Genomic DNA, 115,343 nt, shown 5'->3' with positions numbered 1-115,343 from the left:
AACGATCAGTTCTACGGCCTGTTTTATCGTGCCGACCTGAAATCGCTGGTTTGGTATGTGCCTGAGAATTTTGAGGATGCTGGTTACGAAATTCCGCAATCGATGGAAGAGTTGAAAGCGCTTTCCGAACAAATCGTTGCGGATGGCGGCACACCATGGTGTATCGGTTTGGGATCGGGGGCCGCGACCGGCTGGCCTGCAACCGACTGGGTAGAAGATATGCTTTTGCGCACATCGCCACCTTCCGTCTATGACCAATGGGTTGCCAACGAAATCCCGTTCAATGACCCCGCGATTATTGCCGCGATCGAAGAATTCGGCGCATTCGCCCGCAACGACGCCTATGTTGCCGGTGGCGCAGGGACCGTGGCTTCCACGGACTTCCGCGATAGCCCCAAAGGTCTCTTTGAATCCCCCCCGCAATGCTATTTGCACCGTCAAGCCAGCTTCATTCCCGCGTTCTTCCCTGAAGGCACGGTTATGGGTGAAGACGCTGACTTCTTCTACTTCCCAGCCTATGCCAGCAAAGACCTCGGCAAGCCAGTTTTGGGAGCCGGAACCGTTGCGACTATCACGCAGGATTCCAAAGGGGCACGCGCCTTTATGGACTACATCAAATCGCCCCTCGCTCACGAGATTTGGATGGCACAAGGTGGCTTCCTTACTCCGCACAATGGCGTGAATCCCGCTGTATACGAAAGCGATGCACAACGCAAAATGGGGGAAATCCTCTTGGGCGCAGATACCTTCCGCTTTGATGGTTCCGACCTGATGCCCGGTGCGATCGGCGCAGGTGTTTTCTGGACCGGCATGGTGGATTACACGGGTGGGAAATCCGCCGAAGATGTGGCCGCTGACATCCAAAATACTTGGGACGGCATTAAGTAAGCCTAACGCCCTCTTAGAAGGTCCCGCGTGAATGCGGGGCCTTCGCACTCCTGAATTCCCCCACTTTCTTTTATTGGCGAGGTCGCGATGGAACAGCTTTTCTGGGCCCTTTTTACCGTTGTAGCAGGCGTCTTTGGCTGTGTGGCCTATTACTTCTTCTCCAACTATCTACTCGACTGGAAGTACCCCGCACGCGGTGTGAACGCGGGCCGCAATATCAACCGTGCTTCCGCCATTCGCCCTTGGCTCTTCCTGTTTCCGGCCATCGCTTTGTTGGCAACGTATCTGGTCTATCCGGTTGTGATGTCGATCTGGCTTTCGCTGCATGATGCCAACGGCGAGGAATTTACTGGCGCTGATAATTACAAATGGCTACTGGTCGATACAAAATTCGCGGAATCCATGCAAAACAATATGTTATGGCTGGTTGTCGTGCCCGCTGCGGCCACGTTCTTTGGCCTTATTGCCGCCGCCCTCACTGACCGAATTCGTTGGGGGAATTTCGCGAAATCCCTTATTTTTATGCCCATGGCGATCTCTTTTGTCGGGGCCTCGGTGATCTGGAAATTCGTCTATGATTACCGTGGCGAAGGCCAAGAACAAATCGGCCTGCTCAACGCAATCGTAACCTATTTTGGTGGCGCGCCACAGGCTTGGATCACCCTGCCGTTTTGGAACTCTTTCTTCTTGATGGCCATTTTGGTGTGGATCCAAACGGGCTTCGCCATGGTCATCCTTTCGGCCGCCCTGCGCGGGATTTCCGAAGAAACCATCGAGGCAGCAATTCTGGATGGTGCCAGCCCGTTGCAGATATTTTGGAAGATCAAAGTCCCTCAAATCTGGGGCACAATCGCCGTGGTCTGGACCACAATCACCATACTTGTACTCAAGGTTTTCGACATCGTTCTCGCCATGACAAACGGCCAATGGGGCACACAAGTCCTAGCGAATTTGATGTTCGATTGGATGTTTAGGGGCCTCGATAATGGCCGCGCCAGTACGGTGGCACTCGTGATCATGATCTTGGTAACCCCGATTATGATTTGGAATATACGCAATGCACGTCGGGAGATTTCATAGTGGATAATATTGCTGGTGTGAAATCGCGACTGACGTGGGTCGTGAATCTTTCGGTTTTGGTGCTCGTCGTTCTCTGGACAATTCCGACTTTTGGTTTGCTGGTAAGCTCCTTTCGGGACCGTGATCAAATCTCGACATCCGGTTGGTGGACGTCGCTATCGGCGGGAGAGCGCAATCTAACGCTGCGCGGTGCTGACCCAGATACGGCCGTTGAGGACGGCGACGGATGGCTTATCTCGGGCAGTCTTTTTCCAGAACCCGCCGTCGTCACCGCCTTCGGGATCAACGCAAATCGCCCGACTGAATTCGCTCCCGGCGACGTCGCGGAACGGCAAGGGGCCTTCATTCGGGTTGACGCCGGCGGGGCCTATCAAATCACGTCGCTTGAGAAACCAACAGGCTCGCGGGGAACCCGCATTTTTGTAACCTCTCTTGAGCAACCCAAGTTTACTTTAGACAATTATCGTAACGTTTTGTTTTCAGAGGGAATAGGCCGTAGCTTTATCAACACGTTTACCGTGACAATCCCCGCAACGATCATCCCAATCCTCATTGCGGCATTTGCGGCTTATGCCCTTGCATGGATGGAGTTTCCGGGACGATCGCTCTTGATTGCAACGGTCGTTGGACTGCTGGTGGTACCGCTTCAAATGGCTCTGATCCCGCTGCTCAAGCTGCACAATGAGATCGGAATTGGCAAAGATTATCTCGGTATTTGGCTGGCTCATACGGGCTTTGGCCTCCCCATGGCGATCTATCTTTTACGTAATTATATCGCGGGGTTACCGCGAGAAATCATCGAAAGTGCCCGCGTTGATGGCGCCACGGACTTCGATATTTTTCGAAAAATCGTCTTGCCTCTGTCCTTTCCAGCCCTCGCAAGTTTCGCGATTTTCCAATTCCTATGGGTGTGGAACGATTTGCTTGTGGCGACGGTTTTTCTTGGAAACAACGAAGATCAATTGGTGATGACGGGACGTCTGCGCGAACTTTTGGGCAGTCGAGGGGGGGATTGGGAAATCCTTGCCGCCTCGGCCTTTGTCTCCATTGCGGTACCGCTCGGCGTCTTTTTCGGGCTTCAAAAATACCTCGTCCGTGGGTTGCTCTCGGGCTCGGTCAAAGGTGGATAACATGAGCAAAGTTGAGAATATGATTCCGTCAGAAACAAATCCAGACTGGTGGCGCGGAGCCGTCATCTATCAAATATACCCGCGTAGTTTTCAAGATAGTACCGGCGACGGCATCGGAGATTTACCCGGTATTACCAATAGGTTAGACTATATTTCTAACCTCGGGGTCGATGCTATCTGGATTTCGCCGTTTTTCACTTCGCCGATGAAGGATTTCGGATATGATGTGAGCGATTATTGCGATGTTGATGCGATGTTTGGCACGTTGAGCGATTTTGATGCGCTGGTCTCCAAGGCGCATTCTCTTGGTTTGAAAGTCATGATTGACCTTGTCCTTTCGCATACATCAGACCAGCACGATTGGTTCAAGGAAAGTCGGCAATCTACTGATAACCAAAAAGAAAACTGGTACGTTTGGGCCGACCCTAAGCCGGATGGAACACCTCCAAACAACTGGTTGTCAATCTTCGGTGGACCCGCTTGGACGTGGGACGCGAGGCGTTGCCAGTATTATTTGCACAACTTTTTAACCAGCCAGCCTGACCTCAATCTCCATGAACCTGCGGTTCAGGAAGCCTTGTTGGATGTGGCGCGGTTTTGGCTTAAGCGCGGGGTAGACGGGTTTCGCCTTGATACCATCAATTTCTACTTTGCAGACAAAGAGTTACGTGACAATCCTGCGTTGCCAAAGGAAGCGCGGAACGATTCAATTGCGCCTTCGGTGAACCCTTATAATCATCAGGAGCATATCTACTCCAAAAATCAGCCGGAAAACATTGATTTCCTTCGTAAATTTCGCGCAGTGATGGTGCCATACGGGGCCGCCGCAGTTGGCGAAGTGGGCGATGCGCAGCGTGGTCTTGAAATCATGGGGCAATATACGGCTGGCGACGACTTGATGCAGATGTGCTATGCCTTTGAATTCCTTTCACAAACGCCGCTGACTGCGACACGGGTTGCCGAGGTTTTGAATGAGGTCGAACGGGTCGCTTCGGATGGATGGGCATGCTGGGCCTTTTCCAATCATGATGTCGCACGCCATGCCAGTCGCTGGAATTTGTCGGAAGGGGCGAAACGCCTGTTTCCCATCCTTATCAGTAGTTTGCGGGGATCAGTTTGCCTGTATCAAGGCGAAGAACTGGGTTTGGAAGAGGCGGACGTTGCCTTTGAAGACTTGCAAGATCCCTATGGAATCCAATTTTGGCCAGAATTTAAAGGGCGCGATGGATGTCGTACCCCCATGGTTTGGGAGCCATCGAATGCAAATGCGGGATTTAGTACGCATAAGCCGTGGCTACCGGTTCCTGCGGAGCATCTTCATTTGAACGCCTCCGCCCAAGCGCTTGATCCAGCATCACTTTTCCATCACTACAAGTCCGTTTTGGCCTTCCGCTCTAAGCTTTCCGCTTTGAAAGTAGGAACGCTTACCGATCTCGAAGCGAACGGCGACATTTTGACATTCAAAAGGTCCAGCAACGATATGGAACTCTTGTGTTATTTCAATATGGGCCAGGGTGCACACAAGATCGTTGCCCCCTCAACGGGCTGGCAATTTATCGGGCAGGAAATCGGCCTCGCGCAGGATGTAAATCTCGCGCCATGGCAAGGTGCAATCTTGCGCCGCACGCACACATAGGAGGGGATAATGGCAGATCTCAAATTAACGAACATTGTCAAATCCTACGGCAATACGAATGTCCTCAAGGACATCAACCTGACCATTAAAACCGGTGAATTAATTGTGTTTGTTGGCCCGTCGGGATGTGGGAAATCAACGCTTTTACGCATGGTTGCGGGGCTTGAGCGCATCACATCGGGGTCGCTCGAAATCGACGGAACTGTCGTGAATGATGTGCCGCCTGCGGAACGTGGGATTGCCATGGTGTTTCAATCCTATGCGCTTTATCCGCATATGACGGTACGCGATAACATGGCTTTTGCCCTCGGCATTGCCAAGATGCCAAAGGCGGAAATTAACATCGCCGTAAATAGGGCCGCCGAGAAGCTCCAGCTGACCGACTATTTGGATCGGTTGCCAAAAGCACTCTCTGGCGGGCAGCGGCAACGGGTGGCGATTGGACGGGCGATTGTGCGCGATCCAAAGGTATATTTGTTTGACGAGCCGCTCTCAAACCTTGATGCGGCCCTGCGGGTGGCGACACGGATTGAGATTGCCCAACTCAAAGAGGCGATGCCCGATAGCACGATGATTTATGTGACCCATGATCAGGTGGAAGCTATGACATTGGCGACGCGGATTGTGGTTTTGGCCAACAAGGGCATTTCGCAAGTTGGTACGCCACTTGAGTTGTATGAGCGGCCCGAGAACGAATTCGTGGCGCAGTTTATCGGCTCGCCCGCGATGAATTTGATTGCGGGCGAAATCGTCGGGACGGGGGCGCAGACCACGATTGCCTTGAGTGATGACACACGGGCGGTGTCCAATGTGCCAACACGCCCTGAAGATATGGGCAAGAAGGTTAATGTCGGGGTGCGTCCGGAGGACCTTGTGCCGGCCGAGGACATTCCAGTTTATAAGGGGTCGGTTGCCATCACTGAAGCGCTTGGCGAGGTCACATTGCTGTATTTCCATAAGGATGGCCGTGACGAGACCTTCGTCGCGAAATTGCCCGGAATTCAGCAGGTTTCAAAAGGGGCAGTCGTCGCATTAACCGCACCGCCCGAGAAAATTCATGTCTTCCACGAGGGGCGTTCGTTGCTTTATCGGGACTAGGGCATCTTGTGTTACCGTAGTCGCTGTGGAAACCTCGGTTTTTTTCCCGTGGAGATTCCCAATGACCACCCCCAAAAACGAATTGATTGCCGCTCTGCGCCGTGACGAAACTTGCCTTGGATTGTGGGTCGGTTCCGCGAGTGCAACCGTGGCCGAAATCGCGGCGCAGGCTGGGTATGATTGGGTGGTTCTAGACGGGGAACACGGCCCAAATGACATAACATCCTTGCGAGACCAATTGCGGGTTCTTCAGGGGCATGTTCCCGTCGCCGTGCGAGTTGTCACTGGCGCGGATTGGATGATCAAACAGGTTCTTGATCTGGGGTTTCAGACGGTTTTGGTGCCAATGGTGGAAACCGGCGCCCAAGCGCAGGAGTTGGCGCAAGCTATGCGCTATGCGCCGCAGGGGCGTAGGGGCGTTGGCGCCATGGTGGCCCGTGTGAGTGGCTATGGCGCGGATACGACCTATATGGCGAATGCGAACCAGGAGGTTGCGTTGATGGTGCAGGTTGAATCCGCCCGTGCGATTGAGAATATCGATGCGATTGCGAATACAGAAGGCGTTGATGCCGTATTTATTGGCCCCGCTGATTTGGCGACGGATATGGGACATGTCGGGGGATATGGCCCTGAGGCGATGCACCCAGACGTTATGGCGGCAATGACCCACGCCGCCGCGCGCATTCGGGCCGCGGGCAAGCCCGTTGGGATTTTCGCAGGGAACACGGACCAAATTGCCCCTTTCGCCGCTCTTGGTGCGCGCTTTATCGCGGTCGGAAGCGACGTGATTTTGATGCGGGAAGCCTTTGCAAGTCGGGCGGCGTTGGCCCGCGCGTCCCTTGGGAAATAGACCATCGACACGAAACCGCGCTTTAGGGGTTTCTAAATGTCCGGTTCCATGCGATATGGCCTCGTCAAACGAAGCATCCAAGGAGAATCCCCATGGAAATTCGCGAGGCTCTTACCTTCGACGATGTCCTACTTGTTCCGGCCGCCTCATCGGTGTTGCCGTCTACCGCTGATACCTCAACGTTTGTGACGAAATCTATTCGTCTTAACATCCCGTTGCTGAGCTCTGCGATGGATACGGTCACCGAGGATCGCATGGCGATTGCGATGGCCCAGGCCGGCGGGATGGGTGTTATCCACCGCAATCTTGATGTTGAGGAGCAAGCGCGCCAAGTGCGCCGTGTAAAACGCTTCGAGAGCGGCATTGTTTTCAATCCCATCACCCTGCGCGCCGAGCAAACGCTGGCCGATGCCAAGGCGCTCATGGAACGCTACAGGATTTCTGGATTTCCGGTTGTGGACGGTTCCGGACGGGTTGTTGGCATTGTGACCAATCGCGATATGCGGTTTGCAACTGACGATAAAACGCCTGTTTCGGCAATGATGACGGGTACGGATCTAGCCATCTTGCGTGAACCTGCTGACCTCGCAGAGGCGCGTTCCTTGATGCAGGCCCGCCGGATCGAAAAACTCCTTGTGACGGATAGCGACGGTAAATTGACCGGTTTGCTGACCCTCAAAGACTCCGAGCAAGCCGTTTTGAACCCAGACGCCACCAAAGACGATCTTGGACGGCTGCGGGTTGCTGCGGCGACAACAACGGGCGACGCAGGATTTGAACGCACGATGGCGCTGATTGATGCTGGAGTGGATATTGTGGTGATCGACACGGCCCACGGCCACTCTGAGGGTGTTGCGCGCGCTGTTGAGCGTGCGCGGGCCGTTTCAAACGACATTCAGATCATTGCGGGCAACGTGGCCACAGCCGAGGCAACGAGGGCCTTGATCGGAGCAGGGGCGAATGCCGTCAAGGTTGGGATTGGACCCGGTTCGATTTGCACAACGCGCATGGTTGCCGGTGTGGGCGTTCCACAACTTACTGCCGTGATGGATTGTGCGCGCGGGGCGGCCGAAAGTGGTGTGCCTGTGATTGCAGATGGTGGCATCAAATTTTCGGGCGATTTCGCCAAAGCGATCGCCGCAGGCGCAAGCTGTGCCATGGTCGGCAGCATGATCGCAGGAACCGATGAAAGCCCCGGCGAAGTCATTCTCTACCAAGGCCGTAGCTTTAAGTCTTACCGTGGCATGGGCAGCCTAGGCGCTATGGCACGTGGTTCTGCGGATCGGTACTTCCAGAAAGACGCCGCCAGCGACAAACTCGTGCCCGAAGGCATTGAGGGGCAGGTGCCTTACAAAGGAACGGCCAGCAACGTCATCCACCAGTTGGTGGGCGGGCTTCGCGCGGCAATGGGCTACACGGGCAATGCGACAGTGGAAGAAATGCGCCGCAATTGTTCCTTCGTAAAAATCACGGGGGCAGGCCTCAAAGAGAGCCATGTGCATGATGTACAAATCACCCGCGAAAGCCCGAATTACCGCATCGGATAAAGAGAAGGGCGTTTATGCGCCCTTCAAAATACGCGCCCATAGGGCCGCCTGAAAGGATACCAAAATGACACCTGGTGCACGCGTCGCTTCTGCGATTGAGATTTTGGATGCCGTTTTGGCGGGGGACCCTGCGGAAAAACAACTGACGACTTGGGCGCGCTCAAATCGCTATGCGGGGTCCAAGGATCGCGTGGCGGTGCGCGACCTTGTGTTTGAAGCCTTGCGTTGCAAACAGTCGTTTTCCGTCTGGGGCGGGGAGCAAACGGGCCGCGCAATTCTAACGGGGCTATTTCGTGCGCAAGGCCTTGATCCGCAGGATGTATTTACTGGCGAAGGTTACGCGCCCAAACCCCTCTCCGAGGAGGAATTGGCCGAAGGTCACGCGCCACAGGATCACGATGCACTCGACGTTCCCGAATGGCTCGCGCCTCAATTGCAAGCGGATTTAGGCGAAGACTTCGCACCTGTCCTGACGCTGCTTCAATCCCGCGCCCCTGTGTTTTTGCGGGTGAATTTGCAAGCGACCACACGCGACGCAGCGATTGCGGCTTTGGCCGCTGAAGAGATCGTGGCAAAGGCGCACGACTTGTCCCCCTCTGCCTTGCTGGTGACGAAAAATCCACGTCGTGTACAGAATTCCAAGGTTTTCGCAGAGGGCTATGTTGAACTTCAAGACGCGGCTTCGCAATTCGTCACAGACCAAATTCCCCTCAAAAACGGCGCACGTATATTGGACTATTGTGCTGGGGGCGGTGGAAAATCCCTCGCCCTTGCGGCGCGGATGCCCAAGGGCGCGGTCTCCCTCTTTGCCCATGATATCTCCCATCTTCGTATGCGCGATGTCCCCGTTCGGGCTGAGCGCGCAGGGGTTGAGGTCACGGTTCTGGAAACTGTCGAGGTTGCGCAAAACGCCCCCTACGACGTTGTCGTGTGCGACGTGCCCTGCTCGGGGTCTGGCGCGTGGCGGCGTGCGCCAGACGGCAAATGGGCACTCACGCAGGAACGCCTTGATGAATTGACGAGTATTCAAGCGGAAATCCTTGCTAAAACAAAAGAGTACGTTGCTAAAAGCGGTGTCCTCGCGTTTTTGACATGCTCTCTGTTACGCGCCGAGAATGAGGCCCAGGTCGAGGCGTTTTTGGTGGCGAATTCCGATTGGAGATGTATGTCCCAAGAGCGGTTGACCCCCTTGGCTGGCGGAGATGGGTTCTTTGTTGCTATCTTGAAAAGGGCCTGAACGGGGCGCAATTTCGCAATAACGCAATTTTTTTGTGGTGATTGTTCACAAATTTGTATGGGGCAGCCATTTATTAATGCAAGCTTAACCAATCGTGCTTGATGCTGCATCAAGTCGAATCGAATTTGGGAGTTCCTTGTGTCAGAGAATGCGCTGTCGCCCGCCACAGCACAAAAATCGGCGTCCCTTCTGTCGATGCGAATGGTTCCGATTCTTATTGGATCTGGTGTGCTCGTAGTGTTGGGGTTTGTTGTTCCTGCACCTAAACTCGGGATCGCCTTTCTTGCTGCGGGTTTGACACTGGCATTTATGGCGTTGCTGCTGCATGCGAATACAATGCGCTCCGCACGCCGGCGCGCCAGAAGCGTAAAAGCCGTGGCGAAAGTTGTCCGCAACGAACCCTCGCCAAGCTTTCTTACTAGCCCAGACGGGGAGATTGAGTATCAAAATATAGCGGCGAATGAACGGTTTAGCTTCTGTACAGGCAGATCCCTCGCAAGCTGTTTTGGCGATCTGTTTGCAAACCCATCGTCGGTCGTCTTTCGCCTGCAAAATAAAGCGCTCGCCCTTGGCTCAGCGCGCGATGATATCGTGACGCGACGCGGGCATGTCCGTATTTCCGTACATCTATCTGGGTCGGATTTCTATGTGTGGCGCTTGGACGAACTCGCTGACCAATCTGGCTCGAGAGGCGGCGCCGAAGGTATGAGTTTACCCATGCTAACGGCGAGCAGGTCAGGAACCGTATTATTTATGAACGAATCCTTTCGCCGACTGGTGGGGGAGCGTGTGAAAACTCTGGATCGAATTTTCAATTCTTTGCCAGTTCGAAGCGGTATGGAAAACGAAATTACCACCCGAGAGGGCCCAATGCGGGCTGTTGTTGCGGAGCTTGAAAGCACCGGAGGTCGTAGAGAGATTTATATCTTGCCGCGTAACCAATCGAATGACCTCGTGACAGGAGATTGGCCGTTTTTCGACGATATCCCTGTTCCCTTGATGAAAATTACGTCCGATGGCTTGGTTGTGGCGGCGAATAAAAAGTCGCGAGACTTATTGGCAAGTGACATTCCTGAGCGCACCCCTCTTTCTGATCTTATGGAAGGTTTGGGGCGTTCAATCGTCGATTGGTTGTCGGAAGCCGCACAGGGGCGGGGAATGAACAATACGGAGTTTCTAAAAGCCAGAAATCCCGACAAAGAGGTTTTCCTTCAAGTGACATTAAGTCGTGTGATTCAAGACGGTGTTCCCCTTCTTGTGGCAGTTCTCAATGATGCGACGGAACTCAAAACACTTGAGGCACAGTTTGTGCAAAGTCAAAAGATGCAGGCGATTGGACAGCTCGCAGGCGGAGTAGCACATGATTTCAACAATCTCCTCACCGCGATTTCAGGGCACTGCGACCTGTTGCTACTGCGACATGACCAAGGAGATTCCGATTTCGCTGATCTGGTTCAAATCAACCAGAATGCCAATCGAGCAGCATCGTTGGTTGGGCAGCTTTTGGCATTTTCGCGCAAACAAAATCTAAGTCCAGAGACGATCGATCTGAGTGACACGCTTTCTGACCTTGCGCATCTTTTAAACCGCCTTGTAGGAGAGAAGGTCGTTTTATCTGTAACACATGATCCAGATCTTCAAACAATTCGTGCGGACAAAAGACAGCTTGAGCAGGTGCTTATGAACCTTGTTGTAAACGCGCGAGACGCGATGCCTGATGGTGGTGAAATTCGTGTTGAGACGCAAAGTCGCACGCTACGCGTCCCCCTTGAGAGAGATCGGGCCGTTGTTCCACCAGGAGATTATGTCATCGTTCGTGTTAGCGATGAAGGGGTCGGAATACCCGCCGATAGGTTGCCTAAAATTTTTGAACCCTTCTTCACAACGAAACGAACTGGAGAAGGGACGGGGCTTGGGCTTTCCACAGCCTACGGGATTGTGAAACAGTCGGGTGGGTTTATTTTTGTAGATAGCGTGGTTGGAAGCGGAACCTCGTTCACACTCTACTTCCCAGCATTTGACGGTCCCGTCGAGCAGCCAGTTGCCCCAATAATAAGGGATCAAAGCTATGTATCCAAAACGGGTGAAGGCGTTGTGCTCCTTGTTGAGGACGAAGCCCCCGTTCGAGCGTTTGCCTCAAGGGCGTTGCGTCTTCGAGGCTACACTGTGCTCGAAGCTGAAGATGCGGAATCGGCTCTGAAAACCTTGGAGGACAAAGAATTAACTGTTGATATCTTTGTGACCGATGTGATTATGCCTGGTATGGACGGTCCGAGTTGGGTGAAAATTGCGCTAAAAGACCGCCCAGGTGTTAAAGTCGTTTTTGTTTCAGGGTATGCTGAGGAGGATTTTTCCGACAATCAACGGCAAATACCCAATTCAGTGTTCCTTCCCAAACCTTTTTCGCTAAACGATTTGACGTCGACGGTTCAAAATCAACTCATTTAACGCCTTGCAACCTCCCAAACAGCAAACTCTTCTGCTCGCTTTCTTCGTAGCCTCTCCTCCATTTCGGAGGAGAGTACCGCACTGCCTTCTGGAGATTGATTCGTACGCGCGAGCGAGATACTGATGTTTAGACGGGCTTCAAGGAATTCAATTAGTTTGTCCAATTGCTCATATTGGAATAGATGCGTCACACCAATCGGCCCGTTATGGCGGGAAACAAAAATGGCCTGCGATCCAACGTTCGAATGGGCTGGTTTTCTATTTTTCAAGTAGCCTTCGACAAAGGTGTCAAAACTAATTCCGGCGGAACTATTGGGGCTACCGGCTAAATCTGGGCGGCTACGGTACCGATACCAACTCCCAAGCCAGTCAATCGGATTGCGAACAACCGCGACGGTTTCAATCTCTACATCAAAATTTTCAAGTATAAACGGCTTGATATAGGTATTAAATCGGACGAGTGGCATGTGTTTGAACATCGGCGGGTTGGTGATTCTCATATCCGCAATTGGCCCTAACGCCACTTCTATCGCAGAAGTTCCCGTCTTGGGGACTGCCAAGAAAACAAGTTTTTGTTTCCAGAAAACAAGCATTTAGACCCATCCTTTTCTCTCATTCTTTCTCGTAAACTACTCCTTAAGAAATTAAATAAATAGTGGTTTCAGTAAATTTGTATTGAAATGTTCTCACTTTGATCTCATAAGAGAACAAGAGGCGAACATTGTTGATGATTGCTGCCCGTGACGGGGTGTGAAATAAGGGACTGGAAAACATGGCAACGGCAGAGCTTTCAAAAATGAGCGATAAAAAATCTCAAGACAAGCAAAAGGCGCTGGATGCAGCGCTCGCGCAAATCGAGCGTCAATTTGGCAAGGGCGCAATTATGAAATTAGGCGCTGGGGCAATTGCAGAAATCGAGGCGTCTTCTACAGGATCCCTTGGTCTGGATATTGCCCTTGGCATTGGCGGTTTGCCAATGGGGCGGATCATTGAAATTTACGGTCCAGAGAGTTCCGGGAAGACGACACTGACGTTGCATTGCGTGGCGGAACGGCAAAAAACCGGAGGGGTCTGTGCTTTTGTCGATGCAGAGCATGCACTTGATCCAGTCTATGCAAAGCGTTTGGGGGTCGATATTGATGAGTTGCTGATATCTCAACCTGATACCGGTGAACAAGCCCTTGAAATTGTTGACACTCTGGTGCGTTCTGGCGCGGTTAGTATGGTCGTAGTAGATTCCGTTGCCGCGTTAACACCAAAATCCGAGCTTGAAGGCGACATGGGGGATAGTTCGGTTGGTGTTCAAGCCCGCCTCATGAGTCAAGCGATGCGAAAATTAACGGGATCGATTTCGCGCAGCAATTGCATGGTCATTTTCATTAATCAGATCCGTATGAAAATCGGCGTTATGTTTGGCAGCCCTGAGACGACTTCAGGCGGTAACGCGCTTAAATTCTATAGCTCAGTGCGTTTGGATATTCGCCGGACTGGGTCCGTGAAAGACCGCGATGAAATTGTTGGCAATTCGACCCGCGTGAAAGTCGTGAAGAACAAGGTGGCACCGCCCTTTAAGCAAGTTGAGTTTGATATCATGTTTGGTGAGGGGATTTCCAAGACAGGTGAGTTGCTAGATCTTGGTGTCGCAGCGGGTGTCGTCGACAAGTCTGGCTCATGGTTTAGCTACGGCGACGAGCGTGTCGGTCAAGGCCGCGAAAACGCCAAGGCATTCCTTGCCGATAATCCTGTGATTGCCCTTGAAATCGAAGATAAAATTCGAGCGGCTCACGGTTTGGATTTCGGTGAAAAGAAGACCAATGACAGTGATGATATTCTCGAAGCCTAAATCGTCTCAAAATTGAAGTAAAAGGCCCGCTGAACGTTCAGTGGGCCTTTCTTCGTATGGACAGGGCGCGGGTGCACAGCTAAACCAAGGAAACCATGAAAATTCTATCTGAAAGAGCGTGCCATGCCGAGCTTAAATGATATTCGATCCACTTACCTTGATTATTTCAAGGGCAACGGTCACGCGGTTGTTGACAGCTCGTCCTTGGTTCCGCGCAATGATCCCACGCTTATGTTTACAAATGCGGGTATGGTTCAATTTAAGAATGTGTTCACAGGTGTTGAAAAGCGCGACTACTCCCGCGCCACCTCGAGCCAAAAATGTGTGCGCGCTGGAGGCAAACATAATGACCTCGACAATGTTGGTTATACTGCGCGCCATCACACGTTTTTTGAAATGCTCGGGAATTTTAGTTTCGGCGATTATTTCAAGGAAGAAGCCATTCCCTTCGCGTGGGATTTACTGACCAAAGAGTTCGGGATCGACAAGGATAAACTCCTCGTTACGGTTTATCACACCGATGATGAGGCCGCGAATATTTGGAAGAAATATGCGGGCCTGTCGGATGATCGCATTATCCGCATCCCGACGGACGATAACTTTTGGTCGATGGGCGCCACAGGCCCTTGTGGACCGTGTACGGAAATTTTCTACGATCACGGCGATCACATTTGGGGTGGCCCTCCCGGTTCACCAGAAGAAGACGGCGATCGTTTTATTGAAATTTGGAACATCGTTTTCATGCAGTTCGAGCAGCAAGAAAACGGCGACCGTTTGAACTTGCCCAAGCCGTCTATTGATACGGGCATGGGGCTTGAACGAATTGCGGCCTTGCTACAGGGCAGCCATGATAATTACGACACCGACTTGTTCAAAACGCTTATCGAAGCGTCGGCAAGTGTAACGGGGCAGGCGCCTTATGGTGACAAAAACGTGCACCACCGCGTCATTGCTGACCACCTTCGCTCGACGTCATTTTTGATTGCAGAGGGTGTTATGCCAAGCAACGAAGGGCGCGGGTATGTGTTACGTCGCATCATGCGTCGCGCCATGCGGCATGCGCATCTTCTGGGGGCTAAAGATCCAGTTATGCACCAGCTCGTTCCCGCTTTGGTGAGCCAAATGGGCGGTGCGTATCCTGAGTTGTCGCAAGGCCAAGCGATGATCCAAGAGACCTTGAAGCTTGAGGAACAACGGTTCCGGCAAACGCTTGATCGGGGCCTGAAGCTCTTGGACAATGAGATTTCAGGGCTTGCAGAAGGGGAAGACCTTTCCGGTGAATCCGCCTTTAAATTGTATGATACCTATGGATTTCCGCTCGATCTGACGCAGGATGCTTTGCGGGAAAAAGGCCGCTCGGTTGCCATCGAGGGCTTTGAAAAAGCCATGGAGAACCAGAAAACAATGGCCCGCGCCGCTTGGTCGGGGTCGGGCGAAACCGCAGACGCTGCGATTTGGTTCGAACTTGCGGACGCCCATGGCAGCACCGAGTTCTTGGGCTATGAAACTGAGGTCGCTGAGGGGCAAATACTCGCGATCGTTTCTGAAGGAGCCGCACAAAATGCGGCATCCAAAGGGTCCAAAGTTCAGGTTGTCGTGAACCAAACACCGTTTTACGCGGAAAGTGGTGGCCAAATTGGCGATACGGGGCTTTTGAAAACGGGCACTGGCGCGGCCAAGATCACCGACACACGTAAAATTGGCAGCTTGTTTGTTCATTCCGCAACCGTTTCTGAGGGCGAGATTTCCACAGGGCAGGGCGCGGAACTTCAGGTTGACCACGCGCGCCGTGCGTCTATTCGGGCCAATCACTCCGCGACACACCTGCTGCACGAAGCCCTTCGCGCTCGTCTTGGTGACCATGTGGCGCAGCGTGGATCGTTGAATGCAGATGATCGTTTGCGGTTTGATTTCAGCCACGGCAAAGCGCTTGAGGCCGAAGATCTTGAACAGGTGAGTGCCGAGGTAAATGCCTTTATCCGTCAAAACACGCCTGTGGACACACGGATTATGACGCCAGATGATGCGCGCGCCCTTGGCGCCCAGGCGCTGTTTGGCGAGAAATATGGCGATGAGGTCCGCGTTGTTTCGATGGGCGTTGCCGCAGGGTCCAAAAAGGGACTGTCGGGAAATACCTATTCTCTGGAGCTTTGTGGCGGGACACATGTGAAGCGTACGGGCGATATCGGTGCGTTTATCTTGCTGTCTGACGGGGCGTCTTCGTCGGGTGTGCGTCGGATTGAAGCTCTTACGGGCGAGGGTGCGTTGGCCCATATTCGCGAGCAAACTCAGCATCTTGGTGCTCTGACGGGGATGCTCAAGGCGCAACCAGCACAGGTCCCTGACCGTGTGAAAGCTTTGATGGATGAGCGCAAATCCTTGCAAAACGAAGTGGCACAATTGCGTCGTGAGTTGGCGATGGCAGGTGCGGGCGAGGCCGCAGAAGCGCGGGACGTTAACGGCGTTGCTTTTCTTGCGCAGGTTCTGTCGGGCGTCAGCGGCAAAGACCTGCCCGATTTGGTTGCGCAGTACAAAGTGCAGATTGGATCGGGTGTGGTTTTGTTGATCGCGGATGTGGATGGCAAAGCGGCGGTCGCCGCGGGCGTTACCGATGATTTGACAGACAAGATTTCCGCCGTGAATTTGGTACAGGCTGCCGTGGCGCATCTCGGCGGTAAGGGGGGCGGTGGTCGCCCCGCGATGGCACAGGGCGGCGGCAGCGATGTTTCGCAGTCGGACGCAGCAATTAAAGCGGCAGAAGCCGTAATTGGAGGATAATATGGGTGCTCTTTGGATCGCACATGTGAAGGTAACGGATGACGTTGCTTACGGGAAATATGCGGCTCTTGCAGGACCTGCGATTGCGGACCACGGCGGGCATTTTATTGCGCGCGGCGGCGCTTATGAGCAGCTTGAGGGCAATGATCGCTCGCGCAATGTAGTGGCGAAATTTCCAAGTCTGCAGGCCGCGCATGATTGCTATCATTCCGCAGCTTATCAAGAAGCGCTGAGCCATGCACGCAATGCAAGCGAGCGCGATTTGGTGATCGTAGAAACCACCGAGTAACCTAAAAACGCAAAAGCCGCGCATTAAGCGCGGCTCATGTGAAATTATTACGCGCGCAAACAGATGTTTGCGCGCGTTTTTGTTTGGCTTAATTCGTGCGCGCGTGACGCTTGCGCTCGTGGGGGTCAAGGTGGCGTTTGCGCATACGGACGGAGCTAGGTGTAACTTCAACCAGTTCGTCGTTGTCGATATAGGCAATCGCTTCTTCCAAAGACATGCGCACAGGCGTGGTCAAACGCACCGCTTCGTCGGTTCCGCTGGCACGAACGTTTGAAAGTTTTTTCCCTTTGAGCGGGTTCACTTCCAGATCGTTTTCACGGGTGTGCTCGCCGATAATCATACCGACATAGACTTCTTCCTGAGAGCCGATGAAGAATTTTCCGCGATCTTCGAGGTTGTAAAGCGCGTAGGGAACAGACGATCCGTTTTCCATCGAAATCAACACACCAGCACGACGACCTGGGATGGCGCCTTTGTGCGGTGCCCAGCTGTGGAACACGCGGTTCATAACGCCAGTACCACGAGTATCCGTGAGGAATTCGCCGTGGTAACCGATCAGGCCACGCGCAGGAACAAGCGCAATAATGCGTGTTTTCCCGTTTGTTTGGCGCATGTCGGTCATTTCACCCTTACGCACGCCCGTGATTTTTTCAATCACAGCACCGGAGTATTCGTCGTCCACGTCGATTGTGACTTCTTCGATGGGCTCATTACGAACGCCGTCGATGTCATTGAACAAAACCTGTGGGCGCGAGATTGAAAGCTCAAAGCCTTCGCGACGCATGTTCTCGATGAGGACACCCATTTGCAATTCGCCACGACCGGCGACTTCGAAAGCGTCGCCGCCCGGAGTGTCGGTTACTTTAATCGCAACATTGCTTTCGGCTTCTTTCATCAGACGGTCGCGAATGACGCGGGACTGAACTTTTTTACCATCGCGACCAGCAAGCGGGCTGTCGTTGATGCCAAAGGTTACAGTGATCGTTGGGGGATCAATCGGCTGGGCAGGGATCGCAACCGTAACGGACGCATCACACAATGTATCGGCCACGGTGGCTTTGCTCATGCCTGCGATGGAAACGATGTCGCCTGCGACAGCTTCGTCGATGGGCTGTTGGCCAAGGCCACGGAACGCAAGGATCTTGGTTGCGCGGAATTGTTCGATTTTTGTGCCATCGCCGGAAAGCGCAACAATTGCGTCGCCGGTTTTAAGCGTACCTGTTTCCACGCGGCCCGTAAGAATACGGCCAAGGAAAGGGTCGGCACCCAAGGTTGTTGCCAGCATCGAGAAGGCGAGGCCTGCATTGGCTTGTTGTGCGGGAGCTTCGACATGCTCAACGATTTTGTCGAACAGAGCGGAAAGGTCTTTGCGCGGACCGTCGAGGGATTTGTCACACCAGCCGGCACGGCCAGAGGCATACAAATGCGGGAAATCGAGTTGCGCGTCGGTCGCATCAAGCGAGCCAAACAGGTCGAAAACTTCGTCAAGGGCGCGGTCAGGTTCGCCATCGGGTTTGTCGACTTTGTTGACAACAACAATTGGCTTAAGGCCCAGAGCGAGCGCTTTGGAGAGGACGAATTTCGTTTGTGGCATAGGGCCTTCAGCCGCATCCACAAGCAAAACAACGCCGTCAACCATCGACAGAATGCGCTCAACTTCGCCGCCGAAATCGGCGTGGCCGGGGGTGTCAACGATGTTGATCCGTGTGCCGCGCCATTCAACAGAGGTTGCTTTGGCAAGGATGGTGATCCCGCGTTCGCGCTCAAGGTCGTTGGAATCCATCGCGCGTTCAGACGTCGCTTGGTTTTCGCGGTAAGTACCGGATTGTTTTAGAAGCTCGTCCACCAAAGTGGTCTTGCCGTGGTCAACGTGTGCGATAATCGCGATATTGCGAAGTTCCATTGGAGCCTGCCTTTAAAGATGAGTTGCGCGCGACGTAACCCGCCTTGCGTCAAAAGGCCACCCCTAAAGCGAAAGGTGGCAAAATACGCGGCGGATTATTGCGAAATAATGATGTGGAACGAGTACCCCCGCCGAAGCGGGGGCGCAAGTGCAATAAAGCTGGAAGCCTAAAGGGCGGCTTGCAGGTTCGCGTCAACTTTCTCAAGGAAGCCCATTGTTGTGAGCCAGCTTTGGTTTGGTCCGACAAGCAGGGCGAGATCTTTGGTCATGTGGCCGCTTTCAACGGTGTCTATGACCACTTTCTCAAGCGTTTCCGCGAAGGCCACCAGCTGTGCATTGTCATCGAGCTTGGCGCGGTGTTTCAAACCACCCGTCCATGCGTAAATCGACGCGATGGAATTGGTCGAGGTTGCTTCGCCCTTTTCGTGCTGACGGAAGTGACGCGTCACTGTGCCGTGGGCCGCTTCTGCTTCGACGATTTTGCCATCAGGCGTCATTAACTTGCTAGCCATTAGGCCGAGCGAGCCAAAGCCTTGCGCCACGGTGTCGGACTGCACGTCGCCGTCATAATTCTTACAAGCCCAAACAAAACCGCCGTTCCATTTCATCGCACAGGCGACCATGTCGTCGATCAAACGGTGCTCGTAGTAAATGCCTGCTTTTTTGAAATCCGCTTCGAATTCTTCCTCATAGACCTGTTGGAATAGGTCGAGGAAGCGCCCGTCATAGGCCTTGAGGATGGTGTTTTTCGTCGAGAGATACACGGGCCAACCCAGTTGCAGACCATAGTTGAGCGATGCGCGGGCGAAATCTATGATTGAGGAGTCAAGATTGTACATGCCCATGGCCACACCCGCGGCAGGCGCGTCATAAACGTCGCGTTCAATAACAGTGCCGTCGTCGCCGACGAATTTCATCGTCAGTTTACCTTTGCCCGGAAAGCGGAAATCGGTGGCTTTGTACTGATCGCCAAATGCGTGACGGCCAATGACGATGGGCTTTGTCCAGCCGGGAACAAGGCGCGGCACGTTTTTGCAAATGATCGGTTGGCGAAACACAACGCCACCCAGAATGTTGCGGATCGTGCCGTTGGGGGAGCGCCACATTTCCTTCAGGCCAAATTCCTCAACCCGCGCTTCGTCGGGGGTGATGGTCGCGCATTTGACGCCAACGCCATATTTCTTGATCGCTTCGGCAGAGTCGATCGTGATTTGGTCATTGGTGTCGTCCCGCGACATGATGCCCAAATCATAATATTTGAGATCAATATCGAGGTAGGGCAGGATCAACTTGTCTTTGATGAATTGCCAAATTATGCGGGTCATTTCGTCGCCGTCGAGTTCGACAACGGGATTTTCCACCTTGATTTTGGTCATGGGAGGCCTCTTGGTTAGGTGAGTCGGATTTGTGCCGCTTGTAGCTCAAATTTGGGGAAAGTCAAAGTGTGTATACTATTGTATACATATTTCAAAAACAAACGGCGACCCTAGCTTTGAAAACCATTAAGTCGCTATACTAGTCTTGAGTGACGAAGAAGTGTTCAACGCGGGCGCGGATATAAGTCCAAACCGTCGGCGCGCCGCGCGCGACTTTTGTGCCAACGCGTGCGTCGATTTGATCCAAAGTGACGTTATATTCGCGCCATGAACCGCCACCGGATGCCATATTCAGCGCCAGCGGCTGCACACGGTCGATGGATTTCCCAAAGATTGCGTCGGGTGTTTCGGCGGCTTCAAATTCATCCCACAACGCACGGAATTCAAGCGCCTGAGCGACGGGTAAAAGGGCAAAAATTCGATCTGCGGCCAACTTCTCCTTGGCCTCTTGCTCGGCGGCATCAAAATCACCGTGAATGGGGGTATCGCCCGCATCAATCTCGACCAGATCATGCAGAAGTAGCATTTTGACGACACGATTAATGTTCACGTCAGGGGCCGCATGCTCTGCAAGGACCATAGCATAAAGGGCGACGTGCCAACTGTGTTCACCAGAATTCTCAGGTCGGGAATCGTCGTGGATCGGTGTCGCACGCAGGATATTTTTCAGGCGATCGGCTTCTTCGAGAAAAGCGAACTGTTGGGCGAGAGACGAGGTATGCTTCATCAGGAACTAGGCCTTTTTGCCTCTTTGGCAAAATTCGAAAGGGTTTCAGTCAAAAACGCACGCCCACGCCGTTCCGCAAGGCGGATGCGGATCGACGTTAGGAAGGTTTCTTCAAGCGTCGCTGAGCTTTCACTCAGAACTTTCGCCACTTCCCTATAGTATTCGTTTTGACCCATCCTGTCGCCCGCATCAAGTGCGTCACGGGCGAGTTCGTCTGCGAGATCATCAAGAACACCCATGATTAACGGGTGTTCTCAGTTAAACGACGGCGTACATATGTGTCCACATGGCCGATCATCGTGTCCATATGTGGCTCTTCAAAGAAGTGGCCGGACCCTTCAAGTTCGGTATGGGTAATTGTGATGCCTTTTTGCTCGTGTAATTTGTCCACAAGCGCGCGTGTATCCGCAGGCGGTGCGACGCGGTCGGCGGTGCCGTTGATAATCAGGCCAGACGCGGGGCAGGGTGCAAGAAAGCTGAAGTCATACATATTCGCGGGGGGCGACGCGGAAATGAATCCGGTGATCTCAGGGCGACGCATCAAAAGCTGCATGCCAATCCACGCACCAAAGCTAAAGCCAGCAACCCAGCAATGTTTGGCGTTCGGGTTCATTGATTGTAAATAATCCAACGCACTCGCGGCATCCGACAACTCGCCGATCCCTTGATCATACTCGCCTTGGCTGCGGCCCACGCCGCGAAAATTGAACCGCAACACGGTAAAGCCCATTTTATAAAAGGCGTAGTGCATGTTGTAGACAACTTTGTTGTTCATCGTGCCGCCAAACTGCGGATGCGGATGCAAAATGATTGCAATCGGCGCGTCCTTTGGTCTTTGCGGGTGGTAACGGCCTTCGAGGCGGCCTTCGGGGCCGGGAAAAATTACTTCGGGCATGAGGGGTCCCTGTCTCTTTCTATTGCGTTTGATCTAAATTGCTCTGGCAATCTTGACGGAAAGCCTCAGGTAATTTAGAACAATTCTAACTATGGGGTCGATAGCGACCAAACGATCTTGTCTGACCTAAGGTGCGTACTGCCTTTCGTCAATGAAATACCGATTTTTGAGGCCAATCCGAGGTGAAGATATCGGAAACTGTTTGAAAAAGGGCGCTGTAACCCGAATTGCGGCTAGGAGAGACCAATGAAATTGAGCACAAAAGGGCGTTACGCCATGGTTGCCCTCACGGACTTGGCGTTGCAACCTGAAGGGAAGCCGACGTCACTGGGCGAGATTTCGCGTCGCCAAGACATTTCCCTCCCTTATTTGGAGCAGCTTTTCGTGCGTTTGCGCCGCGCGGAGCTTGTGGTTTCGGTGCGCGGTCCTGGGGGCGGGTATCGCTTGGCGCGCAGTGCTGACGCCATTCGCGTGTCCGAGATTTTTGGTGCGGTGGATGAAACGGTATCTGCGATGCATAAAGGGGCGGGAGCCAGTGGTGGCGCGTCTGGTAGTCGTGCGCAGAGTTTGACCAACCGGCTGTGGGAAGGTCTGAGCGCCAACGTCTATGTGTTTTTACACCAAACACGTCTTTCTGATGTGATTGAGAATGGGGTGATCCCCTGTCCGGCGGTTCCGAACCTTCTTGAAGTCGTTGACGACGAGTAGGCGAGAAAATGCGGCACCTCAGAGTATATTTGGATTGGAATGCAACCGCGCCCCTCAGGCAGGAGGCGCGTGACTCGATGATTGCGGCGATGGATGTGGTCGGAAATCCGTCGAGCGTGCACTCAGAAGGGCGCGTGGCCAAGGCATTGGTCGAGCGCGCCCGCGCACAGGTGGCGGACCTCGCAGGCTGTGATCCGCAGGATATTGCCTTCACAAGTTCGGCGACCGAAGCCGCTCAAATGTGGTTTGCGGGAAAATCAGACCTAACGGGCGCTGAAATTGAACACGATGCGGTGATTGCACAAATTGAAGCGTGCGCGGGTTCTGAAATTATTCCTGTGGACCCCGATGGTCAGATTATTTGGGACAAAAACGCGCCGCTGAGTACCTTGCAAGTCGCCAATTCCGAGACAGGTGTTTTGCAATCTGCGGTCAAGCGACGCCCCATCGGGATGGTTGATGCAACACAGGTGATCGGCAAGGTTCCGTTCAACTTTTCAGAGGCTTATGCGCAGGCGGCTATTTGTTCTGGGCATAAGTTCGGAGGGCCGAAGGGGGCCGCGGCTTTGATTCTGGGTAAGGGTGTCGAGATCGAAAACGCGCTTGGGGGTGGCCAAGAAATGGGCCGCCGTTCGGGCACCGAGAATGTGATCGGACTCGCCGGATTTGGGGCGGCTGCACAGGCCGCAAAACGGGATTTGGACGCTGGAATTTGGGCGGAAATTGACAAACTTAGAAACATTCTAGAAAAAGCACTGGCAGAATCTGTGAAAGAGACTATTTTTGTCGGGAATAGGAGCGCGCGGCTTCCGAATACAAGTTGTTTCCTCACACCCGGTTGGAAGGGGGAAACGCAAGTGATGCAGATGGATCTTGCAGGGTTTGCCGTTTCGGCTGGCTCGGCGTGTTCGTCGGGAAAAGTCCGTGCGAGCCGAGTTCTTCGGGCGATGGGATTTAGCGATCAAGAGGCCTCGTGTGCTTTACGCGTTTCCATCGGGCCGAACACAACCGAGGATCAAGTGCTGCGTTTTGCGGAAGCTTGGACCGCAGCATACAAGCGCCACGCGGCGCGCAGATAAGGCCCTTTTGGGTGGAAATTCGCCCTCGGGCATAGGAAGTTAGGAGGTCCATTTTGGATCAGGTTAAAGTCAAAGACGGTGTAGAAGTTGAGACCGTTGACGCGGTAAATTCGCTAGCGGGCACATATAAACACGGCTGGAACACTGAAATTGAGATGGAATACGCTCCTAAAGGCGTGAACCCTGATATTGTGAAGTTGATTTCCAGCAAGAACGATGAGCCGGAATGGATGACCGAATGGCGCCTTAACGCGTTTGCGCGTTGGGAAAACCTGACAGAGCCGAAATGGGCGATGGTAAACTATCACGACATCGACTTCCAAGATATCTACTATTACGCGCGTCCAAAAAGCATGGAAGAAAAGCCAAAGTCCTTGGATGATGTCGATCCTAAGCTTCTGGAAACATACAAGAAGCTTGGTATTCCCTTGAAAGAGCAAGCGCTTCTTGCCGGTGTTGAAGCGCCAGAAGGCGAGCGCAAAGTTGCCGTTGATGCGGTGTTTGACTCGGTGTCCTTGGGCACAACTTTTCAGAAAGACCTTGAAAAAGTCGGTGTAATTTTCTGCTCGATTTCCGAAGCGATCAAAAAATACCCTGATTTGGTAAAGAAGTATTTGGGATCGGTTGTGCCGGTTTCGGACAACTTCTATGCGACGCTTAATAGCGCCGTTTTCTCGGACGGTTCGTTCGTTTACGTGCCTCCCGGCGTGCGCTGCCCGATGGAATTGTCCACATATTTCCGGATTAATGCCGAGAATACCGGCCAGTTTGAGCGCACATTGATTATTGCCGACAAAGGCAGCTATGTGAGCTATTTGGAAGGTTGCACCGCCCCCAAACGCGATGTCGCACAGCTTCACGCGGCCGTCGTTGAAATCATCATCGAAGAAGACGCCGAAGTTAAGTATTCCACGGTCCAAAACTGGTATCCAGGCGATGAAAACGGCGTTGGCGGTATTTACAACTTCGTAACGAAACGTGCGGATTGCCGCGGCGATCGTGCGAAAATTATGTGGACACAGGTTGAAACCGGTTCTGCGGTAACCTGGAAATACCCATCCTGCATTCTGCGCGGCAACGAGAGCCAAGGCGAGTTTTACTCCATCGCGATTGCCAACAACTATCAGCAAGCTGATACGGGCACGAAAATGGTGCACCTCGGGCGCGATACGAAATCACGGATCGTTTCTAAGGGCATTTCTGCAGGTAGGGCACAAAATACTTATCGCGGTCTTGTGTCGATGCACCCCAAGGCGAAAAATAGCCGGAATTTCACCCAATGTGACAGCCTGTTGATTGGCGACAAATGCGGGGCGCACACGGTTCCGTATATTGAAGTCAAAAACAACTCGAGCCGCGTTGAACACGAGGCGACCACCAGCAAAGTTGACGACGATCAACTCTTTTATTGTCGCCAACGGGGCATCGGCGAAGAAGACGCGGTTGCGCTTGTGGTCAATGGCTTCTGTAAAGATGTGCTTCAGGCCCTCCCGATGGAATTTGCGATGGAAGCACAGGCTTTGGTTGCGATCTCGCTTGAAGGCTCGGTTGGATGACCCTCGTATTTCGGCGCCATTCTTTTGGCGCCGTCGCTCCTAATTTAAACACTGCAATTTTGGCAGATTGAAGACTGATCCTTCGGTTTTCCGCCATCTCCTGCAATACTTGAAATGAGAATAAAATGTTAGAAATCAAAAACCTGCACGTCAAGCTTGAAGAAGAAGATAAGCAAATCCTTAAGGGTGTGAATCTCTCGATTGGCAAAGGTGAAGTCCACGCGATTATGGGGCCCAACGGCTCGGGGAAATCGACCACTTCCTATGTTTTGGCGGGTCGCGACGGCTATGTTGTGACTGAAGGCTCGATTGAAGTTGAAGGCAAGGATATGCTCGAACTTGATCCCGAAGAACGCGCCGCAGCGGGTGTTTTCCTTGCGTTTCAATATCCAGTGGAAATTCCGGGCGTAGGGAACATGACCTTCCTGCGCACAGCCGTGAACTCACAACGCAAAGCGCGCGGCGAAGAAGAACTGACCGCTGGGGAGTTCCTAAAAGAAGTTCGCATTCAAGCAAAAGCCCTCAAGATCGACGCAGAGATGCTGAAACGTCCCGTCAACGTTGGCTTCTCTGGTGGCGAGAAAAAGCGCAACGAAATTCTGCAAATGGCGATGCTGGCTCCTAAACTTTGTGTCCTCGACGAGACAGATTCTGGCCTTGATGTTGATGCGATGAAACTTGTGGCCGAGGGTGTAAACGCCCTTCGCGACGGCGAGCGCAGCTTCCTTGTGATCACCCACTATCAACGCCTTCTGGACCACATTGTACCCGACGTTGTTCACATCATGTCCAATGGTCGTATCATCAAATCAGGCGGCCCAGAATTGGCGCTTGAAGTTGAGAATAACGGCTACGCTGATCTTCGAGAGGAGGCCGAATAATGGCATTGGCCGCAAAAGTAGAAAGCGCTTTAGAGACCCGCCTTTCAGGTATCTCGGATGTGCTTCATGGATTTAGCAAAAGCGCGCGTGAAGCGGCTGTGGCGCGGGTGCGTTCCACAGGACTTCCTGTACGGCGGGACGAATATTGGAAATACACACGGCCCGATGCGTTTGTGAGCGTCGACGTTGCGCCCACAGGTCGTTTGAACCGTGATCCAAGCCCGTTTGCTTCGTTAAAACCCCTCACGCTAGTGTTCACGGACGGTATTTTTGATGCTGAGGCTAGCGACGATTTGGCGGGCGAAAACCTGACCATCGACCTTCTCTCCGCAAATACTGATATCCATTGGGCAGACGGGATTTACGGCGCGCTTGAGATTGCGGGCCAAACGCCCGTTGCGCGTCCTTTGGCAGCGCTTAATACGGCGATTGCACCCCAAGGCGCGCTTATTCGTGCCACTGGAATTGTCACGCGCCCCGTACAAATCAGCTATACTGCGAATGACGCAGAGGCCGTTTTGCACCATGTTATCAAGGTCGACGCTGGCGCAAGCCTGACGCTTTTGGAGACAGGAACAGCAGGGACGCGCAGCAATATCGTCACTGAAGTTGAAATTGGCGAAGATGCAGCATTCGATCATATCCGTCTTCAAGGGCGTGACCATGAGCGCACCTTGTTGAGCCATATCTTCGTGCGGATGGCTGCAAAATCCAGCCTCAAAAGCTTCACCCTGTCTGCCAACGGTGCGATGACGCGCAATGAATGCATCATCGAAATCATCGGCGACGAAGCCTCCGCACATGTGGGCGGGGCGGCAATGGGCGACGGCGCTGATTTCCACCAAGATGACACGATTTTCATTACCCATGATGCAGTAAATTGCGAGAGCCGTCAGGTTTTCAAAAAGGTGCTGCGCAACGGTGCGACGGGTGTTTTTCAAGGCAAGATCCTTGTGAAGGCCGGGGCACAGAAAACGGACGGCTATCAGATCAGCAAAGCGCTTTTGTTGGATGATGACGCACAGTTCTATGCCAAGCCAGAGCTTGAAATCTACGCGGATGATGTGGCCTGTTCGCACGGCTCCACAACGGGTGCGATTGACGACGAAGCTCTGTTTTACTTGCGGTCGCGTGGTATTCCATCCCGTCAGGCGCAGGAACTTCTGGTCTTGGCATTCTTGGCCGAAGCCTTGGAAGAAATCGCGCATGTTGGCGCGCGTGAAGTCGTGCAAGAGCAGCTAGAGCTCTGGCTGCGCAATCTGGAAGGCTAGCTGTGTCGCTGACCCGCGATATGATCGGCAGCTATCGTGCGCCGTCGCGCGCCTTTGCGCGGCAGTTGCGCGAAGGCGTCAGTGAATCGCGGGTTTTGGCGTATTTGATGATTGCTGTTGTGGTGATTTTCATTGCGCAACTGCCGCGATTGGCGCGCGAAACCTATCTTGATCCGTCGATTGAATTTGATGCGCGCGTTGGCGCGGCGATCCTTGGCTGGTTGTTTTTCATGCCGCTAGCTCTTTATGCTATCAGTTTTGTCGTCGTAATTTTGCAAAAGCTCATCCGCATGCAGGCCCATGGTTTCACCACCCGCATGGCGCTTTTTTGGGCGTTGCTAGTGTCGACTCCCGTGTGGCTGTTGCAAGGCTTGGTGGCTGGCCTTATTGGTAACGGTCCTGCGTTAACATCGGTTAATATCGTGTTAGCGGTTGTTTTTTTCGGAATGTTTGGTTTTTGTCTGCGGGCTGCAGCAACCTATTTAGGAGCGCTGGAAACGTGACCCGCATAGATATTCAAAACCTGCTCCTCCTGTTAGCGACCAAGCCTCGCGTGGGAATGCGGGTCGTCCTTGATCTCGGAATTCAGGGCAGGGTGCTTGTCCAACTGGCGGCACTCGTGTCTGTTTTGACTGGCATTATGGGCTTTGTTGTCACCCTTATTGCACCCGTTGCAGAAGGCGTGGTCGCGCCCACTCCCACTGGGTATGTCATTGTTGCGGCTTCCAATATCGTGCTGTCCACGATCCTGTTTTATTGGGCGGGACGAACCGTGGAGGGGACAGGCACGTTGCAAGATATAGCAATGGCAATGATCGCCCATCAAGGTTTTATGATGCTGCTGCCGCTCATTATTGCCCTCGCCTCGACCATCAGCCCAACTCTAAGCGGCATGACGCTTCTCATTGGTCTTCCATATCTCCTTTATCTTATGGCGGGCTTCCTCGCAGAAGCCCATAAATTGCGCAGCACTGGTATGGCGTTCCTATTGATTGTCGGTGTCCTTTTTGTTTTGTCGCTTGTTCTCATTTTCTTCGTTTCCCTGTTTGGGATCGTGCCGGCTTAAGGTTTGGACTTCACTATGTATGATATCGAAAAAATTCGTTCCGACTTCCCAATTCTTTCGCGGGAGGTGAATGGTAAACCGTTGGTTTACCTCGACAACGGCGCTTCGGCCCAAAAGCCGCAAGTGGTTATCGACACAATTGCAAACGCCTATTCGCATGAATATTCCAATGTTCACCGTGGTTTACACTATCTTTCTAATCTCGCGACCGACAAATATGAAGCCGTGCGTGGCAAAGTCGCACAGTTTTTGAATGCGCCGTCTGAGGACCACATCGTGTTCACCTCAGGCACGACCGAGGCCATCAATATGGTCTCTTATGCCTGGGCCGCGCCGCGTATGGAGGCGGGTGACGAGATCATTTTGTCGATCATGGAGCACCACGCCAACATCGTCCCGTGGCATTTTCTGCGCGAGCGGTTGGGGGTCAAACTCGTTTGGGTGGAAACCGATGAGACGGGGGACCTAGACCCTCAGGCTGTCCTTGATGCCATTACACCCCGCACAAAACTTATCGCAGTCACGCAGGTTTCCAATGTTTTGGGGACAGTTGTGGACGTCAAAGCGATCACCAAAGGTGCCCATGAAAAAGGCGTTCCTGTGCTCGTCGATGGCTCGCAAGGGGCCGTGCATGCGCCAGTTGATGTCCAAGATATCGGCTGTGATTTCTATGCAATTACTGGCCACAAGCTATATGGCCCGTCGGGTTGTGGAGCGATTTATATTCGCCCCGAACGTATGGCTGAAATGCGCCCCTTCCTTGGCGGCGGCGATATGATCCGCGAGGTTTCGCGCGACTGTGTGAGTTACAACGATCCACCTATGAAGTTCGAGGCTGGGACCCCTGCGATTGTGCCAATCATTGGGTTTGGCGCGGCTCTGGACTATCTCATGGACATTGGCATGGACAATATTGCCGCGCACGAAGCCAAACTTCGCGATTATGCGAATCTAAAGTTTGACGGGCTTAACTGGCTGACAATCCAAGGAAATTCCGCGTCCAAGGCGGCAATTTTCTCGATGACACTCGCGGGCGCGGCACATGCACATGACGTCTCGACGGTTCTTGATAAAAAAGGCGTTGCTGTGCGCGCTGGCCACCATTGTGCCCAACCACTTATGGCCTTTCTCGGCGTGACTGCCACCGCGCGCGCAAGTTTTGGTATGTACAACACCGTCGAAGAAGTTGACGCCCTTATCGATGCGCTCGAACTTTGCCACGACCTTTTGGGCTAAAAGATTGACGGTTCAGAGAGCTGGTTTTCCGAAATTCACTCAATCGAAAAAGCCAGAGATTTTCGATTGCAGGGCGCGCATCAATGGCCTATGTAAACGCAAGGCGCACCCGTAGCTCAGCTGGATAGAGCGCTGCCCTCCGAAGGCAGAGGCCACTGGTTCGAATCCAGTCGGGTGCACCATATAAATAAGGGGTTTATTGCTCTTTTCGCAACCCCAAAAACTGATAGTTACGTTTAAGCTTTAACGTTTCGTTATTTCTTATGCTCCACAGCACCCAATGCAGACACCATAAAATCGCTCGAATGGTGGCCGTAAACCTTCCGTATCGTCTCGGCGCTGGTGGCAAAGTATCCGGCGCAGTCCCAAACGGTCGCGCCATTGTGTAGCGCCTAGGTTATCGACGTATGTTTCAACATGTGAGGCATCACGTGATAGGCCAGCTTAGACGGCTAGGCGAAGTATGGAGCCAGATCGAGGGCGTACAGCATTGAGGGCGGTACAATTAGGCAGATTGTTGGAGTCATGGCCGATGAAAGCTTTGGCGGTGTGGTTTTTTTTGTGGTCCAGACATAAGATCATCGTGCTGTTAACTTGTTCAGCGTCGAATTCCCTACACCAAATCTGATGAAACTTGAGGCGTGGTTGCGATGCACACTGCATCACGCCGAAACGCGTCTGTGTCTCGTCGCCATGCATAGGCAAAGATTGTTCGAACGGGTCCGGAAATAAACTAGGGCAAGTGCAGGTTGTTGGGCGTGGGTTGCCCTTCGGTGGACGTGATCAAAAAAACTACAAAGCTTCCAACGCAAGCAAAGGCTACACCGATTTTATTGCGGATATCGATTTGGAGTTCCGCATTGCTTTCCAGTACGATGGATGGCTTATAGCATCTGTGCTTAGGAATAAAAGCTGTCGCCCGCTAACGCCATGAGGAGAAAGCGGGCGACAATATTGTTTTGGCTAGCCCAAGACTGTTTTCACAGCCCGCGCCGTTGCCGCAACAACGGTGTCGGCTTCTTCGCGGCTAAGGCAGAATGGCGGTGCGAACCCTAGGATATCGCCTTGGGGCATCGCGCGCGCAATCACCTTGTCTTGTTCCAACAAGGTTGCCGATATTTGCGGACCGATTTTATCAGCCGCATCAAAGTACGTGCGGCTGTCCTTGTCTTTCACAAACTCGACCGCACAGAGCATTCCTTCGCCGCGCACGTCGCCAACATTGGCATGCCCAGACAGGGCTTCTTGCATCGACTTTTTCAAGTATGCGCCGATGGTGCCGGCGTTTTCGATCAGGTTCAGGTCATCAATCAGCTTGAGGTTTGCCACACCCGCAGCAGCTCCAATCGGGTGCGCAGAATAGGTCCAACCGTGTCCGATTGCGCCGTTCTCATCCGTGCCTTGCTCCAGAACTTTCCACACTTTGTCAGAGATGATCGAGCCAGAGAGGGGGGCGTAAGCCGAAGTCAGGCCTTTAGCGATGGTGATAATATCGGATTCCATCCCGTAGTGATCCGAGCCAAACATGGTCCCTAAACGGCCAAATCCAGTGACAACTTCATCGGCTACAAGCAGAATGTCATGCTTGCGCAAAACGGCTTGGATCGCAGCCCAATAGCCTTCTGGTGGTGGAACAATGCCACCGGTTCCCAGTATCGGTTCGCCAATGAAGGCTGCAATGGTATCCGCACCTTCACGTTCAATCTGTGCCTCCAATGCGGCCACGCAATGAGCCACAAACTCGGCTTCGCTTTGATCGAGATTGTCGCGGCGGAAGTAATACGGTGCTTCAGTGTGGATGACCTGCGACATGGGCAAATCGAATTTCTTGTGGAACAGGTCCAACCCCGTCAGCGATCCGGTCACAAGGCCCGATCCGTGGTAGCCGCGCCAGCGCGAGATGATTTTTTTCTTCTCGGGACGTCCAAGGATGTTGTTGTAATACCAGATCAATTTGACATTGGTTTCATTCGCGTCCGAGCCGCCCAAGCCGAAATAAACCTTGGACATATTCGAAGGGGCGCGATCAAGGATCATTTTGGAAAGCGTGATCGAAGCTTCGGTGCCATGGCCAACATAAGAGTGGTAATAGGCCAACTCGCGCGCCTGATCCGCAATGGCTTCGGCGATTTCCTGACGGCCATAGCCGACGTTCACACAGTAAAGCCCCGCAAACGCGTCGAGCATTTTGTTGCCGTCACGGTCTTCGATATAGACGCCTGAGGCGGTCTTGATCACGCGTGTTGGTGTTTCGCCGCGCGCGTGTTGTGCAAGATGTGTGGAGGGGTGAAAAAAGTTTTCCCGATCCCATTGCCCGAGTGTATCATTAGTCAGCATTTTAGTTTCTCCTCACGCCCAATTTCGGCATATGTATTTGATTTCGGTGAATTCTTCCATCCCCAATCGGGCGCCTTCGCGGCCCAATCCGGATTGTTTTGTGCCCCCAAACGGGATAGGGGCTCCTGTGACTTGGGTGCGGTTGACCGCCACCATGCCAAATTGTAATGCGCGGCTGACGCGATAAATTCGCCGCGGATCGTCGCTGTGCAGGTACGCAACCAGCCCATATTCGGTATCATTGGCGCGGGCCACCACCTCGTCTTCGGTCTCAAACGGCAATATCGCGGCAACGGGGCCAAAGGTTTCCTCGCGCAGGATCAGCGCATCGGCAGGCACATCCACCAGCACTGTTGGCTCGTAAAACAGCGGCCCTAAGACGTGGCGTTTGCCACCGCAAGCCAGCTTTGCACCTTTGGCGAGCGCATCGGCGACGTGCTCTTCCTGCTTTTGTACGGCCTTTTCGTTCATCAAGGGGCCAATGTCACAGTCATCCATGCCGATGCCAATGGTCATCGCTTTCGTCGCCGCCGTAAATCCCTCGCAAAATTCCGCATAGACGGATCGTTCAACATAGATACGGTTGGCGCCGAGGCAATCCTGTCCCGAGGTTGAGAATTTGGCCTTGATCGTCTCCTCCACAGCCGTTTTCATATCGGCTCCTTTGAACACGATGACGGGCGCGTGGCCGCCCAGTTCCATCACCAGTTTTTTCACCGTGTCGGCGGATTGCCGGTACAGCAATCGTCCAATTTCGGTTGATCCAGTAAAGGACAGCGCGCGCACGCGGGTGTCTTTTGTCCAAGGCTCCACAACCGTGGCCGCTTGGCCCGTTACGACGTTGAAAACGCCCGCCGGTATGCCCGCACGTTCGGCAAGTTCGGCCAAGGCCAGCGCGGAAAATGGCGTCTCACCAGAGGGGTGCGCTACAACGGTACAACCAACGGCCATGGCCGCTGCCGCCTTGCGAGTCAGCATGGCACAGGGGAAATTCCACGGCGTGATCAGGGCTGCGACGCCAACGGGTTCCAGCCAAACTTCGACTTCGGCCCCTTGCAGGTGGCTGGTTACGCCCTCGATATTGGGGCGCTTGGCCTCTTCTGCATAGAACTCGATAAAGGAAGCGCCATAGTTGATTTCGCCACGGGCTTCGGACAAGGGTTTGCCTTGCTCCAGAACGATAATGCGCGCGAGGTCCTCTTTGTGCTCGATCAACAAATCAAACCAACGCCGCAAAATCACCGAACGCTCTTGGGGTAACAGGCCCGACCACTGAGGAAACGCCTGCTGCGCGGCATCCACGGCACGCGCGGAATCATCCCCACTTAGCGAGGCAACGTCCCCTAGAAACGCTCCACTGGAGGGATCGGTTACGCAAAAGGTCTCGCCAGACTCCGCCGCGCACCATTTCCCATTGATATACGAAAAGCTGCGGACAAGCGCTTTGTCCTTAATTTCTGAGCGAGCGGAAAGGGCAGTTTTGGTCACGGGCGTTCCTCCTTCTGTTTCGCCACAAGCATGCAGGTTTGCCACAGAAGAAGTGACCAAAGTTTGAAGGGGCTACAGTTGAATTCTCTGCCAGTCGGACGCTATTCTTGCGAAAATAGCGCGGCCAAGGGGGGGATGCCCGTTCCCTTGACCGGTTTGGTTACAAAATAGGTGAAATACTGTGACAACCCGATGCGCGATTCCAGCATGGCATCAATCAACCGTTGATAGGAGTCGATGTCGCGCGTCACGATCTGAAGCAGGTAATCATGCCCCCCTCCAAGCGCCCAACAGCCGACAACTTCGTCATGGGTCTGGACCGCCGCTTCAAAGGCCTGAAAGCTGGCGGCCGTGTGGTCCGCGATCTGTGCCGCCACAAAAACCGTCACATGCGGCCCGAGTTTTTTAAGATTAATCTGGGCGCGGTAGCCATCAATTAACCCCGCCTTTTCCAGCTTTCTTAGGCGGTCCCAACAGGGAGTCGGTGACAGGCCGATGCGTTCCGCCAGAGCCGCTTTGGTGATCCGCCCCTCTTGCGACAGTATCCGCAAGATTTCCAGATCGCGATGATCAAGCTGCACGAGTATTCTCCGCTTTAGGTACACTGACATCCACGCCAATGACGGCCACGCAGTCGCCAGATTTAACCAATCCGGGAAAGTGCCGGCTGATCAGGATGCCGCCACGGCCCGCGCGATATTGCGTGGGCGCTATCCCCGTGCGATCGACGGGCCAAACTCGGGCCACGACATCGCCCTTGCTAACGATTTCGCCGAGATCGACAACAGGTTCGTGCATTCCGTCGGCCTCGCTAAAGATGAAGCAATCCCCATCCGGCACGTCGAGTTTTATGGTCGGGGCGATCTCCATCTCGCCTTGCAAAATACCATAATAAATCAGGATGTTGCGCAGACCTTTTTTAGCAATTGCATTGGATTTGGCCGAGGAAGACCCACCGCCCCCAAGCTCGGTCGAGACCAAAACTTTGCCCATATCTTCGACTGCAGTGTCATACATTCCCGCGTTGTCGATCTCCAAAAGCTGGACCGAATAGGGCGCGTTAAAGGCGTCCATTGCGGCAAAACAGGCGGCTTCATTTGCCTTGTCGTCCTGAATATGGGCGGCGGCAAAGGGCACAAAATCGAGGGTTCGACCACCGGAATGGAAATCAACCGCGACATCCGCAAGCGGCAGCAATGTGCGCTGAAAGTAATCAGCGATCTTTTCTGTCGGGGTGCCGTTGGGCCGCCCTGGAAAGGAGCGGTTCATGTTGCCCTTATCGATGGGCGAGGTGCGGGTACCCGCGCGAAAGGCAGGAAAATTGAACGCAGGCACAATGATGACACGACCCGAAACTTGCGCGGCGGTAAGCGTGACCGCCAATTCCTGCAAAGCAATCGGTCCCTCGTATTCATCGCCGTGATTTGCCCCCGTCAACAAGGCGGTTGGACCACTGCCATTTTGGATCACCGAAATCGGGATCATGATCGACCCCCACGCGCTGTCATCGCGGCTATAGGGGAGGCGCAGAAAGCCATGGTGGACGCCATCAGCATCCAATGGAATGGTCGCCGTGATTGGGTTTTTGATCATGGCCTAGTCCTTCACCAACATTTTGCGCGGTACATTCGACAGGCATTCAGGGCCATTCGCGCCGATGCGGATACTCTCGGTGATTTCAAAGCCCCAATCGTCCATCCACAAGCCTGTCATGAAGTGAAACGTCATGTTTTCCTCCAGAACCGTCTTGTCTCCGGGGCGCAACGACATGGTACGCTCGCCCCAATCAGGCGGGTAGGAAAGGCCGATGGGATAGCCCGTGCGGTTGTCTTTCACGATCCCGTATTTATTGAGCACAGCGAAAAAGGCCAGCGCAATATCCTCGCAAGTGTTGCCCGCGCGCGCCTTCTCAAGTCCCGCATCCATCCCCTCAAGTACGGCTTTTTCCGCGTCCAAAAACGTCTGGGTCGGCTTTCCTAGAAACACGGTGCGCGACAGCGGGCAGTGATAACGATGCGCAACCCCCGCAATCTCAAAAAACGTGCCTTCGCCGCTTTTCATCGGCGCATCATCCCACGTCAGGTGTGGCGCGGCGGCGTCTGGTCCGGACGGCAGTAGGGGCACAATCGCGGGATAGTCGCCGCCAAACCCCGCAACCTCGTCATAGCGCAAGGCCGCATCATAGATATCCGCGACCAGATCACATTTGCGCAACCCCGGTTCCACCTTGTCGAAAATCCGCTGGTGCATCTTTTCAACGATCTTGCCCGCTTGCCGCATATACCCCAATTCGGCCTCTGATTTCACGGCGCGTTGCCAGTTGACTAAAGCGTTGGCATCCACAAATTGCGCGTTGGGCATATGGGTTTGCAGTGCGCCATAGGCGGCGGCGGTGAAATAGTAGTTGTCCATCTCAACCCCCACACGCCCCTTGGCCAACCCACGATCCGCAAGTTGCGCCGACAGGTAATCCATCGGATGGCGCTCGGTCGATTGCACATAGTGATCGGGATAGCCGATGATGTTTTCAGGTGCCATAAAACAGGTCCGCAAAGCGCCTTTGCCATCCTGTCCGCGACCGAACCAAATCGGGTCGCCACTCAGGGGGACAACCACACATTGGTGGACATAAAACGACCAGCCGTCATAACCCGTCAGCCAGTTCATATTGGAGGGATCGGTCACGATCAGAAGGTCCAAATTGCGCTGAACCATTTCGGCGCGTGTCTTGCGAATGCGCTGCTGGAATTCGTCTTTCGAGAAGTAGAGTTTTGGGGGTGTCATAATGTAACTCCTTGAAAAGTCAGCTGTGAATTGTCGTTCCGGCATCTGCTGCACCGGCGCGCTCATAAGCCAGCGTGGCAATTGCTGTGTCCTGAACACCGGTGCCGGTCAGGTCGACAATCGTGATGTCAGAGGCCAATTGGCGGCCTGCTTTCTGGCCTGCGATAATCTCACCCAATTCGGGATAGCTGTTGGGATTTGTGACAGAGCCTGCGGCAATCGCAGGCCGCAACTCGCCTTGTTTGATCGACTGCGAGCGGCGGTCACAGATAAACAACGTCGCGGCGGGGATCACGTCTTGCGCCAGTTCGGTTTTGTAATCCGCGTCGGCGCCAACGGCGGTGATATGCTGGCCCGTACGCAGCATGTTGGCGTGAATTAGGGGCGTGCCCGATGGCGTGGTGGAGACCACGATATCGGCGGCCGTCATCACATCGGCGATGCTGCCGACGGTGACTTCAATCCCCAAACGCGCAGCGCAATCGCGGGCGCATGCGGCCGCTTTCTCTGCGTCACGGCCCCATATAATCGCCCGCTCAATCCCGCGTACCAATGTTAGCGCTTCCAGTTGCAGACGCGCTTGCGTGCCACTGCCCAGAATGCCCGCAACTTTGCTGTCCGCGCGCGACAGATGTTTGGCCGCAACCGCGCCCGCCGCCGCCGTGCGCACATCCGTCAGATAGCCGTTGTCCAGCAAAACAGCTTTGACAATGCCCGTGGTGGCGTCAAACAACACCATCAAGCCGTTCAAGCTGGGCAGACCCAATTTTGGGTTGTCGAAAAAACCCGGACTCATCTTGATCGCAAAGCTGTCGATCCCGGGCACATAGGCGGTTTTCACATCGACTTCGCCGTTATGTTCCGGCACGTGAAAGCTCAGGATCGGGGGCATCACCACGTCTTTGGTCGCCAACAGGTGAAACGCCTGTTCGATACAACTCACCGCATTCGCATCCAAAGAAATTGCGCGGCGTAGGTCGGCTTCAGTCAGGATTTTGATATCAGGCATCGGGGCCTCCTGTGTTTTGCGGCTTGGCAGAGACATCCACGTCCTCGCCATCAATCAGACGTTTATGCAGCGCCATATCAATGTTTTGGCCGCTGATCAGGGAAACGCAGGTGCCCGGATTGGTGATTTTGCCCGCCAAAAGTGCAGCAATACCCACGCTGCCAGAGCCTTCGATGACCTGTCGTTCCTCCCAATAGGCATGGCGGATTGCCGCCGCGATTTCGGCCTCTGTCACCAGCACCACATCGTCCACCAGATCGCGGGTCATTGCGAAAGTATAGGCATTTTCCAGCCCGATACCGCCCCCAAGAGAGTCCGCAAGCGTTGGTTTTTCTTCAACAAATATCGGCTTTCCCGCCTTAAGGCATTCATACATTGCCGCGCCGTGTTCCATCGAGATACCGACGACACGGATGGCCGGATTGACCGCCTTCATCACCATCGCCATGCCCGAAATCAAACCGCCACCCGAAAGCGGCACAAGCACGGTTTGCAGGTCCGGTGCCTGTTCCAGCATTTCCAACGCCACGGTGCTTTGCCCTGCGATAATATCGAGGTGATCAAAGGGCGGCAGCATGGTCATGCCTTCAGCGACCAACCGGTCCACTTCGACCTGCGCGTCATCCTGACTACGCCCGACAATGCGCACTTCGGCCCCGTGGGATTTGATGCCATCCACCTTGTTTTGCGGCACCAGTTCGGACATGCAGATGATACAGCGTACCCCAGCCTGCGCCGCCGCATAGGCCAATCCGCGTCCGTGATTGCCCGTGGATACGCCCACAATGCCCGCGTCTTTTTGAGCCTGCGAAAGCGATCGCACGGCATTGGTGGCTCCGCGTAGCTTGAAGCTGCCGGTGATTTGGGTTTGCTCTAGCTTGAGCGAAATATCCGCTGCGCAAAGCGCACTGAGTGAAGGGGAGGCGACCAGCGGCGTCTGCCTAATGCCGCTCGCGATCCGTTGGCGCGCGGCAAAACTGTCTTGGAGCGTGATGTGCGATGTCATTATTCGTACTTCCGTTTCGGTCTTAATGTTGGAAAAGGCGGCCATATCCGACCACGGGCTTTGTCGATCCGATTTCACGCAAACAGCGCCAGATCATCGCCTGATTGGAGGTTACAACGGGCTTGCCGATGCGCGCCTCAATCCGCGCGATACAGACAGCGGCCCGTAGGCCCGTGCAGGACAAAAATAGCGCGTCGGCATCGGGATCCATCGCAGCACACGCGGCCTCGATGATAGTGTCCTCCGATAGACGTGCAATCTCGCGGTCGTCGTCTACGCCCAGACAATTGGCGCGCACCACCTCCGGGCCGTGGGACGAAAAATACGCAACCACCGCGTCCGAGATATGCGCGGAGTAGGGCGTCAGGACGCTGATTTTGCGCGCCCCTAGAGCCTTGAACGCTTCGAGCGCTGCGGAACTTGGCGTGACAAATGGTGTGTCTGGCTTGCCCGCATTCAGATATTCCCCAACGGCGTCATTGCCCAAAACCACCGAGGCGGCGGTGCAGCCATAGGCGATGACATCCATTTTTTCATCGGGCAGGATTTGGGCCGCGGCCTCGGTCAGTCGCGGACCCGTGGCGAGCAGATTTTCCCTTGTGCCGGGGTTTTGGTAATCGATGCGATTAGCATAAACTCCGATGTCCGCGGGATCACATATCCGCGAAAAATCAAGTTCAGTGGTGTGATCTGTCGCCAGAACAACAAGCGCAATCCGCTTTTTGACGGGGCGTGCATCCATTTCAATTGGGACGGCTGACACCGTTGAGGTCACATTCATTGGCATTTTATTTTCCTAAACAACCATAACAGGGCAGGCCGCAAGCCCCGTGACTTTGTGGGAGACACTGCCCAGCAGATATCCTTCGAATGAGCCAAGTCCACGGCTGCCGATCACGATCAAATCGTTCTGATGCTCTTGGGCAAAGCTGACAATGACCCGCGCGGTCGGACCGGATTTCACAAAGGCTCTGACGTCGGTGTACCCAGCTTTAGCCGCAATCGCTTTGCCGTTTTCAGCGACCTCTTTTGCATGGCCGCGCATGATTTCATCCAGATTGCCGGTTTGATCGGCGCCCACCATCGAGATCGACGCCTCAAGCATCGAATGGTGGCGATAGACGGTCAGGAGTGTGAGCGAACACTCCCCACAAATTGCGCGTAATTCCAACGCCTTGCGCAGGGCTGTTTGGGCCCCTTGCGAACCGTCAAAGGGGGCAAGGATTGATTTAAACATCTTAAACTCCTTGCTATTTTGAAAACGCGAGGTCGCGCAGGAACAGAGCGATTTGAGGGAAGTAGATTAGCGCAACCGCAACACTCAGCAGCATGAAAATAAACGGCGGCGTGCCGCGAATGACTTCGATATAGGGACGCTTAAAGACAGCCATCGCCGTAAATATATCGCAGCCAAACGGCGGGGTCGCCGAGCCAATGGCCACCTGCAACGTGATGATTGTGCCCACGAGGACAGGGTCAAGGCCAACCGACTTCACCACGGGTGCAAAAATCGGCACCAGAATAAGGATCACCACAATCGGGTCGACAAACATGCAGCCGATGAAAAAGGCGATCGAGATCACGAACAACACCCCAATCGGGCCCATGTCGGAAATGCCAACCGCACTGAGAATTTCCTGTGGAACCTGCGCGAAAGAGATCACCCAAGAGAACGCCGCCCCAGCCCCAACGAGGATAAAGACAACCGCGGTGATCAGCCCTGTTGATTTCGCGGTTTGATACACGTCGTCCAGTGACATGGAGCGGAAAATAACGACCTCAAGGATCAACGCGTAGAGCACACAAGCCGCTGCCGCCTCGGTCGGGCTAAAGATCCCGCCATAAATTCCGCCTACGATGATAATTGGAAAACCCATCGGCCATAAGGCAAGCCGCAACGTGCGCGCGCGCTGACGCCAAGTTGCCTTTGGCTCGGTCGGGACATTGTTGCGGATCGCGTAAATGTAGCTGTAGATCGAAAACATAACGAGGATCAGCAGGCCCGGCCCAATGCCCGCAATAAACAGCTCGGCAATGGAGGTATTGGACACCACGCCGTAAATAATCATCCCGATTGAGGGCGGGATAAGAAATGCGATGTCGCTCGCATTCACGATCAAAGCCAGCACAAAACTGTCCTTGTAACCAGCTTCTAACATACGGGGCCGTAGGGGCGAGCCAATGGCAACAACGGTTGCCTGAGTTGATCCTGAAACCGCGCCAAACATGGTACAGGCGGCGGCCGTCGAGATTGCCAGCCCGCCGCGGATGTGGCCAACAAAGGCCATGACGACATCAATCAGACGCCCTGCCGATTGGCCGCGGGTCATGATGTCAGCGGCAAAAATAAACATCGGTACGGCAATTAAAGACGCGGGGCGGATACCGGCCAGCATTTGCTGCACCATGGTTTCCATCTGCCCAAAGCCGTCAAACATCATCAGAAACCCGATGAACGCGCCAATAATCAGCGGGATCATCATCGGGAAACCCAACAACAAAAGCACGATCATGACGCTGAAAATAGTCGCGGCCATCTGGCGGTCTCCTCAGATTTCGATTTCTTCGTCGTCATATCCCTCGAGCACATAGGTCGAGAGGTAGATGTCTTTTGACGTGAGATTTTTGATTGCAGTCAGCAGATATTGGGTGCCGGTCATGAAAAAACCCACGGGCGCCCAGACCAGAATGACCCAGACCGGAATTTGCAACGAGGGAAGAATCCGCCCGCGCGAGGCCTGAGTGCCGATATATTTGACGGCGTAATAGCATAGCAGATACATAAACAACGCCGTCACCAACGAGATAATCACCATCAGAATTTTGCGCATGCGCGGTGGCAATGCATCATAGATTGCTGACATTCGGATGTGGCGACCATGGCGCGCCGCATAGCTGATGCCCGCGAAAGTAATGAGGATAATCAGTATCCGGTTCAGCTCTTCGGAGAAAAAGATCGAATTCCCCAGCAAAAAACGCCCGACCACATTGGCGATTGTATTGGCCGCCATAAGCAGCACGCCGGTTGCAAGGAGGAAGGACTCGGTGCGGCTGATTGCACTGTCAATCACCCCTAAAAATCCGGGCAAACTGGACTCGTGCATTGCGCGTTTTGGTTGATTGCTCATCATGCTACCCCTGATTGCATGTGCGTTACTGAGCGAGAGGACCCTCGCTCAGTAACATCTTGTCCGTGACGCGTCTTAGTTCGCAGTCGCGGCCAAATCATCTTTTAGCTGCTGCAGGATTTTCGCACCGCTATCACCGGTCATTTCGATGAAGGCCGCTTCGACTTGCACGGCAGCCTCTTTAAAGCAGCTGCGCTCGTCTTCGGTCAAAACCGTGACGACCATTTCCGGCTTGGCTTCCATAATTTTAGCCAGTTCGATATCGGCAGCTTGCGCTTGATAGACCACAGTGTGATCATAAGCAGCGGATGCGGCACTCTGCACGACCAACTGATCGTCTGCACTCAGACCGTCATAGAAGTCTTTGTTCGCCATAACGGCCGTGGTGAAATTATTGTGGCCAGCATAGGTGATGTAGTCAGTAACTTCAAAAATCTTGGTAGAATACAGGAAGAATGTTGGGTTTTCTTGGCCCTGAATGATGTTGGTTTGCAAGCCGCCATAAACTTCACCCCAAGGTAGGGGGGTTGGCGTCGCGCCAAAGGCTTTGTAGCTTTCAACCAGCAAGGGGTTGGTCATGACTCGGAACTTAACTTCGTTTAGATCGGCGCAGGTATTGACCGGTTCCTTGGTCGTCATGGCAACTTCGCCTTCGGGGAACATATTCAATAACTCAAGCCCTTGATCGGCATAAAGCGGCTTGAACATGCCGTTGATCGCTTCGCTCTCGCGGTAAAAACGCGCCAAATGCTCTTGGTCGGTTGGCAACAGATACGGAACAAAGAAAACTTGGGCTTCGGGGATCAAAGAGCCGGTAAAACCAGGTGATTGGTCCACGAATTGCAGAATTCCATCCTGTGTTTGCTCCATGATATCGGCCGATTCACCAAGCGTGCCATAAGGGAACAATTGGACCTCATGATCCGAATTCGCTTCGATCTCGTCCTTGAATTTTTGTGCGTAAACGCCCTGCACGTCGGCCATCGACTCTTCAAAGGCATAGCGCCAAGTTTCGGCCAAAACACCGCTGGGTGCGGCAAGAGTCAAGCTTGCTGCAACGCAGGCCTTTAGTGTGAATTTTGCGGATTGGGTCATCGTAATCTCCTAAACCTCAGTGACATCAGATTTTCATCTGTGTCAGACTTGAGGTAGATTGTCCTGCAAGTCAATTTCTTTATTGTTGCAGGACAATTCTAGTAGGTTAGGGGCGGCAGGGCTGCATGGGGGCGGGCAAGCATTCCGGCTAAAAGATTTAACGCCTGTTTGAAGCGCTCATGGTCCTGTATACTGCCCAAGGACACCCGCACAGCATTTTGCGACGCGGTCTTTGGGGTCAGGAAAGGCGTATCTGGGGCGACAGAAATACTTAGTTCCCGCGCATAGGCGACGAAGCTATCGGTCGTCCATCCTTCGGGAAGTTTCAGCCAAATATGAAGTCCAGAAGCGTGTCCGCTCCATTGCATCCCGTGCAGCGCTTGCTTTGCAATCTCATAGCGTTTGCAAAGTTCGGCACGCTGCCACATCGCCAATTCCAGAGCCGTTCCATCAAGCACCCAGCGGCTTGCCAACTCACACATCAAGGGCGTGGCCATCCAGCCAAACACAACAATACGGCTCGTTAGGGCCGGAAGCAGATGATCCGGCGCAACAAGATAGCCCGCGCGCAGGCCGGAAATGGTGCATTTTGTAAAGGACGTCAGATAGATGGAACGCTCTGGTGCGAGGGCCGTCACAGGAGTTGGGCGGTCTTTTACAAGGGGGCCAAAGGTATCGTTTTCGATGATGTACAGGCCAAATTTTCGCGCCACCTCCACAAGCGCGCGGCGCCGCTCTTCTGGTACCATCACGGCTGTTGGATTTGCCAGTGAAGGAAACAAAAACAGTATCTTAGCTTCTTTTTCCCGACAATATTCTTCAAGCGCATCAGGGCGAATTCCGAATTCATCGGTCTGAATGCCGACCAAATTTAGACCAAGATAAGAGCATCCTGAAACTAGCATGTGATGGGTAATATCGTCCGCCAGCACCGTGTCCCCGGGGCGAGTTAAGGCAGACAACGCAGCAGACATGCCATGACTGACGCCGTTGGTCATAATGATACTATCGGGCGATGTGTCTACGCCACAAATTGACAACCATTTCACGCCGGTTTCCCGATGGGCATCGTGCCCGACGTTTGGGCGGCAGGATAAAAATATCGAGGGATCCAACTCGTCTGGGAGTCGGATCAAGGCTTTTTGGAAGCGATCAACATGCAGCTTGCTGAACATTGGGCGCGATATTGAAAGGTCAAATCCATTGCGCCCTTCGGACTTAAGTTTGAAGGGTTGGTCTTGGGTCACATTGGGATCAAGAACATAACTGCCACGTCCCACATGCCCGTCAATCAGGTTTTGCCGCCGCAAAGTTTCATACGCCTTGCTAACCGTGTGAACACTAAGACCAAGCCGTTCTGCCATCTTGCGATGGGTCGGCAACTGCTGGCCTTTTTGCAATTTACCGTCAGAGATCGCATGTGCTATTGCCGAGGCAAGGCCAGTATGCAGCGGATGTTGGAGAGTCGCGGGGTTGGGATACCATATTGTCATGCGACAATCCTAAGGTGATTTCATTGACGATACAATCCCCCGTAATTCTGCTCAAACTTCGTGATATTTGATACCAGCCTCGTAAAGTGCAGGACCGCCATTCACCATGCCATTACCTCAACAATCTTGTCGGTTGCGATGGGCCCTATGCGCCGCAAGGATTGGATCAAGTGACTGTGGGCCGCCTAAGTACTTCAATAAAATGGCGAACAATGATTGCGGGGTGACCAAAGGCCTTAACCATAACATCGCTTCCTGACCATTTTTATGTTTTTTGAACAATAAAATGAGGTGTTGTTAGGTTCCTGTCGCTGAAATGGCTAAAAATTTCGACGCACGCAGCCTCTTAACTTGGAAAGATTTTTGCCATTTCCCGATCAAAATGTGCCCAAGTCATCGTTGCTTTGTTGCCCGCGTAGCCATTATAGAACGATTTTCCCGTTGATGTTGGGAGCCCTGCCCAGATTTTAGCCATATTATGCATAAAATCATGGCGCTCTATTTCGCCCTCGCTAAAGGCGTTGAGGCCTGCTTCTACGAGGAGTACATCCGCCAGTTGATCTTGGACCTCAGCCGAAAATACTGCACGCTCATTCACTCCCAAAAAATCGACCAGACGTTGGAGAGTTGCTGGAATAAACTGATACCGGCCAATCGCGTGATTTTGGTTTGGTGTTTGTTCGATCCAGTCGAAAATTTCCGCAAGCGTCATGTCTGTCGGCTTTTTTGCAGGCCGAAGCCGAGCGCCGTGTTGAATGGCATCGTAACCTTTTTTGCCAGCTTCCGCTTGGCCGATGACATGGCGTATTCCTGTGGCTTGAAGGGCGTATTTGCTGAGTTGAACCTCTCGCTCGATCTTGTTTTCTTTGACAGAGTAGGGGGCAAATAAACTGGTGGCCCGACGTCCGGCGAAAAGGCTGGCCGTACTGAGCGGTTCATCGGGGCCGGAAGTTAAGCTACTTAGTTCAAACAGAGAACCGCTGCTTTGGGGCAGGGTGGAAACCCGAAATAGGGACGCCCTTTCGGCAAAAACAGGGGAGAAAAAAGCCGTTATAAACAACAGCAAGACGCCGGTGGCTAGGGATCGTTTCACGAACATTAAAACCTCAATTTAGAAGCTGGTATCTGGCTAACCCTAGAGTCAATGTGTTGATATTTTGTTGCCGAGATTTTCAATGCGGGGTTTTGGCACGGCCCATGCGAGAAGTTTGTCTCACGCACGTTTTCTTTTCTGCCAGTACTCGCTATGGTCCCTTAAATTCCTTTCTTCGTTAAAAACGAGGAGCAAAACTGGAAGACCATAGCGATGAAACAAGTCCGCAAGGCCACGACCGATGAAGCCCTTATTAAGCAGTTTTTGGAAAATGGGGGAAATGTCAGTGTTGGGAAAACAAAACCCTTGCCCAGTGAGCTTGGGATCAGCAACAACAGTTGGAACGTCAAGCTGACCAAAGAACAAAAGGCTGCGAAGCGCGGAAAATAAGAAAGTTTCTCGCCACGTTGTTTGGCGTTCAAGGAAAAGTCACATGATAGTCTATGGAATTAACACCTGCACAGATAGCCAGAAGGCCATCAAAACCTTGGAAGCTGCGGGCAAAGAGGTAAATTTTCGCGATATCCGCGCGAACCCAATGAGCGAAGCAGAATGGGCCGAATTAGTCGGCGAGTTTGGTGATCGTTTGTTGGATAAGAAGTCAACGGAATGGCGCGGCCTGAGTGATTGGTTGAAACATTCCGAAGCGGAAGATCAATTGGCCGCCAAACCCAAATTGATGGTCAGTCCCGTTATCCGCGATGGCGAAACCTATTATCTGGGCTGGGATCAGGCCGTGCAAGACGCGTTACTTTGACGGGGCCGCCCATCAAGTTACGTTTTTTGCCCTGCCGCATCCACAATAAACGCGACGATGTTCTCTTGAATGTCGACCTCTTGCGCGTTGATTGCCTGATCTAATGCCTGAAAAAGGCGCCGGTTTGCGTTCAATTGGTCGATCAGCGACAGAATGATCGGCAGGGCTTCGTCATTGACCTCCATATCATCGTTGAGGTCGGCAATGAGTTGCAGACGCGCGAGATCAAGGTCGTCAAAGAGGGGGCCGCTTTGCCCCGTGGCGGGGGCCACCCACGCTTCTTGAACGCAAATCCGGAGCCGCGTGACACTCAATCCTTGGACTTTTACCAGAACTTCCGCTTCGGTCATCATTTCGTTTCTCCCTTCCAGCCAGCCCGCGCGCTATACCCACCCGCCTCGCGCATCTCCTCCATGGCACTCACGAGGCTTTCGCTGATCTCGTCGGGCAGGACAATCTTGAGCGTCACCAATTGATCGCCGATTTTACCTTTGCCAGACGGGGCCCCGCGCTCCTTGATGCGCATAACGCGCCCGCTGCTTGAACCAGCAGGAATGCGCAATTTTACGCGGCCCTTTACCGTCGGAACTTCCACTGATGCGCCCAAAACCGCCTCGTCAATCGAGATGGGAAGGTCGAGAAGAATATCATCTCCGTCGCGGGTGAAAATGACGTCGGGTGCTACAGATATTTCAATCAGAGCGTCCCCTGCAGGGCCGCCGTTGATCCCGGGTTGACCGCGCCCCGCAAGGCGCAGGGTTTGCCCTTCTTTGATGCCAGCGGGGATCGAAACTTCAAGTTTACTGCCGTTGGGTGGCGTCAATTGTTGTTTGGCACCCGTGATTGCGTCGCGAAAACTAATGGTCAGGTGAAAGCGCAAATCGCCCCCGCGCATCGGCATATTCGCCCCTTGTCTGGCGCCGTATCTAGGGTCGCCCCCAAAGGCGCGCGAGAAAATATCGCCAAAACCGTCGAAGTTCCCCTCGGGTTCATAGCGGTGCCGCGGGCCGTTTGACGAGAAATCCTTATAGAAGCTTCTGTCCGGTTTTTCCGCACCCGAGGCGTCGATTTCCCCCGCATCAAAACGGCGCTTTTTTTCCTTGTCCGTGAGGAAGGTATAGGCTGCGGAAATCGCTTTGAACCTGTCCTGACTGGCGGCATCTCCCACGTTGATATCGGGGTGCAGCTTTTTGGCTAGGGCGCGAAAGGCCTTCTTGATTTCCGCATCGGTTGCCGTGGATTTGACGCCAAGCTCTGCATAGGGGTCTTGAATTGTTTTTGACACGTTGTGAGCCTTATTCGTAATTTTGCGCAATGAGATCAGGCAAATAAGCCGCCTCAAGCCGCTTTCACGTTGTCGCCTAGAGATAGGACGCGGCAACTTTCATATACAAAAAAGCCTATACACAAATTTATCAAGGGTCTATGCGCTTTTTGGCGTCCAAACCCCGAACAAAAGCGGCAAACTTACGCCAATGCGCGCGTAATCATTACCCCACTCCACGCCGAAAACCCCGTCAGAACGCCGCCCCATATCATATCGACGGCCACCTGTTGCAGCGACCAATCCCGTAAAGTCGCGTAATTGGTGAATTCATAGGTTCCATAGGCCAAAAGCCCCAAGGCCACCCCGCCAATCAGCGCCGCCGTCGGGTCTCCTGCTCGCAGGGCAGGGACTGAAACAAACCACAGCAACCCAACGATATACCCCATATAAAACACAAGGGCGGGACCCACCCGAAATGGGTCGGCGAAGAGATGGGCAATGTGGCGCTCAAAAACCGGTTTTATCAGTAGGCGCAGACCAATGGCGTCGAGCGCGAAAAATATTACCGCTGTTGAGAGGTAAAGGATCGTGATTTTCATGCGTTTGCATCCTTTAAAAAGGGGCGCACCATCCGCAAGCCTAGACCTGCGATACCGACGGAGGCGAGGGAGATGACGACCCAGTTTGGGCCAGACAGGTTTGCGACAACGACCCAGATCAGGGCCCAAATAACGGCGACGGGATAGCCCCATTCGCGCGGACGGGCCGCCTGCACGGAGGCAGCAACGGCCAACACGCCAGCGAGGCACAGGATTGCGGCGGTTTGTGCGGAAAGGAGGCCATATCCACCAAGCAAGACGCCAATCGCCACGCCCGTCGCCGCCGTGAGCCAGCCCGCATAAAGCGCAACGGGTCGTCCTTTTAGCCAAGGATCATTTGGGCCCGCGCGTAGCATTGCAAAGATCGCAGTTACGGCCATTGCAATGATCATCACCGTGGCCCAAAGGGGCGAAACATTGGCGACAGCAATCCAAAACGTCCCAATAACGAGGCTTACAGCCAGCCACGGCCGCATCGGGTGCCAGTCTTGCGAGTCCGGCGCGCGCCAGACACCGTAAGCTGCGCCAGCAATCAGCCAGAGGTAAATCACCCCCCAAATCGAAAACGCATAGCCCGAAGGCTGAACAGGTGGGTCGATTTGCGGGATCGGAAATTGTGCGGGTGTGAAGCCGTTGAACCCGATTGTCGCCAAGGGGGACAGGGCAAAGGTCAGCGTGGCACCTAAGACCAAAGCGGCAAGGGTTTTGGACTGTTTCTGGGTCATTGGGTCAACCGTCGGGTCAGGGGCAAAGCGGCCCAATAGGGAAGGGCGCTCAGCAGTTTCAGAACATAGGTAAAACGGCGCGGAAAGTGGATTTCAAAGCGGCCTGTGTTGAGGCCGTCAATGATCGCACAGGCCGCTACTTCCGGTGTTACGATGGCAGGCATGGTGAACGTGTTGCGCTGGGTGAGGCGCGTTTCGACAAAACCGGGGCTGATGAGGCGCACGTCAAAACTTCCCGCAAGTTCCGCCCGCAAGGATTCCGCCAGATTGATCACGGCTGCCTTTGTTGCAGAATATATCTGACCCTGCGGCAAACCGATATAGCCCGCGACAGATCCGCAAAGCGCCAGTTGCCCCCCTGCGCGCAACAGTCTTGGCGCGATTTGGGCAATATGAAAACTCCCCGTCAGATTGACGGTAACGATTTGCGCCGCGCGCTCAGGCGAGAGGTCAGAAATCTTCCCCGGATCATAAAGAGCAGCCAAATGGATCACACGGTCCAAGGGCGTAAACGTGGCGATCTCCTTGGCCGCTTTCTCCAAGCTCGCCCGATCCCCAACGTCCAGCGGCACGATCACGTGGTCTGTTCCAAGGCTTGCCGCCAACTCCTGCAACTTGTCCTCTGATCGCGCTGAAAGGATCAACCTTGCGCCGCGCCGCGCCCATTCACGGGCCAAGGCCGCGCCAATACCGTCGCTCGCTCCAATAATCCAAATCGTTTCGGGCTTAGGCATGCGCTAACTCCACTTGAACGACATCGGTTTGCCCGACGGCAAAGGACGCCGCGCAAATGCCGAGGTAGAATTGCCAATTGCGCAGGAACCCGTCATCAAAGCCCAGCTTGCGAATGCGCTCCGATTTCTGGTTCAAACGGTCATTCCATACGGCGCAGGTCCGCGCGTAATCGGCCCCAAAGTTATAAACGTCCTTTACGACCAACCCCGCCTGCCGCGCCTGTTGCGCGATGTTGGCGTTAGACAACAACATCCCTCCCGGAAACGTATAGTGCCGGATATAGTCAGAGCCACGTTGGTAGGTGTCGAAATAGCTGTCATCCACGGTTATAGCTTGAACCATGGCACTACCGTTCTCGGCCAATCGGGCCTTGAGGGTCGCGAAATAGGTTGGCCAATATTTTTGCCCCACCGCTTCAATCATCTCAATCGACACGATGCTGTCAAACGTCCCTTGGCTGGCGCGATAGTCTTGCAAGAGGATGTCCGCCCGCCCGTCAAGGCGCGCATCCGCGTAGCCTTTTTGGCTCGGAGAGATCGTCAGCCCCGTGACATGGCGTCCGCTTTCGGCCGCCCGTTCGGCAAATCCACCCCAGCCACAGCCGATTTCCAGCACGCGCTCGCCTTGCCCCAGACGATCAAGAATACGGTCATATTTGCGGTTTTGCCCACGGGTTAAATCCGTGTCGCCCTCCGAAAAAAGTGCGGAGGAATAGGTCATGCTTTCATCCAGCCAAAGCTGGTAAAATTCATTGCCAACATCATAATGGGCGCGGATATTGCGTGCCGCCCCTCCACGCGTATTGGCCCGCATCAAACGATCCACCACGCGAAACTTCAGGCTGTTCCAAAAGCCCGCATAGGCGTAACCGCTGAACTGTTCCATATTGAGCAGGGCGATACGGGTTAGGTTTTCGACAGAAGGCGTATCCCACAGGCCTGCCACATAGGTCTCGCCCAGTCCAATATCGCCGCGCCACGCAAGGGCGGGCACCACGGACCAGTCGTGGATTTGCATCTCGGCTGCAGGGCTGCCCGCACCAAAATCGTAAACTTCGCCCTCAGGTGTACGCAGGCGCAAACTGCCAGTGGTGATGCGGGCGCAGGTGTCCAAAAATTCGTGTTTCACACGCTTACTTAGAAAAAGCATTAGGTTACCTCGGTAGTGGGGGGAGCGGGACGGGTGCGATATTTTGCGCCTTTAAGTTTTAAACGTAGGGCTTGCCAGTGGATCAAGATCATCGTGCGCAGGGCGCCAAGCGGGCGGCGCAGACTTGCGTTGATGAGGCGTGCATTAGTCATCGGCACGCGTGGCCCCGCCAGACAGGCGACGACACCCTCATCTCCGTTACGATGCAAAATGCGGATTGAAATTTTCTCTGCGCGGATATCAAAACTGAATTCATAGGTGCCCGCGACCTCTTGAAAGGGGGACACATGCAGGGCTTTCGGCGTGGTAATGCGTGTGTCGGCGGTGATGGGGGACAGGTCGGGTTGGTGGCACAAATAGGAGTGACGGTCGCCAAACGGCGTCGAGACTTCGGCAATCGCGGCGATCATATCCTTGCCCTCCAGAACTAACCAAAAGCTGACAGGGTTAAAAATATAGCCCAAAACTCGTGGCTGCGTTAACAAGAGAATCCGCAAATGCGGGCGGGTCAATCCATGTACCGCCAAGATGTCGCGTACCCATTTTGCGCCGGTCCCTGCCTTAAGTGGGCCACCGTGATCCTGATCGTACACCGACATGAGGTTGAACCGATTGCGCGAGAAGAATGACGGCTTTTCCTGCGTGCCCTCCGCATCAATGAGCACATAATCGACGGTATATTTGAATCGATGCGAGATAGCGCCGCGACGGGTATGGGTGGTGACCCCTTTGACATATTCGGTACCTGTGGTCATGCGAATTGCCCAACCATTTTGCGCGCAATACGGGCGGCACTGGCAAAACCATCCTCGTGGAACCCGTGGCGCGTATAGGCGCCCGCGAACCACGTGTTATTTTCGCCCTGAATTGCGTTGAGTTGGCGTTGCGCCACCAAAGCGGGACCGTCAAACACCGGATGACGAAAGGTTTTTTGATCATAGATCAAATGGTCGGGCACGGGATCAATCGGGTTTAACGAGACAAACAGCGGGTCGCTCTCAGGGATGTTCTGAAGGCGGTTCATCCAATAGGTGACGCCAATGCGGGGCTCGGGTTGTGTTGTGTCAGCCTTGTAAACCCAACTCGACCATGCGGCTTTGCGGGTGGGCATTTGCGCGGTGTCGCGGTGCAGGATCATTTCATTGTCCTGAAACTGGATCGCAGAAAGCGCTGCGCGTTCTTGGGGTGTTGGCTGTTCAAGAAGGCGCAGGGTTTGGTCGGAATGACAGGCAAAGATGACCTGATCAAACGGCGCATGTGGTCCTGCAGCGCTGTTGATAATAACCTGCCCCCCCTCACGGCGCACGCTTTGCACAGGCGTTTTGGTACGTATGGCAACCCCGCGACCACGCAAATGGTGTTCAAGACGACGGACGTATTCGATACTTCCTCCGTCCACCGTCCACCATTGGTGTTGGCCAGAGGTACTCAAAAGCGCGTGGTTGCGAAAAAACTGTACCAGAGTGCGCGCGGGAAAACCGCGAATGTCGGAGGGGGAGGTAGACCAGATCGCACCACAGAGCGGCATCAGATAGAAGTTTTGAAACCATGGCCCGAGGTTAAGCCCATCCATCAAATCGCCAATTGTGGTGCTGTCGTCCTTTGCCAGCGCCTCGGCCTTGGCGTTAAATCGCAAAATATCGCGCACCATGCGAGCAAATCCAGGACGCAGCAGGTTTTGCTTCTGGGCTACGAGCGCGCGCAGATCTCGCAACCCGTATTCGATGTTTCCGCCATTGATCGACGCGCCAAAACTCATGTCGCTTTTGATAACAGGCACGTCCAAGTCCTGAAACATCCGCGTCAGATGGGGGTAGTTGGCGTAGTTGAACACAATGAACCCCGTGTCCACGGGCTGATCGCCATTTTTTCCCGCCATTACTGTACGCGCGTGGCCGCCCAACTTAGGGGCAGCCTCAAACAGGGTGACCGCATGATGCGGCGACGATAGATAAGCGGCCGCGAGTCCCGATATGCCACCGCCAATAATGGCAATGCGCAGGGGACGGATTTTTGGGGCATCAAATGACATGTTCTCTCCGAGCAACTTATTGAACTGTATACGTGTGAGAATTTTTTTGGATCAAAAATGATCTAATTTTCATTTGGCTTCGTAATGTGGTTATGATGATAGAAACGATTCATAAAAAACCCGCAACGCGGAGTGCAAATGCCGCGCAGCGAAAGGTCATGAAACTGGTGACACAAACGCCTGTCGACGTCTCTGAGCCAGTCTCTGAGCAATCCGTGTGGATGATCGCGATCCGCGATACACGCGATCGCGACGCGTTTGCGCGGTTATTTGACCATTTTGCGCCGCGTCTTAAAGGGTTCATCGTCCGGTCGGGAACCTCGTCGAGTATGGCGGAAGAGATCGTACAGGACGTGATGTTGACGGTTTGGCGCAAGGCCGACATGTTCGACCCGCATCGCGCACAGGTGTCTGCGTGGATTTATCAGATTGCCCGCAATCGACAAATTGACGTGATCCGCAAAGAGCGGCGTCCGTTGCCCGAAGAACTCGGCGAAGATCCCGGGTCAGAGCCAGACGCGAGCCAGATTTTGGCCGTCGATCAAGAAACCCAGCGTATCCGGCAAGCCCTAACGAAGCTCAAGCCCGATCAACGTGACATCATCCAAAAAGCCTATATGGGCGAGCTGACCCATCAGGAGATCAGCGCTCAAACCGGCCTGCCGCTTGGCACAATTAAATCGCGTATCCGACTTGGTCTGGAACGCCTACGGCACGAATTGAAGGAACTACGTTAAGATGACCTCAATCCACCATCATACCCCCGACGCCATGCTGAACGCTTACGCGTCCGGCAACTTACCACATCCGTTTGCAATGGTCGTAGCGGCGCATGTGTCGATATGCCTCGAGTGTCGCGCGGCGCTTGAGGCGCATCAGACTGTTGGCGGAGCGCTTCTCGAAACCACCGACGTTGCCGATGTGTCGAGCAGCCTAAAAGCGGATATCATGGCGCAGCTTGACGCGCCCGCTCCCGTGGAACCTACCTACACGCGTAGTGGCGTTTATCCGGGGCCTGTGATGGCCGCGCTCAAAGGCAAACCGCCACGCTGGAAATCCTTGGGGCTTGGGGTGCGGCAATGCATCTTGTCTGCGGATAAAGAAGGCTCAACGCGGCTCCTTTATATCCCTTCAGGGCGGGCCGTTCCCGATCACAGCCATAGCGGCATGGAGCTGACTTTGGTTTTGCAGGGGAGCTTTAGCGACGAGACGGGGCAGTTTGGTGTGGGCGATCTTGAAATTGCTGACAGCGATCTTGAGCACACGCCCATCGCAGGGGCTGGTGCGCCCTGTATCTGTCTTGCAGCCACGGACGCACCCTTGCGGTTCACGTCGTTTGTGCCACGCTTGCTCCAGCCGCTTTTCCGCATTTAGCGCGAAAACTATATTGCCGTTAGGGAAAAATCCATCAGGCAATCTGGTGGATTTTTTTATTAAAACAATAGCTTGCGGCGTTAATTTCATGTGAAGTTTAAAAGTGATCCAGTTCCGATTTTTCTCCGTATCAATAATACGAATGCAAATTAACACAGGACGATTTAAGTCCAGTATATGGAGAGACAGAATGAAAACGACATTGAAAGCCACAGTCACCGCCCTTGCTCTTAGCCTTGCCGCAGGCACTGCGAATGCCGCTAATATCGTTGAGATTGCCGCTGGAGATGAGCGCTTCACGACCCTTGTGGCCGCCGTTGAAGCGGCTGGACTTGCGGAAACGCTCTCGGGGCCTGGCCCCTTCACAGTTTACGCGCCGGTGAATGATGCTTTTGCCGCCTTGCCCGAAGGCACAGTTGAAACATTGTTGATGCCCGAGAACAAAGGCCAGCTCACAAACGTGCTGCTTTACCACGTGGACGACCGCAAATTGACCGCCAATATGATCCCCACGGGCTCGACATATTTCGCACCTATTTTGGACAGTGAACGCCTGTGTATCACTGCGGGAAGTGACGGCGTTATGATAGCGGATGGAACTGGCGAAATGGCGAATGTAATCATCGCGGATATCATGGCCGACAATGGTGTGATCCATGTGGTTGACAAAGTGTTGCTGCCCGGCACGCGTCCAGCCTGCAACTAAAGCAAACCCCGTGGTGCGCGTCTTAAAAAAGAACGCGCGCCACGTATCTTTTTGCGGTAGGTAAACCTATGAGACTCGGCGATGAAATCACAGTGAACGATCGTTTTCAGACAGGGTATACCTATGCTCTTTCTGCGCCTGTTGGGGCGGAATTTGCCGATGATTTCAACCCTGTCTATACCCCGCAGAAAATGCTTGAAATGGGGGTTTTCGAGGGGCGCTACCTGAATGATTGCACGCAAGAGTTTCCCGCGGCGTGGTTTGAAAACGCCAAGATCAGCTCAAAACCGGACCCCGCTTTGAATTATTTTGGGATCAAAAGCCGACAACCGCTTTCTGTTTGGCAGGAAAAGGGTTGGATTTATGGCCCTGATCCTCGCGGTTGGTTTCAATGGTATTGTCGGTATTTCCTTGGCCGACGTGTTGAGGACATTGATCGCATTCAAATCAAACGATGGCGTGGATTTGCACGCCATGCAGGCCAAATTCGCGCCAACTGTTACCCCGGAGATATTTTTTGTCGCCCTCGGCAACGGCAAGCATTATTGCAGTGGTCCTATGATCCGCTACTCTGATCGCTCTGGGATCGTAATTGTTTGATATCGCGTATTTTCAGGGTTTATACCCAACGTAATCCTCTCAATATGATCCTTAGCTAGAGTCATCTAGGTTCCGGTCCGTGAATCAAATGCTCGCGAGACTTTCAAAATTAGTGTAAGAGATAGCACATGAATATGTGAAACGGGCATACCCGTCTGTGAGGTAAATTCACGGCAAGCGACCTCTAATTCAATTTGGAGGGATTTTAAAAATGACCAATATTATTAAATTAGACGGCACAGAAAAGATTTTTGCATCAGACGTGATCGAAGCCCTTGCCGGGTCCTTGCGCGGCAGCGTCTTTTCCCAAGGTGCCGTAGAGTTCGACGAGAGCCGCACGTTATGGAATGCGATGGTCGACCGCCAACCCGGTCTTGTTATTCGGGCGATGGGGGCGAGCGACGTGCGCGCTGCCGTCAATTTTGCGCGTGAAAACAACCTGTTGCTCGCCATTCGTTCCGGTGGGCATCAGATTGCCGGACATGCCGTAGCCGAGGGCGCGTTGCTTTTGGATCTGTCGCATATGCAAAGTGTCCACGTGGATCCGTTCGCAAAAACGGCCCGTGTGGAACCGGGGGCTTTGTTGTCTGACGTCGATAAGGAAACCCAATCACATGCCTTGGCCCTGCCTACGGGTATCAACTCCACGACAGGGATTGCGGGGCTAACTCTTGGTGGTGGATTTGGCTGGATCACGCGCAAATTCGGGATGACCATCGACAGTCTTCTGTCCGTTGATATCGTCACCGCGGATGGCAGCTTTTTGACGGCGAGCGCGGATCAAAACGCTGATTTGTTTTGGGCGGTCCGTGGGGGTGGCGGTAACTTTGGCGTTGTTACTTCCTTTGAATTCCGCCTGCATGAAGTGGGGCCTTCCGTACTGGCAGGTCTGATCGTGCATCCACTTGAAGATGCGCCGTCCTTGCTGCGCGCCTACAACAAAATCGCGGGTTCCGCGCCTGACGAGTTGACCGTCTGGGTTGTTATGCGCAAAGCGCCCCCTCTGCCGTTTCTCCCTGAAGACTGGCACGGCAAACCGGTGCTTGTCTTTGCAGCCTGTTATATTGGTGATGAAGCCGATGGTGGAGAGTCCCTCAAGCAATTGCGTGGGTTGGGAAATCCGATTGCGGATGTGATCGGCGAGGCACCCTTCGTGGGGTGGCAAACCGCGTTTGATCCTTTGCTCGCGCCCGGCATGAGAAACTATTGGAAGAGCCATGATTTCAATGAGCTTTCTAGCGACGCCGTGTCGGTGCTTCTAAAGGCCATCGAAACATTGCCCGATCCAAACAGCGAAGTTTTCATTGCGCATGTCGGCGGTGCCATGGCGCGGGTTGCCGAAGACGCCACGGCCTATCCTCAACGATCCGCGCATTTTATCATGAACGTTCATACCCGATGGGCGGATGAGTCTGGTGATGCCACCTGTATCGGATGGGCGCGGAAATTATTCGACGACACGGCGCAATACTCGACCGGAAGTGTCTATGTGAACTTCATGCCCGATGATGAGGTGGGGCGAGTAACGGGGGCTTACGGGAGCAACATGGAGCGATTGGGCCATGTGAAGGCCAAGTATGACCCAAAAAACCTGTTCCGCCTCAATCACAACATCAAACCCACTTCCGCATCCCGCGCGGCTGAATGAGGGTAAAATTCCATAAAATACGCACCAGCATAAAGGATTGATGATGACGGATACTCCAGAAGAAAGCCTCGATCCTGCGAATTGGGCGGATATGCATAAAACGGCGTCGCGGATGATTGACGACGCCGTTGCCCATGTTGAGGGGGTGCGGGAGCGTCCGGTTTGGCAGCAAATGCCGCAATCGGTGCGCGATGGTTTCCTCACGCCTGTGCCCATGGAACCCACGCCATTGGACGCGGTTTATGACGAGGTTCTGTCAACGGTTTTCCCCTATGCGATGGGGAATATTCACCCACGGTTTTGGGGCTGGTACATGGGATCGAGCAATTTTACAGGCGCGCTGGCTGATTTTCTGGCGGCCATTGAGGGGTCCAACCTTGGCGGAGGGGATACAGCGGCAGCCCAAGTTGACCGGCAAGTCGTGAACTGGCTCCAGGAATTGATGGATTTTCCAGCGTCGGCGAGTGGGACATTGACCAGTGGCGGGTCGATGGCAAACATGGTGTGCCTGACGGTTGCGCGCAACAAAATGGCGGGCGTCGATGTGCGCGAGGAAGGGATCACAGCCCTGCCCAAACCGCTGCGATTTTACACCTCAGATCAGGTCCATAGCGCTAGCCAGAAGGCGTTGGAAGCCCTCGGCCTTGGTCGACGCGCCCTGCGGGTGATCCCTTCGGACGCCAACTTTCGGATGAGCATACCCGCGTTGGAACAGGCCATCCAAGAGGATCGTGCTGCGGGGTGCGTACCCGCCTGTGTGATTGCCACGGCCGGCACCACAAACACTGGTGCCATAGATGATATGCAGGCCATCGCAGCGCTGTGTACGCGAGAAGGGATATGGTTCCATGTGGACGGCTGTATAGGGGCATTGATCAAGCTCGCGCCCTTGAACCGTGCTATGGTGAAAGGGATTGAGAAAGCGGATTCCTTGGCCCTTGATCCGCACAAATGGCTACATACGCCGTTTGAAGCGGGGTGTGCTTTGGTCAAAGACGCGCAGTTGCATTTCGATACGTTTGAGTTGCACGGCGAATATCTAGAGGAAAAACCACGCGGTATTGCGTCGGGCGGATTCCTCGCGGATTATTGTTTCGAGCTGTCGCGTGGCTTTAAGGCGTTAAAAATATGGATGTCGCTAAAAGAACATGGGGTGGAGAAATTTGGCCGTCTAATTGATCAGAATATTGCGCAAGCCGCCTATTTGACGGACCTCATCCACACGGACTCGCATTTGGAACTCATGGCACCGACGTCGATCAATATCGTCTGTTTTCGATATCGTAATGCGGCGGGCTCGGATGAGGACCTCAAGGCGCTGAACACCGAAATCATGCTCCGCCTGCAAGAAAGCGGGCTGGCAGTACCCTCCGACACCACGGTGGGCGGACGGCATTGTTTGCGTGTGGCGATCAACAATCATCGCACCAAACGACAGGACCTTGATTTGTTGGTGCGAGAGGTCGTTAAGTTAGGACAGGAGCTTGAGTTGCCTGCGCCTTAGTCACTTCCGCGCGCGCCCCATGTATCCGAAAGGCGATACCCTTCGGGCCAAGGATCAGTGGGGTCGAGCATATGTTGGTGGATGCCCGTAATCCATGCTTGGCCCGAAATTTCGGGCACAACGGCGGGGCGGGAACCGACCGTGGTTTCGCTGACGATGCGGCCCGTAAAAGTTGAGCCAATGACAGACACCGCCGTTAATGTGTCGTCCAACCCCATCTCGCCACGGGCGTGCAAAACTGCCATCCGCGCCGAAAGGGCTGTGCCCGTTGGCGAACGATCGACCTTGCCCGGTTGAATGGCAACGGCGGCACCTGCGCGTAATTCGTTTCCGTCGCGTGTCACGGGGCCCGCAAAAAGGCAGAATGAAAAATGGGTCCAGTCGGGATTGTCGGGATGGTGAAACGCCAGCTTTTCATTTGCCGCATTGGTGATACGCACGCCAAGGCGGGCAATTTCATGCGCTTCTTCGGCGACCAGTGACAGGCCCATCGCTTCAGCGTCGACAATCACAAAACTATCGCCGCCATAGGCCGTATCGACCCGCAATGTACCAAGGCCATCGACCTCCAGTTCGACGTCCAGATCGGCCGCAAAGCTGGGCAGGTTTTGCACGGAAATCTTCTCGGCCTTGCCGTTTTTACATGTCGCGCGCACCTTCACCAACCCACCGGGCGCTTCAAGCACCAGTTCGGTGACAGGCTCAATCATCGGGATAATCCCGCTTTCCAAAAGTACGGTCGAAACGCAGATCGAATTGGAGCCGGACATCGGGGGCGTGTCTTCGGGTTCCATGATGATAAAGGCCGCATCGGCGAGCGGGTTTTTCGGTGGTACCAATAGGTTTACATGGCGAAACACGCCGCCGCGTGGTTCATTTAGCACGAAATTGCGCAGAGTTTGGTCCTTAGCGATCCAACGGCTTTGCTCCCAGAGCGTCTCACCGGGGGGCGGGGTCACGCCACCCACAATCACGTCGCCAACTTCGCCTTCGGCATGGGCCGAAATCACATGGATGGTTTTTGAACTGCGCATTTTAGGGACCTTAAAGTTGAGGCGTGAGCCAGTCGGGGAGAGTGTTGGGCGCTTGGCCGGTGCAGGCGGCGCGGGCGCAATCGGCGAGCGAGCCAAACCGCACTTCGCGCCCACAAAGACCCGGCGCATAATGCGCGTATTTACCAGAATTGGTCATCAAGGTTTTGGCGCTTGGGGGGAATACGGGTTCGGAAATCGAACACCAGCAAATATCCGGCACGACTTGGACGCCTGCGGCCTCAAGGATGGCCAATGTGCTGTTTGCGCGGGCTTGGGTGAGGGTGTCGTGGCCCAAAGTGACGATGACATCGGTTGCGCTGTGACGATGTTTCCCCTCAAGAAGCCGCGCCAAAGCGTGGCATTCCGATAGCGAGAAATGGGGGCTGCCAAAGGCCACGAGATCGATTTGGGCGGGGCCGGGATTGAACTGTTGCCAAATCCGCGCAAGGTCAGGGAGGCCCGCGTACACGGTTTCGGCGTTAGGGGAGATCATCGTGGCCTCTGGTGTAATGCCTGCTACATGCATCATCGGCGCCGCGGAGGTGGTGCCAAACGCAGCGCACATTGCCTTGAGATCATCCTCATTCGGGGTCAGGTTTTCCAACCCTGTCAAAACGGGAATACATTCAGGGGCCAAATGTCCTGCAAGATATCCCAACATCGGCCAAAGGGAGTCATCGTGCCGCGCGGGGAGAGTTATTTCGATGATCCGAAGGGCGGCGCGGTGTTCATCAAGATAGGCGCCAGACAAGGGGGCGCGACCCGTAAGGGCGATGCAAAGATCAAAGAAATCAGGGTGTTTCACTGTGCGCGCGGCCAAAACCGTATTGGCATAGACCACAGCGTTGGATTCCGCCCATGCGATCATTTCCCCAGCCTTGGGGGTGGTGTCGAGCAAGTAGGGCGCGCAGGTGAAACTTGGACGTGCGCCCATTTTTACATAGGCATCTGCGAGGCGGCTTGCGGGTAGCCCAAAATCGGGCGGGATGCCTTGTGCGCGCCAATTGGCGTGATCAACAGAGATCGCATTCATCGTGGTTGGAACCCGCACTTGTGCGCCCATATTGGCCACTTTTTCGGCGAACACCAGATTGGCGGGGCTCGCGTAAATACAGCCGTCGATATGCACTTGGGTCACGTCGATCAAACTTGTGGCCCCTTGCAGGGCTGCCATGGTGACGATGGTTTGCATGGCCATTTTGGGCGCTTCGCCGTCGGCACCTGCAAGCATGGCGCGGTCGCCGTCTGAGAGGTCAAGCGCGACGTCGGCCAAGGGGGACAGCGGGATTGTCAGGTTTGGCGCGGTGATTTCGGTTGGCGAGATTTGCGCGGTGGCGGCTTGGGACAGGGCTGCGAAATCTGCCGCGTCCAATTGTGCGACGGGGACGTTCATGTCAAATAGCTGCTGTGCGATCAACGCGCCGAGGGTCAAAACATCCTCATGGTCGCGGAAAATAAACGCGGCAGGGGCGTGGCCGTTTTGGATCAATTCAAGCACCACGCCAGAGCCTGTGCAAGATCCGCGACTGGTGGGCATCAGCACGATTTTCCCCGCGAGGGATTGGCGGTGCCACGGATGATGTGCGTCGATGACGACGCCTGTGGAAGCATCAACGCCGCCCCAAAAACTAAGGCCTTCTTCGGACGCCAAAACGGGTCCGTTTGCGTGTCCGGCAAGGATGCTGCGTGTCATAAGTACTTTCTATTTAACCACAAAACCATGCGCGAAGGGGTCGCGTTCATCGTCTATGAATATTGTATTGATGCCCGTTACGCGGGCCCATCCGGCAATCGACGGGATGATCGCAGGCTTATCTGCAACCGTTGCCGCTGCCTCGACGCGGCCCTTGAAGAGCGAGCCGATGATGCTCTCGTGGATAAAATCATCGCCGACGGAGAGTTTGCCTTTTGCCGCCAATTGCGCCATGCGCGCGGAGGTTCCTGTGCCGCAGGGCGAACGGTCGATCGCTTTGTCGCCATAGAAAACCGCGTTGCGTGCGCTGGCTTCTGGATGCTGTGCCGCGCCCGTCCACAGGATATGCGATAGACCGCAAATCGAGGGTTTTTCTGGATGGGTAAATTCGTATTTTTCATTCAATGCTGTGCGAAGTTTTTGGCTAAACCCCACCAACTCGCCTGCGGAAAAATCGGCCATATCATTGAAATTTTTCTGCGGATCGACGATGGCGTAAAAATTACCGCCATAGGACACATCAACAACAACTTCGCCTAGGCCTGCGACGTTGGCCGTAAGCCCTTCGGAATGCAGGAAACTCGCGACATTGGTCAGGCGCACTTCCTCGATAAACCGCCCGTCCTGAACATAGGTCACATCGACCCGACCGGCAGGGGTGTCTAGCCGCAGCACGCCCGCCGTTTCGGGGCGGATCAAACCGTTTTCCAGCGCGATTGTGACGGTGCCGATGGTGCCGTGGCCGCACATTGGCAAACAGCCAGAGGTCTCGATAAACAACACCCCGACGTCACAATCCTCGCGTGTGGGCGGATAGAGGATCGCGCCCGACATTTGGTCGTGGCCGCGTGGCTCAAACATCAAGCCCGTGCGGATCCAGTCGTATTCAGCCAAGAAATGCGCGCGTTTTTCCAGCATCGTGTCGCCGCGTAATTGCGGCGCGCCACCGGTTACAAGGCGCACGGGGTTGCCACAGGTGTGGCCGTCAATGCAAGGGAAGGTAAATTGGGTCATGCGATGCCTCTAAAAACGCGCAGGAGAGAACGGGGATAGGTCCATCGCGGGGGCTTTGCCAACGAGCAAATCCGCGATGATTTCAGCAGTGCCCGCCGATTGGGTCAATCCAAGATGCCCGTGGCCAAAAGCACAAATCACATCAGGGCGTCCAGGCAGGGGGCCGAGAGCCGGAAGAGTGTCGGGGAGCGATGGACGGAAGCCCATCCACTGTGTGCCACCCGTGGTTTTTAACGCAGGCATGAATTGTTTGGCTTTGGTCAGGAGCGCTTCTGCCCGCTTATAATTTGGTGGAAGTTTCAATCCGCCCAGCTCAACCGCTCCGCCAACACGGATGCCGGTTGTCAGCTTGGAAATTACAAAACCATGGCCGCCGAACGTCACGTGGCACCGCAGATCGACCGCGTCTGGGGGCAGCGTGGTGTTATAGCCGCGCTCGGTTTCAAGCGGGATTTTGACACCAGCCGTCCGCGCAAGGTGGTGCGAGAACGCGCCCGCCGCAAGGACGATTTTGCCGGTCATTTTTCCGACACTGGTCTGCACACCGCCGTCAACCAAACTCGTGGCTTCGGCGATTACAATTTCGCCGCCCTTGGCACGGAACTGCTCGGCAAGCGCGAGGGTGTATAGCTTGGGGTCGGAAATTGAGTACCATTCCGGCGTGAATGTTGCATGGGTGAACCGCGCATGAAGACCCGGTTGGACCTCAGCGATTTCGTCGCCTATGAGGTGACGGAAGGGGATGTCGGCGTCTTCACGGACCTTCCAGCCCGGCAGGCTGGCTTCAAACTCGGACCGCCCCTCATAAACCAGCAATTGCCCGTCGTGGTGCAGCATATCCATCAAACCGTTGTCGCGCAAAAATGGTTTGAGCGCGCGTTTTGAAATCGCGTTCAATTCCGTCAAAGCAACCGTTGATGCGCGCACTTCTGCGGGCCAACTCGCGCGCCAAAATCTGTACATCCATGGTGCGATTTTCAACGCGTATTGAGGCGGGATCGACAGGGGGCCTAACGGATCGAGTAGCCATTTCGGAGCTTTGCGCATAACTTTTGGTGAAGCCAGCGGCAGGATTTCGGGAAAGGCAAACGCGCCAGCATTGCCCGCAGAGGCCCCCGCAGAGGGGCCTTCACGATCAATCACACGGACAGTAAGACCCCGCGCTTGAGCTGCCAAAGCAATCGAGAGACCGACTACACCGGCGCCAACCACCACGACATCTTGGGTGCTCATTAGCGTACGCTCGAAAGAAACTTTTGCGTTTCCGCATGCTGTGGCGCGTCGAAAAATTGTTTGGACGGCGCGATCTCGGCCATGACTCCTTGATGGAAAAAGGCGACCCGATCCGAAACATCGCGGGCAAAACCCATTTCATGCGTCACGCAAATCATCGTCATACCCTCGTCTGCAAGCAGTTTCAGCGTGTCCAACACCTCTCCCACCAATTGCGGATCAAGCGCGGATGTCACCTCATCAAATAACATATATGCAGGCGACATAGCTAGAGCGCGCGCAATCGCCATACGTTGCTGTTGGCCACCGGAAAGCCGTCCAGGATAGACCAAGAGTTTCTCGGCCAAGCCAACATGCGTGAGGTGTTTGACGGCGATTTCTTCGGCTTGTTCGCGCGACATTCCCAACACTTTGCGCGGGGCCAAAGTCACGTTTTCCAACACGGTGAGGTGGGGGAAAGAGTTGAACTGTTGGAACACAATACCGATATTGCGGCGCAGTTTGTTAAGGTCGGTGGATTTTGCATGCACCTCAATCCCATCCACAAGGATGCTGCCGTGGCTGATCTGTTCCAAACCGTTGATACAGGTCAGGAGCGTCGATTTTCCCGAACCAGAGCCGCCGATAACCGACACAACTTCACCTTTTTGAACCGTCAGGTCGATGCCCTTGAGCACTTCCAATGGACCAAAGGATTTACGAACGTCTTTAATCTCAATCATTCTCACGCCACCTTTTTTCGAGTTGGCTTCCAAGCCGAGCGATGGGGAAGCTTAGGGCAAAGTATATAACTCCTGTGACCATCAGGATGAACATAGGTTCTTGCAGGCGGGTCACAAGGATCTGGCTGGCGCGCAGCAGTTCGATGATGCCCAGCCAGAGGACCAATGAGCTGTCTTTCAAAACGCCGAGGGTAAGGCCAATCCAGCTTGGAAGGGCCACCCTAAGCGCCATTGGGAACACGATTTGCGTCATGTCTTGGCCCCACGACAGACCCAACGAGCGCGCCGCGCGACGTGTGACCATCGGAACCGCATCAATTGCGCCGCGCACAATCTCGGTGCAATAGGCCGATGTATAGAGCGCCAAAACGACACAAGACGTGGCGAAGGGCGGCATATTTAGGCCCGCGATCGCTTGGAACGCATTCGCCAAAACCAACTGGATCAGCAACGGCACAGAGCGAAATATATCCAAGACAAAGATTATAGGCAGGGCGGCCCACGTACTTATATGGGCGCGAAGGACGCCAAAGAACAGCCCCATAAGTGTGCCGCCCGTCACAGCAAAGGCCGTGACCGCCAGTGTCATTCCTGCGCCTTTAGCGAGGAACATCAGGTCGTTAAGGTTTAAACCGGTATCAAACATGGTACTCTCCTTAATACCGGAACATGCGCCATGCGATCAGCCGTGCGCCAATCGTCACCGCTTTTGCAATGAAGTAGTAGAACACAGCCGCAAGGGTAAAAATCTCAAACGTGCGAAAGCTTCTCACGTTGATATCTTGGGTTACGCCAGCGAGGTCGGTGTTCATTCCTACGGTCACGCCCAATGAGGTCATCAGGATCGCCCAAACCATTTGGTTGGTGGTGGGCAAGAAAGCGATGCGGAACATTTGCGGCATCACAATCAGGCGGAAGGCCTGAAGGGGGCGCATCCCGAGGGAACGTGCCGACCGCGTTTGGGTGTCTGGAATGGCGCGCAGGGCGCCGCGAAATGTCTCGGCCAAATAACCCGCATTATTGAACGTAATCCCAGCCAAAAGCGCCACGAAGGGGCTGAGGTGGATGCCAAAACTTCCCAATCCGAAATGCGCCATGTAAATCTGGAAAAGGGCAGGCGTGTTGCGTGCCACCTCGACCCATACTGTCGCGGGCGCATAGATCAGCTTGGATTTTGAATTGCGCGCAACGGCGAGGATGACGGCCAAAAGGATACCCATGACCATCGACAAAAGGGCGATCTCAAGTGTGACCAAAGCTCCGTCAAATAATTGCGGAAGCTTTTGCAGCGCCTGACGCCATTGGAATGTATAGTTAAACATCGCGACCCTTTGTGTGGGAGCTTGCGGGAAAGCAAGGGGGCCCGAAGGCCCCCCGCCGATTTAACGGTAAACGTTAGGAACAGTTAGTTCAGGTGCGTCGCCGCCAACCCATTTGCCATACAGCTCTTGATACCGTCCTGTGCGGACTTGTTGGTTAATGAAGAGATCAAGATAGTTCAGCAGGCCGTACTCGTTACGCAGCGCGATAAGGCCTACGTAATCAATGGCATAAGGCGCGTCGCCTTTGATAGTTAGGCCTGGGTATTTGCCCGAAGCAACGATGGAACCAGCCACAGTTGAAGTCACAACCGTCGCGTCAATTTGGCCTTGCGAAAGGGCAAGGAACACGTCTGCTTGGGATTGGTATGGACGGAAGCTACCTTCGCCCCATTCTTTGACGTTGTCCTCAAGTGCGATGCCTTCGAAGGTGCCGCCAACGGAACCAACAGTTTTGCCTTTCAAGCCGTCAAAATCTTCAACACCAGCATCTTCGCGGGTCAAAACAACGTTTGTGAAGGCGAAATAGGGGATCGTGAAGCCAGCGGTTCTTGCGCGCTCAAGCGTGTCAGAAGTGGAGGCAACCCCAACATCAACACGGCCCGAAACCAAGGCTGGAATACGGTCAGGGAAGGGTGTTTCAACGATTTCTGCTTCTACGCCGAGTGCCGCTGCAAGGTCATTGCAATAGTCGACGTCAAAGCCGATTGGGTTGTTGTCCGCATCGCGTGACCCCATTGGTGGGAAATCCAACACCACAGCACAGCGCAGCGTGCCAGATGCCATGATATCGTCCAATTTGTCCGCGTTTGCCGGTGAAGTAAGCGCCGTTGCAGTCAGCAGGCTTCCAATAATCAACGAAGTTTTCATTTGTCGTTCTCCCGTGGTGGCATTGTTTTTTGATTCGTCTGTGAGGCGACTATGGTTGTGCATTTTACTTGAATCAACTAAAAATATTATTTGTATTTAATTAGTATACTTAACGGGCGCGACTTGTCGATAAAGGCCGTAGAGCGCCCTGTTTAAGGGGCGAATCGACCTCGTTTGCGCAAATGAAATGCGAACTCTTCGACAGGAATGAGAAAGTGACGGGGGAGGTGACTTGCTAAGATTATCCTCTATGTATACAAATTATATACAATTGGCGGCCCGCCTTTGTCTGAAATATCCGCGACGCCATCTAATGAAAGTAAGGACTACCAAAATGACCGACGCAACGACCCTCACCGCCCAAGAGTTGAGCGGATTGATCGAAGAGATATTCCTCAACGTTGGGTTCTCGGTCACACAGGCAGGCCCCTTGGCGCGCGTGATTTTGGCGGGAGAACAGGATGCGTGTAAATCACATGGCATCTATCGGATTGAGGGCTGTTTGCGTACGTTAAAGCAGGGAAAAGTGGACCCACAAGCGACGCCGAAATTGCAACAGGATGCCTCCGCAATTGTTCGGGTCGACGCCAAGGGTGGCTTTGCCAATGCAGCGTTCGAGTTGGGCGCGCCCGTGCTGGCGGAACGCGCCCATAGCTTGGGGTTAGCGGCGCTTGTGATCAACGATTGCACCCATTTTTCCGCGCTTTGGCCAGAGGTTGAGGCGCTCACCGATCTTGGCCTTGCCGCGATTGCGATGTGCCCAAGTTACGCGACAGTTGCGCCAACGGGCGGCACAAAACCTTTGCTCGGCACCAATCCGCTGGGCTTTGGTTGGCCCCGCAAAGGCGCGCACCCCTATGTGTTTGATTTCGCCACCAGCGTCGCGGCGCGCGGCGAAGTTGAGTTGCACCGTATCGCGGGGAAACCGCTTCCCGAGGGCTGGGCGATGGATGAAAACGGCACGCCCACAACCAATGCCACGCTGGCTTTGGAGGGGGCGATGCTGCCCTTTGGCGGCCACAAAGGGTCGGCCATTTCCACCATGATCGAATTGCTCGCGGGGGTGATGATCGGCGATATGACCAGCCCCGAAGCCTTGGAGTTTCTGGGAGCCACCAATATCGCGCCGCGCCACGGCGAACTGATCATTGCCTTTAGCCCCGAAAAATTTGCCGCAGGCCGCGGGGGCGCGAGCTTGGATCGAGCGGAAACCCTGTTTGATGCGATCCTTGGTCAGGGGGCGCGCTTGCCGTCGCAACGCCGCTTTGCAGCGCGGTCCGAGTCTCAGGCTAATGGCATTCGCTTGACGGCCGAAGAGGTGGCTTTGTTGGATCGCCTGCGCAAAGATGGGTTGAAGGCCGTCTCTTAAATCCTTTTCCATAAACGAAAAAAGGCCCGCGAGGCTCTGCGGGCCTTTTTGATTTGAATGGGGCGCTGTAGCTTAAAGAACAGCGCCTGCAAGTTTGGACCAATCGGCATACCACGCGCGGAACAGCTTGAGTTGGGCTTCGACAAAACCGCGTTGGCTGTCCGAAAGCGCGTCGCTCTCATTGAAATGCAGCGTGTATTCCGCGTCTCCGTTCAAAACCATCATATGTTTGAAGAACAACACCAAGTCGGCACCTTCGTCAAATTTCGACAAAACGTTAAGCGCGGTTTCCAACTCGGTTGCGCGTTGGCGTGACAGTGCGTTGCCTTTGGCGGCATCTTGGCTCAGGGCGACCAGATTCAAGACTTCGGAGGGGAGGACGTTGCCGATACCCGTGATCGCACCTGTCGCGCCGCAATTGACGAAACCATGCACAACAGCGGTGTCGACACCGATCATCAGGCTCACGTCGTCGTTGCCGCTGGTGATGTGTTCTGCCGCATAGGACAGATCATCATAGCCGCCGAACTCTTTGAAACCAATCAGGTTTTTGTGATCCTTGCGTAGTTCAAAGAACAGGTCCGCGCGGGTGGCAAAGCCATAGTGGGGGCTGTTGTAGATCACGGCGGGGAGGTCGGGGGCCGCGGCCAAGATGTCTTTGAAATGTGCTTTTTGTGCCGGCATAGAACCGCCACGCGACAGCACGCGGGGGATAACCATCAGGCCTTGGGCGCCGACTTTTTGCGCGTGGGCCGCATGGGCAACCGCCAGTTTCGTGTTCACAGCGCCCGTGCCGACGATCAAGGGAACACCCGCTTTAACGAGGCGCTCAACGCCTTCCATCCGCTGTGCATCCGTCAAAAGCGGCCAGTCGCCCATCGAGCCACAATACACCACCGCCGACATGCCCGCCGCGAACAGTTCTTGTCCCTTTCGGACCAAAGCGTCGAAATCCGGGGTGCGGTCGGGGGTGCAGGGCGTCATCAGGGCCGGAATGGTTCCGGAAAAAATGGGGCGGGTCATTGTGATCTCCTAAAGTGTCGTGCGCGTGCGGGATTAGATTTAAAGGCGCAGCGCATAGAGTTTGATTCTATATCTTGAGCGCGATAATACGTGTTGGATTTTATTTGTCGACAAGTTTTGTTCTAGAGTCGAACAATCGTCATTACTCTTGCTCCAACGAGCGGGTTCCAATATCCTTCTTGTGTACAAAAAGGATTCATCATGACAAAGTCAGACGCCATCAAGAAACCCGACCGAAAACGCGGGTCTGGAGTGAAGCATGTGTACGATGTTTTGCGCGATGAAATCATCGATTTGGTCCTGGAACCGGGCAGTCCAATTGACGAAATCCAACTGGCGGAACGCTTTGCGATGTCGCGCACGCCGATCCGAGAAGCACTGGTCCGCTTGTCTGTGGAGGGGTTGGTGACCACGTTGCCAAATCGCTCGACCGTGGTGTCCAATATAAATTTCCTCAAGCTGCACACGTTTTTTGATGCGCTTACGTTGATGTACCGCATGACCACGCGGTTGGCTGCAGAGTACCACACGCCAGAGGATTTAGAGATTATCCGCGCGCATCAGGCCGAGTTTGAACGCGCCGTTAAGGACCAAGACGCTTTGGCGATGATAGCAACAAATCGCGAGTTCCATGCGGCCATCGCGGTGGCGGGGCAGAACGTGTATTACGAAGGGCTTTTCCTGCGGCTATTGGATGAGGGGCGGCGGATATTGCGGCTGTATTACTCGTCTTATCAGGATCAACTTCCGCCACAATTTGTCAGCGAGCACGAGGGCATGATCGACGCGATTGCGGCAGGCGACGTTGAGCGGGCCGACGAAGTCGCACATGCGCATGCGGACCAAATCGTCGCTCAAATTCAAAGGCTTATCTCAAACGATCGCCGTGTAAAAATCACCCTTTAGGATGAGGGAGGCGCCCTCAATGCTCCTCCCTCATCTGGTCTACTTCTTCTAGTGTTTTCCCAAGCACCGTAAGGAGCATCTCCACGTCCTCGGCGTCTATCGTTAGAGGCGGGCGTATCTTGAGAATATTGTCAAATGGCCCCTCGCAACCGATTAGAATACGGTGCGCGCGCAGGCGGTTTTTGACATATTCGGCAATCTGAGTAGCGGGAGCGCGACTCTCGGGATCCCACACCAAATCAACGCCGATAAACAGGCCATAGCCGCGCACATCGCCAATCACGTCGTGGCGTAGTTGCAGCGCCGCCAACCCGTCAAACAGCCGCGCGCCCATCACGCGCGCATTCTCCATCAGGCCCTCATCGTCAACGATATCAAGGACTTCTTTGCCCATGCGACAGGACAGCGTTGAGCCGCCGAAGGTCGAGAAATACTCCGGCCCCTTGGCAAAAGCTTCAGCAATTTGGCGGGTGGTGACGACCACACCGAGGGGGTGGCCATTGCCGATTGGCTTGCCCAAGACCACAATGTCGGGCACCGCGTTTTGTTGCTCAAACCCAAAGTAATAGTCACCCAATCGCCCCAATCCCGTTTGCACTTCATCGGCGATACACACACCACCAGCCGCGCGAACCCGTTGATAGACCGCCGATAAATAGCCTTTGGGCGGGATGATTTGGCCGCCAACGCTGGGGAAGGTTTCGGCGATGAAGCCTGCCAGTTTTCCGTCGCGTTTTTTGATAGCCGCAAGGGCGTCGTCCACAAGGGCGGCAAATTTCTCGGCTCGATCTGGATCGTCGCGGTGATAGCTTCCGCGATAGTCGTCGGCGACCTCGACCAATTGCACCCAATCGGGTTGGCCTACGCCGCCCTTGGCGTTAAATTTATAGGCCGAAATGTCGATCGCGCCGGTGGTATTGCCGTGATAGCCATGATCGGGCGTTATCATGTCTTTGCCACCCGTTTTGGCGCGGGCAAGCCGCAGGGCGAGTTCGTTGGCTTCGGACCCAGAGTTGACAAAGAAGCAAACCGACAGGCTTTTTGGCATTTTCGAGATGATTTTTTGCGCAAATTCGGTCTGGGCCGGATGCAGATACCGCGTGTTTGAATTTATCCGTTTGAGTTGGTCCGCCGCGACGGCCTGAATGCGGGGATGGGCGTGGCCCACATGCGGCACGTTGTTATAGGCGTCCAAATAGGGGCGGCCCCATTCGTCAAACAAATGGTGTTTCCAGCCGCGCACCAGCATCACAGGATCGGCATAGCTTAGACGCAGATTGCGGCCAAAAAGGCGGTCGCGCTCAGCCTTAACTGCGTCTTTGTCGGTGGGGGTGAAGACCACTTTGGCGTCAGGTAAATTCATCAAAGCAGCGGGATTGGGACAGATCGCCCCCCACAGATACATCTCGTCCGGGTCCGCGACACCGGGCCAATCTTCGCCCATGCCATCGGTCGAAAGGGCCAGTTGGAAATGCACATGCGGTGCCCAGCCACCTGATTGCGTCACATCGCCAAGACGGGCAAAAGCCTCGCCCTTTGCAAGGGTTTGGCCGACCTGCAAAGTCTCAAGAACTTCGGGATTAAGGTGGCCATAAAGTGTGAAGAACGCGTCGCCATTTGGGGTCTCGTGGCGCAGAATAACGACGCCGCCATAGTCCAGATGAGCGGTGCGATTTTCAACCACATGAACTGTGGCTTTTATCGGTGCATGCAGGGTGGTTTGGGCAGGAGCAAAGGCATCAATCGCCAAATGCACCGAACGCCGATTTGAGGCTTTCCATGGTCCACGGCGAAACGCGGGGGCGGTATAAATCAGGCGGGGTTCGTTATAATAGCCAAGCCAAATGCGACCGTTATCCTCATATTCCTGCCCAACCAAGGCGGCTTCAGCCAACGGAAGGTCAAATGGATTTTGCGGCCATGTGGAGTGTTCCACCGAAAGCGTACCCATCGGGGCCCGCGCCAAATCTTCGCCCATAATGGAGGCAAAACTCCCGCGCTCTTGATCGAGCCACGCCTGAACGCGGGGCGCAGCATCCGTGATCGGCAAACCGCAGGCCGCGCGCAGACGTTTGCCAATCAATTCTTCGTTCACCGCGCCTGCTTCCAGAAAATCCCACGCGGGTTTCTGGGAAATGACAACATAGGGATCATGCGGGTTTTCGAGCGCCATTTGGGTTGAGTTCACCACGCTTACAGCAAGGCGCATGCGCAACAGCGGCCAGATCAGATCGACCTCTTTAGAGGTGAGCGGGTAGGCGGCGTGATAGCCCGCAACCAGTGCGGCCAAGGCCTGTTCGGGGTCCGCTTGGCCCAACACCATATAGGCGCCCGCAATCGCGAGGTCGCAAATGCGCGGGCTGGCGCAGATGTCGCCAAGGTCAATCAATCCCGTCACATGGGGGGGCTTCGTTAGGGTGCCGCCGACGATGACGTTATAGTCGTTCACGTCGTTGTGGATGGCGACGTGGGGCAGGGATTTTAGCGCCGGTTTGATGGTGGAAAATGCGGCCAGAATGTCACTGATGAGTGCGCGGCGTTTGGGCGCGGTGATCCCCTCAAGATGGTCCGAAATCCAATCGCCTTGGGTCAAATTCCATTTGAAATCACGCGCAAGTGCTGGGTGTTTAAAATCGGCCAGCGCGCGGTCCATTGCCCCAATGGCATGGCCCAAATCGCGCAATAATGCGACGGACTGCGGGCGGAAATTGGCATAGGTCCGCCCTTCGGCTTTGCGCAACACCCAAACCAGACGCTTGGCGCCTGCCTCGTCTGGCACCGCGGCAAAAAATTCCCCTGAGTGGGTTGTTATCACATCGGGAACGGGGACGTCTGGTGCATTATGCGCGATGTGATTGAACGCGCGGCATTGGAGGTCGATGAAGTCGACGGGGCAGCCAATGCGCATGACTTTGAGCACGTAATCTTGTGTTCCGGTCGCCAGAAAGTTGAGATCCAACTCGCCGTCAAGCGGGGTTACGGTGGCGTGTATGCCCCAAATATCTCGCAATACGCTTTGCCAATGATGTGTCATATTGTGCCCGTTCGCTCTCAAGGTGTTATTTTTTGCGACGAATCGAAAAGCCGCGCGGCTCCGATTGAATCACTCTCAATTAGGGGGAAACTTGTTGGAAAATCAAAGAACAAATCTTGAACGACCACGGTGCGCAGTGGATGTTTGCGCCTCTTGGGTGGAATTTTGTGCCATTTCATGGGGGGATAAAAATGTCGATCTGCACTCGTTTAGGGTTATGATACGAGACGTTTTCGATCTGAGTTTTCGCGCTAAAGGTTCGGCTTTTGAGGTTATAGTAAAAAAATTATTGTTGACAAAAATCTTTATGCTAATAGCCTCGCCGGACTAACAAAATTCCTTGGGGGGAGGTCGGTTTGTGAAGGCTGAAAGGCGCAAGGACGCAAATGAACTCGGAGCGCGTATGCGTCGCCAGCGGCAACGTCTTTCGATGACGTTGCAGCAACTCGGGGCCGCATCCGGTGTTTCCGTTGGATATATCAGCCAGTTGGAACGCGGAAACGCGACACCAACCCTAGGTACGCTTTCCCAAATTGCCGCAGCCCTCAACGTTGACCTCGACTATTTCATCCGCAAGCCGCAAGTCGCCGATAGCTTGACGCGCGCAGGCAGTCGTCCACGCTTCGCCACGGCCGGGTCCTCTATTGAATACGAACAGATCGGTGCGGATTTTCCGGGGCACGAGCTGACGTCTTTTGTGATGAATGTTCCCGCAGGATATGAATCCGAACTTGTGAAACACCTCGGTGAAGAGATCATTTATATTCTGGAGGGCGAGATTTCGCAGATGGTCGGTGGGCGCGAGTACATCATGTCGACCGGTGATAGTTTGCATTATCTTGGGGAGAAACCGCACAGTTGGTCCAACCGCACCCAAGAGCCCGCACGGATTCTTTGGGTGGGACGAATGCACTATAAAAAGTCCGACCAAATTCCACAAATGGTCCCTGATATCACAGAGGACCTTATCAATTCTGACCCCGAAAAAACGATAGCATAGGGGCTGAAATGCGGCTGGAAAACCATGCCGCCAAAAACACTAAAAACGACAACCAAAGGGAGATACAACCAAATGACTTTTAAGTACAAAATCGCCACTGGGCTGCTTATGGCCACGATGGGCACCGCGGCTTCCGCGCAGTCGCTTGTCTATTGCTCAGAGGGTTCCCCCGAGGGGTTTGACCCAGCGCTTTTCACGGCTGGCACAACGTTTGATGCGTCCAGCCACCCCCTCTATAACCGCCTGACAGAGTTCAAAGTCGGTACCACCGAAACAATCCCTGGACTTGCCGAAAGCTGGGACGTTTCTGAAGATGGGAAAACGGTCACTTTCAACTTGCGTAAAGGTGTGAAGTTTCACAGCAACGACCAGTTCACCCCCACACGCGATTTCAACGCCGACGACGTGATCTTTACGTTTGATCGTCAGGGCAACGAAGAAAACCCATACAATACTGTTTCCGGCGGGACATGGGAATACTACGGCGGCATGTCGATGCCAGACTTGATTGAAAGCATCGAAAAAGTGGATGATTACACAGTTGTATTCAACCTCACGCGTCCAGAAGCGCCGATCATTGCCAATATGGCGATGGATTTTGCGTCGATCGTTTCCAAAGAATATGCGGATGCGATGTTGGAAGCTGGCACGCCAGAAATGTTGAACCAAGCGCCAATAGGTACGGGTCCGTTCTCGTTCCAAGCCTACCAAAAAGATGCGGTTATCCGCTATCTGCGCAACGACGATTATTGGGGTGACAATGCCAAAGTTGAATCGCTGATCTTTGCGATCACACCTGATGCTTCTGTGCGTTACCAAAAAGTTCAGGCGGGCGAATGCCATGTTATGGCCTATCCAAATCCCGCTGATGTTCAGGCGATGAAAGACGACAGCGGTGTTGTCGTTATGGAGCAAGAAGGTCTTAACGTGGGCTATCTCGCGTATAACACCATGGTCGCGCCCTTTGATAATGCCAATGTTCGCAAGGCGTTGAACATGGCGGTCGACAAACAGGCAATCATTGATGTTGTGTTCCAAGGGTCTGGCCAAATTGCCAAAAACCCGATCCCGCCAACAATGTGGTCCTATAACGACGCAATTGAAGACGACAATTATGATCCTGAAGCGGCCAAAGCGATGTTGGAAGCCGAAGGTGTTACTGATCTGAAAATGAAGATCTGGGCGATGCCTGTTCAGCGTCCCTACAACCCCAATGCGCGCCGTATGGCCGAACTTATGCAGGAAGACTACTCCAAGATCGGTGTCGATGTTGAGATTGTGTCTTACGAATGGGGTGAATACCTTGAACGCTCAAAAGCCGAAGACCGTGATGGTGCCGTGCTCTTGGGTTGGACGGGCGACAACGGTGATCCCGATAACTTCCTTGCTGTTTTGCTCGGATGTGACGGTGTTGGCCAATCAAACCGTGCACAATGGTGTAACGAAGAGTTTGATGCGTTGATTCAGCAAGCGAAAGTTTTGCCAACACAGGCCGAACGTGCCAAGCTTTATGAAGAAGCACAGGTCATTTTCAAGGATCAAGCGCCTTGGTCAACAATCGCGCACTCGGTCGTCTTTATGACTATGCGTCCAGAAGTTGAAGGCTATGTTGTTCACCCACTTGGTGGCCATATCTTCAACCAAGTTGGCTTGTCGAACTAAGCTCTCTAAGCCCTTGGGGTGGCACATAAATGTGCCGCCCCTGCCACTCACACACCGTCCCTCTCATTTACCGTCGGAGCATCCCTTTTTGTCACACCCTCTGAACGATCGCCTATCCGCCTATGCCACTGTCGCCGCCGAGCTTGGTGTTGATGCCATCGCGCTGGTTCCTGGCCCAAATTTCACCCGTGTGGTTGAGCACAGTTTTATGAGCCACGAGCGGCCATTTGTACTTGTTGTTCCCGCAAACGGACCCGCCGCCGCCCTTGTGCCAAATCTTGAACTGGGCAGTTGGGAGCTTGTTGGTTTTGATGGCGCGGTCTTTGATTGGCGCGATCAAACGGGATATGACGAAGCTTTTGCCGGCCTGATGACCCATCTCAACATTTCATCGCTCGCGGTAGAAGGGCAGGTCATGCGCGTCTTTGTGCATCACGCGTTGAAAAAGGCGCAGCCCGATCTGAAAATCCTCGATGGGGAGCGCGAAATCTCCGCGCTACGGATGCTCAAAACGCCTGCCGATATCGCCACCCTTCAGGAAGCCATCGACATTTCGGAACGGGCCTTGCATCGCACGCTTGCATCCGTAAAGCTTGGCCAGACCGAAAAACAGATCGAACAAACCCTCGTGCAAAACCTGTTTGCCGAAGGGGCTGATGATCTCTCGTTTGCTCCGATTGTTGCGGCAGGCGATGGCTCTGCGCGCCCACACGCCAAGGCGCGCCATGATTATCACGTCAAAGCGGGCGACGCGTTGTTGCTCGATTTTGGCGCTCGAAAAAACGGCTTTGCCGCCGATATTACCCGCACCGTTTTCCTTGATCACGTGACCGAGGAGGGGCGTGCCGTTTACGACACCGTTCTGCGCGCAAACCTTGCTGGCCTCGCGATCTCACGCGCAGGCGTCACCGCGCATGAGATTGATGATGTGGTCACCAGCGTGCTCGAAGCCTCGCCCTATGGCGATCGCATCCGCACAAAAACCGGCCACGGGCTTGGTCGCGAAGTGCACGAAGCCCCTTATATTATGCGCGGCAATCACGTGGCACTGCCCGCAGGGACCGTCTATACTAACGAACCCGGTCTGTATGAGATCGACAATTTCGGTGTGCGCATCGAAGATGACATTCTGATCACAGAAGACGGATACCAACTCCTCACCCATTTCCCCAAAGAACTCATGGTGTTGTCATGTTGAACTACGTTCTAAGCAGACTACTGACATTCATACCAACGTTCATCGGCGTTACGCTGATTTCCTTCGGCTTTATCCGTGCCTTACCGGGCGATCCTATTGTGGTTATGGCGGGCGAACGCGGCATATCCGACGAGCGTTATGCGGAACTTTCTGCGCAATTTGGCTATGATCGGCCCATCTATGAGCAGTTTTGGGACTACCTCGTTGGGGTGCTTCACGGCGATTTAGGCACTTCGTTTGTGACCAAAAAACCGGTGTGGGACGAGTTCTTCTCGCTCTTCCCTGCCACCCTCGAACTCTCGCTTTGTGCGATGATTTTTGCCATGGCTTTGGGATTGCCCGCAGGCGTGATTGCCGCCGTAAATCGTGGCAAATTCTTTGACCGTGCGCTGATGTCCACCGCTTTGGTCGGGTATTCCATGCCGATTTTCTGGTGGGCGCTTTTGCTGATCATCGTCTTCTCGGGTATGCTGCAATGGACCCCCGTTTCGGGCCGGATCGACCTGATCTACTACTTCCCCAACCCGACGGGCTTCATGTTTATCGACAGCCTTGCCTCGGGCCAGAAGGGCGCATTCCTCTCCGCCGTCCGACATTTGATCTTGCCGACAATCGTGTTGGGAACCATCCCGCTTGCGGTCATCGCGCGCCAAACGCGCTCGGCGATGCTCGAAGTCTTGGGTGAAGATTATATCCGCACCGCCCGCGCCAAAGGCATGTCCCCCGGACGGATCAACGGCATTCACGCGTTGCGCAACGCGCTGATCCCTGTCGTCACTGTCATCGGCCTGTCCGTCGGTACTCTTCTTGCGGGCGCGATCCTTACGGAAACGATTTTTAGCTGGCCGGGAATTGGCAAATGGATGGTCGACAGCATTTTCCGCCGCGACTACCCCGTTGTTCAGGGCGGCCTGTTGTTGATTGCCGTTATGGTCATGATCGTGAACCTCACCGTTGACATGCTCTATGGCATCATCAACCCCAAGATCAGGAAACGCTGATGGACGACGCCCTCTCTGTTGAGCCAGAAACTGCCGTGGAACGCCCCGGTCAGTTGCGCGAATTCTGGTTCTATTTCCGCGAAAACCGAGGTGCCGTGATTGGCCTTTATGTCTTTGCGGTCTTCGCTTTTCTCGCTCTATTCGGCCCATGGGTCGCGCCCCATGACGCCACCGAGCAGTTCCGTGCCGCGACCCTACAGCCACCCGTCTGGCAAGACGGCGGCACATGGGAGTTCATTCTTGGCACCGATCCTTTGGGCCGCGACATGCTCTCGCGCCTCATCGTTGGTGCTCGCTATTCGTTCTTTGTTGGCGTCGTCGTGGTGAGTATTGCCGCGTCGGGTGGCATCCTGATGGGCCTTATTGCGGGGTTTGCCCCCAAATGGCTCGACAGCATCATTATGCGGATTATGGACGTTATCCTTGCGTTTCCATCGTTACTTTTGGCGCTGGTCCTTGTTGCTATTCTCGGCCCATCCTTGACCAACGCGATGATCGCCATCGCTATTGTTCTGCAGCCACATTACGTGCGCTTAACCCGTGCCAGCGTGCTGTCCGAACGTCAAAAAGACTATGTAACCTCGGCGCGCGTCGTCGGGGCTGGGTATTTCCGGCTGATGTTTGTCACAGTCCTGCCCAATTGCCTCGCGCCGATTATCGTCCAAGCGGCGCTGTCCTTTTCGACCGCCATTCTTGACGCCGCGGCGCTTGGGTTCCTTGGGATGGGCGCACAGCCGCCAACCCCAGAATGGGGCACCATGCTGGCCGAAGCGCGTGAATTTATTCTTAGGGCATGGTGGGTAGTGACCTTCCCGGGTCTTGCGATCCTTGTCACGGTTCTGGCCATCAATCTGATGGGCGACGGTCTGCGCGACGCGCTCGATCCTAAATTGAAGCGGAGCTAGACCATGGCCCTTTTACACATCCGAAACCTGAGCGTGTCCTTCGCCACAACCTCAGGTCAGTTCAAAGCCGTTGAAGCCGTGGATCAAGACGTTGCTACCGGTGAAATCCTCGCCATCGTTGGTGAAAGTGGGTCGGGAAAATCGGTGTCGATGTTGGCGGTGATGGGCCTGTTGCCTTGGACGGCCACGGTGACCGCGGACGAAATCTCCTTTGACGGCCATGACCTGCTGACAATGGATCAACGGGCGCGGCGCAAGATTGTCGGCAACGACCTCGCGATGATCTTTCAGGAGCCGATGTCTTCGCTCAACCCGTGTTTTACAGTGGGCTGGCAGATCAAAGAAAGTTTGCGTGTCCACCTCAAGCTTGATCGAAAAGCCCGCCATGCGCGGGCTGTGGAGTTGTTCGAACAGGTGGGAATTCCAGATCCCGAGCGTCGCCTTTCTGCTTATCCACATCAATTGTCGGGCGGCATGAATCAGCGGGTGATGATCGCGATGGCCATTGCCTGCAAACCCAAGCTTCTGATTGCGGATGAGCCAACAACTGCGCTCGATGTGACCATTCAAGCGCAAATTCTCGACCTGCTTGCCTCCTTGCGCGACGAGACGGGAATGGGCCTTGTACTGATCACCCACGACATGGGCGTGGTTGCGGAAACGGCGGAGCGAGTGAGCGTGCAATATGCGGGCCAAAAGATCGAAGAACAGCCTGTGCAACCGCTGTTTGATACGCCACATCACCCTTATACGGCGGCTTTGCTCGATGCCTTGCCGGAACGCGCCACAGAAAAACGTCTGCCCACAATTCCGGGCGTTGTTCCGGGGCAATTTGATCGCCCCTCTGGCTGTCTTTTCTCACCACGCTGTAAGTTCGCGAACGCGAAATGTAAGGCCGAGGCACCGAAGCCCCTTGGCCTTGATCTGGGCTACGCGCGGTGTTTCTACCCTCTCAACTCTGAAGAAAGGGCTGTATCATGACGACCCCTGTATTGATCGCCAGCGCCCTTGAACGCCATTATGAAGTCAGCAGCGGTATGTTTCGCAAACCCAGCATTCTAAAGGCCGTTGGGGGTGTCGATTTTGAACTTTACGCGGGGAAAACTTTGGCCATCGTTGGCGAAAGTGGTTGCGGGAAATCCACCCTCGCGCGCCTCGTTACGATGATCGAAGAACCCACCGCGGGAAAGCTGACCCTTGATGGCAACCCGATGTTACCTGAGGATTGGGCGGATCTGCGAAAATCGGTGCAAATTGTGTTTCAGGATCCTTACGGTTCGCTGAACCCACGTCAGCGCATTGGCGCAATTCTCGAAGAACCATTGAAGATCAACAATAAATCCATGCCCAACGAAGAACGCGAAGCCAAGGGGCGTGAAATGTTGAGGTTGGTCGGCCTAAGACCCGAACATTACGACCGCTACCCGCATATGTTTTCGGGTGGCCAACGCCAACGTATCGCAATTGCCCGCGCGCTGATGCTTGATCCAAAAGTGCTGGTGCTTGATGAACCCGTTTCCGCCCTTGATCTCTCGATCCAGAGCTCGATTTTGAACCTGTTGATGGACCTACAGGAACGCCTGCAGCTGGCTTATATGTTCATCAGTCACGACTTGGGCGTTGTGCGCCATGTGGCCGACGAAGTTATCGTGATGTACCTTGGTCGCGCGGTGGAAAAGGGCAGCAAAGAAACACTGTTCTCAAACCCTCAACATCCTTACACCGTTGCCCTGATGTCGGCCGCCCCTCAGGCCAATCCGTCCAAGGCAAAGAAGCGGATCAAACTCATGGGGGAGTTGCCGTCGCCGCTCAATATTCCCGACGGTTGCCCCTTTGCGCCGCGGTGTTGGAAGGTGCAGGATCGGTGCCGTTCCGAGCGGCCGGAGCTTGGCGGTGAAGCGCATTCCTCGGCGTGTTTCTTTCCGGAACCCTAAAGTTCGTCACGACCCGCGCGCATAACAACCTGTTTTTACCCCATGCCTTAATCCTCCGAATTGCGAGGACCTTAAGGCATGGTCGTGCATTACAAAATCAAAGTCGCAAACTGCGCAAGTTGGGTGTTGACCTTACCCTTACTGGAACCCTCATCACTACTCCAAAGAAGCGAATCAAGGAGACTGAAATGGCGGACGAAAATATTGTGACCTTATCCATCGAGGGGATGAGCTGCGCGTCGTGTGTCGGTCGGGTTGAAAAATCCCTGAAGGCGGTTTCTGGTGTGTCATCGGCCGCTGTTAATCTTGCAAATGAGACGGCGCAAGTGCAGTTTTCGTCTCCCGCTGACCTTGCGGTTTTGACGCAAGCCTTGGAGGGCGCGGGCTATCCTGCAGTGACGGCTGAGATTACTTTGGAAGTCGAAAGCATGACCTGCGCCTCTTGCGTGGGGCGTGTCGAACGGGGGTTGAAAGCGGCGACAGGTGTTTTGGATGCCTCGGTGAATTTAGCCACGGAAACGGCAACGCTGCGATATATCGTTGGAGCAACAACGCCCGCCGATTTGGCGCGCGTGGCAACTGGCTTGGGGTATCCGGCCAAAGTTAAAGCGGGGGTGGACACGGAGAAAGCAGATCGCAAAGCCGCCGAAATTTCGCGTCTTGGGCGGTTGACGTTGATTGCCGCGCTGCTTGCTTTACCGGTTTTCATCCTCGAAATGGGCAGCCATGTCATTCCGGGAATGCACATGTGGGTCGAGCGCACAATCGGCCTGCAAACCAGCCGCATTGTGCAATTTCTCCTAACGACTGCTGTTCTGCTTGGACCGGGATTACAGTTCTATACCAAAGGCTTCCCGCTGCTTCTTAAAGGAAAGCCGGACATGAATTCACTGGTGGCGTTGGGCACCTCGGCGGCCTACGGGTTTTCATTGGTTTCGACATTTGCCCCAAAATTACTGCCTCAGGGAACTGCGAATGTATACTTCGAAGCGGCCGCTGTTATCGTTGTTTTGATCTTACTCGGACGCTGGCTTGAGGCCCGCGCCAAGGGGCGCACAGGCGAAGCAATCCGCAAACTTGTGGGGCTGCAAGCCAAAGAAGCGCGGGTGGAACGCAATGGCGTGGTCGTTGAGTTGCCCATTGACGAGATCGCCGTGGGCGACGTCATCCATCTGCGACCCGGTGAAAAGATCGCGGTCGACGGCGAGGTTTTGAGCGGCACGTCCTATGTGGATGAAAGCATGATCACTGGCGAACCCGTGCCCGTGGAAAAATCCGAAGGCGCAATGGTCGTCGGAGCGACGGTCAACGGGGCAGGGGCTTTGACCTTTCGCGCGACGAAAGTTGGCGCGGATACCATGCTTGCGCAGATCATCGCGATGGTCGAACGAGCGCAGGGAGCCAAACTGCCGATCCAAGGCGCGGTCGATAAAATTACCGCATGGTTCGTGCCTGCTGTGATCGCGGCGGCGGCCGTCACGATCGCGGTCTGGTTGATCTTTGGTCCGTCGCCTGCGTTGAGTTACGCAATTGTCGCGGGGGTCGCGGTTTTGATCATCGCCTGTCCCTGTGCGATGGGATTGGCGACGCCAACGTCCATTATGGTGGGCACGGGGCGCGCCGCTGAAATGGGCGTGTTGTTTCGCAAAGGCGATGCGTTGCAATCCTTGCAAGAGGTCAAAGTTGTGGCGCTTGATAAGACGGGAACATTGACGGCGGGACGCCCTGAATTGACCGATTTGGTGATTGCAGCCTCGTTTGTAGAGTCCGAAGTTTTGCGCCTTGTGGCCGCTGTGGAAACCCAGTCTGAACATCCTATCGCCGCGGCCGTCGTGCGGGCTGCGACCACGCGCAAGTTGGACATTCCTACCGTAGACACGTTTGCCTCGATCACCGGTTTTGGGGTCAGTGCGAGCGTGGAAGGCCACAACATTCTGGTCGGGGCGGATCGCCTCATGCGGCGTGACGGGATCGACATGGGCGATTTCGCCGATACCGGCGCGGCGCTTGGAAAAAAAGGACGCACACCGATTTATGCCGCTGTTGACGGACGGATTGCCGCCGTCATTGGTGTGTCAGATCCGATCAAGCCCACCACCCCCGCCGCCATTGCCGCGCTGCACGAATTGGGCCTGACTGTGGCGATGATTACGGGCGACAACCAAGGCACGGCCGACGTGATTGCCCGTGAGTTGGGAATTGATATCGTCGTGGCCGAAGTCTTGCCCGAGGGCAAAGTCGATGCGCTTAAAGCCTTGCAAAAAAAGGGGAAACTGGCGTTTGTGGGCGACGGAATTAACGACGCACCCGCCTTGGCCCAAGCAGATGTGGGCATCGCGATAGGCACGGGCACGGATGTGGCCATTGAAACGGCGGATGTGGTTTTGATGTCAGGAGACCTGATTGGTGTGGTCAATGCATTTGATATTTCGGGGCGGGTGATGCGCAATATTCGCCAGAACCTGTTTTGGGCGTTTGGCTATAATACTTTGCTCATCCCTGTGGCCGCTGGGGCCTTGTTCCCGGCGTTTGGCGTGATGCTCTCACCCGTACTGGCGGCGGGTGCTATGGCGTTTTCAAGCATTTTTGTGTTAAGCAATGCGTTGCGGTTACGGTGGGTCAAGCCTGCGGTCGCAACGACCACACCCCCGCAAGCATCTGCGCTTGTCCCCCGCAAAACTGCTCAAGCGGCGTGATCTGGAGGATCTTATGAACCTGAATATCGGCGATGTTACTAAACACACAGGCCTGCCTGCGAAAACCATCCGTTACTATGAGGATATCGGTCTTGTGCGGCCTTTGCGCGACACCAATAATTATCGGGTTTTTCGCGAGACAGACCTGCATAAACTGACCTTTTTGGGGCGCGCGCGGGCGTTGGGATTTACCATCGGCGAGTGTCGCACGCTCTTGGCGCTTTATGAGGACTCGGGCCGCGCGAGTGCCGATGTAAAGGCGATTGCGCAACAGCATTTGCAGGAGATTGAGGCTAAGATTACCGACCTTCAGGCGATGCATGCCACCTTGACGCATTTGTCAAAGGAATGCGCGGGGGACCACCGCCCTGATTGCCCGATTTTGGAAGGGTTGAGTGGTCCGGCCTTGAATTAAACGCCATCTGGAAATTCGTGCGTTTTGGGATGTGCATGTTCGTTTTTTACGCAAGATCCGTGAACCATTTGTGGTTTACGGATTTGATATCTTCGATATGGATTAAAATGCGAGACAGGTGTTTCGTGATGGCCTCGGCGGCTGCATCCGCATCACTTTCGGAAATGGCTTTAAATATTTCGACATGTTCTTTTAGGACAAATTCTTGCGACGAGGAGTCGAGAGTGAGCATGCGAACGCGATCCATATGCGCTTTATTCTCAAGGATGAGGTCCCAAACATATCCAACACCGGCAAGATTGCATATTTCGCGGTGAAATTGGTCATCCAGCAAGTGAAATAGCTCGCGATCCTGCGCATCATAGGCGGCCCGTTGTTTTTCTATCAGGTTTGACAGGACGTTTATCCCCACGTCGGTGCTTTTCTCGCAGGCGGTTCTACAGGTATGTATTTCCAATGCCGTGCGAATAAACCTTGCGCGCAAAACGGCTTTTTCTGAAATTAAACTGACTTTTGTGCTGCTTTGCGGGCGGATAGAGAGGAAGCCGAGCTTTGCCAAACGTTTGAACGCTTCGCGCACAGGTTGACGTGACACGCCCATTTTCTGTGCGACGTCCGTTTCGGAAATCTTCGTGCATGGGGCGAGTTTAAGCGTCAAAATTTGATGCTGTAATGCGTCGAAAACTTGGTCGGCGACCGTAGGAACGCTCGTCGGGCGAATTTGCGTCAGGGGAAGGCCATCGTCAATCTGCCGCTCTGAGTCATCCATGTCCTTAGCCTTCCGGTGGGTATGTACTTGGTTTCATCTTACAGGATCAGGCTTCGGGTGCAACTTGGATATTAGTTGACTAACTGATTCTGCCAAACTAGGTTATTAGTTGACTACTCGATTCTCATCGATGCAGTCTTGAGGGCGGTAAGTTCGCGTGACGCGATTTTGCAAAAGAATATTGGGGAGAGCTTTTATGGGTTTATTGGACAGTAATCGTTTGTTCCCGCTTGAGCCTTCCGTGCGAAAAATTGCACGAGATCTTTATGATACCGTCCGTGATTTGCCAATCATTAGTCCGCATGGTCACACCGACCCCCGCTGGTACGCCGAAAACGAAGCCTTCGCCGATCCCGCCCAATTGTTTGTGACGCGCGATCATTACGTGTTTCGGATGCTGCATTCTCAGGGCATTGCCCTTGAGGATTTAGGCGTCCCAACCGAGGATGGTGGCGCTATCGAGCAGGATTCCCGCAAGATCTGGCGCCGGTTTGCCGAAAACTATCATCTGTTTCGCGGCACGCCGTCGCGCCTCTGGGTCGACCACGCATTTCAAGAGGTTTTCGGTGTTGCTCAGCGCCTGTCGGCGTCTACGGCGGATGGTATTTACGATCACATCGCTGAATGCCTCACGCAGGATGCGTTTCGGCCACGGGCTTTGTTTGAGCGCTTCAATATCGAGGCGATTTCGACCACAGAAAGCGCGATTGACGATCTGCGCTGGCACAAGATGATCAAGGACAGCGGCTGGCAGGGCAAGGTCGTGACGTCCTATCGTCCCGACGCGGTGATTGATCCAGACTTCGAAGGCTTTGCGCAGAATGTCCAAATCATGGGCGAGATGGCGGGCGAGGACACGACAACATGGACGGGCTACCTTGCGGCGCATCGCAATCGTCGCGACTATTTTAAAAGTTTCGGGGCCACGTCGACCGATCATGGTCATCCGTCCGCGCGCACAGAAGATTTCCCACCGGATCAAGCTGCCGCCCTTTTTGACAAGGCGCTCAGAGGCGTTTGTACCCCAGAAGAAGCCGATGCGTTTCGCGGGCATATGTTGACCGAGATGGCGCGGATGAGCCTTGACGACGGGCTGGTTATGCAAATTCATCCAGGCTCCGTGCGCAACCATTCCAGCCAAGTCATGGCACAGTTTGGACGCGACAAGGGCTTTGATATTCCAAAACGCACCGATTATGTCACCGCGCTGCAACCGCTTCTAAACGCCGTTGGTGGCAACCCAGATTTGACGGTGATCGTGTTTACCTTGGACGAGACCTCGTTCTCGCGCGAACTTGCACCCCTTGCTGGCGTCTATCCCGCGTTGAAACTTGGGCCGCCGTGGTGGTTCCTTGATAGCTACGAAGGCATGATGCGTTTCCGCCAAACGGCGACGGAAACGGCTGGTTTTTACAACACAGTCGGGTTCAACGACGACACCCGCGCCTTTTGTTCTATCCCCGCACGCCACGATGTGGCGCGGCGAGTGGATTGCGCGTTTCTCGCCACGTTGGTCGCTAGTGGGCGGCTCGACGCGGACGAGGCACCAGAGGTTGCTTACGACCTCACATATCGGCTTGTAAAACAAGCTTATCGGCTCTGAGAGCCATTTCCAGGGAGGAAAACAATGACTTACACAAAAACACTCGGGGCAGTGCTCTTGGCAAGTGTCGCGATGGCTTCGGCTGCGACGGCTTGTGAAATCACATTCCGTTCATCGGACACGCATCCTGACGGCTATCCTACAGTTGCCGCCGTAAATGCGATGGGCACCATGCTCGAAGAACGCTCTGATGGGCGGCTTTGCATTGAAGTGTTCCACTCGGCGCAATTGGGCGAAGAAAAGGACACGATTGAGCAGACACAGTTCGGCGTGATCGACATGAACCGCGTTTCGCTTGGGCCGTTCAACAACATCATTGAAGAAACGCAAGTGCCTTCACTGCCTTACATTTTCCGCTCGGTCGCGCATATGAACAAAGTGATGGATGGTCCTGTTGGACAGCAAATCCTCGACGCATTCTCTGCGCATGATCTTGTCGGACTCGCGTTTTACGATGGCGGTTCGCGCAGCTTTTACAACTCCGAAAAACCCATCAACTCGATGGAAGATCTGGCGGGTATGAAATTCCGCGTCATGCAATCGGACATGTTCGTAGACATGGTTTCCGCCTTGGGTGCAAACGCGACACCCATGCCATACGGCGAAGTTTACTCTTCAATCCAAACGGGTGTGATCGACGGCGCCGAGAACAACTGGCCATCCTACGACAGCTCGGGTCACTTTGAAGTTGCGAAATATTACACCCTTGACCAGCACCTGATCGTGCCTGAAGTTTTGGTCATGGCGAAGTCGTCATTCGACATACTTACCAGCGAAGATCAAGCACTTGTCCGTCAAGCGGCCCGTGATTCCGTCCCCGTCATGCGCGAACTTTGGATCGCCCGCGAGAAGGAATCCGAGGCGCGTGTGCGTGAAGCTGGTGTTGAGATCATCACCGACATTGACAAGACACCCTTCATCGCTGCGATGGGCCCAGTCTATGAAAAATACGTGACGTCTCCGACTCTTCAAAAGATGGTTGCTGATATTCAAGCCACTGAATAACGCTCCAGCGACCCGCGTTTTTGGCGCGGGTCGCATCCAAAACCATCGGGAATAAACGCGTGCAAAATTTAATGAAAACCGTTGCCATAACCACGGGCATCATCGCCCGTTTGGCGCTTTGGGTGGCTGGAATCGGTCTGGTGTTGATGACGGCATTGATCGCCGCTCAGGTCTTCTGGCGCTATATCTTAAACGATAGCATTATCTGGACCGAACCTGCGTCGGTGATGATAATGGGGTGGTTTATCTTTCTTGGTGCGGCCGTGGGCATTCGCGAGGGCTATCATTTGTCCTTTGATGTGATGCTTTACATGGTGTCGGAAAAGACCAAACTTTTCCTCTATTCCCTCTCGGATATTGTGGTTTCTGGCTTTGGCATCGGCATGATCTGGTTCGGCTGGCAATTGGCAGAAAAGACGGCTGGCAATAAGCTGCCCAGCCTTGGAATTTCGGGGGCCTTTGATTTTGCACCCATCGTTGCGGGGGGGGCTCTTGTTACCCTGTTCTCGTTTGAACGTGTTGCGCGCCGCGCAGCCGGATTACCGACCGCCCGTTTTGGCGACGACGCCGTGGAGCAATAATAATGGAACTTTACGTCCTTTTTGGAACTTTCGTCTTTTTGCTTTTGATTGGCACGCCCGTGGCCTTTTGTCTGGGGGTTTCCAGTTTTGCCACCGTCGCCTATCTGGGCTTGCCGCCAGTGGTGGTTTTTCAACGCCTGAATTCGGGTGTGTCTGTTTTTGCTTTGATGGCCATTCCCTTCTTTATTTTCGCGGGTGATCTGATGGTGCGGGGCGATATCGCGCGGCGGCTTGTTGCCTTGGCGGGCGCTTTTGTCGGCCATTTTCGTGGCGGGCTGGGGCAGGTCAATGTGCTGTCCTCGGTGATGTTTGGCGGTGTGTCCGGCTCGGCGGCGGCGGATGCTTCCGCGGTGGGCGGCCTGATGGTGCCCCAGATGAAAGAACGCGGATATGACGTTGATTATGCTGTGAATATCACGGTTGTAAGCTCGATCATCGCGCTGCTTTTGCCACCGTCACACAATATGATTATCTACTCCATCGCCGCCGGTGGAAAGATATCCATTGCGGATTTGTTTACCGCTGGGATCATTCCGGGCTTTTTACTGGCGTCTGTGCTGATGATCGCCGCGTGGTGGGTCGCCGTGCGCAAGGGGTATCCCGTGCAACCGTTCGAGGGTTTCCGCATGATCGGGACATTGTTTGTCTCGGCGGCTCCGGGGCTTATCCTTGTGGCGATCATTTTCGGCGGGGTGCGGTCGGGTATCTTCACAGCCTCTGAATCCTCAAATGTCGCCGTGGTTTACGCGCTGCTTGTGACCTTCTTTGTTTACCGCAGCCTAAGTTGGCATGACTTTGTCGAGGCAACCTTCGCCGCCGTGCGCACCACCGCAATGGTGCTGATGGTGATCGGATGCGCGGCCTCTTTTGGCTGGCTATTGGCCTATACCAAGGTGCCCGCGTCTATGGTGGCGCTGTTGCAGGATTTCTCGGACAATCCGATTGTCATTCTGTTGATGTTGAACCTCATCCTACTGCTTCTCGGCACGTTTATGGACATGTCGCCGCTGATCGTGATCACCACGCCGATTTTCCTGCCTGTGGCCACGGCCTTTGGCGTTGATCCTGTACATTTTGGCGTCATCCTGATTTTGAACCTCGGTATCGGGCTGTGTACGCCCCCCGTCGGAGCGGTTTTGTTCGTTGGTTGCGCGGTGGGGAGAATTCCGATCTGGGATGCCGTGCGCACGATTTGGCCCTTCTATGGCGCGGCGTTTGGCACTCTGATGCTTGTCACTTACATTCCGGCGCTGTCGCTTTGGCTGCCGTCCCTCTTTCACTAAAGGATACTTATGACATACCCTGTTATCCCCGCTGACCTCGGCGTTACCCGCCAAGTTCTGGCGGAAAATCCAGATATGATGGTGGTCGCCTTCCGCTTTAAACATGGAGCCGAAGGTAAATTGCACAATCATCCGCATGTTCAATCGACCTATGTAGAAGCGGGACGTTTTGCTTTTACAATTGACGGCGAGGAACATGATCTGGGCCCAGGCGACAGCCTTGTGATCCCGTCAAACGCCCAACATGGCTGCCTGTGCCAAGAAGCAGGTACCCTCATCGATACCTTCACGCCGCGCCGCGACGATTTTCTCTAAAACGAAAGATTTCCATATGCTCAAGACACAAACCCGCTACGCCATTGATCCTGCAACGGCCAAAACCTTGGACACAGACCAATTGCGCGAACATTTCCACGTTGGTGACCTGTTTGCCGATGGCGAAATCAACCTCGTTTACAGCCACTATGACCGTCTGATCCTCGGCTCGGCCGTTCCAAACGGGGGCACCCTCACACTGGATCATGTCGCAGAAACCGGCACAGCGTCGTTTCTAGATCGGCGCGAATTGGGGGTTCTAAATATTGGCGAAACGGGCGAAATCACCGTGGGTGGCGAAACCTATGTGATTGAGAATGGCGAAGTTCTCTATGTTGGTATGGGGGCAGGGGTCGTTGAATTTGGCGGTAATGGCCGCTTCTACGTTCTCTCGGCGCCTGCGCATAAAACCTACCCGACCAAGCTGATCAAACTCGCGGATGCACGTCGTGTTGAGTTGGGCGCGCGCGAAACCGCCAATGAGCGTGTTATCATTCAGCTTTTGCATCCTGAAGTCTGTCAGAGCTGCCAGTTGTTGATGGGCTATACCCAGTTCGTCGAAGGGTCGGTATGGAACACGATGCCGTCGCACACACATGACCGCCGGATGGAAGCCTATCTCTATTTCGAACTTCCGAAGGAAAGCCGCGTGTTCCACATGATGGGCGAACCGTCCCAGACACGCCACATCATTATGGCCAACGAAGAAGCCGTAATCAGCCCCCCGTGGTCGATCCATTCGGGCGCAGGTACCGCGTCTTATACATTCTGTTGGGCGATGGCGGGCGACAATGTTGACTTCACCGATATGGATATGGTTGCCATGGCGGATCTGCGGTGAGGTAGTATCTCGCTCTTTAAGCCAAATGAGTTGTTGGAGGGGAGCGGGCGTAAGGGAGCCCGCTCCTTGACTATTGAGATAACGGCACGGCCCCTGTGACGCCCATCCACCAAATCAACCCATTTGTTGTGAAAAACGACAACATAACGGTAACAATGAACGCCGTTGCGCAAACCTGCTCCGCTCCATATTTGGCCCCGAGTATCGGATAGATCGACAGCATCGGCACCGCTGCGAACAAGACGGCAGTCAATACGAATTCCTGCGCAAGCCCCGGCCACAACGACAGAACCGCAAACACCAGCGCCGGATGAAGCACGAGTTTGCCAACGCTGATCGCCGTCGTGCGCCGCCAAAACGGGCTGAGGTTGAATCGAGCGACGATCCCGCCAACGACGAACAGGGCGATGACAGGCGCAACTGACGCAAGCATCTGAATTGTTTTGATTAAGGGCTCTGGGAGGGGCAGGCCGATGCCACGAACCGTCAATGCTGCGATGATCGAAAGAACGAGTGGATTACGGATAAAGCTTCGAAAGGCGCGGTTGGCGGCAGCGGAGAGTGTTGTGCTCCCCTCCAACGCGACATCGGCCGAAATCATAGCTAGAGGAATAATAACTGCGTTTTCAACGATCATGATCCAGGCCAGCACGGGCAACGCCGTCTGCGGAAAAACCATGCTGGCGATAGCAAAGCCGATGAACCCGCTGTTGGAATTAGCTATTCCCAGACCGTGCACCCACGCTTCGGGCGCTCCCTGTTGAAAGATCCGGCGCATAAGTCCATAGCCAATAAACAGCGCAGCCAAAGATGCGAAGAGGTATCCAAGGATAACGCCCCAATTCAGGGCCTCAGCAGAGCCCGATGCGGTCAATGCGCTAAAAATCAGGGCCGGTAGACAGACTCTGACAGTGAACTGACTCAGCGCATTGATCGTATCAGGGGGCGAATACCCAACACGAACGGTCACATAGCCCAGTAAAATGATTAAATAGATTGGGAGAGTAACCGCGAGGATCGCCAACATCGTTAACTGCCCATATTCTGCTGGTAGCCAATCACAACAGCACCCAGGACCATGTCCACAACACGACCTCGAACGCCTCTCTGGCCCTCTTCGGTGAACAGTCGGTTGCCGAATGACGCAGCGAACGTCGCTTTGTTGGAAACGTTGTAGAAACTCGCGGAGTTGGTCATCCAGTGCAGTTCGAGCGGATCGACGTCATCGCGCAGCACACCGGCAGCTTTGCCACGCGCACAGACGTCGGCCAGCTTGTCGATGATGGCCCTGTTCAGGGTCGGAATGATTTTGGATTTCTGAACGTGTTGCGCGTTGTGAATATTCTCGATCATCACCAGCCGGATAAATTGCGGATTGCTCACATGTGTATCGAATGTCGCTTCGGTCAATCTGCGCAGAGCCAAGACTGGCTCCAGATCGGCAACATTTAGCGCCTGTTCAGTTTCGCGCAACGAAGAATAAACGTGTTCGAGGACGCTCTTGTAGAGCCCCTCCTTATCATCAAAGTAATAGTAGATCATGCGCTTGGAGGCCTCGGTACGGCGCGCAATCTCGTCAATGCGGGCACCAGTAAGTCCGTGCGCTGCAAATTCCTCTGTTGCGACCCTAAGAATGTCGGCCTTTACCGCATCGGGGTTTTGTTTCCAGTTGCTTTTGCGCTTGTTTGGAGTTGGATCTTTTAAATGGTCCATTTAATCCTCATTTCGGCTTCCCTGTTTGCCAAGGCTAGCACGTATTTAACCAAACAGTACATTGCTGTCGCGTTGCGGCCGAACAGAGGAGAGCTTCGGCAGGTCTTAAACACCTCGGGAGGACGGAAATGTCGCGTAAACGTCTTGGCGCAGCCGTTGCGCTTGGATGGCCGGCAACCGCCGCATTCAGAAGATTTTTTTGGGCGGCTCTTTCGTCACGCAAATTATGCGCAGCGGCATTCCGGGTGACGCCGTCACTGTCATCATGATCAGTGCACGGGTCTCGGCCAACGTCTTCATGCTGATTTTCGGTCTCACCGGTATTCGCGTCTTCACAAAAATCGCCGAAATGCCCCGCGGGCTTTTAGTCCTGCTGATCATGCTGTTCGCCATCGTTTTGGATACTGGGCCTTGGCGTTCTTGGTTATTTCATGAAGCATTTCAGCTACCCACTGGGTCCCGTAATCCTTGGTGTCATCCTCTCGCGACTGTTGGATGACATCCGCATTGGTGATGGTCATCAGTTTCGCAACGGCAGAGAGTTTGCAGCATGGCTGGGCGTTGGCATGACCTCGCTTGTCCGGCAGCCCAAGACACCCCGCCGAATGTCCTAGGCGCAATTGCCCGCTAACTGTAAGGGACTTGGCTTGCGGAACTCATCATCGTTTGGCAGGCGATGCTTGCATCGCTGAGAGGAGAGCGGGAACACATGATTGCTTCTGGAAAATGCACAAATCAGACTAAAAATATCGCGGTGCGCCGCCCTTCGCTGACCACCATCAACTCTCAGGTGTTGCTCCCTTGAGGCGCTTTTGAGTATTGACTATTGGCCACTTCTGCCGACTTGATGAGGCATTATTTTATAAAGTGTGTGATAGTGAAAAAACTTATTTGTGCATCTATCTTGGCCCCGTTTCTTGTGACCTTTGCGGGAGCTGAAGAGAATTTGGAACTTGATTCAATGGTGTCGGACAATCTTGTCGCGACGCTTTATCATGAATTCGGACATGGCGTGATTGCGCTGTGGGACCTCCCAATTTATGGCCGCGAAGAGGACGCTGCCGACAATTTGTCGGTCCTGATGATCGACCGACTTTACGACTCCGATGTCTCTGAAGACGTCATACGCTCTGTCGCTATGACATTTGCTGCGTCAGCCGAGACGGGTGACGCTGATTTCCCGTATTGGGATGTCCATGGAACCAATTCGCAACGTTTTTACAACACCGTTTGCATATATTACGGCCTTGATCCAGAGAACCGCCAAGCATTTGCTGGTGAAATGGACCTGCCGGAAGATCGCGCCGACGGATGCGAGGACGAGGCACTCCTCGTCACCAATTCTTGGGGCGCAATCCTCGACGAAATGGAGGAGAATGGCCCAGGGGATAGTTTCTCCTATCGCGGCAGCGAGAAGGATGATCCGTTTTTGGCGTCTGTCATTCAGAGCGAAGTTGACGCCCTCAACGCGATGTTATCGATGGACTTTGAACTTCCGGTCATCGCTGAGGACTGTGGAGAAACGAACGCGTTTTTTAGCAGCGATACAGGTGGCGTAACAATGTGTACGGAGTACGAACCATATACGCGGGACCAACTCAGCCAGATGTAGCATCGGGTTTGCATGGCGACATGAGCGCGCCACCAACCTTCGCTGCAAAGTTCTTGATCCTAACATTCCGGACAATAATCCCTTGCCACAACGTTCATGCCAAAAATGGTCGCTTTTGACCGCCCAAGGTGCTGGCACGCCAGTCGGTCATTGACGACACCTGACATTCGGAACGGTTCAGAATGCCGCACATAGGCCTCAAACCTGCCGTTAGCTGCACCTTACAGCAATGGCAGCATTGGGCCGAAGCAGGCTTTCGGGCAATCACTATATTGGCGTATCACTCTGCTGAGGGCTCGCGAGGCTCGATTTCTTGGGATGGTAACAACGCCTCATAATACTGAGGCGTTGTCGAAGTATCTGTTCTCAATACTACGTTTTAGCCACTTGCAAAAACCCCACCGGCTTCTGTTGCAGTCATTGTCATTGGCAGGTCTTGAGTTGCTTGCGCTCGAATTTCAGCGATTTTCGCTTGTGCCGCGTTCGCGGTTGCTTCGTCTGGGTAATCAGTAACAACGCTAAAAGATAATTCGCCAGTTCTGAGCATTTCAACACGAGATGCTCCTTGCGACATGATAAGCGGTACATATTTATCTCGCGCAATCGCTTCGAGTTCGTCATTCCATTCAGTTGTCGTCCAATGTGATATCGAGGTATAAGCCATAGTCTTCTCCCATCAAAAATTACAGTCCGAACAGATTTGCATAGTTCAATTGATTGGCAAAACTATATCTCAAACCGTCGGTAGGTGCGCTGTCCCTTGCCCATTCATTTCAAATCGCAGCCGCTAAGACAAAGCAGGCGCACGGAGGCGCTCACCTTTTTATGGGGGATGGGCGAGCAGCGAACCCCAATCCATCATAAGCGACCAGTAGAAGTTAGCTGCCATTTTTCAAACCGCGTGCTAGGCTTATAGTCATTAGTTAATTAGAGGTTGATATGTCTAAATCGGATTACGAAAAAATAGAGGGTCGCCTCCACGGCGAGCAACCTGTGCAGGAGCAAGAAGACAATATGCTTCTCCGTTTGCTTTACATGATACTTATCGCGATTATGACGAGCATCGCCCAAACAATACTTGGCGCAGCGACAGTCGTGCAGTTTGTTATCATGCTAATTAACAATAAGCAGCCGAATGAGCGTTTAGCCGAATTTGGTACCGACTTAGGAGTTTGGTTGGCTAAAGCCGCTCGTTTTCAAACCGCAGCAAGCGAAGTTAAACCATGGCCGTGGACTGAACTCGATTGAACGTTAAAAAATGCCGCTTGAAAACAATTTCTAGCTTACGCTTTTGGTGGAGGAGCTGCGAGGTTATGCTACCGCAGCATTCGTCACTAAGGGCGGTTTGCGGACCTCCACTGCGCGAGCAAAACACATCCCATACAATATCAGTATCTCCTCGTGCAATGTAGGATTATTGTCGGCCCAGTACATTCATAATTCAAGCGCTCCCAATTTAATCACCAAGCACCAAATCAAGTGCAATGCCGTTTTGGTCAAATGCGTGAATTTCTGTCGGAGCGAAAGATAAACTGACGTTGTCACCAGGTTTAAGGTCCGAACTTCCATTGATACGCATCGTAATTTGCCCCGCATCCGCGCATGAAACGATCACAAACGTGTCGGCACCCAAGTATTCAAGCACATCCACTGTTCCCTCAAGATCACCGCGTCCTGCGGCGGCGAGTTCGATATGCTCGGGCCTCACACCGATAGAAACCGCGGTTTTCGGAACAGAAATAGTCGGGAGCGTCGACGCTGGAACAACATTCATCCGAGGAGAGCCAATGAATTGGGCCACAAACAGGTTGCCCGGCTTTTCATAAAGCTCTCTTGGGCTGCCAACTTGTGCAATTTTTCCAAAGTCCAACACGACAATCCGGTCGGCCAAGGTCATGGCCTCGACTTGGTCATGAGTCACATAGATCATTGTGGATTTCAGGGTCTGGTGCAACTTCGCGATCTCGTACCGCATTTCTACCCGCAGCGACGCATCGAGATTTGACAAAGGTTCGTCGAATAAAAACGCCGTCGGGTCGCGCACGATTGAGCGCCCAATTGCAACCCGTTGCCGTTGCCCCCCCGAGAGGTCCTTTGGCCGGCGATCCATATAGTCATCCAGCTTTAACACGCGCGCAGCTTCACCGACTTTTGCGTCGATTTCGGCCTTTGGAAGACCCGCTGATTTAAGCGGAAAGCCAACGTTATCGCGCACCGACATATGTGGATAAAGCGCGTAGGATTGAAAAACCATGGCCAGCCCGCGTTTGCTGGGAGGTTCGGCGGTCGCGTCACGATCTCCGATCATAATCTGGCCGCGCGACGTTTCCTCAAGCCCTGCGATCATCCGCAAGAGTGTGGATTTCCCGCATCCAGAGGGTCCAACAAAGATGACAAACTCGCCTTCCTCAATGGACAGATCGACCCCTTTGATGACCTGCACTTGGCCAAACCACTTTTCAACGTTTTTCAGTTCGATTGATGACATTATGCAGCCCCCATCAGTTTTGCCTTTGGATCATGTCTGGCCCAAGCCAACCAGATTGCTGCCGTCCAAGTAAAAGCGGCGCCGCCGCAAGGTGTGGCGTCAAGCGGGTCGAAATACTCATAAAAACCATGCAGGCGGATGAGTTCCTCTGTCTCGCGGCGCAAACGTTCTTCTAAATCGGCACGACCTGACCTCGCTAAACCAATTGAGAGTAGCGCATTAACCACCGGCCATGTCGGGCCCCGCCAGTATTTGCGAGGATTAAAGATGTCAGCTTCGGGGTCCGCAGAGGGGATTCCATAGCGCACGGCATCCCAAACGCGCATCAAGTTTGCTTCTAATTTATCGTTTTCAGCCCCTGCCAGATAGGCAAGAAAGGCACCTGACCCAAGGATATTGGCAAATTCACCCGTGCGCAGGTTTTTGGCATCATAAGCGCCTAACTCTTCATTCCAAATCGTCGGCAGGGCGGCCCGCAAAGCACTGGCCCAGCCCTCTATTTCTGAAACATCTTTTCCAAGGGCGCGCCCCATTTCGGCGAGGTCTTCGTGGGCGCGCAGCAAGATAAAGGTAATTCCAGGGTCCGCCATCAGGAACGGTCCATCCGCGACGATTTTTTCATCGTTCCAGCCCGCGTCGCGGCCGAAATTCACCATCGTGATATAGCGGTCATAGTCTTCTTTGGTCGGGCGCATTTCAGGGTCGACATGGCCGGTATCCCGCCGCGTATACGGCCCCGCACCTGATCCATCGACTCCCGCCATTCCCTTATCCCAATCGGGGCAATTGTCACGACCACTTTCCCACGGGTGGGTAATCGCCGCCGCGCCGTGTGTACACCGAACTTCATGCCACCAGCGATGCCAATTTACGAGTTTTGGATAGAGCGCCTCTAGGCGGTTTTTGCCCACAGCTTTATCCATTTCCCAGACCCGTCGCACCAAGATTGCCGCGACCGGTGGTTGCGAGATTCCCGATGTTGCTGGCGTTTGATGGGTGCCCCAAACATCGGGGCCGGGGAAGTATCCCGGATCGGGTTTATGAAAAATAATGTGGGGAACCATGCCGCTGTCCCATTGGCTTGCCATTAGCGTGTCAAACTCGTCCCAAGCGCGGGGCTGATCGAACGTTGCAAAGCCCCAAGCCGCAAAAGCGCTGTCCCAATTCCACTGGTATGGGTACAGCCCATGCGTTGGCAAAGTATATCCGCCCTGATCGTTCTGGCGCAAAATATTGCGTGCGGTTTCATCGAGATCCATGTCTATCCCTTCACTGACCCAGCGGTCAGCCCTTTCGTCATAAAGCGTTCTAATCCAAGGAACAAAGCCATGATCGGAACCGTCGCTATGACCGACCCCGCCATGAGGTGTTGCCGTGGAATTTCGGATGAATTGAGGGAGGCTATCCCGCGTGTGAGGGTGAATTTCGAGGGATCATCCAACAGCATAAAGGCCAAAAGAAATTCGTTCCATGCGATCATGAAAACATAAAGGGAGACCGAGGCCATTGCGGGCAGTGAAAGTGGCAGCGTGATCTTCCAAATCACGGCCAGTCGCGAGAGGCCATCCATCAATCCCGCTTCTTCTATCTCGGCAGGCAATCCGCGAAAATACCCTTGCAGCATATAGAGGGCCACAGGGATCGTTGTGACCGGATAGATCATCACGATCCCAAAGATCGAATTGCGCAGACCAGTCATAGAGAAGGCGATATAAATCGGCAGCGCCAAAACGATCATGGGAACCATATAAATCAACAGGATCGACCGTGAGAACGCAGCGCGCCCTTTAAACCGCAAACGCGCGACGGCATAGGCCCCCGGAATTGCGAACGCCAAGGTGATAAAGACCGTTAGAACGGAAATGAAGAACGAATTAAACAAGTAGGTCCCGAAATTGAATTGTGTGAACAACTCGTCATAGGAGCGAAAAAGGTCCATTCCTTTTGACAAATCAATCGAAAAATCCAAAGGATTCTGGATCAGCTCTGATTGGTTTTTCAGGCTTGTCATCACCATGACGTAGAAGGGGATCAGCACGATCGCGGTAAAGAAAATATAGCCAAACCCTGTTAAAAATCGAATAATCGCCCCCTCGAACTCATGGCGCGTCAGCATGCCCGGCACAACTTCAGTTAGGATCAGAGCGAGCGAAGTCGCAAAGCCCACGCCCAACACTATAGCGCCAAAAGCCCGTGCAAAACCGCTGGTTTCGGGGCCAGTGAGCATGGGGCCTATGCCCAAAACCACCAGCACAAAAATGGCAATAGCACAGGAGAGGAGAACGATGCGGCCACGGCCAAAAGCCACCAATGCGCCGCCCCCCAAGGCTCCCCAAGCCAACGAAAGCAGGATGCTGGGACGAAAGGCCTCTCCAGTCGCAAATGACATCGTGACCGCGACCGTAATGGACAGAACCACCATCCAAAGCGCTCCTAAGACTGGGCCTGTGAGATATCCGCGTCGCATCATAGCCCTTCCTCCTGACTGATGTATTTGAAGAATAAGACCGAGAACATGAGCAAACATCCAAAGATGACAACGGCCACCGCCGCACCCGCCCCGATATTGGAAATGGCAAAGGCCTGTTCGTAAACATTAACGGTCAGTGTCCTCGTTCCAGCATTGCCGCCGGTTAAAAGGAAAATGTCGTCGAATTTGTTGAAGGTCCAAATGAACCGCAACAGGAACAAGACACTCAGAATGCCCAAAAGCTGCGGCACACTTAGATACCAAAATTGCTGAAACGGGCTGGCGCCGTCCATATCAGCGGCCTCATACATATCGGTGTCGATGCTTTGCATGCGGGCGAGAATGAACAGGAACGAGAGTGGGAAATACCGCCAAACCTCAAAAACCGTGACCATAATCAAAGCCAAGGGGCGATCGCCAAAGAAATTGATTGCTTCGCTGGTAACGCCCATCTGTAACAACAACGCATTAGCGGACCCCGAGAACGGGTCAAAAAGGATCAACCAAGCGAAGGCCACAGCAATGACAGGCGCGACATAAGGGAAAAGGTATAACCCCCTTAAAATACCTTGACCCCTGAAGGATTTATTGAGCAACAGCGCCGCAAACAGGCCGACAAGCAAAGCGCCTATAGTGCCGAAAACAGTATAGAAAAGGGTGACCCAAAGGACCTCAAAGAACTCTTCCCCGTTGAAAACGCGGGCAAAGTTATCAAGTGTGAAGGAGCCATCCGTTAGAACATTGGAGGAGACGCCCGTTGTGATCGCGGGGCTATCTTGAGGTCTTAGCGCGATGGTGAGGTAGGCGCTTCCAACAGTCACCGGAATTGACAAAGTCTCGCGATGTTTCGGCTCCCAATCGCCGAGATCACATTCAAGCTTGCGCCCCTCGAGCGAACAGCGGGCATCCAAAGACTGAACTTCGAGACCTTCAGGAACAATGTCTGAAAATGTAACGCCTTTAATGGGTTGATCTTGCGATGAATTGCGTAACCGGTAGCGAATGGTGGCCGCATCACCAATTGCTGCATAATCGCCCCGAATGTCTTCTCGCAACACAACTTCTGGCGCGCGCAAATCTGCTAGTTCAACCGGCTTAACCGAGATCCAGAAGATAGCAAGCAAAGGCAAAACAACAACGAGTGCGATCGCGATGATTGTTGGGGACAACAGCCCCCAAGCAAGCCTTGCTTCGCGTTTGGCCAGCGGTCCGGTGCTGGTTGGTGGAATAGCCCCCGCCATAATCACAAGTCTCCTGTTTAGCTGTTTTGCGGAAATCGTTTTGGTGCGGGGCCTCGCAAAAGGACGCCCCGCGCATAGTGTCGTGAAGTCCTATTGCACTGCTGCAATAGCCTCGTTGAGGGCTGCAACAGTCGCTGCGGCATCCCGTTCGCCATCAATGAATTCCCGCACATAGCGGTTGATGACTTGGCTGTTGATGATTGCCGAGGCCGCAGAAAGCTGGCCATCGGCCACACCCCAACGTTGAGCCACATCCAGACCACCCACGATCTCTTCGATCATGGCTGCGTCATAAAGCTCGCCCAAGGGGGCTTTGCGATCGACTCCAACGTCAAGTGTAGCCCAAAGATCGGCAAACTCGGTTGGGTTTTCGGCGGTTCCGCGACGAACAGGGAACTTGCCTTCAGGGGCAATCGCAAGCGTGGAGCCATAGCCTTCGTTCATCGAATATTTGACAAACTCCATCGCGGCATCGGTGGACGCGTCAGAGGTAATACCGAAGTAGCGCACATCTCCCCAAGCTGCGCCATCTGGGTTCGACGGGCCCGCAAAATTAGTTACGATCCCCGTTCCAGCGGCCAAATCACGCGATGTTGGGTCGTCGTTTACGGTGGGTGGAGCGCTGTCGCGCAAACCAGCCAATTCGTCGAGGATGAAGGGCGACCAGATGATCATTGCCGCGTTGCCGCTAAAATAGAGGCTGCGCGATTGATCCCAGTAAAGATCACCCGGAGGGGAGGCTTCGGCGATCGCTTTGTAGAATTCGAGCACCTCGATTGTGGCGGCTTCGTCCAAGGCTTGAACGCCATCTGGTCCAACTGGGGAAACGCCATTGGCCAAGAACACATGCTCCAGAACCTGACTCATAAAATTCTCGTCAATCTTGGTTGCGGCAACAAAACCGTACATCGATGGAGGGTTGTGAAGCGCCTCAACGGCAGCAAGAACATTCGCGTAGGTGTTTGGAGCTTCTAAGCCCGCGGCCTCAAACAGATCCGCCCGATAAACCAGCATCTGTGTCCAGCCATCAACCGGCACGGACGCATAACCACCATTAGCTGCAACCATTTCCAAAGCGCCCGGAGCGAATGTACCAACACCGAGTTCCTCAACAACATCTGTCGCCACGTCGGTATCAAGAATACCCGCATCGGCCCATGGGGCGGCATACTGTAAGGGGTGATAAATCACGTCAGGCAAATCGCCCGCGGCGAATGCGGCAGTAGCGCGTGTACCGAGATCATTCTCAGAAACGGGGATAACCTGAACTGTGTGTCCAGATGCCTTGGCAAAGTCTGCTGCCATTGCTTCTTGGCGTGCAAGCCGTTCGGGCTGCTCTTCTGTTGTCCAGAACCGCAACTCGTCAGCCTGTGCTGCGAATGCGCTAAGGATCAGTGTCATTGCGACGCCAGACCTCATGATAGATTTACTGTTAAGTTTCATTGTCTTCCTCCCATTAATATTGTCGTTTGTTTATTTTATTTGCGTTGGAGCGGGCCCCGTAGACCCGCGGTTAAGAAAAGTTGCCGAGACCGTTTCGCGTAAATCCTCTGGGTTTTCACCACGAATGCGCCTTATCAAAAGCGCCGCAAGCCGCTCTCCTGCGGCGCGATTGTCTACTGAAAACGTCGTCAAAGGCGGTTGAGCATAGAAGCCTTCAGGGATGCCATCATAGGCAATCACCGAGACGTCGCGGCCCACCCTGAGATTTAGCTTGGCGGCCGCGCGGTATACCCCCAAAGCCGCAAAATCAACGGCGCATAGCACTGCCGTTGGTGCGTTGCTTTGAGACAAAATCTTCGTTCCGACTCTCTCGCCGTCCTCGATCGTTACCGCGTCGCCATCCATTAAATCAGGATCGACGGCCAGCCCCGCTTCGGCCATACCGTCGCAAAAACCTTTTTGGCGCAGAGGCGCATAGGCATATTGAGTGCCGCCGTTTATAAACGCGATCCGTTGATGACCGAGCGCCGCAAGATGGCGCACCGCATCGTGCATTGCGTCTTCCCCACGGACATCAAACCAACAACAGCCATCCGGATTTTCTTGGCGGCCATATAAGATGAAAGGCACACCAGAATCCCGAAGCAGTTTTACGCGCGGATCGCGAGACATTGCACGCGGCAAAACAAATCCATCTGACTTGCCGTCTCGCAACAGGGCGCGGAATTTTTCAATCATTTGCGCGTTGCTGTCTGCGGTTGCCACCGTCAATGTCCAACCTTCCGCGCTCGCCCCGTGAGAAAGCCCCGCAAGAAACTCCGCCAAGAAGGGTCGCTGTGCATCATGGTCAGAAAACTGCAGAACCAATCCGAGCGAACGCGTGCGCCCCGTCTTAATTGCCTGCGCATGACTTAACGGTTGGTAGTTCATCTTTTTGGCCATGCTTTTCACGCGCAATTGGGTGGCCTCAGAGATATCAGGGTATCCATTCATAGCCCGAGACACGGTGGACTTGGTCACGCCAAGCGCGTTTGCCATGTCGGAAATGGTGATGTGCTTCGCGGCACGGTCACTCAATAAGTGTACCATAAATTTGTCCTCCCACGAATCAAGCTGATTTACGAAACCGGTTTCGGCAAGGGAAAAATTGCATTATCTTCGAAAGAGAAGCCACGTGACTCTGCCAAGGTGTCATTGCGAACAAGACAATGGGACACTTCAAAAAGTTTAACTTTTCGGCGACCTATCGCTAAGATCCAACATGCCGCAACGCAGAATTTATTGTGCTGTTGAACGGCGGCTCTGGGCCGTTCGTGATGGTGATAGGAAAGGGAAGTGGCTCGAATGCTGCGGTCGCAAAAACTCGTCAGGAAGGGCGGAAAGCGGAAGTTTGCTGCAACTTGCAGCAAGTCTGCTATTGGTTTTGGTGCTTACCAGCAGACGAATAATTATCAACAGGCAGACCACTCTCTATTGGTTCTTCAGGCAAGCTGCAGTGCCAGCCCAGATTTCGTGATAGCGTTTCAAAAAATGGGGTAGGATCAATTTGCTGACTTTCGTCGGTCACGGCATTTAGTCAATAGGGAGAATTAGAATGACGACAGTTATTATGACGCACAACGTTGAAAATATGGAGACCTGGCTCAAGGGTGGACACAACCGGAAACCCGCCTTCGACAAATTTTGCAAAAGCTACAAGGTCTTCAAACACACAGAGGATGATCGGGTTTCTATCGTATGTGAAGGTGCAGATATTGCGACGATGAAACAGGTGCTTGGCAGCGCTGAAACAACCAAAGCCAAGGAAGCGGACACCGTGGTCGACCCGATAGACGTTTTTGTCGAGATTGAAGGTGGCGATTAAGGCGAATCTACTTTCGTGCTCGATGCATGGTCTACAAGTAGAAAAAGCCGGCTCTGAAAAAAGGATTTTGGAAATGAAGCGCCGGAAGGCTTGGAATGCCAAGGTGAAGTGGACAAGTTCAAGTATCAGTAGCGACCTCCAAATGTGACCACGACAGTTTGGATTTTCCACGAAAACTACTTAATCAGAAGACTTGGGAGATGTTATCATTTCAAATCGTTGGTTGATCCTTGCTGTACTGTTTTTCGCAAGAACGGCGATGGCCTTTCAATTTCAATCTGTGGGGGCGCTTTCGCCTCTCATTATTGAAGAGTACGGCATCAGCCTTGCTGATATAGGTCTTCTGATTGGTCTTTACTTAGCCCCGGGCGTGGTCGTTGCGATCCCAGGAGGCGCAATCGCAGGGCGGTTTGGAGACAAACGCATCGTTGGCCTGAGTATGGTTCTGATGCTGATCGGCAGTGCGTTGATCAGCTGGGGAGCCGGTTGGGAATCGTTAATCTCTGGCCGGCTTATCGCCGGAATAGGTGGCGTTGCTTTGAATGTGGTGATGACCAAAATGGTGGTAGACTGGTTCGTCGGCCGCGAGATTTCAACAGCCATGGGTATTTTCATTAATTCATGGCCCGTCGGTATCGCGCTGGCCCTCCTAACTTTACCAAGAGTTGCGGCTTCGGGCGGACTAGAGCTTGCATGGATATTGGTGTTGACCACGACTGCAATTTCCCTTGCCCTGTTTCTCGTATTTTACAGCTCACCGGAAGAGGCTCCGGTTGCGCCCACAAGCATCAAACTGAAAAAACTACCACTCTATGCACTACTGTTGGCAGGTTCGGTCTGGGCATTCTACAACACGGCGCTGGCTATGGTCTTTAGCTTTGGACCAGCTCTTCTAAGCGAGAGAGGTTTACCTCTCACCTCAGCCAGCTCGATGACGAGCTTATTCATGGTCGTCATTGCAGTGTCGATTCCTATAGGAGGGTTCGTGGCCGATCGAACGGGCCGGCCAAATACAGTGATAATGATCAGCCTCCTAAGCTACATAGTTCTGGTGCCGATGATACTTTTCTTGCCCGTTGCAACAGTGCCCGCCAGTTTTCTGATTGTTGGCTTTTTCTTTGGCCTCGGCGCAGGGCCGATTATCAGCTTACCCTCAACGGTCCTTTTACCCTCCGTTAGAGCGTTCGGAATGGGCGTTTACTACACCTTTTATTATGCAGCAATGATGGCGGCCCCGCCATTGGCTGGTGCACTTGCCGACAAAGTTGGCAGTGTAGGAATAGTATTCGTTCTGGGAGCTGCGTTGATCGTTGCCAGTATGGTGACGTTAGGGGGCTTTAAGCGCGTCAGTTCCGCTTCGCCCTTGGACTAATATACATCGATTCAAATGGATACAGCGGAGCGTGGCACAAAGCCTGCTTACGATCTTCTAATAAGACCGGTGGTAAGTTTGGACGCAGAACGGCCCGTTGCGACTAGATACTCAGAAGTCAAATCTGGATCGATAAAAAGCTCCTTTGGAAAACATTTGTGAAAGAACAGGCCTGCAACTGACTGCTCACCTAAGAAACATCTTGGGGCAACTATTGGTCCTTGGGTTGCCATTTGAAGTTGCGTTCTAGGAAGGAAAATATTCATGGAGCGGATTGGAATTATTGGATTGGGCCGGAAGAAAAAATAGTTACCAAGGGCTGGAAATCCTTGCGGACCTGGGGACCAGCACGGATGACGCCATCTCTCGTGATATTCTTAATGGTGAAGGAAACTAATCAGTGTTCCCAGCTAACTTGTTCGTGATCCTAGAGGCGCTCTGCAATAATCGCTTGAATGCGCCCTAAGTGAGGGGCATGGATTCCTGCCTTTTCACGTTCGGTGACCGTATTGAGCACATAGTCAGCCATTGAACCCACATATCCGACAGCCGTTGCGAGAATGCGCGCGAGTTCATCTTCAGGCGGCTCTTCTTGATACAACAGAAAATCCCTGCACGCCGCGAAGGCAATGGCGGCCGGGTTCCCACGGCATCTCGTGTCTGGGCCAAGACAAAATGAACGGCGCCAGCCCTGCACCAAGCTTGTTCGCTGATCCGCGACCTCCAGATCAGCGATCCAACGGCAAAAACCCAAAGTTCATCTGGCTGGTGCATCTGAGATTAAATCTGCGCTGCGGTTTTGTGATAATAGCCCTCTTTCGGATCCGATATGCGCACAGGGCCGCGCTCTTCCACGCGCGAGGGCTATTTATCGACAAGTTCGCGGCTTAATCTTAGCTTGCGGCGCATATTTCATCTCTTCCAGAATATAATACCGTACCGCTAAGAAACGTTACCTAAGGTTCGTCTCCATACAGACTTCAATCTCCCCATATTCGGGAAAATCCAATGGATTTTCCACAACGACAAATCCCGCGCTGCGGTAGATACTTTGCGCGCTCGTCAACGAGGGATGGGTTGATAGAACCAACCTGCGATAGCCCAATTTGCGCGCAGTTGCGATGAGTTCAGTAAGCAATGCGCCCCCAACGCCCTGACCCCGCGCCGTAGTTTGCACGTACATGCGTTTGATTTCGCTAGTTTCGGTGTTAAATCGACGCAAACCGACACACCCGCGTCATCTTTAAGGGTGGCCAACAGCAGGCAACCCGTTGAGGGGGGCGTAATTGCCGGGAAGTGTAGAAATCTCCTTCTCCAGACCCCTGAAAGTAGCGGCATTGCGGGCATCCTCAGATTTCGCGAATGCCCAATCGGTAAATTCTCGGATTAGATTTTGAACGTTTTTGATCTCGTCTTTCGTGGAGGCGTGTCTGATAATACCATTTCACTTTCCAGTTTTTAGCTCAAAGGCAGCGTTCAAGACAATTGAGCCAATTTGAAGTGGCAAGTTTAGTGATCAGGGCTTTGTCATAGCCATGTGCACTTAGGGCCAAGAGAAAGTTTGGAACGCCAGTAACGTCCCCAATGAGCTTAGGTACGATACAACCGTCAAAATCTGACCCAAGGCCAACATGGTCTTCTCCCAAATGTTCGATCAGATAATCCATGTGTCGGATCATCGGTTGCCAATCCATTTCGGGCGAGGCCTTTCCGTCTTCACGAATATAGAAAGTGGCGTAATTGAAGCCGACCATTCCGCCAGTCTCGCGAATTTGCGCCAATTGCCGATCCGTCAAATTGCGCGGAGATTCACAACACGCATAGGCGTTGGAATGTGTGGCGACCAAGGGGCGTTGTGAAACCTTTGCCACGTCTTCAAACCCAGCTTGGTTCATGTGTGAAAGGTCGATCATGATGCCAAGCTGGTTGCACAGACGCACGAGGTCTTTGCCTTTTTCGGTCAACCCGCCGCCAATATCTGGCGAGCCCGGGAATTTCATGGGAACCCCTTCTCCAAAAATGGTCGGGCGGCTCCAAACGGGACCAAGCGACCGCAGCCCCATATCGTGGAATAAATAGAGCGCGTCGAGGTCGGGGCCGATTGCCTCCGCACCTTCCATATGCATGACGCCCGCGATGACATCCTTTGACATCGCCGCGCGTATTTCAGAGGCGGTACGGCAAACTTTGAAGTCGTCGGGTGCTGCGCGTTCCATCCGATGCAAAAGGCCCGCCATGGTTAGAGCCATCGGCTGGGCTTGGTCGTGTGACATCAAGGGGGGCATGGGCAACTCATAGGGTGGGTTTGCCATGAGGGCCGCAAAGTCCGGAGGTGGCCCCGCTGAAATAGGGGGGACGAATATTGCAAATAGACCGCCTGAAAACCCGGCATTCTTCATCCTCTGAAGATCAAGGTGTCCTTTTCCAGTCTTGCCCAGCCAAGTGTCTTCACGCGGTTCTGGTGTAAACATCAAGCGAAGAAGGAAATCGTTGTGTCCGTCAAAAAAGGGTATGATGTCGCGCATGAATTGTCTCCGTTTGAAATGGATTACTGTGTTTTTATGTGGTTCTGAACGTCATCGAGAAGTGTTGTGCACTCTTCTTCGACGATGCCAAGAGCATCGAATTGCCCGACAATGTTTTGTAAATACTCAAGGCTTGTGCCCAAAATCCCCGTCCCAGTACTGATAAATTCTATCTGCTCAGAGCGGCAAAGGTTTGGCTGGATATTCTCGGCGCTATGGTCCGCGATGAAGGCGAGTACACGGATGGGTTTGCCGTCAACCATTGCCGTCACAAACTTTGGCAAATATCCCGGTCCGACCATTTCCCGCCGCCATAGGATTTCTATTTCGGCGTCAACCTTTTCCCGGGCAATGTGGTAAACGAGGCCTTCACACCCATCTCCTGTGTCGAGGGCGGCAAACAGGCCCGGCGTTTCCACGGTTCCGCGTGCGCCCCAGACATCCTTAAGCACAAAGCGACGCGCATATTCTGTAACCCGCGCGCGACGCACCTCATCGAATATAAACGCAGGATCCCACATGAGCGACCCATACGCGAAAACCCAGAGATCAGAATCGCCGTGTAAATCAAGAACTGCGTTGCGTGAAGCTGTGCGATATTCGTCGGTGTAGAGCTTGTCGAGGACCCAAATAAGTTCTGGATACTTCGTAAAAACTTCTTCCGGTTTGAAATTCCGAAAGAAAGATTTCAGCGGATCACCAACCTTATCGCGTAATTCAGGGTGGTGAATGAAGGGGTCTGGTTCTGAATACATTAATTGTCCTCGCTTTTAAAAAACGGGCATCTGTTTCAGGTTGAAGCGAAGCCAAGTCAATAAGCAAGCTTTTTGGGATAAAAACTTTGCGCTCTCCAGTCAAATTCCGTCTGCTAAAAACCCCCGCTGAGAAGCGCGCTGAGTGTGTCGGGTCGATAAATTGAGGCAACTCCGCAAAGCATACCTAATGCCAAAATAGCGTTGCGGCAAAGCGTCAATGCCTGCAATGACGGACTGCGCCGCAACATTTGGAATTCTCGCTAACGGCGGCTTTGGGCCGTCCGCGTCGAACGGCCCAAACGTTTAAATTTCAATGGCTTCGGCGATCGCCAGAGTATCATCAAGTTCGTTACCCAAATATCTGACGGTACTGTCCATCTTTGTATGCCCCAACAGGAGTTGAACGGCGCGCAAATTGCCCGTTTTCTGGTAAATTTGGGTGACCTTCCTGCGCCGCATTGAATGGGTGCCGTAGGTGGTCACTTCCCACCCACGCCGACAACCCGAAGTTGACACGGCATCGTATCACAAAATGCGGCGCCGCATCCGAGGTCCGTTTCGAGCTCAAATTGACCGATGCTGCGCAGCGCACGACTGTCCGCGATTAACTTTCTGCATGGATGAATAGCTTGCGAAGATTACCCAGGAGGGTAACTTTGTCTAACGTGTTCATGGAGATTTTATGTTCCAATAATGTGGGGAGGCAAAGCGCCCTCCCGGTGCAAATTCAAATCAAGCTAACGCCCCGCTTAATTGTCGCAGGCGAATTGTATTTTTCAAATTAGTTAATCTACACATTGTGGCGCGAGCTTTGCCCGTGCCCAGAGCATGAAGGTTAAAACAATGACACGGGACTATACCCAACTTCTGTCACCTTCGGGTGCCGATAAACTTCCAAAACGCGAGCCTTCGCCAACGGAAAAACTTGGCTGGAAATCTTTCTTTAGCCAGCAAACCGGCATTGACGACATGACCGATATGCCGCCCGTTCGGGTGGTAGAAGTCCACAGAACCGGCCTCTATATATTGGGTGAGGGCCTTGATACTGTTATCCCACCCGGACCTGAGGCAACGGTAGGTGATTGGTTGCTTTATGATCAGCATCACCCATCGGATAGCAAGGTCTTGGACCGCAGCAGCGTGTTTGAACGTCGTGCGCTAGGATCAGATCGTAAACTGCAATTAATTGCTGCCAATGTGGATATGGTTTTCATTGTGTCGTCCTACAACAGGGATTTTTGACATCGCGCGGCTTGAGCGCCATGTTGCTTGGCGTTTGACGCAGAGGTTACACCCTTGATATTGCTCACGAAAGCTTATTTTTGTGATGATCCAACCCCCCTACGTGGCCGAGGCCGGCGCAATTTTAAACCGCGTGCTGGTCTAAGCGCTTGATGCTTTGAGCGCGGCGCCAATCGCCAAGCTTGCTCCATGGTGCAAGTCGGGGCAAACGGTTGCGTTTCTTGGCTCGTCTGGTGTCGGGAAATCCACATTGCTCAATGCTCTCTTTATGGTTGGTGTTGCTGATACGGCGGCCATTCAACGTGCTTTAGGGCGCGGAGAGATTGATTCTGCTAGACTTGCGCGATGGAACAAATTGGCTGCGGAAGGGCGTTTTAACTCTCCCGCAATGGCCGAACGTAAAAGCGCCGACAAATTGCTTCACAAAATGATCAACTCGATTCAGCAAAAACCAGAAAGGAAGACAATGATCCGTAAATACAAAACCGAAGACACCGAGGCCCTGATCACCATCTGGGATCATGCGGAACCACTCGCCCATCCGTTCTTATCGGCTGACGTCAGGGGGCAAGTGCGTGAAGACATGCGTAATATTTATCTGCCGAATGCCGAAACTTGGGTATTGGAAAACGGCGGAGCGCCCGTTGGTTTTATTGCTATGATCGACAAAGAAATCGGCGGACTGTTTCTTGACCCATCTCAACAAGGCAAGGGCATGGGCCGCCAGATGGTCGATCATGTGGTGTCTTTGAAGGGACCGCTTACAGTGGAAGTGTTCAAGGACAACAAAATAGGGCTGCCGTTTTACAAACGTTATGGTTTTGAAGTGGTCGGCGAAGGCGCTTTTGATGCCTCCGGTGATGAAACTTTCAAGATGGCGATGCCGACCTCGTAACAGTCGTGTGGAGGGCAATGTTTACTATTGCCCTCCACAGTCACCCGAAACATCTGGGTGAATTGTCCACTGGCAGGACGACCAACATTGGTCCGAGCTGTAGCGATGGCTCCGTTTGAGCCCTAAGCTATCTCGTATCTTGAGGTAACTAAGCCCGATGGAAATGACGTCGACTCTAAAAGGTGCAGGTCAATATCGGAATCCAAAGCGCCTAACATCCGTTTGCCTTCACCGATAAGGATCGGAACAACAGTCAGGGTCATATCTGCGATCAATCCTTCGCGCATGAGGCTTTGGATGATTGTACCACCGTCGATATAGGCACGTTTCCAGCCTTGCTCTGACAGGGACACCATGAGTTGCCGGTGCGCGCGTGCAACAAACCCATCGAGACTCATCGCCATAAACATATGACCTGTTGTTATTGCAATTCTCCTGAGCGGGCATGAGATGCCCTCATATTTATAATGCTCATTAAGGCAAGCCGCATGTAGCCCAAAGGTAGCTTCGTTCTGCGTAGTTGACGTTGGTGTTCACCGCAGGGAATGGACCCTCCGAGCCCACTTTGACTGATGCTGCGCGTTGTACAAATGTCTGCTAAGCGTTCTATGAAAGCTGATCAGTTTAATATCGTTTCCATTGCCCCTCTACCAATACCGGCAGGCCCTAGTTGGCGGGCAGGATACTCGGCATCTCGTAGGCCTTGAACGCTTCGACGTCAGGGCGGTAGGCGCGAAGTAGAAAACTCCAGCCATCGTCAGGGGTTGCGACGTAATTGGGGGCCAACTTCCGGCAATCTTCGGCGCCAAAGGCTACCTTGAAAGAACCATCGTCGTTGGTGGTGACACCGCGGCTGGAACTCACGATGTTATCTGTATTGGTCATCAGATATTTTTCGGGTCCATACATCGTGATCGAATAAAAGGCTTTGACTTCAACTTTGGGAAAAGTCGCCGTGTAGCACGTACCGCCCTTGGCATCCTTGGGACCGCCACTGGCGTACATGGCGTTCTCGTTGGCCGAAAGGCCCCATGCACCAGCCGTGACATAGGTGAAGAATTGCCAATCCTTGACGTCCTCCACACGTTTCACCATTGCACCGAATGAGTTCGGGAGTTTGGAATACTGAACCAACAGGGCAGTGCGCACTGTCGTGAGCGTTTTCTTGTCAACATCGGGCAGCTTACCGCCTGTCGCCGCGCCGGTGATCTTGTATTTCGGCTGATACTCTTTCGTTATCTTTGCAACGTCTTCCGCTGTGCCGTCGGTTCCCATCCGGACACCAACAGCCACAAAATCTGTGGCAAAGTCACTGGCTTTATAGGTCTGTGTGCCACCGCCATAGACGTAGAATGGCGTCATGTGATCTTCGGTGATGATCTGGGTCGCAATGAAACGGTCCCCCACCTCCGGCAATTCCAGCGTAAAGCCATCTTTAGCGTTCACCACGGCGATTGAATAGACCGTATCGAGGTTCGGCGACACGACCCAATGGTCGGCGGCCTTGGTTAGGCCCTGAAAGTTGAAAAACTCGTTCATGCTCGCGCGGCCAAGGAAGTCCGCAAAGAACGAGTTGCTTTCCGCGTTGATGTATTCGGCGGGGCTCATGCCGTAATCCCTTGGATTGGTTGCCCATTTCGAGCTGTCGATATCTGGAATTTCTGCGGCTGCGGCGCTGGAAATTGCAGCTAGTACGGCGGATGTCAGGAGGATTTTCATTGTGAATAACCTTTGGCTGAATGTTATTAATGCGAAGTGGCGGAGCGTCGTTCCACATGGTCAGTTGGTCACTTACTCAGAGGCTGGTGACTTCCAACCTCCATTGAACGCTTCTGCCGGAGTGGTGCCGTGAGTGTAAAAGGCCGGCGCAAAGAAGCCCACCGACATCATATCCGCAGCAAATCTGAGTTTTGATAAGCACGTGTCAAATATCCCATTAGATTTCCCTCTACTGAATATTCTCCGCAAACACGCCGATCAAGCGCATAGAAAGAGGCGGCCTCAACGAGCGACCGCTTGGGGCAGCGAATGACCGCTTCTCTAATTGGGTAATTAGGTCAAGCTCTTTTTCCTTGTTGTTTTGGGTCTTTGTCACTCATCCGGGTCACGCTTCTCTTCGCAGTCTTTTTTGATGTTCGAATGGCATCGCTGCAAGCATATGTCGGATCGGCAGTGGAGAGCCCCGTTTTCCGGCGCGCTTCAAGATGCGCAGCAGACATTTTCGGCTTCTTCTATTACCTGACAGGGCATGTTTACATGCCTGAGAAGGCACGAACCTCGTCCGGTGAGGGACGACCCCGTTAGGATTGTGGGTTGGCGTTCTAGATCATGCCATGCCTCCCACTTGGTCCTGACGAAATTCTGTGCCATCGATCCACATGCGGTGCATTAGGACGGCCAACTTACGTGCGACAGCTACGACGGCGCGGCGACGCCCTTTGGTGCGCATCAATCGCATACCCCAAGATTTGATCTGGGAGTTTGCCATCGTTCGCATAAGTAGCGCATTCGCCGCTGCATATAGAACAGCCCGAACATCTCGATCACCAGCCTTGGATATCCGCCCTGGATTGTCATGCTCCCCTGACTGATATCTTCGCGGTGTAAGTCCAAAGTGTGCGCCAACGGTGCGGAATCTTTTAAAACGGGTTGGTTTATCGACCGCCGATTTAAAGCTCAACGCAGCGATTGGACCGACGCCAGGAATAGTCATCAATTTTATGCAGACATCATCTTGACTGGTGGCCCTCTTAACGCGCCGATCCAGTTCTAAATAATGTTGATACAGAGCGACCCTGGCATCGAGCAAGGGCACGAGAGCATGTGCCAGAACGTCATCGATCTCGATCATCGGCCGTACAACGCTGTCGAAGCTACCATGCTTAACTGTTTGAGGAAGGCGGACGCCAAATACCTTCAAAAGCCCACGAACCTCATTGGCTAAATCCATGGTCTTCTTCGGCAAGGCTTTGCGTGTACTTAACAACGCGCGAAGCCCATGGGCCTCACGGCTTTTCATATGGACAGGACTAAACCAGCCAGTGCGCAATATTTGCGCGATGCCTCGAGCATCTGTTTTGTCGGTCTTATTTCTCATCGCTGACAGAGCAGCGCACACTTGGCGGGCCTCCATGTAGACATTATCAAAACCTTCATCGCGCAGGCCAAAGAAAAGATGCTGGCTCATTGATCCAGCCTCAAAGCCAACACGTTCAATCGGATGTGGGAATGCCTCAAGGCATTCGGCGATATCACTGACCTCACAAGGCAGTTCACGTTCGAACAGCACCGTTCCTTTACTGTCCACAATGCAAAGCGCACAGGATCGCAACGACACATCTAATCCAACATAATATTCGATCACCTATCTCCCTTGTTCACAGCTATTCTGTGATCTTAGTGGGAGCTTGGCCTAAAAGCGAAAGGCTGCCCAATTACATATGCTTTCCGCCCATTTCTGCCTGGGGTCCTACCGGCCCAAACCTGCCTTTCGCAAAGGGCCGCCACACCGCAGTTCAGCGTCCCCAAAGCGGACATCGGCGCTTGTTACACCGATGTCCGCTATTGTTTTTGATACTTCCTACGGATGTTCAAGGCCGTAAAAGCGTTACATGCTAGGCGTCTAAGATTGTGGTTACCGTTTCACGGAAGAAATCCATAACGCCGTCGGTCTCATGTGAAATGATATAAGTGAGGCTGGTGACGTCGCGTTGCCGCACGCCGTAGAAGAAGCGCTGATTGAAATGGGTCAAGTGCCAGCCATCTCCCAACACAAAAGTTTCTACACTTAGCGCCTCGGTGCCTTTTGGGAAAACCTCCCGACCTAGCCGCTCGATCATGGCCATCATGCCTTCGCGGGAAGTCGCTTGTTGCCAACTGGTATCCGTTTCGTCGCGAAAATGATCGATACGGAAATCAATGACGTCTGAAATCAGTTCGAACATCGATGGATCACCAGCAACGAACTTGGTGAGTACTTTGCCGATGGCGGTCGTCTCGGGTTTTACGGGGGTCATATGCATATTCAAACGCTCCTATTTGCTGTCATGAGGCGTATATACGGCGACCTCTAATAGAAGGTAATTGCTATTCTGTTTGGTTGTTGTATAGCTAATGCCTATGGTAGAATTAAACACACTGCGTTATTTTTCGAGCGCATTTGAAACAGGGACGTTCAGCAAGGCCGCACGCCTCAATGGTGTCAGTCAGCCTACAGTGTCTGCGGCGATCCTGAAGCTGGAAGACCGATTGGGGATGCCTCTGTTCCAGCGTTCGAAATCAGGGTTGGTGCCAACGGCACTTGCCCGCAAGCTTTATTACGACACTGTGGATAGCGTGAGCCACCTCTCGACGCTGGAGAGCCGTCTGCGGGACCAACCCCAGAAGATCGTTCGAATCCACTGTGCTCCTGACATGCTGATTCACGGGCTTGCACCGGGCTTGCACAGTTTGCGCCGGAGCATAGCGAACCTGACCTTTCGTTTCACTGAGGACCCGGACGACTGCGATCTCGCGTATGTGTCGGATAAATGCGTCCCGAGCACACACGAATTTATTCCTACCGCGGACGAGGCGTTTCGCATTGCCGTTGCGCGTTTCCATCCCTTCGCCGGGATGTCCGGCATCCGTCTCGCTGATCTTCAAGGCGAGCCTCTGATCCACCGGCCATATTGTCCGAATGCCGATCGCATGGATCTGGCTACGATTCAGACTTCCGCTGCAGCGCAAGCGATGAACGATCCGCAGCTGCTTGATCTGGTGGCCGCTGGCCTAGGCATCGCCTTTGTGCCGCAGTCACACGGAGATAGCCGCGAAAACATCATAGTGCGTCCGCTGATTGATGCGGATGCTGGGTCTCGGAGGATCGGGGTTTCTCATCGCAAATCCGCCTTCTCTGCAAATTTGGCCGAGAGGTTGACAACAATTGCTCCGTCGCAAAATCTGGAAAACCCGATCTAGTTCACTATTTAGGTTTGTGAATGTACTGGTTGAGGATACCCTGAATGATTATCAATAGACATTCACCTTAACCGACATTCTGCTGGCGAAGCCATACTGCTGCTGTTCGCTGAGCTTGCATGGAGTCCAAATTGCAAATTTCCGAGTCATGTCGAATGTCCGGATTAACAGATGCCATTCTTCGGCATGACATGAAGGTAATTTACACGCGCACTTCGAAAAGATGGGCTTCCTGCGGCACAATGAAGACATTGTTGACAGCATATTTTTCAAGCCTAACGGCAACATCTTCGACAACTGCGCGCGTAACGGCTTCACCTGAATCGCTTAAGTCCTTTTCCACAGGCAACGCCATAATCTGTTCGAAAAGATTTTCGAACCGCCGTTCAAGTACAATTTTTTGATGGGCCTCAATGACGAAACCGACTTCTTCAAAAAGTTCCATGATTACATCCGCATCGCGGAAAGAAAACGGCGCTTTTGCTTTGTTAGATGCAGCTTCGCCAACATGATCGGCTAACGCTTCGGACAGCGCTCCGTTAAACGGTGAAACTGCACTCCAGCAGGTTAGTTTGAGTTTCCCACCCGCTTTGAGCACGCGCCGAATTTCCGCCAGCGCTGCTGGTTTGTTTGGGAAAAACTGTAAGCCCTGTTGACAGAAGGCCAAATCAAAGCTTCCATCCTCAAACGGAAGTTCGCAAACATCAGAAGCAACATATGCCGCATCATGGGCATCCGACGGATGGCGTTGTCTCGCCAAGTCAATCATTGTTTCATTCAAGTCTGCGCCAACAATGCGGCCATCCCCAAGAAGACGTTTGGCAATTTCGCGTGTGAGAGCCCCCGTACCGCATGCGATATCAATAATATGCGCACCTTCTGGTAAAGACATTTTATCCAACGTAGCCCGCGCCAATGGCGCAAACATCGCAGGCACACTATGACTGTCATATTTTTGCGCTGCCGCATGTGTTAAGCGAAATTTGTCCATTTCAATCCCTCTTGTCCAAGATGTCGACAGGTTCCCGCGTGTAGGTAACGTACCATAAGCGACCGGACTGCGTTCCAATTTTTTAGGGGGCACGTTCGCGAGTTTTGTTCAAATCAGCTTCTAAAACGTGCAAAAGCTAACATTTTAGGACTCGGCTGGAAGTGGCGTTTTGTCCGGAGGCTGTGTGGAAACCCGGCTGATCTTGGTGCCCTTAAGAGTTTTTGACGTTCGTGTCCATTTTGGCACGATATCGTTATTCCGCTACCCTGATGGATCATGGTGGCGCTCAGGACAGTC

110 protein-coding genes, 1 tRNA gene and 2 pseudogenes (1 of these 113 running past the window's edge) are annotated in these 115,343 nt (G+C 53.8%); 55 read left to right on the top strand and 58 right to left on the bottom strand.

Annotated features, from left to right (window positions below):
• From AB9F26_RS16870 to AB9F26_RS16830, 9 genes are all read left to right on the top strand, one after another.
• On the top strand, positions 1-888 hold the 3' portion of the coding sequence (locus AB9F26_RS16870; protein ID WP_369768539.1) for an ABC transporter substrate-binding protein. 459 nt of this gene lie to the left of the window's left edge; the window shows 888 of its 1,347 coding nt (coding positions 460-1,347); its start codon lies beyond the left edge, outside the window; it ends in the stop codon at positions 886-888.
• 87 nt (positions 889-975) lie between these two features.
• Positions 976-1,968, top strand: a complete 993-nt coding sequence (locus AB9F26_RS16865; RefSeq protein ID WP_039000826.1) for a carbohydrate ABC transporter permease — start codon at positions 976-978, stop codon at positions 1,966-1,968.
• Entirely contained in the window at positions 1,968-3,098 is a 1,131-nt protein-coding gene (locus tag AB9F26_RS16860; protein ID WP_335584461.1) for an ABC transporter permease subunit, read from the top strand. Before AB9F26_RS16865 ends, AB9F26_RS16860 begins: the two co-directional genes overlap by 1 nt.
• A gap of 1 nt (position 3,099) precedes the next feature.
• The gene (locus tag AB9F26_RS16855) at positions 3,100-4,734 is read left to right on the top strand and encodes an alpha-amylase family glycosyl hydrolase (RefSeq protein WP_369768538.1); all 1,635 of its coding nucleotides are present in this window, start codon (positions 3,100-3,102) and stop codon (positions 4,732-4,734) included.
• Between the two features lie 9 nt (positions 4,735-4,743).
• A complete protein-coding gene (locus AB9F26_RS16850; RefSeq protein WP_335584463.1) occupies positions 4,744-5,832 on the top strand; it encodes a sn-glycerol-3-phosphate ABC transporter ATP-binding protein UgpC in 1,089 nt (362 codons plus the stop codon).
• Between the two features lie 61 nt (positions 5,833-5,893).
• Positions 5,894-6,682 carry an HpcH/HpaI aldolase/citrate lyase family protein gene (locus AB9F26_RS16845; protein ID WP_369768537.1) on the top strand — a complete coding sequence of 263 codons (789 nt, stop codon included), beginning with the start codon at positions 5,894-5,896 and terminating at the stop codon, positions 6,680-6,682.
• Between the two features lie 92 nt (positions 6,683-6,774).
• A complete protein-coding gene (gene guaB / locus AB9F26_RS16840) occupies positions 6,775-8,229 on the top strand; it encodes an IMP dehydrogenase (protein ID WP_335584465.1) in 1,455 nt (484 codons plus the stop codon).
• A 64-nt stretch (positions 8,230-8,293) separates the two neighbouring features.
• On the top strand, positions 8,294-9,466 hold the full coding sequence (locus AB9F26_RS16835; RefSeq protein ID WP_369768536.1) for an RsmB/NOP family class I SAM-dependent RNA methyltransferase: 1,173 nt from the start codon (positions 8,294-8,296) through the stop codon (positions 9,464-9,466).
• Positions 9,467-9,661: 195 nt separating this feature from the next.
• Positions 9,662-11,914 (top strand): ATP-binding protein, encoded by a 2,253-nt coding sequence (locus AB9F26_RS16830; RefSeq protein ID WP_369768550.1) that lies wholly within the window; start codon positions 9,662-9,664, stop codon positions 11,912-11,914.
• Here AB9F26_RS16830 and AB9F26_RS16825 read toward each other — a convergent pair.
• On the bottom strand, positions 11,911-12,507 hold the full coding sequence (locus tag AB9F26_RS16825) for a gamma-glutamyl kinase (protein WP_335584467.1): 597 nt from the start codon (positions 12,505-12,507) through the stop codon (positions 11,911-11,913). The two genes, AB9F26_RS16830 and AB9F26_RS16825, sit on opposite strands and share 4 nt — an antisense overlap.
• Positions 12,508-12,686: 179 nt before the next feature.
• Between AB9F26_RS16825 and recA the strand changes: the two genes are divergently transcribed.
• From recA to AB9F26_RS16810, 3 genes are all read left to right on the top strand, one after another.
• The gene (gene recA, locus AB9F26_RS16820; RefSeq protein WP_039000818.1) at positions 12,687-13,757 is read left to right on the top strand and encodes a recombinase RecA; all 1,071 of its coding nucleotides are present in this window, start codon (positions 12,687-12,689) and stop codon (positions 13,755-13,757) included.
• Positions 13,758-13,880: 123 nt separating this feature from the next.
• Positions 13,881-16,535, top strand: coding sequence for an alanine--tRNA ligase (gene alaS / locus AB9F26_RS16815; RefSeq protein ID WP_369768535.1), 2,655 nt, complete (start codon positions 13,881-13,883; stop codon positions 16,533-16,535).
• A 1-nt stretch (position 16,536) separates the two neighbouring features.
• The gene (locus AB9F26_RS16810) at positions 16,537-16,824 is read left to right on the top strand and encodes a DUF1330 domain-containing protein (protein WP_335584470.1); all 288 of its coding nucleotides are present in this window, start codon (positions 16,537-16,539) and stop codon (positions 16,822-16,824) included.
• An 88-nt stretch (positions 16,825-16,912) separates the two neighbouring features.
• On the opposite strand, the gene typA is transcribed toward AB9F26_RS16810, so the two are convergent.
• The 5 genes from typA to AB9F26_RS16785 all read right to left on the bottom strand — a co-directional run bounded on the left by typA (position 16,913) and on the right by AB9F26_RS16785 (position 21,725).
• On the bottom strand, positions 16,913-18,727 hold the full coding sequence (gene typA, locus AB9F26_RS16805) for a translational GTPase TypA (RefSeq protein ID WP_039000814.1): 1,815 nt from the start codon (positions 18,725-18,727) through the stop codon (positions 16,913-16,915).
• Between the two features lie 167 nt (positions 18,728-18,894).
• On the bottom strand, positions 18,895-20,103 hold the full coding sequence (locus AB9F26_RS16800; protein ID WP_335584471.1) for an NADP-dependent isocitrate dehydrogenase: 1,209 nt from the start codon (positions 20,101-20,103) through the stop codon (positions 18,895-18,897).
• A gap of 139 nt (positions 20,104-20,242) precedes the next feature.
• Positions 20,243-20,830 carry an HD domain-containing protein gene (locus tag AB9F26_RS16795; protein ID WP_335584472.1) on the bottom strand — a complete coding sequence of 196 codons (588 nt, stop codon included), beginning with the start codon at positions 20,828-20,830 and terminating at the stop codon, positions 20,243-20,245.
• Positions 20,830-21,069 (bottom strand): hypothetical protein, encoded by a 240-nt coding sequence (locus AB9F26_RS16790; RefSeq protein ID WP_335584473.1) that lies wholly within the window; start codon positions 21,067-21,069, stop codon positions 20,830-20,832. Before AB9F26_RS16790 ends, AB9F26_RS16795 begins: the two co-directional genes overlap by 1 nt.
• A 2-nt stretch (positions 21,070-21,071) precedes the next feature.
• Complete coding sequence (locus AB9F26_RS16785) at positions 21,072-21,725, bottom strand: alpha/beta hydrolase (protein WP_039000809.1); 654 nt, start codon at positions 21,723-21,725, stop codon at positions 21,072-21,074.
• Between the two features lie 246 nt (positions 21,726-21,971).
• Between AB9F26_RS16785 and AB9F26_RS16780 the strand changes: the two genes are divergently transcribed.
• The 9 genes from AB9F26_RS16780 (at position 21,972) to AB9F26_RS16740 (ending at position 29,704) form a co-directional block, all read left to right on the top strand.
• A complete protein-coding gene (locus tag AB9F26_RS16780) occupies positions 21,972-22,433 on the top strand; it encodes an Rrf2 family transcriptional regulator (protein WP_039000808.1) in 462 nt (153 codons plus the stop codon).
• 8 nt (positions 22,434-22,441) lie between these two features.
• A complete protein-coding gene (locus AB9F26_RS16775; RefSeq protein ID WP_369768534.1) occupies positions 22,442-23,512 on the top strand; it encodes a cysteine desulfurase family protein in 1,071 nt (356 codons plus the stop codon).
• Positions 23,513-23,562: 50 nt separating this feature from the next.
• Positions 23,563-25,068, top strand: coding sequence for a Fe-S cluster assembly protein SufB (gene sufB, locus AB9F26_RS16770; RefSeq protein ID WP_039000806.1), 1,506 nt, complete (start codon positions 23,563-23,565; stop codon positions 25,066-25,068).
• A gap of 125 nt (positions 25,069-25,193) precedes the next feature.
• The gene (sufC, locus tag AB9F26_RS16765) at positions 25,194-25,949 is read left to right on the top strand and encodes a Fe-S cluster assembly ATPase SufC (protein WP_335584476.1); all 756 of its coding nucleotides are present in this window, start codon (positions 25,194-25,196) and stop codon (positions 25,947-25,949) included.
• Entirely contained in the window at positions 25,949-27,220 is a 1,272-nt protein-coding gene (gene sufD, locus AB9F26_RS16760; RefSeq protein ID WP_369757742.1) for a Fe-S cluster assembly protein SufD, read from the top strand. Before sufC ends, sufD begins: the two co-directional genes overlap by 1 nt.
• Before the next feature lie 2 nt (positions 27,221-27,222).
• Positions 27,223-27,723, top strand: coding sequence for a YIP1 family protein (locus AB9F26_RS16755; protein WP_335584478.1), 501 nt, complete (start codon positions 27,223-27,225; stop codon positions 27,721-27,723).
• A complete protein-coding gene (locus AB9F26_RS16750) occupies positions 27,720-28,286 on the top strand; it encodes a YIP1 family protein (RefSeq protein WP_335584479.1) in 567 nt (188 codons plus the stop codon). Before AB9F26_RS16755 ends, AB9F26_RS16750 begins: the two co-directional genes overlap by 4 nt.
• A gap of 15 nt (positions 28,287-28,301) precedes the next feature.
• Positions 28,302-29,522 carry a cysteine desulfurase gene (locus AB9F26_RS16745; RefSeq protein ID WP_369768533.1) on the top strand — a complete coding sequence of 407 codons (1,221 nt, stop codon included), beginning with the start codon at positions 28,302-28,304 and terminating at the stop codon, positions 29,520-29,522.
• Positions 29,523-29,627: 105 nt separating this feature from the next.
• Positions 29,628-29,704 (top strand) — tRNA-Arg (locus AB9F26_RS16740).
• 781 nt (positions 29,705-30,485) lie between these two features.
• Here the strand turns inward: AB9F26_RS16740 and AB9F26_RS16735 are convergent.
• The 14 genes from AB9F26_RS16735 to AB9F26_RS16670 form a co-directional block, all read right to left on the bottom strand.
• A complete protein-coding gene (locus AB9F26_RS16735; protein ID WP_369768532.1) occupies positions 30,486-31,859 on the bottom strand; it encodes an aspartate aminotransferase family protein in 1,374 nt (457 codons plus the stop codon).
• A gap of 12 nt (positions 31,860-31,871) precedes the next feature.
• Positions 31,872-33,347: an NAD-dependent succinate-semialdehyde dehydrogenase gene (locus AB9F26_RS16730; RefSeq protein WP_369754459.1), complete on the bottom strand. Its 1,476-nt coding sequence runs from the start codon at positions 33,345-33,347 to the stop codon at positions 31,872-31,874.
• Between the two features lie 101 nt (positions 33,348-33,448).
• Positions 33,449-33,928 (bottom strand): Lrp/AsnC family transcriptional regulator, encoded by a 480-nt coding sequence (locus AB9F26_RS16725; RefSeq protein ID WP_335584483.1) that lies wholly within the window; start codon positions 33,926-33,928, stop codon positions 33,449-33,451.
• The gene (gene doeB, locus AB9F26_RS16720; protein ID WP_335584484.1) at positions 33,918-34,940 is read right to left on the bottom strand and encodes a N(2)-acetyl-L-2,4-diaminobutanoate deacetylase DoeB; all 1,023 of its coding nucleotides are present in this window, start codon (positions 34,938-34,940) and stop codon (positions 33,918-33,920) included. The genes AB9F26_RS16725 and doeB overlap by 11 nt, the downstream gene beginning before the upstream one ends.
• 3 nt (positions 34,941-34,943) lie before the next feature.
• Entirely contained in the window at positions 34,944-36,131 is a 1,188-nt protein-coding gene (gene doeA, locus AB9F26_RS16715; RefSeq protein WP_335584485.1) for an ectoine hydrolase DoeA, read from the bottom strand.
• A gap of 19 nt (positions 36,132-36,150) precedes the next feature.
• Entirely contained in the window at positions 36,151-37,140 is a 990-nt protein-coding gene (locus AB9F26_RS16710) for a cyclodeaminase (RefSeq protein ID WP_335584486.1), read from the bottom strand.
• Positions 37,133-38,146: a hydroxyectoine utilization dehydratase EutB gene (gene eutB / locus AB9F26_RS16705; RefSeq protein ID WP_335584487.1), complete on the bottom strand. Its 1,014-nt coding sequence runs from the start codon at positions 38,144-38,146 to the stop codon at positions 37,133-37,135. Before eutB ends, AB9F26_RS16710 begins: the two co-directional genes overlap by 8 nt.
• A 22-nt stretch (positions 38,147-38,168) precedes the next feature.
• Entirely contained in the window at positions 38,169-38,933 is a 765-nt protein-coding gene (eutA, locus tag AB9F26_RS16700; protein ID WP_335584488.1) for an ectoine utilization protein EutA, read from the bottom strand.
• A gap of 9 nt (positions 38,934-38,942) precedes the next feature.
• Positions 38,943-39,383: a universal stress protein gene (locus AB9F26_RS16695; RefSeq protein WP_369768531.1), complete on the bottom strand. Its 441-nt coding sequence runs from the start codon at positions 39,381-39,383 to the stop codon at positions 38,943-38,945.
• Between the two features lie 13 nt (positions 39,384-39,396).
• Positions 39,397-40,683, bottom strand: coding sequence for a TRAP transporter large permease (locus AB9F26_RS16690; RefSeq protein WP_039000786.1), 1,287 nt, complete (start codon positions 40,681-40,683; stop codon positions 39,397-39,399).
• Between the two features lie 12 nt (positions 40,684-40,695).
• On the bottom strand, positions 40,696-41,277 hold the full coding sequence (locus AB9F26_RS16685) for a TRAP transporter small permease (protein WP_335584490.1): 582 nt from the start codon (positions 41,275-41,277) through the stop codon (positions 40,696-40,698).
• 72 nt (positions 41,278-41,349) lie between these two features.
• Positions 41,350-42,369 (bottom strand): TRAP transporter substrate-binding protein DctP, encoded by a 1,020-nt coding sequence (gene dctP, locus AB9F26_RS16680; RefSeq protein ID WP_335584491.1) that lies wholly within the window; start codon positions 42,367-42,369, stop codon positions 41,350-41,352.
• Positions 42,370-42,467: 98 nt separating this feature from the next.
• Positions 42,468-43,862 carry a PLP-dependent aminotransferase family protein gene (locus tag AB9F26_RS16675; RefSeq protein ID WP_369768530.1) on the bottom strand — a complete coding sequence of 465 codons (1,395 nt, stop codon included), beginning with the start codon at positions 43,860-43,862 and terminating at the stop codon, positions 42,468-42,470.
• 346 nt (positions 43,863-44,208) lie between these two features.
• Complete coding sequence (locus AB9F26_RS16670; protein WP_335584493.1) at positions 44,209-44,955, bottom strand: hypothetical protein; 747 nt, start codon at positions 44,953-44,955, stop codon at positions 44,209-44,211.
• A 213-nt stretch (positions 44,956-45,168) separates the two neighbouring features.
• Between AB9F26_RS16670 and AB9F26_RS16665 the strand changes: the two genes are divergently transcribed.
• Both AB9F26_RS16665 and AB9F26_RS16660 read left to right on the top strand, forming a co-directional pair.
• Positions 45,169-45,345, top strand: coding sequence for a hypothetical protein (locus tag AB9F26_RS16665; protein ID WP_039000781.1), 177 nt, complete (start codon positions 45,169-45,171; stop codon positions 45,343-45,345).
• A gap of 43 nt (positions 45,346-45,388) precedes the next feature.
• A complete protein-coding gene (locus tag AB9F26_RS16660) occupies positions 45,389-45,712 on the top strand; it encodes an ArsC/Spx/MgsR family protein (RefSeq protein WP_335584494.1) in 324 nt (107 codons plus the stop codon).
• Positions 45,713-45,729: 17 nt separating this feature from the next.
• On the opposite strand, the gene AB9F26_RS16655 is transcribed toward AB9F26_RS16660, so the two are convergent.
• From AB9F26_RS16655 to AB9F26_RS16620, 8 genes are all read right to left on the bottom strand, one after another.
• Positions 45,730-46,065, bottom strand: coding sequence for a hypothetical protein (locus AB9F26_RS16655; protein WP_335584496.1), 336 nt, complete (start codon positions 46,063-46,065; stop codon positions 45,730-45,732).
• Entirely contained in the window at positions 46,062-46,997 is a 936-nt protein-coding gene (locus AB9F26_RS16650) for a DnaJ C-terminal domain-containing protein (RefSeq protein WP_335584497.1), read from the bottom strand. The genes AB9F26_RS16655 and AB9F26_RS16650 overlap by 4 nt, the downstream gene beginning before the upstream one ends.
• Before the next feature lie 182 nt (positions 46,998-47,179).
• Positions 47,180-47,578: a DUF2177 family protein gene (locus AB9F26_RS16645; RefSeq protein ID WP_335584498.1), complete on the bottom strand. Its 399-nt coding sequence runs from the start codon at positions 47,576-47,578 to the stop codon at positions 47,180-47,182.
• Positions 47,575-48,303, bottom strand: coding sequence for a TspO/MBR family protein (locus AB9F26_RS16640; RefSeq protein ID WP_369768529.1), 729 nt, complete (start codon positions 48,301-48,303; stop codon positions 47,575-47,577). The genes AB9F26_RS16645 and AB9F26_RS16640 overlap by 4 nt, the downstream gene beginning before the upstream one ends.
• Positions 48,300-49,037, bottom strand: coding sequence for an SDR family NAD(P)-dependent oxidoreductase (locus tag AB9F26_RS16635; RefSeq protein WP_369768528.1), 738 nt, complete (start codon positions 49,035-49,037; stop codon positions 48,300-48,302). Before AB9F26_RS16635 ends, AB9F26_RS16640 begins: the two co-directional genes overlap by 4 nt.
• Entirely contained in the window at positions 49,030-50,187 is a 1,158-nt protein-coding gene (locus tag AB9F26_RS16630; RefSeq protein ID WP_369768527.1) for a class I SAM-dependent methyltransferase, read from the bottom strand. Before AB9F26_RS16630 ends, AB9F26_RS16635 begins: the two co-directional genes overlap by 8 nt.
• On the bottom strand, positions 50,187-50,942 hold the full coding sequence (locus AB9F26_RS16625) for a DUF1365 domain-containing protein (RefSeq protein WP_369768526.1): 756 nt from the start codon (positions 50,940-50,942) through the stop codon (positions 50,187-50,189). Before AB9F26_RS16625 ends, AB9F26_RS16630 begins: the two co-directional genes overlap by 1 nt.
• A complete protein-coding gene (locus AB9F26_RS16620) occupies positions 50,939-52,219 on the bottom strand; it encodes an NAD(P)/FAD-dependent oxidoreductase (RefSeq protein ID WP_369768525.1) in 1,281 nt (426 codons plus the stop codon). The genes AB9F26_RS16625 and AB9F26_RS16620 overlap by 4 nt, the downstream gene beginning before the upstream one ends.
• Positions 52,220-52,377: 158 nt before the next feature.
• Between AB9F26_RS16620 and AB9F26_RS16615 the strand changes: the two genes are divergently transcribed.
• The 6 genes from AB9F26_RS16615 (at position 52,378) to AB9F26_RS16590 (ending at position 58,051) form a co-directional block, all read left to right on the top strand.
• Complete coding sequence (locus AB9F26_RS16615) at positions 52,378-52,956, top strand: sigma-70 family RNA polymerase sigma factor (protein WP_369768524.1); 579 nt, start codon at positions 52,378-52,380, stop codon at positions 52,954-52,956.
• 1 nt (position 52,957) lies between these two features.
• Positions 52,958-53,593 carry a ChrR family anti-sigma-E factor gene (locus AB9F26_RS16610; RefSeq protein ID WP_335584504.1) on the top strand — a complete coding sequence of 212 codons (636 nt, stop codon included), beginning with the start codon at positions 52,958-52,960 and terminating at the stop codon, positions 53,591-53,593.
• A 190-nt stretch (positions 53,594-53,783) separates the two neighbouring features.
• The gene (locus AB9F26_RS16605; protein ID WP_369768523.1) at positions 53,784-54,299 is read left to right on the top strand and encodes a fasciclin domain-containing protein; all 516 of its coding nucleotides are present in this window, start codon (positions 53,784-53,786) and stop codon (positions 54,297-54,299) included.
• Between the two features lie 68 nt (positions 54,300-54,367).
• Positions 54,368-54,874 (top strand): hypothetical protein, encoded by a 507-nt coding sequence (locus tag AB9F26_RS16600; protein WP_335584506.1) that lies wholly within the window; start codon positions 54,368-54,370, stop codon positions 54,872-54,874.
• 236 nt (positions 54,875-55,110) lie between these two features.
• On the top strand, positions 55,111-56,547 hold the full coding sequence (locus AB9F26_RS16595; protein WP_335584507.1) for an FAD-binding oxidoreductase: 1,437 nt from the start codon (positions 55,111-55,113) through the stop codon (positions 56,545-56,547).
• Positions 56,548-56,590: 43 nt separating this feature from the next.
• The gene (locus tag AB9F26_RS16590; protein ID WP_369768522.1) at positions 56,591-58,051 is read left to right on the top strand and encodes an aspartate aminotransferase family protein; all 1,461 of its coding nucleotides are present in this window, start codon (positions 56,591-56,593) and stop codon (positions 58,049-58,051) included.
• On the opposite strand, the gene AB9F26_RS16585 is transcribed toward AB9F26_RS16590, so the two are convergent.
• The 8 genes from AB9F26_RS16585 to AB9F26_RS16550 are packed head-to-tail and all read right to left on the bottom strand — an operon-like array spanning position 58,048 to position 65,936.
• Positions 58,048-59,085, bottom strand: coding sequence for a proline racemase family protein (locus AB9F26_RS16585; protein WP_369768521.1), 1,038 nt, complete (start codon positions 59,083-59,085; stop codon positions 58,048-58,050). The two genes, AB9F26_RS16590 and AB9F26_RS16585, sit on opposite strands and share 4 nt — an antisense overlap.
• A 10-nt stretch (positions 59,086-59,095) precedes the next feature.
• Positions 59,096-60,778, bottom strand: a complete 1,683-nt coding sequence (locus tag AB9F26_RS16580; RefSeq protein ID WP_369768520.1) for an aconitase X — start codon at positions 60,776-60,778, stop codon at positions 59,096-59,098.
• A gap of 9 nt (positions 60,779-60,787) precedes the next feature.
• On the bottom strand, positions 60,788-61,792 hold the full coding sequence (locus AB9F26_RS16575) for a 4-hydroxyproline epimerase (protein WP_369768519.1): 1,005 nt from the start codon (positions 61,790-61,792) through the stop codon (positions 60,788-60,790).
• A gap of 9 nt (positions 61,793-61,801) precedes the next feature.
• Entirely contained in the window at positions 61,802-63,025 is a 1,224-nt protein-coding gene (locus AB9F26_RS16570; protein WP_369754438.1) for an NAD(P)/FAD-dependent oxidoreductase, read from the bottom strand.
• On the bottom strand, positions 63,025-63,747 hold the full coding sequence (locus AB9F26_RS16565) for an amino acid ABC transporter ATP-binding protein (RefSeq protein ID WP_039000760.1): 723 nt from the start codon (positions 63,745-63,747) through the stop codon (positions 63,025-63,027). Before AB9F26_RS16565 ends, AB9F26_RS16570 begins: the two co-directional genes overlap by 1 nt.
• Positions 63,740-64,393 carry an amino acid ABC transporter permease gene (locus AB9F26_RS16560; RefSeq protein WP_039000904.1) on the bottom strand — a complete coding sequence of 218 codons (654 nt, stop codon included), beginning with the start codon at positions 64,391-64,393 and terminating at the stop codon, positions 63,740-63,742. The genes AB9F26_RS16565 and AB9F26_RS16560 overlap by 8 nt, the downstream gene beginning before the upstream one ends.
• A gap of 10 nt (positions 64,394-64,403) precedes the next feature.
• Positions 64,404-65,069 carry an amino acid ABC transporter permease gene (locus AB9F26_RS16555; RefSeq protein ID WP_335584513.1) on the bottom strand — a complete coding sequence of 222 codons (666 nt, stop codon included), beginning with the start codon at positions 65,067-65,069 and terminating at the stop codon, positions 64,404-64,406.
• A gap of 60 nt (positions 65,070-65,129) precedes the next feature.
• Entirely contained in the window at positions 65,130-65,936 is an 807-nt protein-coding gene (locus AB9F26_RS16550) for a transporter substrate-binding domain-containing protein (RefSeq protein ID WP_335584514.1), read from the bottom strand.
• Positions 65,937-66,270: 334 nt separating this feature from the next.
• Between AB9F26_RS16550 and AB9F26_RS16545 the strand changes: the two genes are divergently transcribed.
• The gene (locus AB9F26_RS16545; protein ID WP_369768518.1) at positions 66,271-67,305 is read left to right on the top strand and encodes an Ldh family oxidoreductase; all 1,035 of its coding nucleotides are present in this window, start codon (positions 66,271-66,273) and stop codon (positions 67,303-67,305) included.
• 72 nt (positions 67,306-67,377) lie between these two features.
• On the opposite strand, the gene AB9F26_RS16540 is transcribed toward AB9F26_RS16545, so the two are convergent.
• Entirely contained in the window at positions 67,378-68,328 is a 951-nt protein-coding gene (locus tag AB9F26_RS16540; protein ID WP_335584516.1) for a dihydrodipicolinate synthase family protein, read from the bottom strand.
• A 201-nt stretch (positions 68,329-68,529) separates the two neighbouring features.
• On the opposite strand from AB9F26_RS16540, the gene AB9F26_RS16535 reads away from it, so the two are divergent.
• On the top strand, positions 68,530-69,234 hold the full coding sequence (locus tag AB9F26_RS16535) for a GntR family transcriptional regulator (protein ID WP_335584517.1): 705 nt from the start codon (positions 68,530-68,532) through the stop codon (positions 69,232-69,234).
• Between the two features lie 16 nt (positions 69,235-69,250).
• On the opposite strand, the gene AB9F26_RS16530 is transcribed toward AB9F26_RS16535, so the two are convergent.
• Positions 69,251-72,289 (bottom strand): aminotransferase class III-fold pyridoxal phosphate-dependent enzyme, encoded by a 3,039-nt coding sequence (locus AB9F26_RS16530; protein WP_369768517.1) that lies wholly within the window; start codon positions 72,287-72,289, stop codon positions 69,251-69,253.
• A 337-nt stretch (positions 72,290-72,626) separates the two neighbouring features.
• On the opposite strand from AB9F26_RS16530, the gene AB9F26_RS16525 reads away from it, so the two are divergent.
• The 9 genes from AB9F26_RS16525 (at position 72,627) to cueR (ending at position 83,079) form a co-directional block, all read left to right on the top strand.
• Positions 72,627-73,268 (top strand): helix-turn-helix domain-containing protein, encoded by a 642-nt coding sequence (locus AB9F26_RS16525; protein WP_369768516.1) that lies wholly within the window; start codon positions 72,627-72,629, stop codon positions 73,266-73,268.
• Positions 73,269-73,340: 72 nt separating this feature from the next.
• Entirely contained in the window at positions 73,341-74,930 is a 1,590-nt protein-coding gene (locus tag AB9F26_RS16520; RefSeq protein ID WP_335584520.1) for an ABC transporter substrate-binding protein, read from the top strand.
• A gap of 88 nt (positions 74,931-75,018) precedes the next feature.
• On the top strand, positions 75,019-76,128 hold the full coding sequence (locus tag AB9F26_RS16515; protein WP_369768515.1) for a M24 family metallopeptidase: 1,110 nt from the start codon (positions 75,019-75,021) through the stop codon (positions 76,126-76,128).
• Positions 76,122-77,129, top strand: a complete 1,008-nt coding sequence (locus AB9F26_RS16510; RefSeq protein ID WP_369768514.1) for an ABC transporter permease subunit — start codon at positions 76,122-76,124, stop codon at positions 77,127-77,129. The genes AB9F26_RS16515 and AB9F26_RS16510 overlap by 7 nt, the downstream gene beginning before the upstream one ends.
• Positions 77,129-78,034 (top strand): ABC transporter permease subunit, encoded by a 906-nt coding sequence (locus AB9F26_RS16505; RefSeq protein WP_369768513.1) that lies wholly within the window; start codon positions 77,129-77,131, stop codon positions 78,032-78,034. The genes AB9F26_RS16510 and AB9F26_RS16505 overlap by 1 nt, the downstream gene beginning before the upstream one ends.
• Positions 78,035-78,037: 3 nt before the next feature.
• Complete coding sequence (locus AB9F26_RS16500) at positions 78,038-79,015, top strand: ABC transporter ATP-binding protein (protein ID WP_039000889.1); 978 nt, start codon at positions 78,038-78,040, stop codon at positions 79,013-79,015.
• Positions 79,012-79,968 carry an ABC transporter ATP-binding protein gene (locus tag AB9F26_RS16495; protein WP_369768512.1) on the top strand — a complete coding sequence of 319 codons (957 nt, stop codon included), beginning with the start codon at positions 79,012-79,014 and terminating at the stop codon, positions 79,966-79,968. The genes AB9F26_RS16500 and AB9F26_RS16495 overlap by 4 nt, the downstream gene beginning before the upstream one ends.
• A 188-nt stretch (positions 79,969-80,156) precedes the next feature.
• Positions 80,157-82,664, top strand: coding sequence for a heavy metal translocating P-type ATPase (locus tag AB9F26_RS16490; RefSeq protein WP_335584525.1), 2,508 nt, complete (start codon positions 80,157-80,159; stop codon positions 82,662-82,664).
• A 19-nt stretch (positions 82,665-82,683) separates the two neighbouring features.
• Positions 82,684-83,079 (top strand): Cu(I)-responsive transcriptional regulator, encoded by a 396-nt coding sequence (cueR, locus tag AB9F26_RS16485; protein WP_335584548.1) that lies wholly within the window; start codon positions 82,684-82,686, stop codon positions 83,077-83,079.
• Positions 83,080-83,125: 46 nt separating this feature from the next.
• Here cueR and AB9F26_RS16480 read toward each other — a convergent pair whose 3' ends face one another.
• Positions 83,126-83,848, bottom strand: coding sequence for a GntR family transcriptional regulator (locus AB9F26_RS16480; protein WP_335584526.1), 723 nt, complete (start codon positions 83,846-83,848; stop codon positions 83,126-83,128).
• A gap of 196 nt (positions 83,849-84,044) precedes the next feature.
• Here AB9F26_RS16480 and uxaC point away from each other — a divergent pair, with 196 nt between their 5' ends.
• The 6 genes from uxaC to kduI are packed head-to-tail and all read left to right on the top strand — an operon-like array spanning position 84,045 to position 89,476.
• A complete protein-coding gene (gene uxaC, locus AB9F26_RS16475; RefSeq protein ID WP_369768511.1) occupies positions 84,045-85,451 on the top strand; it encodes a glucuronate isomerase in 1,407 nt (468 codons plus the stop codon).
• A gap of 24 nt (positions 85,452-85,475) precedes the next feature.
• Positions 85,476-86,456 carry a TRAP transporter substrate-binding protein gene (locus AB9F26_RS16470; protein ID WP_335584528.1) on the top strand — a complete coding sequence of 327 codons (981 nt, stop codon included), beginning with the start codon at positions 85,476-85,478 and terminating at the stop codon, positions 86,454-86,456.
• A 59-nt stretch (positions 86,457-86,515) separates the two neighbouring features.
• Entirely contained in the window at positions 86,516-87,037 is a 522-nt protein-coding gene (locus AB9F26_RS16465) for a TRAP transporter small permease (RefSeq protein WP_335584529.1), read from the top strand.
• A gap of 2 nt (positions 87,038-87,039) precedes the next feature.
• Positions 87,040-88,320 carry a TRAP transporter large permease gene (locus AB9F26_RS16460; protein WP_335584530.1) on the top strand — a complete coding sequence of 427 codons (1,281 nt, stop codon included), beginning with the start codon at positions 87,040-87,042 and terminating at the stop codon, positions 88,318-88,320.
• Positions 88,321-88,329: 9 nt separating this feature from the next.
• Entirely contained in the window at positions 88,330-88,635 is a 306-nt protein-coding gene (locus tag AB9F26_RS16455; protein WP_369768510.1) for a cupin domain-containing protein, read from the top strand.
• Between the two features lie 16 nt (positions 88,636-88,651).
• Positions 88,652-89,476 (top strand): 5-dehydro-4-deoxy-D-glucuronate isomerase, encoded by an 825-nt coding sequence (gene kduI, locus AB9F26_RS16450; RefSeq protein ID WP_369768509.1) that lies wholly within the window; start codon positions 88,652-88,654, stop codon positions 89,474-89,476.
• 70 nt (positions 89,477-89,546) lie between these two features.
• On the opposite strand, the gene AB9F26_RS16445 is transcribed toward kduI, so the two are convergent.
• On the bottom strand, positions 89,547-90,503 hold the full coding sequence (locus tag AB9F26_RS16445; RefSeq protein ID WP_335584533.1) for an AEC family transporter: 957 nt from the start codon (positions 90,501-90,503) through the stop codon (positions 89,547-89,549).
• 2 nt (positions 90,504-90,505) lie between these two features.
• Entirely contained in the window at positions 90,506-91,189 is a 684-nt protein-coding gene (locus AB9F26_RS16440) for a TetR/AcrR family transcriptional regulator (RefSeq protein ID WP_335584534.1), read from the bottom strand.
• 166 nt (positions 91,190-91,355) lie between these two features.
• On the opposite strand from AB9F26_RS16440, the gene AB9F26_RS16435 reads away from it, so the two are divergent.
• From AB9F26_RS16435 to AB9F26_RS16425, 3 genes and pseudogenes are all read left to right on the top strand, one after another.
• Positions 91,356-91,688, top strand: coding sequence for a hypothetical protein (locus AB9F26_RS16435; RefSeq protein WP_369768552.1), 333 nt, complete (start codon positions 91,356-91,358; stop codon positions 91,686-91,688).
• A gap of 7 nt (positions 91,689-91,695) precedes the next feature.
• Positions 91,696-91,800: pseudogene (locus AB9F26_RS16430) on the top strand (IS110 family transposase); the annotation flags it as partial.
• A gap of 266 nt (positions 91,801-92,066) precedes the next feature.
• Entirely contained in the window at positions 92,067-92,801 is a 735-nt protein-coding gene (locus AB9F26_RS16425) for a DUF4344 domain-containing metallopeptidase (protein ID WP_335584536.1), read from the top strand.
• 379 nt (positions 92,802-93,180) lie between these two features.
• On the opposite strand, the gene AB9F26_RS16420 is transcribed toward AB9F26_RS16425, so the two are convergent.
• The gene (locus tag AB9F26_RS16420) at positions 93,181-93,465 is read right to left on the bottom strand and encodes a hypothetical protein (protein ID WP_335584537.1); all 285 of its coding nucleotides are present in this window, start codon (positions 93,463-93,465) and stop codon (positions 93,181-93,183) included.
• 275 nt (positions 93,466-93,740) lie between these two features.
• Here AB9F26_RS16420 and AB9F26_RS16415 point away from each other — a divergent pair, with 275 nt between their 5' ends.
• Complete coding sequence (locus AB9F26_RS16415; RefSeq protein ID WP_335584538.1) at positions 93,741-94,049, top strand: DUF4389 domain-containing protein; 309 nt, start codon at positions 93,741-93,743, stop codon at positions 94,047-94,049.
• A 208-nt stretch (positions 94,050-94,257) separates the two neighbouring features.
• Here AB9F26_RS16415 and AB9F26_RS16410 read toward each other — a convergent pair whose 3' ends face one another.
• From AB9F26_RS16410 to AB9F26_RS16385, 6 genes are all read right to left on the bottom strand, one after another.
• Entirely contained in the window at positions 94,258-95,289 is a 1,032-nt protein-coding gene (locus AB9F26_RS16410; protein ID WP_335584539.1) for an ABC transporter ATP-binding protein, read from the bottom strand.
• Complete coding sequence (locus tag AB9F26_RS16405) at positions 95,289-96,548, bottom strand: hypothetical protein (RefSeq protein WP_335584540.1); 1,260 nt, start codon at positions 96,546-96,548, stop codon at positions 95,289-95,291. The genes AB9F26_RS16410 and AB9F26_RS16405 overlap by 1 nt, the downstream gene beginning before the upstream one ends.
• A gap of 2 nt (positions 96,549-96,550) precedes the next feature.
• Entirely contained in the window at positions 96,551-97,756 is a 1,206-nt protein-coding gene (locus AB9F26_RS16400) for a carbohydrate ABC transporter permease (RefSeq protein WP_335584549.1), read from the bottom strand.
• Positions 97,756-99,000, bottom strand: a complete 1,245-nt coding sequence (locus AB9F26_RS16395; protein ID WP_369768508.1) for a carbohydrate ABC transporter permease — start codon at positions 98,998-99,000, stop codon at positions 97,756-97,758. Before AB9F26_RS16395 ends, AB9F26_RS16400 begins: the two co-directional genes overlap by 1 nt.
• A 90-nt stretch (positions 99,001-99,090) precedes the next feature.
• Positions 99,091-100,443 carry an extracellular solute-binding protein gene (locus AB9F26_RS16390; protein WP_335584542.1) on the bottom strand — a complete coding sequence of 451 codons (1,353 nt, stop codon included), beginning with the start codon at positions 100,441-100,443 and terminating at the stop codon, positions 99,091-99,093.
• Positions 100,444-100,473: 30 nt separating this feature from the next.
• The gene (locus AB9F26_RS16385) at positions 100,474-101,532 is read right to left on the bottom strand and encodes a substrate-binding domain-containing protein (RefSeq protein ID WP_335584543.1); all 1,059 of its coding nucleotides are present in this window, start codon (positions 101,530-101,532) and stop codon (positions 100,474-100,476) included.
• A gap of 505 nt (positions 101,533-102,037) precedes the next feature.
• On the opposite strand from AB9F26_RS16385, the gene AB9F26_RS16380 reads away from it, so the two are divergent.
• On the top strand, positions 102,038-102,307 hold the full coding sequence (locus AB9F26_RS16380) for a hypothetical protein (protein ID WP_369768507.1): 270 nt from the start codon (positions 102,038-102,040) through the stop codon (positions 102,305-102,307).
• A 193-nt stretch (positions 102,308-102,500) separates the two neighbouring features.
• Positions 102,501-103,679, top strand: a complete 1,179-nt coding sequence (locus AB9F26_RS16375; protein WP_369768506.1) for a CynX/NimT family MFS transporter — start codon at positions 102,501-102,503, stop codon at positions 103,677-103,679.
• Between the two features lie 427 nt (positions 103,680-104,106).
• Here the strand turns inward: AB9F26_RS16375 and AB9F26_RS16370 are convergent, their stop codons facing one another.
• The 5 genes and pseudogenes from AB9F26_RS16370 to AB9F26_RS16350 form a co-directional block, all read right to left on the bottom strand.
• Entirely contained in the window at positions 104,107-104,280 is a 174-nt protein-coding gene (locus AB9F26_RS16370) for a hypothetical protein (protein ID WP_369757051.1), read from the bottom strand.
• 351 nt (positions 104,281-104,631) lie between these two features.
• Positions 104,632-104,901: a GNAT family N-acetyltransferase gene (locus tag AB9F26_RS16365; protein ID WP_369757050.1), complete on the bottom strand. Its 270-nt coding sequence runs from the start codon at positions 104,899-104,901 to the stop codon at positions 104,632-104,634.
• A gap of 241 nt (positions 104,902-105,142) precedes the next feature.
• Positions 105,143-106,204 carry a dipeptidase gene (locus AB9F26_RS16360; RefSeq protein WP_369768505.1) on the bottom strand — a complete coding sequence of 354 codons (1,062 nt, stop codon included), beginning with the start codon at positions 106,202-106,204 and terminating at the stop codon, positions 105,143-105,145.
• A gap of 23 nt (positions 106,205-106,227) precedes the next feature.
• Complete coding sequence (locus AB9F26_RS16355) at positions 106,228-106,959, bottom strand: gamma-glutamylcyclotransferase (RefSeq protein ID WP_369757735.1); 732 nt, start codon at positions 106,957-106,959, stop codon at positions 106,228-106,230.
• A gap of 303 nt (positions 106,960-107,262) precedes the next feature.
• Positions 107,263-107,451: pseudogene (locus AB9F26_RS16350) on the bottom strand (integrase); the annotation flags it as partial.
• A 351-nt stretch (positions 107,452-107,802) separates the two neighbouring features.
• On the opposite strand from AB9F26_RS16350, the gene AB9F26_RS16345 reads away from it, so the two are divergent.
• Together AB9F26_RS16345 and AB9F26_RS16340 are read left to right on the top strand one after the other, a co-directional pair.
• Positions 107,803-108,201, top strand: coding sequence for a hypothetical protein (locus AB9F26_RS16345; RefSeq protein WP_369768504.1), 399 nt, complete (start codon positions 107,803-107,805; stop codon positions 108,199-108,201).
• Between the two features lie 157 nt (positions 108,202-108,358).
• Entirely contained in the window at positions 108,359-109,096 is a 738-nt protein-coding gene (locus AB9F26_RS16340) for a GNAT family N-acetyltransferase (protein WP_369768503.1), read from the top strand.
• A gap of 122 nt (positions 109,097-109,218) precedes the next feature.
• On the opposite strand, the gene AB9F26_RS16335 is transcribed toward AB9F26_RS16340, so the two are convergent.
• From AB9F26_RS16335 to AB9F26_RS16320, 4 genes are all read right to left on the bottom strand, one after another.
• Positions 109,219-109,500: a dihydrofolate reductase family protein gene (locus AB9F26_RS16335; RefSeq protein ID WP_369768502.1), complete on the bottom strand. Its 282-nt coding sequence runs from the start codon at positions 109,498-109,500 to the stop codon at positions 109,219-109,221.
• Between the two features lie 262 nt (positions 109,501-109,762).
• The gene (locus AB9F26_RS16330; protein ID WP_369768501.1) at positions 109,763-110,815 is read right to left on the bottom strand and encodes a DUF1214 domain-containing protein; all 1,053 of its coding nucleotides are present in this window, start codon (positions 110,813-110,815) and stop codon (positions 109,763-109,765) included.
• Between the two features lie 607 nt (positions 110,816-111,422).
• Positions 111,423-112,460, bottom strand: a complete 1,038-nt coding sequence (locus AB9F26_RS16325; RefSeq protein WP_369768500.1) for an IS110 family transposase — start codon at positions 112,458-112,460, stop codon at positions 111,423-111,425.
• A gap of 250 nt (positions 112,461-112,710) precedes the next feature.
• On the bottom strand, positions 112,711-113,118 hold the full coding sequence (locus AB9F26_RS16320) for a hypothetical protein (protein ID WP_335586970.1): 408 nt from the start codon (positions 113,116-113,118) through the stop codon (positions 112,711-112,713).
• Between the two features lie 97 nt (positions 113,119-113,215).
• Between AB9F26_RS16320 and AB9F26_RS16315 the strand changes: the two genes are divergently transcribed.
• Entirely contained in the window at positions 113,216-114,055 is an 840-nt protein-coding gene (locus tag AB9F26_RS16315; protein WP_335586969.1) for a LysR family transcriptional regulator, read from the top strand.
• Positions 114,056-114,257: 202 nt separating this feature from the next.
• Here the strand turns inward: AB9F26_RS16315 and AB9F26_RS16310 are convergent, their stop codons facing one another.
• On the bottom strand, positions 114,258-115,046 hold the full coding sequence (locus tag AB9F26_RS16310) for a class I SAM-dependent methyltransferase (RefSeq protein ID WP_369768499.1): 789 nt from the start codon (positions 115,044-115,046) through the stop codon (positions 114,258-114,260).
• Between the last annotated feature and the right edge of the window lie 297 nt (positions 115,047-115,343).

Origin of the sequence: Falsihalocynthiibacter sp. BN13B15, from assembly GCF_041205415.1 — a bacterium.
In the GTDB taxonomy this organism is placed as follows: domain Bacteria; phylum Pseudomonadota; class Alphaproteobacteria; order Rhodobacterales; family Rhodobacteraceae; genus Falsihalocynthiibacter; species Falsihalocynthiibacter arcticus.
Note: the sequence above shows the minus strand (reverse complement) of the source record. Positions and strands in the feature narration are given on the sequence as shown.

Coding starts and splice junctions, on each gene's coding strand:
- AB9F26_RS16865 (WP_039000826.1), top strand. CDS start 976: ATGGAACAGCTTTTCTGGGCCCTTTTTACCGTTGTAGCAGGCGTCTTT.
- AB9F26_RS16855 (WP_369768538.1), top strand. CDS start 3,100: ATGAGCAAAGTTGAGAATATGATTCCGTCAGAAACAAATCCAGACTGG.
- AB9F26_RS16850 (WP_335584463.1), top strand. CDS start 4,744: ATGGCAGATCTCAAATTAACGAACATTGTCAAATCCTACGGCAATACG.
- AB9F26_RS16845 (WP_369768537.1), top strand. CDS start 5,894: ATGACCACCCCCAAAAACGAATTGATTGCCGCTCTGCGCCGTGACGAA.
- guaB (WP_335584465.1), top strand. CDS start 6,775: ATGGAAATTCGCGAGGCTCTTACCTTCGACGATGTCCTACTTGTTCCG.
- AB9F26_RS16835 (WP_369768536.1), top strand. CDS start 8,294: ATGACACCTGGTGCACGCGTCGCTTCTGCGATTGAGATTTTGGATGCC.
- AB9F26_RS16830 (WP_369768550.1), top strand. CDS start 9,662: ATGCGAATGGTTCCGATTCTTATTGGATCTGGTGTGCTCGTAGTGTTG.
- AB9F26_RS16825 (WP_335584467.1), bottom strand. CDS start 12,507: ATGCTTGTTTTCTGGAAACAAAAACTTGTTTTCTTGGCAGTCCCCAAG.
- recA (WP_039000818.1), top strand. CDS start 12,687: ATGGCAACGGCAGAGCTTTCAAAAATGAGCGATAAAAAATCTCAAGAC.
- alaS (WP_369768535.1), top strand. CDS start 13,881: ATGCCGAGCTTAAATGATATTCGATCCACTTACCTTGATTATTTCAAG.
- AB9F26_RS16810 (WP_335584470.1), top strand. CDS start 16,537: ATGGGTGCTCTTTGGATCGCACATGTGAAGGTAACGGATGACGTTGCT.
- typA (WP_039000814.1), bottom strand. CDS start 18,727: ATGGAACTTCGCAATATCGCGATTATCGCACACGTTGACCACGGCAAG.
- AB9F26_RS16800 (WP_335584471.1), bottom strand. CDS start 20,103: ATGACCAAAATCAAGGTGGAAAATCCCGTTGTCGAACTCGACGGCGAC.
- AB9F26_RS16795 (WP_335584472.1), bottom strand. CDS start 20,830: ATGAAGCATACCTCGTCTCTCGCCCAACAGTTCGCTTTTCTCGAAGAA.
- AB9F26_RS16790 (WP_335584473.1), bottom strand. CDS start 21,069: ATGGGTGTTCTTGATGATCTCGCAGACGAACTCGCCCGTGACGCACTT.
- AB9F26_RS16785 (WP_039000809.1), bottom strand. CDS start 21,725: ATGCCCGAAGTAATTTTTCCCGGCCCCGAAGGCCGCCTCGAAGGCCGT.
- AB9F26_RS16780 (WP_039000808.1), top strand. CDS start 21,972: ATGAAATTGAGCACAAAAGGGCGTTACGCCATGGTTGCCCTCACGGAC.
- AB9F26_RS16775 (WP_369768534.1), top strand. CDS start 22,442: ATGCGGCACCTCAGAGTATATTTGGATTGGAATGCAACCGCGCCCCTC.
- sufC (WP_335584476.1), top strand. CDS start 25,194: ATGTTAGAAATCAAAAACCTGCACGTCAAGCTTGAAGAAGAAGATAAG.
- sufD (WP_369757742.1), top strand. CDS start 25,949: ATGGCATTGGCCGCAAAAGTAGAAAGCGCTTTAGAGACCCGCCTTTCA.
- AB9F26_RS16745 (WP_369768533.1), top strand. CDS start 28,302: ATGTATGATATCGAAAAAATTCGTTCCGACTTCCCAATTCTTTCGCGG.
- AB9F26_RS16735 (WP_369768532.1), bottom strand. CDS start 31,859: ATGCTGACTAATGATACACTCGGGCAATGGGATCGGGAAAACTTTTTT.
- doeB (WP_335584484.1), bottom strand. CDS start 34,940: ATGATCAAAAACCCAATCACGGCGACCATTCCATTGGATGCTGATGGC.
- doeA (WP_335584485.1), bottom strand. CDS start 36,131: ATGACACCCCCAAAACTCTACTTCTCGAAAGACGAATTCCAGCAGCGC.
- AB9F26_RS16710 (WP_335584486.1), bottom strand. CDS start 37,140: ATGCCTGATATCAAAATCCTGACTGAAGCCGACCTACGCCGCGCAATT.
- eutB (WP_335584487.1), bottom strand. CDS start 38,146: ATGACATCGCACATCACGCTCCAAGACAGTTTTGCCGCGCGCCAACGG.
- eutA (WP_335584488.1), bottom strand. CDS start 38,933: ATGCCAATGAATGTGACCTCAACGGTGTCAGCCGTCCCAATTGAAATG.
- AB9F26_RS16695 (WP_369768531.1), bottom strand. CDS start 39,383: ATGTTTAAATCAATCCTTGCCCCCTTTGACGGTTCGCAAGGGGCCCAA.
- AB9F26_RS16690 (WP_039000786.1), bottom strand. CDS start 40,683: ATGGCCGCGACTATTTTCAGCGTCATGATCGTGCTTTTGTTGTTGGGT.
- AB9F26_RS16685 (WP_335584490.1), bottom strand. CDS start 41,277: ATGATGAGCAATCAACCAAAACGCGCAATGCACGAGTCCAGTTTGCCC.
- dctP (WP_335584491.1), bottom strand. CDS start 42,369: ATGACCCAATCCGCAAAATTCACACTAAAGGCCTGCGTTGCAGCAAGC.
- AB9F26_RS16675 (WP_369768530.1), bottom strand. CDS start 43,862: ATGACAATATGGTATCCCAACCCCGCGACTCTCCAACATCCGCTGCAT.
- AB9F26_RS16665 (WP_039000781.1), top strand. CDS start 45,169: ATGAAACAAGTCCGCAAGGCCACGACCGATGAAGCCCTTATTAAGCAG.
- AB9F26_RS16660 (WP_335584494.1), top strand. CDS start 45,389: ATGATAGTCTATGGAATTAACACCTGCACAGATAGCCAGAAGGCCATC.
- AB9F26_RS16655 (WP_335584496.1), bottom strand. CDS start 46,065: ATGATGACCGAAGCGGAAGTTCTGGTAAAAGTCCAAGGATTGAGTGTC.
- AB9F26_RS16645 (WP_335584498.1), bottom strand. CDS start 47,578: ATGAAAATCACGATCCTTTACCTCTCAACAGCGGTAATATTTTTCGCG.
- AB9F26_RS16640 (WP_369768529.1), bottom strand. CDS start 48,303: ATGACCCAGAAACAGTCCAAAACCCTTGCCGCTTTGGTCTTAGGTGCC.
- AB9F26_RS16635 (WP_369768528.1), bottom strand. CDS start 49,037: ATGCCTAAGCCCGAAACGATTTGGATTATTGGAGCGAGCGACGGTATT.
- AB9F26_RS16630 (WP_369768527.1), bottom strand. CDS start 50,187: ATGCTTTTTCTAAGTAAGCGTGTGAAACACGAATTTTTGGACACCTGC.
- AB9F26_RS16625 (WP_369768526.1), bottom strand. CDS start 50,942: ATGACCACAGGTACCGAATATGTCAAAGGGGTCACCACCCATACCCGT.
- AB9F26_RS16620 (WP_369768525.1), bottom strand. CDS start 52,219: ATGTCATTTGATGCCCCAAAAATCCGTCCCCTGCGCATTGCCATTATT.
- AB9F26_RS16615 (WP_369768524.1), top strand. CDS start 52,378: ATGAAACTGGTGACACAAACGCCTGTCGACGTCTCTGAGCCAGTCTCT.
- AB9F26_RS16610 (WP_335584504.1), top strand. CDS start 52,958: ATGACCTCAATCCACCATCATACCCCCGACGCCATGCTGAACGCTTAC.
- AB9F26_RS16605 (WP_369768523.1), top strand. CDS start 53,784: ATGAAAACGACATTGAAAGCCACAGTCACCGCCCTTGCTCTTAGCCTT.
- AB9F26_RS16600 (WP_335584506.1), top strand. CDS start 54,368: ATGAGACTCGGCGATGAAATCACAGTGAACGATCGTTTTCAGACAGGG.
- AB9F26_RS16595 (WP_335584507.1), top strand. CDS start 55,111: ATGACCAATATTATTAAATTAGACGGCACAGAAAAGATTTTTGCATCA.
- AB9F26_RS16590 (WP_369768522.1), top strand. CDS start 56,591: ATGACGGATACTCCAGAAGAAAGCCTCGATCCTGCGAATTGGGCGGAT.
- AB9F26_RS16585 (WP_369768521.1), bottom strand. CDS start 59,085: ATGCGCAGTTCAAAAACCATCCATGTGATTTCGGCCCATGCCGAAGGC.
- AB9F26_RS16580 (WP_369768520.1), bottom strand. CDS start 60,778: ATGACACGCAGCATCCTTGCCGGACACGCAAACGGACCCGTTTTGGCG.
- AB9F26_RS16575 (WP_369768519.1), bottom strand. CDS start 61,792: ATGACCCAATTTACCTTCCCTTGCATTGACGGCCACACCTGTGGCAAC.
- AB9F26_RS16570 (WP_369754438.1), bottom strand. CDS start 63,025: ATGAGCACCCAAGATGTCGTGGTGGTTGGCGCCGGTGTAGTCGGTCTC.
- AB9F26_RS16565 (WP_039000760.1), bottom strand. CDS start 63,747: ATGATTGAGATTAAAGACGTTCGTAAATCCTTTGGTCCATTGGAAGTG.
- AB9F26_RS16560 (WP_039000904.1), bottom strand. CDS start 64,393: ATGTTTGATACCGGTTTAAACCTTAACGACCTGATGTTCCTCGCTAAA.
- AB9F26_RS16555 (WP_335584513.1), bottom strand. CDS start 65,069: ATGTTTAACTATACATTCCAATGGCGTCAGGCGCTGCAAAAGCTTCCG.
- AB9F26_RS16550 (WP_335584514.1), bottom strand. CDS start 65,936: ATGAAAACTTCGTTGATTATTGGAAGCCTGCTGACTGCAACGGCGCTT.
- AB9F26_RS16545 (WP_369768518.1), top strand. CDS start 66,271: ATGACCGACGCAACGACCCTCACCGCCCAAGAGTTGAGCGGATTGATC.
- AB9F26_RS16540 (WP_335584516.1), bottom strand. CDS start 68,328: ATGACCCGCCCCATTTTTTCCGGAACCATTCCGGCCCTGATGACGCCC.
- AB9F26_RS16535 (WP_335584517.1), top strand. CDS start 68,530: ATGACAAAGTCAGACGCCATCAAGAAACCCGACCGAAAACGCGGGTCT.
- AB9F26_RS16520 (WP_335584520.1), top strand. CDS start 73,341: ATGACTTTTAAGTACAAAATCGCCACTGGGCTGCTTATGGCCACGATG.
- AB9F26_RS16510 (WP_369768514.1), top strand. CDS start 76,122: ATGTTGAACTACGTTCTAAGCAGACTACTGACATTCATACCAACGTTC.
- AB9F26_RS16505 (WP_369768513.1), top strand. CDS start 77,129: ATGGACGACGCCCTCTCTGTTGAGCCAGAAACTGCCGTGGAACGCCCC.
- AB9F26_RS16500 (WP_039000889.1), top strand. CDS start 78,038: ATGGCCCTTTTACACATCCGAAACCTGAGCGTGTCCTTCGCCACAACC.
- AB9F26_RS16495 (WP_369768512.1), top strand. CDS start 79,012: ATGACGACCCCTGTATTGATCGCCAGCGCCCTTGAACGCCATTATGAA.
- AB9F26_RS16490 (WP_335584525.1), top strand. CDS start 80,157: ATGGCGGACGAAAATATTGTGACCTTATCCATCGAGGGGATGAGCTGC.
- AB9F26_RS16480 (WP_335584526.1), bottom strand. CDS start 83,848: ATGGATGACTCAGAGCGGCAGATTGACGATGGCCTTCCCCTGACGCAA.
- uxaC (WP_369768511.1), top strand. CDS start 84,045: ATGGGTTTATTGGACAGTAATCGTTTGTTCCCGCTTGAGCCTTCCGTG.
- AB9F26_RS16470 (WP_335584528.1), top strand. CDS start 85,476: ATGACTTACACAAAAACACTCGGGGCAGTGCTCTTGGCAAGTGTCGCG.
- AB9F26_RS16460 (WP_335584530.1), top strand. CDS start 87,040: ATGGAACTTTACGTCCTTTTTGGAACTTTCGTCTTTTTGCTTTTGATT.
- AB9F26_RS16455 (WP_369768510.1), top strand. CDS start 88,330: ATGACATACCCTGTTATCCCCGCTGACCTCGGCGTTACCCGCCAAGTT.
- kduI (WP_369768509.1), top strand. CDS start 88,652: ATGCTCAAGACACAAACCCGCTACGCCATTGATCCTGCAACGGCCAAA.
- AB9F26_RS16445 (WP_335584533.1), bottom strand. CDS start 90,503: ATGTTGGCGATCCTCGCGGTTACTCTCCCAATCTATTTAATCATTTTA.
- AB9F26_RS16440 (WP_335584534.1), bottom strand. CDS start 91,189: ATGGACCATTTAAAAGATCCAACTCCAAACAAGCGCAAAAGCAACTGG.
- AB9F26_RS16435 (WP_369768552.1), top strand. CDS start 91,356: ATGGCCGGCAACCGCCGCATTCAGAAGATTTTTTTGGGCGGCTCTTTC.
- AB9F26_RS16420 (WP_335584537.1), bottom strand. CDS start 93,465: ATGGCTTATACCTCGATATCACATTGGACGACAACTGAATGGAATGAC.
- AB9F26_RS16415 (WP_335584538.1), top strand. CDS start 93,741: ATGTCTAAATCGGATTACGAAAAAATAGAGGGTCGCCTCCACGGCGAG.
- AB9F26_RS16410 (WP_335584539.1), bottom strand. CDS start 95,289: ATGTCATCAATCGAACTGAAAAACGTTGAAAAGTGGTTTGGCCAAGTG.
- AB9F26_RS16405 (WP_335584540.1), bottom strand. CDS start 96,548: ATGGATCTCGATGAAACCGCACGCAATATTTTGCGCCAGAACGATCAG.
- AB9F26_RS16400 (WP_335584549.1), bottom strand. CDS start 97,756: ATGCGACGCGGATATCTCACAGGCCCAGTCTTAGGAGCGCTTTGGATG.
- AB9F26_RS16395 (WP_369768508.1), bottom strand. CDS start 99,000: ATGGCGGGGGCTATTCCACCAACCAGCACCGGACCGCTGGCCAAACGC.
- AB9F26_RS16390 (WP_335584542.1), bottom strand. CDS start 100,443: ATGAAACTTAACAGTAAATCTATCATGAGGTCTGGCGTCGCAATGACA.
- AB9F26_RS16385 (WP_335584543.1), bottom strand. CDS start 101,532: ATGGTACACTTATTGAGTGACCGTGCCGCGAAGCACATCACCATTTCC.
- AB9F26_RS16380 (WP_369768507.1), top strand. CDS start 102,038: ATGACGACAGTTATTATGACGCACAACGTTGAAAATATGGAGACCTGG.
- AB9F26_RS16360 (WP_369768505.1), bottom strand. CDS start 106,204: ATGCGCGACATCATACCCTTTTTTGACGGACACAACGATTTCCTTCTT.
- AB9F26_RS16355 (WP_369757735.1), bottom strand. CDS start 106,959: ATGTATTCAGAACCAGACCCCTTCATTCACCACCCTGAATTACGCGAT.
- AB9F26_RS16345 (WP_369768504.1), top strand. CDS start 107,803: ATGACACGGGACTATACCCAACTTCTGTCACCTTCGGGTGCCGATAAA.
- AB9F26_RS16335 (WP_369768502.1), bottom strand. CDS start 109,500: ATGGCGATGAGTCTCGATGGGTTTGTTGCACGCGCGCACCGGCAACTC.
- AB9F26_RS16330 (WP_369768501.1), bottom strand. CDS start 110,815: ATGAAAATCCTCCTGACATCCGCCGTACTAGCTGCAATTTCCAGCGCC.
- AB9F26_RS16320 (WP_335586970.1), bottom strand. CDS start 113,118: ATGCATATGACCCCCGTAAAACCCGAGACGACCGCCATCGGCAAAGTA.
- AB9F26_RS16315 (WP_335586969.1), top strand. CDS start 113,216: ATGGTAGAATTAAACACACTGCGTTATTTTTCGAGCGCATTTGAAACA.
- AB9F26_RS16310 (WP_369768499.1), bottom strand. CDS start 115,046: ATGGACAAATTTCGCTTAACACATGCGGCAGCGCAAAAATATGACAGT.